Origin of the sequence: Pseudomonas sp. TH37 (assembly GCF_016650735.1) — a bacterium.
Classification (GTDB): domain Bacteria; phylum Pseudomonadota; class Gammaproteobacteria; order Pseudomonadales; family Pseudomonadaceae; genus Aquipseudomonas; species Aquipseudomonas farris.
The window spans coordinates 1-114,789 of record NZ_JAEKFD010000013.1 but is presented as its reverse complement, the minus strand read 5'-3'; the positions used below and the strand labels follow the sequence as shown (position 1 = coordinate 114,789).

Genomic DNA, 114,789 nt, shown 5'->3' with positions numbered 1-114,789 from the left:
ATGACGCCACAGACCGAAGCATGGGCCTTGAGTTTCTTCGCCAGCGGCTGGTAACAGAACACGATTCCGCCGCTGGGGTGCAGGCAGAACAGGGTCGGTGCGCTGGCCGGGGCTGCATTTAACTCGACCACGCACTGAGTCTGTTCCCGATGCTTGCGCGAAATAAACGCCGCCAGTTCGCCGATGCTCGGATGGGCCAGTAACTCTTGCAGGCGCAGCTCGATGTTCAGACGTGTCTTGAGCGTGGAAATGAACTGAATGGCCAGAATCGAATGCCCACCCAATTCAAAGAAGTTGTCGGTCACCCCCACGCGCTCGATGCCTAGCGATTGCTGCCAGAGCTGGGCGAGTGCCTCCTCCAGTGGGTTGCTCGGTGCAACGTAGGCTTGCTGCCACAGACTGACATCCGGCTCGGGCAGGGCCTTGCGATCGAGCTTGCCGTTGGCGTTGAGCGGGAAGTGATCGATAAATAGCAGGTGGCCGGGCACCATGTAGTCTGGCAACTGCGCCTTGAGGGCGTTCAGCAACTGTTCGCGCAGCTCGGTGCTGGCCGGTTCGCTGGCAATCACATAACCGACCAGTTGCAGACCGCTCGGGCCCTCGTGGGTCAGGACCACGCAGTCCTGCACGGCTGGCAGGCTCTGCAGGCGTGCCTGGATTTCCCCCAGTTCGATGCGAAAACCACGAATTTTTACCTGATGGTCGATGCGTCCGACGTACTCGATGCCGCCATCGACGCCGTAGCGCGCCAGATCGCCGGTGCGATACAGACGCCCGCCGGGTAGCGGGTCGAACGGATCGGGAACGAAGCGGATGGCGGTCAGATCGGTGCGTTTCAGATACCCACGCGCCAGGCCGGCGCGGCCGATATACAACTCACCGATGCAACCTTTGGGCACCGGGTTGAGATGCGGGTCGAGCAGGTACCACGACAGGTCGATAATCGGCTCGCCGAGGGGGCTGGTCGCGTCCGAGTGCAGATCCTTCAGTGACAATGGCCGGTAGGTCACGTGCACGGTGGTTTCGGTGATGCCATACATGTTGATCAACTGCGGCGCTCGATCGCCGAAGCGTTCGAACCAGGGACGCAGGCTTTGCACATCAATCGCTTCACCGCCAAAAATCACATAACGCAGGTGTTGGGTCAGTGACTGTTGAGGTTCGCAGGCGACCTGCATCAGCTGTTTGAATGCCGACGGCGTCTGGTTGAGCACGCTGACTTGTTCCTGGCATAGCAGTGCATAGACATCCTGTGGCGAACGGCTGACGGCGTGCGGCAAGATCACCAGCCGGCCGCCGTGCAACAGGGCGCCGAAGATTTCCCACACGGAGAAGTCGAATGCATACGAGTGAAACAGGCTCCAGACATCGTCCTGATTGAAGTTGAACCAGTTCGCGGTCGCGTGAAACAGCCGCATCACGTTGTGGTGCGGCAGCAGGGCGCCTTTGGGCTTGCCGGTAGAGCCCGAGGTGTAAATCACATACGCCAGGTTATCCGGGTGTACCACCACTTCGGGATTGTGCTCATCCTGCGGGTGGCTGGACGGCGGCTGGTCGAGTAACAGGCAGTGAACCTCGGCCGGCAGCGGCAACTGTTCGCGCAGATGCGTCTGCGTCAGCACCAGCGCGATGGCGCTGTCCTCGATCATGTAGGCCAGGCGTTCGGCCGGGTAGCCCGGGTCCAGCGGCACGTAGGCGCCCCCGGCCTTGAGGATCGCCAACACGCCGACGATCATGTCTGGCGTGCGCTCGACGGCGATGCCCACCAGTACATCCGGGCCGACGCCCTCGCTGATCAGCCGATGGGCCAGCCGATTGGCCTGGCGATTGAGCTCGGCGTAACTCATGTGCTGATCGCCAAAACTCAGGGCAATGGCTTCACCGGCTCTACTGGCGTGCGCTTCGATCACGTGATGCAGGCAGTGTTCGCGTGGCAGGCGGGTGGGCTGACGATTCCAGTCGGCCAGGGTTTGTTGACGTTCGTCCGGGGCTAGCAGCTGCAGTTCGCCGAGGACGCAATCGGGGGCTTCGATGAGGCTCTGCAACAGGTTCTGCCAATGCCCGGCCATGCGTTCGATGGTCGCCGGGCTGTAGAGGTCGCGGCTGTACTCGAAAGTGGCGACAAGGCCTTGATGCGAGTAGTCGATGTCCAGCGAGAGATCGAATTTGGCCTGTCTTTCTCCGCAATCGAGAAACTCCAGTGTCAGCTCGCCCCAGTCCATCGCGGCTGGTTCGGCCGTGTCGGTGCGCCAGTTGAACAACACCTGGAACAATGGATTGGACGTCTGGCCGCCCGGTCGTTGCAGTTGATCGAACATCAGCTCCAGTGGGTAATCGGCATGTTCGAGTGCCGCCAGGGATTGCCCGCGCAGGTCGTGTAAAAAATCCACAGTGGTGCGGGTCGAATCGATCCGCGCCCGGTACACCTGAGTGCCGACGAAAAAGCCCACCAGTTCCTGGGTTTCGCCACGGTTGCGGTTGGCGTTGGGCACGCCGACGGTGAAGTCGTGCTGGTTGCTATAGCGGCCGAGCAGCAATTGCCAGGCGCCCAAGGCCAGCACAAACGGCGTCAGCCCCTGGCGCTGGCAGAAGGCATTGAGCGCTTGGGACAGAGTGGTGGGAATACTCAATGAAAGGCGCCCGGCGAGGTGCTGTTGACCCGCTGCGCGGGCAGAATCCTGGGGCAGTTCGAGCACGGGTAATTCGCTGCCCAGGTACTGGTGCCAGTAATCGCCGCTGCGCGCGCAATCGGCACTGTCGAGGTATGCACCGCGTTGCCAGGTGGCATGGTCGGCGTATTGCATCGCCAGTGGCGGCAGTTGCGCGGTATCGCCGAGGCGGGCCTGGCCGTAGGCGCAGAACAGGTCTTGCATGAGAATCGCATTGGACCAGGCATCGGAGACGATGTGGTGCATGTTGAGCAGCAACACATGCTCCAGGGTATCGAGCTTGAGCAGCGTAGCGCGGATCAGCGGCGCTCGGCTCAGGTCGAACGGGCGCAGCGCCTGATTCTGGATACGCTGCGCCAGTTCATCGGCGCGGGCCTGGCTGTCGAGCGCCGAGAGGTCTTGCTTGTGCAGGGTCAGACGGGCGTGACGCTCAACGACCTGGATCGGTACGCCGTCGATTTCCTTGAACGCGCTGCGCAAAATGTCGTGTCGATCTATGACCCGATCAAGCGCCACTTCCAGCGCCCGGGTATCCAGTTCGCCGGTCAGCCGCAAGGCGCGTGGCAGGTTATAGGCCGAGCTGGTCGGAGCCAATTGTTGCTCCAGCCACAGTCGTTGCTGGGCAAACGACAGCGGGGCTCGATCCAGGCGGCTGCGGGGCGACAAGGCCTGTACATCGTCTGCGGCATCGGCCAGTAAAAGCGCCAGCAGATCATCATCAAGAAGTTCGTTCATGGGGTTCTCGCAAAAGGCGGCAATGCTTCGGGCAGGTCTCAGGCCGTGGCGGCCGGGGCTTTTTCACTGATGACCTGACCCGCTTCCATGCGCACCAGTTGATCGGCGACATCGAAGTAACGGTCGTCGTGGGAAATGACGATGATGGTCTTGCCCAGATACTTCAGTTCCGGCAGCAGTTCGGTGTAGAAAATTCGCCGGAAGACCGGATCCTGATCGGCTGCCCACTCGTCGAACACCAGCACCGGGCGCTCCTCTAGCCAGGCGTTCAACAGCGCCAGGCGCTTGCGCTGGCCGGTGGACAGATCGGTGGTGCTGAATGCGCCATCGCGGATGCTGACCTTGTGGGCGATTTCCAGGCGTTCCAGGTAACGGTTGGCGTCTTCGGGAACCTGCTGGTCGCCTTGCACCAGTTCATCAAACAGGAAGTAGTCGGCAAAAATCGTGGTGAACAACTGGCGATAATCGTCGCGGTTGCTGGCCAGTACCGGTGAGCCGTTGAGGATGATTTCACCGCCCTGTGGTGCGTAGAGGCCCAGCAGCAACTTGATCAGCGTGGTCTTGCCGCCGCCGTTCTCGCCGACGATGAAGACGATTTCGCCCTGGGCGATGGAGAGGTTGACCGGCCCGAGGGTGAAGGGTTTGCTGCCGTCCACCGGAGGGAACGCGTAATGCACGTCTCGCAATTCGAGGTGTTCGACGACCGTTTTGGGGGTGTTTTTGTCACTGAGCAGCAAGTGCGGCTCGGGCGAGGAAAACTGTTCGGCAAGGTCGGCAATACGCTTGAAGGCGATGTTGGCGCGGCTGACCACCGGCAGGGTGATGACCAGGTATTCCAGCGGACCTTTCATGTACAGCAACACCAGCACGAAACCGCTGAGGACCGCTTTATCGGTGCCCAGCCAGAACGATTGCAGGGCCAGCGCCAGGCCGATGACCACAAAAAACAGCATCGAACCGAAGGTCTTGGCCACCACGAACGTGTTGATCGAACGGATGTGGGTATTGCAGATGTAGTCGGCGGTGCCTTCGATGCGCTGGCTGAACATGCGTTGGCGGCGCGGGCGATGGATGCGCAGCTCCTTGGCGCCGGCCGCAATCGCGCTGTAGTGTTTTTGCAGTTCGTCTTCAGCTTCGCGAGCAGCTTCGAAGCCCTTGATGCCCTTGGCCCGGGCCACATATTGCACCACGGTGCCGATCACCAGCGCCACCAGCAACAGGGCAAACATCGGCAGCGACAGATAAGCCAGGTAGCTCAGGCAACCAAGGGTCACGGTGAAGGCAATGGCCAGCGGCGCAAAGGAGAAGGCGAAGCTGCTGACGGTGTCGACATCGTGGGTCAGGACCGGAATGAGCCGATGGCTGCGATACCGCTCGATCTGTTCGATCGGTGCCAACAGGACTTTCTCACCCAGGGATTTACGCAGCCCGGCAATGATGCGCTGCCCGACATGATTGGTGCCGATATCCGACAGAGTCGACGCCACCAGGGCCAGCACACACAGGCTGACAAACGTCACCAGCACACTGGCGGGTGGGCTGCCTTCGCCGTTCAGGGCGTTGTTGATGGTCGCAAGCAGGGCGGTAATGCTGAGTCCACCCAGCATGCCAAGCATGATCGACAGCACCACGACGACCCGAAAAGGCTTGAGCAGGCTGAGGACTTCACTGATGGCTCCGCGGGAATTCGAGGTCATGGGGGTTTCCGCTTCAAGTGCCGTTAAGGGCAGAAGTTCAAGGGTTGAGGTTCAAGAGTTGAGCTGTTCCTGGGCGCGCATCACAGGTCCCGCGCGACGCGAAAACCGATCCAGTCGCCACGGGTATCGGGGTAGGTGGCATTACGGTTGCCCGAACGCGAGAACACCGGTGCTTCACCCCAGTCATTGCCACGAATGCGCCGGGCCTTGCAGTCGCCGGTCAACCACGCGCTGCCATCGCTTGGTGCACCGGTGTAGTTCTCGTTGTAGCAATCGGCGGTCCACTCATAGACGTTGCCGTGCATGTCGTACACGCCGAAAGCGTTGGCCGGGAAACTGCCCGCCGGTGAGGTGAAGTTGTAACCATCGGCGGCGCCGTAGGTGTTGGCGTGTTTGGCGATGCTGTATTCCTTGCCTTCATCGAACGGGAAGGGGAACGGGCCACTGTTGCCCGCACGAGCGGCATACTCACGCAGCGATTCGCTGACCAGTCGATAGTGCTTGCCGGTCTTCTTCGAGAGCCAGGCCACGTAGGCATTGACCTCGGGGAAGTCCATGCACACCGCCGGATGCCTCGCGGTGCGTTCATAGCGGGGCACACCGGCCTTGCACTCGCGGCCCGGCCGGGTGTCGCCGTCGGGCATGACGTAACCGCTGTCGCGCAGGTACGCGTCCCACTCGCCGGCCAACACCTGAAAGCGGCTGATGGCCAAGGGTTTGGCGAAGGTTACCGGGTGCAACGGGCCTTCGTCGGGCTCGCGGCCCACCTCATTGTCCGGAGTGCCCATGGTGAAGGTTCCGGTGGGCAGCACGACCATCTCCGGGCAGTCCTTGCAGTCCTTGAAGATTTTCCCGGGCGGGGCAGGTGCTGCGGCCTGAACGGCGCCCGGCATCAGGCTTGCAACCACGGCGGCGAAGGCCAGTGCGGGGAGCGTCTTCAAGGAAAAACTACGCAGCTCACTGTTCATCATTGCTCTCGATAAAAAGTTGAAAGGAATCAGGGGCTGATGCCCGTCAGTTAAGTGAAGGCCAAGCCCTGTGGCGAGGGGGCTTGCCCCCGTTCGGCTGCGAAGCAGTCGCAAATCCGGTGCATGCGGTGTGCCTGGCAGAACGAGGGTTGCAGGTTTCAGGACTGCTTCGCAGTCCAACGGGGGCAAGCCCCCTCGCCACAGGTCTGCACTTGGCACATCCTTTTCTTAACTGACTGACATTCAACATGGGGTTGGGATCAGAGCTGTTTGTCGAGCAACGCCATGAAGCGGTCGACTTCAGCTTCGGTGTTGAGCAGCCCCGGCGCTGTGCGGATCACCGGGCCGACGTCGCGCTCCACGGCATCGGCGATCACGCGGTTTTGCATCAGCCAGGCGGCGATCTTGTCGCTGTCCTGACCCTTGACCCGAAAGAAGCTGAAACCGGACGACAGCTCGGGACTCAGGGGCGTGACCAGTTCGATCTGCGGGTGCGCTTGCAGGCGTTTTTTCATATAGCTGTTCAAGGCATGGATACGCGCCTGAACATCGGCCTTGCCCAATTGCAAATGCAGTTTGAAGGCTTCGTTCAGCGCCCAACGGTGCTCGAACGAGTGGTAGCCGCCCGGTGTCATGGTGGTGGAGAACGCCGTGGCTTCGGAGAAGGTCGGGATGATCGGCGTGACGTATTTGACCTCTTCACTGCGGCTGCAAACGATGCCCGTGCCACGGGGGCCGAACATCCATTTGTGGGTGCCGGCGATGAAGAAGTCGCAGTTCATGGCTGGAAAACTCAGGTCCTCGACACCAAAACCGTGCACGCCGTCGACCAGGTAGATGATGCGGTCCTGCTCGCTGCGGTGGCGGTTGTGCTTGTCCACCAGCGCGCCGATTTGCGCGATCGGCAGTTTCACGCCGCTGCCGGAGTGCACCCACGTCATACCCAGTACACGGGTTTCGGGTTTGATGTTCTGGTCGATCGAGGCAAGGATCTCGGCTTTGGAGGCCGTCTGCGGATCCTTGAACAGCCTGATCTTGCGCACCCGAGTGCCGTCCCGTTGGGTGCGCAGATTGAGGATCGTGTGGGTCGCGTAATGCTCGTGGGCGGTGGTAAGGATTTCCTGGTCGGGGCGCACATGCACACCGCCATAAATCATCGCCAGGCCTTCGGTGGTGCTGCCGGTCAGCGCGATCTGTTTGGCATTGGCTTGCAGGTAACGACCTGCCCAGACGCGCACCTCTTCTTCGCGCTGCTCGATAACACCCAGGTCCCAGTCCATGGCAAGCCCAGGGTTTTTATCGAGGGCGGCGCGGTGCATCTCGATCGCTTCACGCACCGGTTTGGGGTGCGAGGTGATCAGGAAGTTGGAAAAGTGCAGGTAGTCCGGATCCTGGTCGAACAGTTGTCGCAGTTGCGCCCATTTGTCCCCTGGCAGCGAGGGCTGTGGGGTGGCGCTGGCAACGTTGTGCAGGCCCGCAGTCAGGGGCAGGCCGGCGGCGAGAATCCCGGCCTGTTTCAGAAAGGTTCGACGATCGCTCATGGTTTGCTCGTGCCTTGATGTGAAATCAGCGCCGGCTTGGCGGCTTTCTGTACCTGATCCCAGACCCGCAGGAAGTTGCCGCCCCAGAGCTTGGCGATGTCTGCTTCGGAGTAGCCGCGCGAGATCAGTTCCGCCGTGACGTTGCGAATTTCACCGACGTTGTTCCAACCCTTGACCCCGCCACCTTCGTTGAAGTCGGAGCTGATGCCGACATGATCAATGCCGATTTTTCGCACCGTGTAATCGATGGCGTCACCGAGGTCCTTGAGGGTGGCTTTGGGTTCTTCTTCAAGAATCGCGTAGAGGCGGCTGGCGTACTGGCCGAATTTTTTCTCGGACCAGGCGGCGATGACCGGATCACCCGGCATCAGGGCCATGGAGAGGTTCGGCAGGGGGGGCAGGTCGAACTGTTTGCGCAGTTCGTTGAGTTTGTCCTGGGTGGTCTGGGTCAGCGGTCGCAGGTATTGGGAGAAACCGACCACCTGCACCACGCCGCCGCTGTTCTTGATCAGCTGCAATTCCTTGTCGCTGAGATTGCGCGGGATATCGACCATCGCCCGTGGCGCCGAGTGCGAAGCCACCATCGGCGTGCGGCTCAATTGCGCGACTTGCTCCAAGGCCTTGGTCGACATTTGCGACACGTCGATGATCACGCCCAGGTCATTCAAGCGATGCACGGCTTGCTTGCCCAGGTCCGAGAGGCCGTCGAGGGCATCTGGCGAATCGTTGAAAAACGGCAAGGGACGCGAAGAGTCGGCCCAGTCGTTATTGCCGATGTAGCTGAAACCGAACATGCGCATGCCGCGTGCCGTCCACAAGTCCAGCAGGTTCAGGTCATGGCCCAGCGGGTAGGCATTGAGCATGCTGATGAAAATCGCGAACTTGCCTTCTCCGTGCAAACGACGGAAATCGTCGGGGGTGTAGGCAATGGCAACCTGATTGGGAAAGTCGCGGACCATGCCGGAAATAATCTTGTAGCGGATTTCCTGCTGGTTACGTGCTTCTTCGACGAAACCGGCGGTGGGTCTGTGTGGCGCGTTGGCGCCATTCCACAGTTCGGGCCAGCCGAAAATCGTCAGGGCCGCACCGGACAGGTGTCCGCGGTTGGCCTTGACCAGGTCGAACTGACCTTTGCCATCCTTGTCAGCCTCGTTGCCTTGGGTGCCGAAATTTTGCATCAGGCTGATGTGGCTATCGAAGGAGAGCATGCGCTCGTGCAACTCGTCGGCCTGTTTCATCACCTTGATCGGATAACCGAGGTTGTCCTTGAACCCGTAATACCAGACCGCGAAGCCTGCACCGGCGCTGATCGCCAGGGCCAACGGCAGGCCGATGTAAAGAGCCTTTTTCGAACGTGGTTTTGTCATCGCCATCTCAGTCAGGTTCGCCGCCCCGGTACAGGTGCTGGGGCTTTTGCTATCTGGGAGGAACGAGTGGCTGGCCAGGGAATTTAGGTGGCTTGCAAAAGATCGCAGCCTTCGGCAGCCCCTACAAAGGCACGGCGAACACCTGTAGGAGCTGCCGAAGGCTGCGATCTTTTAAGGCCTTCCATAAATTTGTAGAGGTAACAAACGTTCTAGCTTGGATAAAGCCTGCTTCATGGCTGACACAGGTAGGGCGATGACGATTTCTCGACGATGGTTCATGGCAGGCCTGGCGCTGACCGGTGCTGCTGTGCCTGCGGCTTTTTATGGGCATCGCGAATGGACGAAGCCAGACCCGACGATCACCCCGGGTGAAGCGACCGTCGACCTGGCGGATACCGCGGGTCAGCAGTTGGCCAACTCGCTGCGAGGCATCTGGGATATCCGCTTCGAAGGTTCCCGCGCGGGCCTCGACGATTTACCGCAGAGTGGGCTGGAACTGTTTCTCGACATCGCCCAGCGCGGCCGCGGCCTGCGTGGCTGCCTCGATACCGCGCAACAGTTACGCAGCGAAACCGAGCCGCGTTACAGGGTGATCGGCGATCTGGTTTCGCCTGACGCCAGCCAGCTGTACTGGCGCCTGGTCGATACGCAATCGGCCACCGGCGCACCGGCTTATGAACTGGCGGTCGTGCTCGATGAAGTCTGGGCTGATTTCGGCAATGCCGGCAGTGGCACCCTCAGCGGGCGGGTCCTGCGTCTGGATCGCCCGCTCGGCTTGGCGGAACTGGACAATCGATTTGTCGCGCGCAAACGACTGTTCCCAGAAGCCCGAGAGCGTGTCGGTCTGAATCCGCCGTTGCTGGCGTGGCTGATTTCCCCTGAACACCGCTTGTTCCACCAGCTCTGGCACGCCACGCGGGACAAATGGCACAAACTCTCCGAAGACCAGCGCGGTGCCTTGCGCGGCATCGGCTGGCAGCCGGGCCCGCGGGGCGAGGAGCGCGATGCCCGTGGGCCGCGCAAAGACCGTAATGGCTCGGGGGTCGACTTTTTCTTCATGCACCGGCACATGCTCGGCACTGCGCGTTCGATGCAGGACCTGCCGTCCTGGCCGAGCTTCCCGATGCCGCAGCCGGAGCTTGAACGCGACCGTCAGGGCTTCGCCCGCTATTTCGACAATCACGATGGCACGGCGTTGCCACCCACCTGGCTGGCCGCCGATGATACCGAGTACACGCGGTGGGTCAGCGACATCAAGACCGCCGAAACCTATCACAGCAATTTTCAGGTTTGGGAATCGCGCTACCGTGATCCGCGTTATCTGTCGAAGCTGACCCTGGGGCAGTTCGGCTCAGAGATTGAGCTAGGCCTGCACGACTGGCTGCACATGCGCTGGGCCTCGGTGCCGCGCGATCCATCCAACGGTCAGCCGGTGCCTTTTGCTCGGGATCCAGCGGACTTTTCCGCGCGTTGGTATGCACCGGAAAATGACTTTCTCGGTGACCCGTTTTCATCCCACGTGAGCCCGGTGTTCTGGCACTTCCACGGCTGGATCGACGATCGTCTGGAAGACTGGTTCCGCGCTCACGAGCGCTTCCATCCGGGGGAGGTCAGCCGGCTCGAGGTCAATGGCGTGCCCTGGTTCGCCCCCGGTCGCTGGGTTGAAGTCGATGATCCGTGGCTCGGCCCGAGTACCCACGGTTGCAGCACCACGCCGGGATTACAGGCCGGCAAGTCGGTAGAAATGGACCCGGAAACCATGAAGCTGGCGCTGCGCATCACCTTCGGCACTGACGAAAAGAAACTCGCCGGGTTGTTTCGCCGCGTGCCGCAACGACCGTGGTATGCGCGGAATCTGAAGGTCAAGCCGATTACCAGCTAAGACCGAGTCATCGTTCAATCGCGGGCAAGCCCGCTCCCACAGGGATCCGTGTCGTACACAAATAGTGTGAACACCACCAAACACTGTGGGAGCGGGCTTGCCCGCGATAGCGGTTTAACTGTCACCACTATTACAACGCCTGCCACCCCCCACCCAACGCCTTATACAACGCAATGCTCGCCTGCAACCGCGACAACCGCAGCTGCACATTCGAATCTTGTGCCGCATACAACGTGCGCTGGGTTTCCAGCACCGTCAGCAAATCCTCGGCCCCAGCCTGATAGCGGCTTTGAGCGATGTTGAACGCGGTCTGCGCCTGGTTCAGCTCTTCGCGTTGCCACTCCCGCTGCTCATCCAGGCCACGAATGCTGTTGAGGGCTTTTTCGACGTCGGCGAAACCGTTGATGATCGCGCCTCGATAGGTTTCCAGCAGTTCTTGTTGACGGGCCGTGGCCTTGTCGCGCTCGGCGCCGAGGCGGCCGTTGTTGAAGATCGGCGCGACCAGTCCGGTGGTCAGGTTGTAGAACGGGCTGCGCAGAATATCGTTGGCCGTGTTGGCGCCCGAGCCGATGCTGGCGCTCAGGGTCACGGCGGGCAGCATGGCGGCGCGAGCGACAGTGACGTTGGCCTGGGCGGCGGCCAGTTGCGCTTCGGCGCGGGCGATGTCCGGGCGGCGGCTGAGCAGTTCGCTGGGCAGCCCGGCACCGATGGCTGGCCACTGAAGTTGAACGAAGGACTCCTGGCTCGGCGGCAGTTGCTGGACCGGCCGGCCAAGGAGGGCGGCGAGGCTGATCAGTACATCCTGGGCTTGCTGTCGAATCAGCGGCAGTTGCCGTTGTTGGGCCGCCACCAGGCTTTTCTGTTGCGCCAGTTCCAGTGCGGTGGCCGAACCCGAATCGAAACGGGTCTGCACCAGTTTCAGGACATTCTGTGCGTTGGCCAGGTTCAGCGCGGCAATGCGACTCTGTTCATCCAGCGACAAGGCTTGCGCGTAGCTGTTGGCAACCCCGCTGAGCAAGGTCAACTCAACCGTGGCTTGATCGAATTCGCTGGCTCGCAATCCTTGCTGCGCGCTGTCCCGGGACGCGCGTTTGCCGCCCCAGAAGTCAATTTCGTAACTGGCGCTGAGGTTGGCGTCGAAAAAATCCACGGCCTTGTCGTTGCTATCGACATCAAGTTGACTGTAGCCCTTGCCATGCAGCAGTTTCTGGCGGTTGGCGTTCATGCCGGCCTTGACCTCCGGCAGCTGCGAGCCGCCGGCAATCACCGTGTCGGCCTGAGCCTGGCGCACTCGAGCGATGGCGGCGGCCAGGTCATGACTGCCGACGCGGGCCTGTTCGATCAGACGATCAAGCTGCGGGCTGCCGAACTGCGTCCACCATTGCCGACTGTTCTGGGAAGCGCTTTCGCGGTGTGGCGATTGCCAGGCGGGCGGTGGTTGAATGCCGCTGTCCGGGCGCGGAGCGGGGTGGCTGCACGCGCCGAGTAACAGGCAAAGGGTCAACAGGCTCAGTTGCGGTTTCATAGATCGATCATTCACTGGTAAGGGCCGTGACCGGGTCGAGCCGGGCAGCTTTGCGGGCCGGCATGAAGCCGAAGACAACGCCGGTGATCAGTGCGCAGGCGAAGGCGCCGATGACGGCGGCCAGGGAAAAGGCGACCGCGACTTCGCTGAGCACCAATACGCCGCCGACGATCAGCGCCAGGGCGATCCCGGCGATCCCGCCGACCACCGAGAGCATCACCGCTTCAGTGAGGAACTGGCGCAGGATGTCGCGCTGACGGGCACCGGTGGCCATGCGGATACCGATCTCCCGGGTCCGTTCGCGCACGGTCATGAGCATGATGTTCATCACCCCGATCCCGCCCACCAGCAGCGAGATCGCCGCAATCGAACCGAGCATCAGCGACAGCGTATTCTGTGTGCTGGCCTCGGCCTGAATCATCGCGGCATTGTTGGTGAGTTCGAAATCGTGTTTGCCGTTATGCAGGCGCAGCATCAACTGCTCGATAGCTTTTTCGGTCTCCTTGACCTTGCGCGCGTCGGCTGCGGCAATGGCCACGTATTCGGGGTTGTGGGTGCCGAACAGCCGGACACTGGCCGCCGAGTAGGGCACCGCAATCCGGTTGTCGCTGTCGGAATCGCCGGAACTGGCGCCTTTTTCCGCGAGCACGCCGACGACCTGAAAGGGCACGTTTTCGATCAGGATGTATTGGCCGATGGGGTTGGCGACATCTTTGAGTAGCTTGGTGCGTACCTTATGGCCGATCACCGCGACCGCCGCCGCGTTGTGTTCATCAGCTTCGGTGAAGTAACTGCCCTGGACCACCGGCCAGTTGAAGATCGCCGGAAAATTGGTGTCATTGCCGCCGACATAACTCAGGTGGTCGAGGTTGCCGAAGCGTACCCCGGCTTCGGCACCGTTGACCGGCATGATCCGCATGACCTGCGGCAGGCTGGCCAGCGCCGCGACGTCATTAAGTGTCACGGTGCCCGGCGGCGTGCGCGGGTTGGGGGCGGAGCCGCTGAGGTAAATGATGTTCGAACCGAACGCGCCCATCTGTGCCATCACCTGACGCTTGCTGCCTTCGCCGACGGCCAGCATCACCACCACCGAAGCGACGCCGATGATTATTCCTAGCAGCGTCAGGGCGGTGCGGAAGCGATTGATCCACATCACCCGCCAGGCCGCGTGTACCGCATCCACCAGTTCACCTTTCCAGGCCCCGGTGGCCTCGGCACCTTCGGTCAGCCGCTTGCGCAAATCCACCGCTTGCACCGCACCGGGATTGGCCGATGTCTGGGCGGCGGGGTTGTCGCTGGCGCTGTCGCTGATGATCAGGCCGTCACGGATTTCGATGACGCGTTTGGCCCGCGCCGCCACGTCACGGTCGTGGGTGATGAGGATCACCACGTGACCCTGGCTCGCCAGTTCATCAAGCAGGGCCATGACCTCGGCTCCGCTGTGGCTGTCGAGCGCGCCGGTGGGTTCGTCGGCGAGGATGATGTGGCCGCCGTTCATCAAGGCGCGAGCGATGGACACCCGTTGCTGCTGCCCGCCGGAGAGCTGGTGCGGACGGTTGCCGGTGCGTGACGCCAGGCCGAGCCGATCGAGCAGGGCGGCGGCGCGAGCGTGACGTTCAGCTGCTGGGGTGCCGGCGTAGATCGCCGGCATCTCAACGTTTTCCTGGGCCGAGCCGGACGGGATCAGGTGATACCCCTGAAACACGAAACCGAACGCTTCGCGGCGCAACCAGGCCAGTTCATCGCTGTCGAGTCGGGCGACGTTTTCTCCCGCGAACAGATACTCGCCGGACGTCGGCCGGTCGAGGCAGCCGAGGATATTCATCAGCGTCGATTTGCCGGAGCCGGACGCACCGACGATCGCCACGAACTCCCCGGCGTGGATCGACAGGTCGATGCCGCGCAATACGTGAACTTCGGGCGAGTCGCCGCCACCATAGGATTTGCGAATGTCCTGCAGGTCGATCAGAGGCGTTTGCATTCAGCCTCCGCTGCCGTCGGCGGGACCGATCAACAAGTGATCGCCTTCGTCCAGACCGTCAAGGATCTGTACCTTCAGGCGATCGCTGATGCCGGTACGCACGGTGCGTTGCTCGATGTCACCGTTTTGGGCGACGACTCGAGCCGATTGACTGTCTGCTTGCGGGCCGCCCTGCAAGGCCGCGACCGGCGCGGTAAGGACGCTTTTTGCCTGATTGGAAACGAAGAACACTTGGGTGGTCATTTCCGCCATCAGCGCATTGTCGGCGTTGTCGACGTCCAGCAACACCGTGTACAGCACCACGCGGGCAGTGCCGCTTTTATTGGAACTGGCCGGGCTGCCGCCGCCCCGGCTGGTCTGGTCCAGCGGTTTGGGCGGTATCGGCAAGATCTGCCGTACCGTGCTGCTCCAGCGCCGATTGCCACCGCTGAGCGTGGTGAACCAGGCGGTCATGCCGGGTTTGACGTGTCCGATATCAGCCTCCGAGACTTCGGCCCAGACTGTCATGGGCGACAGTTTGGCGATGCGCAGGATGAGTGGCGTCTGTTGCTGGGCGTTGAGGGTCTGGCCTTCCCGGGCATCGAGGGCGACGACCGTTCCGCTCATCGGTGCGTAAATGCGCGTATAGCCGAGTTCGGCCTGATCGCTGCGCAGGCTGGCCTGGGCCTGGCGGATCTGCGCCTCAAACATGTCGATGCGCGCCTGGGTTGTGCGCAGTTCGGCCTGGGCCGTCTGCACATCTTCGTCGCGTGTGGCGCCGCCGGCGGCGAGGTTCTGTTGGCGTTGATATTTCTGCCGGGCCAGATCGTGCTGTGCCCGTTGCTCCTGAAGCTGCGCCTTGAGGTTGTCAATGGAAAAACGCCCGGCGTCGAGTTTGGCCTGTTGGGTGGAAGGGTCTATTTCCACCAGCAACTGGCCTTCCTTGACCACGTCACCGACCTCCACATGAATCTTGTGAATCTGCCCCGAGGCCTGGGCACCGACATCGACATAACGCCGCGGTTGCAGTGTCCCCAATGCCGTGACGCTGCTTTCAATGTCGCCGAGAGCGACCTGGACCGTGGCGAACCGATCTCGACCGGGAGGCAGAACCTGCCAGGCCGCGACGGCGATAACGGGGATCAGACAAAGGGCTACAAGCAGGGCGCGTCGGGTGTGACGGGGACGTTTCATGCAGGGTTCCGGCCAATAGGAATCGGCCCGTCGCTCAGCTGGCGTGCAAAATCTGCCGACAGCCGAACGCTGTCGGAGGGCCGACAGACACGGGGAGCTGTCCTGTAAACGATGAAGGCGGCGGGGAATTTAAGCGTGGACGTATCGAGTTACGAGCAAGGGTTACAGGTATAGGACAGCACTATTTATCAAGCAAATAGAAACAGCGCTTTAAATCTATATGAGAATTACTATAAATTACACGCTCGAAACTGCCACCATCGTGCCACTGCCTGCCTGCCTGGCGGTCGCGGATCTGGTTCAAGGATAGAAACCGCACCCTGTGCGGCCGGGAGTCATGTTGGAAAACTACTATCGCGAGCTGGTGTGTTTCCTGAACGCCAAGCTAGGCAACCGTCAGGTGGCCGAAGATGTGGTGCATGACGCTTATCTGCGGGTGCTGGAGCGTTCCAGTGAGACGCCGATCGAACAACCCCGGGCGTTTCTTTATCGCACCGCGCTCAATCTGGTGATTGACGACCATCGACGCAATGCCTTGCGGCAGGTCGAATCCCTGGACGTGCTCGACAGCGAAGAGCGCTATTTCACGCCATCCCCCCACAACAGTATCGATCACGGCCAGCGTCTGGACATGCTCCAGCGCGCACTGGCGGAGTTGCCACGGTTGTGTCGCGAGAGTTTTCTTTTGCGCAAGATCGATGGCTTGTCGCACCCGGAAATCGCCGAGCAGCTGGGTATTTCCCGGGCGCTGGTGGAAAAGCACATCGTCAATGCCATGAAGCATTGCCGGGTGCGAATGCGTCAGTGGGACGCTCACTGATCGCCACCGTTTAATCAGGCCTCGCTAAATTTTTTTTCATTGTCCTCGTTCCTATTCAACAGACGATCTGCTGCCACCAAAGGCCGGTCAGGTCACCCAGGCTTTATCCCCGCTGGCCCGGGGTTCATCCAGAGGACACTGGAAATGACACAGGCAATTGCATCGCCCATCGTTCACGACCTGATCGGCGTCGGTTTCGGCCCTTCGAACCTGGCTCTGGCCATCGCCCTGCAAGAGCGCGGGCCGAGCCAGGGCCAGCTGGATGTGTTGTTTCTCGACAAGCAGGCGGACTACCGCTGGCATGGCAACACCCTGGTCACCCAGAGCGAACTGCAGATTTCCTTTCTCAAGGATCTGGTGACACTGCGTAACCCGACTAGTCCGTATTCCTTCGTCAATTACCTCAAGCACCACGGTCGTCTGGTGGACTTCATCAACCTCGGCACCTTCTATCCGTGCCGCATGGAGTACAACGACTACCTGCGCTGGGTCGCCGGGCAATTTACCGAGCAGAGCCGTTATGGCGAGGAAGTGCTGGCCATCGAGCCGGTGCTGCACCAGCAGCAGGTCGAGGCACTGCGAGTGATCTCGCGTGATACGCAAGGTCAGCAGCATGTTCGCACCACCCGTTCGGTAGTGGTCAGCGCCGGCGGTACACCGCGCATTCCCGAAGCGTTCAAGGCACTCAAGGATGACGGCCGGGTGTTCCACCACTCCCAGTATCTGGAGCGCATGGCCAAGCAGCCGTGCGTGAACAACCAACCGATGAGCATCGCGATCATCGGCGGCGGGCAGAGTGCGGCGGAAGCCTTCATTGACCTGAACGACAGCTTCCCGTCGGTGCAGGTGGACATGATTCTGCGTGGCTCGGCCCTGAAGCCGGCCGATGACAGCCCTTTCGTCAACGAAGTGTTCTCGCCGGAGTTCACCGACCTGGTGTTCCAGCAGGCCAGTAGCGAACGCGAACGCCTGGTCAACGAGTACCACAACACCAACTATTCGGTGGTGGACATCGACCTGATCGAACGCATCTACGGCATCTTCTACCGTCAGAAAGTCTCGGGCATTGCGCGTCATGCATTCCGTACCCTGACCACTATTGAAAAAGCCACCGCCACCGAGCGCGGCATCGAGCTGGCGGTACGCAACAATGCCACCGGCGAAGTCACCGTTCGTTGCTATGACGCCGTGGTGCTGGCCACCGGTTACGAGCGCCAGATGCACCGCAAACTGCTGGCACCGCTGGAACAATACCTGGGCGATTTCGAGGTTGATCGCAACTACAAACTGATCACCGACGAACGTTGCAAGGCCGGCATCTACATGCAGGGCTTCTGCCAGGCCAGCCACGGCTTGAGCGACACCTTGCTGTCGATCCTGCCGATCCGTGCCGATGAAATCGCCGGTTCGCTGTATGACCATGGCAAGTCGTGGGGGCATGGCCGGTCGGTGATGGATTTGTTGTTGGCCACTGCCAGCTAAATTTTCGGCGCCTGCCAAGCCGCTATCGCGGGCAAGCCCGCTCCCACAGTTTGATCTTCAGTCACCAAATCTGTGTTCACTGAAGATCCCTGTGGGAGCGGGCTTGCCCGCGATGGGGCCCTCGAAAGCACCACAAATCCAGAATCCTCAACCCTCCTGAAGAATCCCGCACTGCAACGGCGCGGCGAATCCCGACCCGTTCCCTGAGAGCCATGTACTGAAGGGATAAGTGACACAGCTTTTAGGAAACGTCCTACAGAACGCTTCATGGCTCTTGCGTAGTCTTGCCGCCTCACTCATCAGGCATTGACCTGGAGGCACGCGATGACCAACAAAACCTTGCGTATCCTGATCGCCGACGAACAGCACTTTCACCGGATGAAAACCGAACGGCTGTTCAATCAGCTCGATTACTACAGGGTGGCGCCGGTACAAAGCCTTGCGGAGATGCTGACCCTGGTCGAATACGGCTGCGAGCCATTTGATCTGGTCGTCATCAATGCCTCGCTGGCGGGTGGGACACTGGACCTGCCTGGGTTCTTTCTCGATAACCGCCAGGTGCGTCATGCCTTGATTTACGCTTCGGCGCTGCCGGATTTTGCGTCCATTCAACGGCTGATGACGCTCATCGATCCACCTGCGTGTGAAGCTGCACCAGCCTTGAATCAAGAGCGATATCGGCAACGGATCGGTTGATTTTCGGGGCTACCGTTCGTCGGTACTATCACTTCTGTCAGGTACATTCTTTCTGCCTTCCATGCAAAAGTCTTAGCGCAGCCGTTGCGTCTGGTTCGTCGTTATCCGGCATGTATTCGTGCGCAATCGTCAGGTTTTTGCACAGGGAGTTTCCATGAAGTCAGTGCTGATTGTGGACGATCATCCGGTGGTACGCGCCGCAGTCAAAATCGTACTGGAGAAGGAGGGTTTCAAACGGATTCATGAGGCTGCCAGCGGTAGCGAGGCGTTGTCGATGCTGCGAGAGCATTCACCCTCGCTGGTGGTGCTGGATCTGGTCATGCCCGAAGGCGACGGGCTGGAACTGCTGGACCGGATCAGGACCGGTGATTGGTCATGTCAGGTACTGGTTTTCACGTCCCTGGATCCGCTGTTTTTTCAAGAGCGTTGCATGCGCGCCGGAGCCATGGCGTATGTCTCCAAGACCAACGTCCTGAGTCAATTGCAAAAGGCCGTGCATGCGGTCATGACCGGCTACACCTATTTCGCACGACTGCCTTCGGGTTCGCAGAACCCCCTGCAACGCAGCGAAAAACAGATGATCGACAAACTCTCCAACCGTGAACTGACGATCCTGCAATACCTGGCCCGGGGCATGACCAACAAGGCGATCGGCGAGCTTATGCACTTGAGCCACAAGACTGTCAGCACCTACAAGACTCGCTTGATCGAAAAGCTCGGGGTGAACGCAGCGGTGCACTTGCGCGATTTTGCCAAGCGCAATCATCTGATCTGAGTGAGCCCGATCATGCGCATGTTGCTGTTGGCCTTGGCACTGAGTCTTTTAACGCAGTTGCCTGCGGCGATGGCTGACGAGCCGCAGCGGTTGCACCTGTTGGGGCGCTCCACGGCGGAGGGTTTTCAGGTCAAGCTGGACGAACAGGACTGGCAATGGCTGCGCGATAAACGGGCCTTGCGCCTGGGGGTGACGGGGGCGGATTACCCGCCGTTCGAAGTGACGCGCCACCGCGATGAGCTGGAGGGCATCACGGCCGATTACGCCGAACTGCTGGGGCAACTGCTGCATGTCAAAATCGACGTGCTGCGTTATGCCACCCGTGAAGCCGCCATGGACGCCCTCAAACGCCATGAGCTGGATCTGCTCGGAACATCGAACAACTTCGAAGCGGCTGACCCCGCACTGACCCGGTCCCGAGCCTATGCCGAAGATCAGCCGATGCTGGTCACCCGACTGGACGAGCGAATGCCCGTCGACCTTGCCGGCAAACGTATCGCCATGGTCGATGACTATTTGCAGGCGCAGACCGTTGAAGCGTTTTATCCCGATGCAAGTTTGCAGCGTTATCCCTCGGCACTCGACGCGCTCGGAGCGGTAGCGTTCGGGCCAGACGATGTGTACCTCGGCGACTTCATCAGCGCCAATTACCTGATCAACAATAACTACCTCAACAATGTGCATCTGGCGGGGCCTTCCGGTCTGGATGCCAATCCGTTCGGCTTCGCTTTGGCGATGGACAACCCGCGTCTCAAAAGCATCATCGACAAGGCCCTGGCGGCGATTCCGATGGAACAGCGTGTGGTCATCGAGGTGCGCTGGAGTGCCGGCAGGGCCAACACGGCGGGGCAACAGCAGGTGCGTTTGAGTCCCAGTGAACAACGCTGGCTGGACCGGCATCCGGCGGTCACTGTCGGCGCGATCGACAACTTTGCCCCACTGACGTTCTACGATGCCCAAGGCCGGCTCAGCGGGTTGACGGCGCAGTTGCTGATGCTGATCAGCCAGCGCAGCGGTTTGACCTTTCAGATGCAACGCGGCCGCTCACTGGACCGGCAAATCGAGCAACTCCAGAACGGCGAGATCGACCTGTTGCCTGTGGTCACCCCCAGCACCGAGCGCGAAGACGCGTTGCTGTTTACCCGCGCCTACCTCAGCAATCCATTTGTGCTGGTCAGCGCAACGACGACGGGCAGCCCCAGGACGCTGGACGATCTGGCCGGTAAACGCCTGGCGATTTATCGCGGTCATCCGTTGTTCGGGTTCATCCAGGCCCGGGCGCCGCAGGTGCGTCTGGTCGAGGTGCAAAGTCCGGCCGAGGGCATGGAATGGGTGATCAAGGGGCAGGCAGATGCGACGCTCAGTTCATTGATCGTCGCCCGTTACCTGATCGCTCGGCATTACCCTGATCGTCTGCGCGTTAGCAGCACCGTGGGCGATCAACCCGCTCGTATCGCCTTGGCCACCCGCCGCGGCGCGCTGGAGTTGCACTCGATTCTGAACAAGGCGTTGCTGAGCATTTCACCTCAGGAAATGGACGATCTGGTGGCCCGCTGGAGTCATGATGTGGTGTTGGATGACAGCTATTGGCTGCGTCATCGTCAGGGCATTCTTCAGGCGTTTGCCGTGGCTGGCGCCTTGCTGTTGCTCGCCCTGGGCTGGATCGCCTGGCAGCGCCGGCAGATCCGCCAGCGTCAGCAGTGGGTGCAGCAGTTGCAGGATGCCAAGAACGAGGCGGACGATGCCAATCGCGCCAAAACCACTTTTCTGGCAACCATGAGTCATGAGATCCGCACGCCGATGAATGCCCTGATCGGCATGCTTGAATTGGCCCTGAAACGTGCCGACGAGGGCGTCACCGATCGTTTTGCCATTGAGGTGGCGTCCGGTGCCGCACAACAATTGCTGGCGCTGATCGGTGACATTCTGGACATCGCCCGCATCGAGTCGGGGCATTTATCCCTGACACCTGAGCGGGCCAATCTTCGGCGGCTGGTGGAATCGGTGAGTGGGGTTTTCGAAGGCCTTGCGCGCCAGAATGAACTGACGTGGCGAATCGATCTGGATGAACACAGCGACTGCGACGTGTTGATCGACCCCACCCGTTTCAAGCAGGTGCTGTCCAATCTGCTGAGCAATGCGATCAAGTTCACCCGTGAGGGCGAGGTGAGCCTGACGCTGCGGGTGACGCCCGTGACGCCGGAGCATCTGGCGGTCAGTGTGCGCATTGAAGACACCGGCATTGGCATCAGCAACGTCGATCGGCAACGGTTGTTCAGCCCGTTCGCCCAAGCCAGCAATAACCAGCAGTCAGCTCGCGGCGGCTCCGGGTTGGGCCTGGTGATCAGCCGCACCCTGTGCGAAATGATGGGTGGCCGGTTGCAACTCGACAGTGTCCTCGGGCAAGGCACACAGGTTGACATCAACCTTGAGCTGATCGCACTGCAACCGTTGCCTTCCATTGAGGCAGTGAATAGCGGGTTGCAGGTGCGCTCACTGACGATTCTGGTGGTCGACGATCACCCGGCTAATCGATTGTTGCTTTCACGACAACTGAGCCACCTGGGGCATCGTGTTCAGGAAGCCGAAGAGGGCGAGCGGGGGCTTGAGCTGTGGCGCGAACATGAGTTTGATCTGGTGGTTACCGACTGCAATATGCCGAGGCTCAGTGGTTATGAACTGGCGGGTGCAATCCGCGATGAAGAGCGCGCCCAGGGATTAACGTCGACGCTGATTCTGGGCTTTACCGCCAATGCGCAGCCCGAGGAAAAAATCCGCTGCCTGGAGGCCGGGATGGACGACTGCCTGTTCAAACCCATCCTGCTGGCGGATTTGAGCGCATGGTTGGCGTCCAGGTTTGCAAGCGAAGCGCAATCGATACCCGAGATAGACCTGAGTGGTCTGGAGCAATACATCGGTGCGGACCGTACGCTGCTCGATCATCTGGTGCGCGAACTGGTTGTGACCAATCGGACCGATCGTGAGGATCTGCTTCAGGCGCACGCCAGTGGTAATTGCGATGACCTGCGAGACCTGGCACACCGCATCAAGGGCGGTGCGCGCATGGTCCGGGCGGAACGTTTGGTCAAGGGCTGCGAGCAATTGGAGCGTGTGATTGACAAGGCTGACAAGGCGGCACTCGACAAAGCCGTCCGCCAGCTGGAGGACGCCATGTCATCGCTGGATAAGCGTTTAAGCCAGAGCTGAAGCTCAATCCCACTGCGGCGCAATACCTTTGGGGCTGGTCAGCCGCTGGCCGCGATCCAGGTCTGCGATCAGCGCCATGTCGGCATCGCTCAGGGGCAGGGCGCAGGCTTGCAGATTGCTTTGCAGGTTGGCGCGTTTGGTGGAGGAAGGAATCACCGCGTGCCCCAGTTGCATGGCCCAGGCCAGCGTGACTTGGGCTGGTGTCGCCTGAAGGCGATCGGCGATCTGCTGGATGAGCGGATCCTTCAGCACTTCGCCGTAGGCCAGGGTCATGTAAGAGGTGATCTGAATGCCTTGGCTTTGGGCGAATTCGACAACCTTGCGGTTTTGCAGGTACGGGTGCAGCTCGATCTGGTTGGTGGCGATGTTCTCGGCACCGATGGCGGCAATGGCCTGTTGCATCAGGTCGACCGTGAAGTTGGACACGCCGATCTGCCGGGTCAGGCCCAGTCGTTTGGCTTCGAGCAGCGCACCCATGAATTCTTCGACCGGCACCTGATTTTCCGGCGACGGCCAGTGGATCAGCGTCAGGTCCAGGTAATCGGTTTGCAGTTTATTCAGGCTCTCTCTGAGGCTGTCGATCAACCGGTCTTTGGCAAAGTTGGCGACCCAGATTTTGCTGGTGATGAACAGCTCTTCACGAGCAATGCCGCTGGCCGTGATGGCGTGACCGACCTCGGCTTCGTTTTCATAGATTTGCGCGGTATCGATGACCCGGTAACCCAGCTCAAGACCAGTGCTCACCGAATCGATGACCACCTGGCCTTGCAGGCGAAACGTACCAAGACCGAATGCGGGGATAGACATCAATGACTCCAGGGGTTGTAGTGGGAATGAGCGGGAGTATCCCCGGCTCTACCCTTGAGAAAAACCGCTGGATCGGCAAAGCACTGTTTACCGTAAGTCATGAATGGACCGTTGAAAGGTCAAAAGATCGCAGCCTTCGGCAGCTCCTACGGGAGTACGCCTATCCTCTGTAGGAGCTGCCGAAGGCTGCGATCTTTTGATCTGCTGCTCTTAAGCAATATCACTATGGCTGAATTCCTCACCCAGAAAGTCGATCAAGGTCCGCACCGACGGCAACAATCCGCGTCGTGACGGGAAGATCGCGTGCACGATCCCGCACTTGGGTGTCCAGCCCGGCACCAGTTCCACCAGTCGCCCGGCAGCAATGTCATCACGCACCACCACGCTAGGCAGATGGGCAATGCCGATGCCGGCGAGCACTGCATGACGCAAGGCCAGCAAGTCGTCGGTGACCATCCGCGGGGTATGACGAATCAGCGCGCTGGCGCCATCGGCACCGAACAATTCCCACTGATATTCACGCTGTGCGCCACCCCAATGCACGCTCGGCAGACCGCTGAGATCAGCCGGCGTGGCCGGCGACGACAAGCGCTGCAAAAACGCCGGAATGCCCACCAGGCATTGGGTGCTGTTGCCCAGCACCTTCATCACCATGTCGGTGTTTTCCAGCGGTGGAAAGCGCACGCGCAGAGCGATATCGAACCCTTCATGGATCAGATCGACCCGGCGGTTGGTGCTTTCGATAAACAACTCCACCAACGGGTATTTGAGCATGTAGCGGGTCAGCATCGGCCCGACCCAGGAATTCAGCAGCGCCGTCGGGCAACTGATGCGCACCAGGCCCTGGGGTTCGGAGCGATTGCGTTCGATCAACTCGGCGGCGCTTTCGGCTTCCACCCGCATGGCCAGGCAACGCTGGTAATAAGCCTGGCCGATTTCGGTCAACGAGCAATGCCGGCTACTGCGGTGCAGCAAGCGCACACCGAGGCGCTCTTCGAGCTCGGCGATGCGTCGGCTGAGCTTGGATTTGGGCATGTCCAGCGCGCGCCCGGCCGGGGCGAAACCGTGGTGTTCCACCACTTGGGTGAATAGGTACAGGGTGTTGAGGTCTTCCACCATCGTTCTCCAAATAGAACGCTAAGGCTGATTTTTGCAGTCTAGCGCAGCAAAGGCGTCGGTTTTAAGCTTTGTCCATCGCGTCACACAACAGATTTGGAGGAAAAGATGAAAAACATCATCGGTATCTACACCAGCCCACGACCTCATTGGGTCGGCGACGGTTTTCCGGTTCGCACGCTGTTTTCCTACGACAACCTGGGCAAACACATCAGCCCGTTTCTGCTGCTGGATCACGCCGGTCCCGCCGAATTCACCCCGACCACCGAGCGTCGTGGCGTTGGTCAGCATCCGCACCGTGGTTTCGAAACCGTGACTATTGTTTACAAGGGCGAAGTGGAACACCGCGACTCCACTGGCTGCGGCGGCAAGATCGGCCCCGGCGATGTGCAATGGATGACCGCGGCCTCGGGGATTCTTCATGAAGAGTTCCACTCCGAAGGTTTCGCCAAGAGCGGCGGCACTCTGGAAATGGTGCAGCTGTGGGTCAACCTGCCGGCCAGGGACAAGATGGCCGAGCCTGGTTACCAGACGATTCTCGACGGTGACATCCCGAGCATCCCACTGAAGAACAACACTGGCAGCTTGCGTTTGATCGCCGGTGAGTTCGAAGGCCACAGCGGCCCGGCGCGCACCTTTACGCCAATCGACGTATGGGACGTTCGTTTGAACGCCGGCAAGTTGCTGACCCTGGATCTGCATGAAGGGCGCAACACGGCGCTGGTGGTGCTGCGTGGCACGGTTCAGGTCAATCAAAAGGAACTGGTGCGTGAAGGGCAGTTGGCGTTGTTCGAGCGCGACGGTGATCAGCTCAGTCTGGAAGCCAATAACGACGCCGTGGTGCTGCTGCTCAGCGGCGATCCGATCGACGAGCCCATCGTCGGCCATGGTCCGTTCGTGATGAACACCGAGCAAGAAATTCACCAGGCCTTTGCCGACTTCCAGTCGGGCCAGTTCGGCCGGATGAGCGATTGAAATCATTGTTGTAGCGCTGTGGCGTCCCGGGCTTGTCTGACTACGCTTGCCTGGCCGCGTTGAAACGAAAAAACAGAGTTCACTTACGCCGGCCCGTTCGGCATCGATAAAAAGCGAGGATTACCCCATGACTACTTCCTACAAACGTCTCGACAAGGATAACGCCGCCGTTCTGCTGGTGGATCATCAGGCTGGTTTGCTTTCTCTGGTGCGCGACATCGATCCGGATCGTTTCAAGAACAACGTGCTGGCCCTGGCCGACCTGGCCAAGTACTTCAAGCTGCCAACGATTCTGACCACCAGTTTTGAAACCGGCCCCAATGGCCCACTGGTACCGGAACTCAAGGCATTGTTCCCGGACGCGCCGTACATCGCTCGCCCTGGTCAGATCAACGCCTGGGACAATGAAGATTTCGTCAAGGCGATCAAGGCCACCGGCAAGAAACAACTGATCATCGCGGGTGTGGTGACTGAGGTTTGCGTGGCATTCCCGGCACTGTCGGCCCTGGCCGAAGGCTTTGAGGTGTTCGTGGTGACCGATGCGTCCGGCACGTTCAACGAACTGACCCGTCAATCGGCATGGGATCGCATGTCGTCCTCCGGTGCCCAGTTGATGACCTGGTTCGGCCTGGCCTGTGAACTGCATCGCGACTGGCGCAACGACGTGGAAGGTCTGGCGACCCTGTTCTCCAACCATATCCCGGACTACCGCAACCTGATGACAAGCTACAACACCCTCACCAACAGCAAGTAAACCCTGGCAGCACATGCACACATATCCTGTGGGAGCGGGCTTGCCCGCGATAGCGGTCGATCAGTCAACATCACAGTGACTGATCAATTGCCATCGCGGGCAAGCCCGCTCCCACAGTGTTTTGTGTTGTTCTGAAGACATCAAATCCTCCTACACTGTGCCCATCCGTACTACTACTGGAGTTGCTTGATGCTGTCACTGCTTACCGATCACCCGTTGCTCAGCGCGCTGATTCTGATCCTGATCGATCTGGTGTTGTGGCGTTTGATCACCGCCAGCGGCAGCAATTGGAAACTGGCGGTGCGGCTGGTGATTTTCTCATTGTTCAGCGTGCTGCTGTTCAACGAAGGCTTGAACCCCATGGCGCCGGCGCCCTGGGTCGACAATGTACCGTTGCACCTGGCGGCGACCGGTTTGCAGATCGGCTGGTGGCTGTACGCAGCGCGCACCCTGACGGTGTTGCTCGGCGCGGTGATGATGCAGCGGGTCGGGCACACCGGGCGTTTGTTGCAGGACTTGCTCGGCGCGGTGATTTTCCTGATCGCGGTCATCGCTGCCCTGGCATACGTACTCGAGTTGCCGGTCAAGGGCGTGCTGGCAACGTCCGGCGCGTTGGCTATCATCGTCGGCCTGGCCTTGCAAAGTACCCTCAGCGACGTGTTCTCCGGGATCGTCCTCAACACCACCAAACCCTATCAACTGGATGACTGGATCTCCATCGATGGCACCGAAGGCCGGGTCATCGACATCGACTGGCGCGCCACGCGCCTGCAAACCGCGCAAGGCAGCATGGCGGTGATCCCCAACTCCCTGGCAGCCAAGGCCAAGATCATCAACTTCAGCCGGCCCAGTGACATTTTCGGGGTGTCGATCAGCTTGCAGGTAAGCCCCCACGCGCGTCCGCAAACGGTGATTGATGCACTGGAGCGGGCCATGCAGGGCTGCCGCTTTCTGTTGAACAAACCGGCACCGAGTGTCTCGTTGAAAAGCTCTGGCAGCACCGGCGTGGAATACGAAATCAGTGGCTTCGTGATCTCCATGGATCAGAAGCGCATGGTGCGTAATCAACTGTTCGACCTGGCGTTCCGGCACCTGCAGGCGTCCGGGGTCAGCCTGTTGTCGAGCGTCGAACCCAACGCGCCTGCTGCACTGTCACAGCCGCGGGCGCTGCTGGAAAGCTCGAACATCTTCTCGACCCTGCGTCAGGAAGAGAAAGAAACCTTCAGCCAGAACATGAAGCTGCAAACCTTCCGTGCCGGTGAAATGATTTTGCCGGCGGGGGAGGTCAGCGATCATCTGTTCATCATCGAGTCGGGCGTGGTGTCAGTCACCCTGAGTCGCGGCGGTACCAAGTTCGAAGCCGGGCGCATGGGGCCGGGTGAAGTGATCGGCGAGGCCGGGATTCTTTCCGATGAATCGGCGCTCGCCGACTTTTCGGCCAAGACCTTTTGCACGCTCTACCGCATCGAGAAGGAATACCTCAAGCCGTGCCTGGACGCGCGGCATGACATCAGCGAAGCAATGAAGGCGTTGTTCGATTACCGGATGCATGCGGCTCAGACGCTGATTCAGGAGGTGCCGAAGGTGGTGGCGAAAAAGGGGTTTTTGCAGTGGTTACGTAGCCGCGCTTGACACGCCAATTGCATTGGCGGGCGATGGGACCTGTCAGTCTTCGGTTGCTTGCGCTGGCTGGGCGTTGGCGTAGCGACGCAGGACATAGTAGAACGGCCGGCCATTCTGATAGACCAGGTTGACCGGCAGCTTTTCGATGTCGGCGCGGGACATCAATCGGTATTTCTGGCCGTCATCCAGCACAGCTCCATGCCACGGTGTGCGCCAGATGTTGTCGCACTCCATCAGCTTGATGCCGATCTTTTTACTGTGCGGTGGCTGAGGGTGGATCGACAGGCGAATGGCTTCGGTAAACACTTCTTCCACCAATGCACTCCAGGCGTTACTGCGAATGATCACCTGATAAGCGAGCGCCTTGGACTCTTCTTTGAGTTTGTTTTTACTGCAGTCCGGTTTGCGGAACTTGAGATCAGTAAACATGAATCGGTGAATGCCGTTAAATAGGTTAGCGGTTTCCGGGTCGGTTTTAACGGCGGCCTTCAAGGCTTCCAACGGGCGACCGTAGCGCTCGACAAGTTGTTGGCGAATGCGCTCGAAGTTATAACTGTTGAAGTAATCCTCAAGGTTGAACAGTTGAATGTTGTCCAGGCGATGCTCGTCCAGAATATGACGTATTGCCTGTCCATAGTGGGTCACCTCTTCATCACTAACCCCCACGCAGTCAGAAAAGGCCCGACCATCCGAGCAGATGATGATGTTCGCGCCGGGGGGATAGACTGCGGTGATTTTCAGGCATAACTCGTTGAGTTGCTGCAGGCTAAGGTGTTCACCAAGGTCGGGAGCAGAGCCCAGGACCTTCGACAGATTGGGCGACTTGGCCGGGAAGGCGGGCAGAATAAAGCGGATGGGGGCGCCTTGCTCCATCGAGGTCACGATCTTGTGAATGTGCAGTTGCAGGCAAACTTTGCAGGGGAACATCAGGCAGCGGTCATGCTCCTCGGTCAGCCGGCGTTGTCGGTAGATAATTCTAAGAATACTTCTGGCTATTTGCTCATGTTCAGGCAACGGCAGAGAACTTGCGACAGGCAAGTGGTGATCGGTATTCGAGTCCATTCGAATTTATCCTTATGGAAATATTGAAGTTTGATGAGGCGAATTGCCTCTGGAGTGTAACGTTATTGATTTAGTTGGCGAGATGGGTGTGCGCGAGGATTTGTTTTTGTTTATTACGCTTGATGTGCTGTGTCGCTAGCTGGCGGCTGTTCATTGCAGCCAAGACCGGCGTCCTGGCCTGAGTGCAATTAAGTGGCGCAGACCGAGTTCTGGAAACGCTCAAGCCGCAGGTTATTGTTCACGGTGCCCAATGGCCTCCTCGACTTCTGCAATATTGGCTATTTGGCAGGTGGGCTCGGGGCATTAACGTAGCGCCAACCCCACCTGTGATTGGAGCTCATCATGCAACCTCGTATCGATTTCTACACCGCCTCTCCAGACGGCCTGAAAGCCATGATCGCCCTGGAAACTTCCGTCTCGAAGCTGCCCCTGGAAAAGTCGCTGATCGAACTGGTCAAGCTGCGCGCTTCGCAGATCAACGGCTGCGCCTTTTGCATCGACATGCACACCGCCGATGCCATCAAAGGCGGGGAAACGCCACGCCGGCTGTTCGCCGTGACGGCCTGGCGCGAGGCACCGTTCTTCACCGATCGTGAACGCGCCGCACTGGCCTGGACCGAATCCCTGACGCAGCTGAGTCTGACCCACGCCCCGGACGAAGACTATGCATTGCTCAGCGCCGAGTTCAGCCCCAAGGAAATGGTCGATCTGACTGTGGCGATCTCCACCATTAACAGCTGGAATCGGCTGGCCGTGGGTTTTCGCAAAATGCCTCAAGAGTAAGAATCGGGCTCAATGCGCATCAGCACTCGGCGCGGCTGGTGGTTGTACCTTGCGCATCAAGGGCACCATCGCCGTGGCGAGGATGAAGCAGACCATGATCATCAGGAACGCGTCGCCATAGGTTTGCGTCTGCGCTTCGCGGTAGGTCAGCAGCCATAGCTGACGCAGGCTGGCGGTGACGCCGATGTCACCGCTCTGGCCGAGGGCGGCGAAGTTATTGCCGACCTGGGACAGCCACTGATTCAGCGCTTCGTTGGTGCTATTGAGGTTCTCCGCCAACCTGGTGAAGTGCAGGTTGGTGCGGTCATTGAGGATAGTCGCGCACGCGGCGATACCCATCGCGCCGCCGAGATTGCGCATCAGGTTGAACAATCCCGAAGCATGCTTGAGCCGCGCGGGCGCCAGTCCGCCGAGGGTCAGGGTCACTGCAGGCGGCACTGCCAATTGTTGAGCGATCCCGCGCAAGGCCTGCGGCAGCATCAATTCCTTAGCCCCCCAGTCGTGGGTGATCGGGCTGAAATCCCACATCGACAGGGCGAACAGCCCAAGGCCGGTCATCATGATCCAGCGCAGGTCGATGCGGTTGGCCAGAAAGGCGTATAGCGGAATCGCCAGGATCTGGAACACCCCGGTGGAAAAAACCGCCAGGCCAATGTCCAGCGCGCCGTAGCCACGTACGCGACCGAGAAACAGTGGCGTCAGGTAAATCGTCGCGAACAGGCCGATCCCCGTGACGAACGAAAAGAAACAACCGAGGGCGAAGTTGCGGTCTTTCAAGGCACGCAGATCGACGATCGGATTGGCCACGTGCAGGGTGCGACCAATGAAGGCCAATCCAGCCAGGCCGCTGATCCAGGCAGTGGTCAGAATCGTTCTGTCGCTGAACCAGTTGAAGCGCGGGCCTTCTTCGAGGGTGTATTGCAGGCAACCGAGAAACACCGCCATGAACAGCATGCTCAGGTAGTCGGCACCCTTGAGCAGCGACAGTTCCGGTTGATCGATTTTCACCAGCATCGGCACTGCCACCGCGACGAAAATCCCCGGTACCAGGTTGATATAGAACAGCCAGTGCCAGGACGAAATGTCGGTGATCCAGCCACCGATCACCGGCCCCAGCGTTGGTGCCAGCGAGGCCACGGCGCCGATGGTCGCGGCGGCGATCACCCGTTGTTTACCAGTGAAGAAAAAGAATGCGGTGGTGAACACCAGAGGGATCATCGAACCACCGAGAAACCCTTGCAGGGCGCGGAAGGCGATCATGCTCTGGATGTTCCAGGCCGCGCCGCAGAGCAGGCTGGCTAAAGTGAAACCCACCGCCGAGGCGCAGAACAGCCAACGGGTCGAGAACACCCGGGACAACCAGCCCGACAGCGGAATCACGATGATTTCGGCGATCAGGTAACTGGTCTGTACCCACGCGGTTTCGTCGGTGCCGGCCGAGAGCCCGCCGCCGATGTCACGCAGCGACGCCGAGACGATCTGGATATCCAGCAACGCAATGAACATGCCGATGCACATCGTGGCGAAGGCGAACACCTTGGTCGCCGTCGCCATGTTGGCGGCGTTGAACGGCTGCGCGGGGGCGGCGAGGGCGCGACTCATGGTGTGCTGGCCACGGTCGGGGATTCAGGCTCGGCGCGGGTGTCCACTTCGGCAGTCACCGACAAACCGGGGCGCAGATGACCGAGCACGCCATCGGCCGGGTCGAGCAGGATTCGCACCGGCACCCGCTGGACGATTTTGGTGAAGTTGCCGGTGGCGTTTTCCGGTGGCAGCACGCTGAACTGCGAACCACTGGCTGGCGCGAGGCTGTCCAGATGACCGTGGAATTCCCGCCCCTTGAGCACGTCTGCATGAACGATCACACGCTGGCCCGGCGTCATCCGCGACAGCTGATCTTCCTTGAAATTGGCATCGACCCACAGCCCGCTGGCCGGCACCACCGACAACAGTTGCGAACCGGCCTGGGCGTAAGCGCCGACCCGTGCCCGACGATTGCCGATGACGCCGTCGACGGGTGCCCGCAGCTCGGTGTAGCCGACGTTCAACTGCGCCAGATCACGCTCGGCCCGCGCCTGTATCAACGCGGCGCGCGCTTGCTGTTTCTGGGTTTCAATCACGTTCAATTGGCGTTGCGCGGCCAGCAGTTCGGCCTGGGCCCGGGCACTCTGGGCCTGTGCAGTCTTGAAAGTGGCGTCGGCTCGTTGTGCGCTTTCCACCGAGACTGCATTGCTGTTCACCAAGCGTTTGTAGCGGGCGTTATCGTCCCGCGAGCGCGCGGTTTCGGCGCCCGCGGCATCGATGCCGGCGCGGGCCTGGCCGATCACCGCGTGTTGCAGTTGTTCGGTGGCGTCGAGGTTGGCCAGCAACGCTTCTTCGGCAGCCACCGCACCTTCGGCTTTGGCCAGGTTGGCGCGATAGTCACGGGCGTCGAGACGAATCAGCACATCCCCGGCCTTGACCTTCTGGTTGTCGGTGACCAGCACCTCTTCGATATTCCCCGCAACTTTCGGCCCGATCACCGTGACGTCGCCACCGATGTAGGCATCGTCGGTTTCTTCGATGAAACGGCCGGCGGTCCACCAATGAGCTGCGTATAGCCCGATGAACACCAGGGCCGCGATGGCCGCCGTCAGCAAGATCAACCTTTTAAGCAGGGGAGGCTTGGGTGTGTTCACCGCGACAGCAAGATCGGGTTCAAGGCTGGGCATGCTGGTCATGGAGAAGTACCTGTAAGAAATGATGCTTTATTATGGATGTAATATGACCTAGGTAATATTTGCTGACAAGGGTTTCTGCTGCCGGTCGTCAGGTTGGTTTTGAGTTATAGGACGTATCGCGGACTTCTCTTATCGAACGCCTTGGCCGCCCGCCCTCGGTTTTTGATTCTGATTCAACATCCCATCCAGTCTTCCGACGGGCCACAGCACGGGGGATCGAGGGAATCCATTGCTTCCAGTTAATAGGAAGCATTACTATTCACGCCTCCTCTCCACAGCACACCGCAATGATCCCCAAGCTGCCCCGCAGACACGGCTTTTTCGAGCATTACGAAGAGTTGATCGGCACCTGGACCCGTCGCCTGAGAAATCGTCAGCAGGCCGAGGACCTGGCCCATGACACCTTCGTGCGGGTGCTTGAGTCCGATTCGGCGGCGGTGCAACAACCTCGGGCGTATTTGCACCAGACCGCGCGCAACATTGCGGTGGACGGTTATCGGCGTGAGGATCGGCGGGGCGCCATGGAGTCCGAGGCGATCGATCACAGTGTGTCGTCGTCCGGCGACCCGGAGCATTTCATGCACGCGATCCAGTTGGCGGATTCCATCGAACGGGCGCTCACCGAGCTGCCGGTCAACTGTCGCAAGGTGTTCGTCTGGCAGAAGATCGAAGGCCTGACCCAGGCCGAAATAGCTGAGCGCCTGGGGCTGTCCAAGAACATGGTGGAAAAGTATATGATCCGCACCCTGCGGCATTTGCGTGATCGCCTGGACGGGTTACAGCCATGATTCGCCGCGCCTTTTCATCCCCGGCCAAACAGGACTTTCCATGATGGATACTCGTGATTGTGCGTGCGGGCAAACAACGGTTCGCGACGACGCGGCGCGGTGGTTTGTGCGTTTGCAGGAACCTGCCGTCAACGCCGAAGACCGGCGAGGCTTCGAGATCTGGCTGGACGAACACCCTCAGCATCGCGACGAATATCAAATGCTCCAGAGCCTGTGGGCGGCGGCCGATCTGCTACCCGCCAAGCGTTTGCACGCCTTGTGCGAAACCCCGCCGGCGCGCAGTAAACGTCGCCCGCTGATGCGTTACGCGGTGGCCGCCAGTGTGTTGGCGATGGCGCTCGGCCTGGGGTTGTTCAGTGGCTTGAATCATCCGGCGACCTACACTGCGGAATATTCCACGGCCCTTGGCGAGCGTCGTCATGTGGCGTTGCCGGATGGTTCGGTGATCGATCTGAACAGCCGCAGCCGGGTGCAGGTGCGCTATGAAAAAGACCGTCGTGGCATCGAGTTGACGCAAGGCGAGGCGATGTTCAGCGTCGAGCACGACAGCAGCCGACCGTTCGTGGTCGAGGCGGGCAGCGGCAAAGTGATAGTCACTGGTACCCGTTTCGACGTGCGTCGCGACAACACTGGAACCCGGGTCGCGGTGGAGCAGGGCACGGTCAAGGTTCAAGGTGACGGTGCCGATTTCGTCAGCCTTACCGCCGGCCTTGGTACTCGCGTCGATGCCTTGGGGAAGGTGGCCGCGGCCTATACGGTCAACCCTGCCGAACTGACCGCATGGCGCAGCGGCAAACTGGTGTTCAACAACGCCAGCCTCAGCGAAGTGGCCGAAGAAGTGTCGCGTTATCGGGAAAAGCCGCTGACGGTCGGTAGCGCCAAAGTGGGCAATCTGCGCCTGACCAGCGTGTTCAAATCCGACAACACCGACGCATTGCTCAAGGCCTTGCCGAGCATCCTGCCGGTAGCCATTCGGACCCTCGATGACGGCAGTCAGGAAATAATTGCCCGATAGATTCAGGTTTTTTTCGAGTTCTTCGTCTACTTGTCCAACTGCAACTGGTTTGCATTAACAGCCGCACACTCTTGCGATCCACAGGACAATGTTCGACGTGAAGAAAACCACCGCTAAAAATAACAAATCATCCTGGCTGCCCCTCGCTCTCGCTCTCGCTCTCGCTCTCGCTCTCGCTCTCGCTCTCGCTTTGGCGGTCAGCGCGGCGCTGCCCCAAGCGTTCGCTGCCGATGCCATTCATATTCAGGCGCAGCCGCTGGGTCAGGCCTTGAGTCAGCTGGGCCAGCAAACCTCGCTGCAGGTTTTTTTCAGCCCTGAACTGGTGGCGGGCAAACAGGCCCCGGCAGTCGACGGCAATCTTTCACCGGAACAGGCATTGCGCCAATTACTGCAGGGCAGCGGTCTGGAATATCAGATCGATGAAGGCTCGGTGACCCTGATGCCAGCCCCGACTTCCGCCGCCAACGGCCCGCTGGAATTGGGCGTGACCGACATCAAAGTGGTCGGCGACTGGCTCGGCGATGCCGATGCTGCCGTGGTGCAAAATCATCCTGGCGCGCGCACGGTGATTCGTCGTGAAGCCATGGTCGAGCAGGGCGCCATGAACGTTGGTGACGTGCTGCGTCGCGTACCCGGTGTGCAAGTACAAGACGCCAACGGCACCGGCGGCAGCGATATTTCCCTGAACGTCGGCGTGCGCGGCCTGACCTCGCGCCTGTCGCCACGCTCCACTGTGCTGATCGACGGCGTGCCGGCCGCCTTCGCCCCTTATGGGCAACCGCAGCTGTCCATGGCACCGATTTCTTCCGGCAACCTCGACAGCATCGACGTGGTGCGTGGCGCCGGCTCGGTGCGTTATGGGCCGCAGAACGTCGGTGGCGTGATCAACTTCGTCACCCGCGCGATCCCGGAGAAAGCCACCGGTGAAATCGGCACCACCCTGGAAACCACTCAGCGCGGTGGCTGGAAGCACATCGACACCGCGTTTCTCGGTGGCACCGCCGATAACGGCATGGGCGTGGCGCTGTTGTATTCCGGCGTGAACGGCAACGGGTATCGCAAAAGCAACAACAGCAATGACATCGACGACGTGATCCTCAAGACCCATTGGGCGCCCACCGATCAGGACGATTTCAGCCTCAACTTCCATTACTACGACGCCAGCGCCGACATGCCCGGCGGCCTGACGCAGAAGCAGTATGACGCCGATCCATTCCAGTCCGACCGCGACCATGACAACTTCAGCGGCCGGCGCAAGGACGTGTCGTTCAAGTGGATTCGGCAGATCGACGACCGCACCCAGGCCGAAGTGCTGACCTACTATTCCGACAGCTTCCGTGGCAGCACCATCGCCGCTCGCGACCAGAAAACCCTCAGCTCTTATCCGCGTACTTACTACACCTTCGGCATCGAACCGCGGGTGTCCCATGTGTTCGATGTGGGTCCGACCACTCAGGAAGCCAGCGTCGGTTATCGCTACCTGAAAGAAGGCATGCATGAAGAGGCGAGCCGTCTGGCACTGGTGAACAATCAGCCGGTGGTCACCCCAACCTCCGATGGCCATGTGTTCCAGGATCGCACCGGCGGCACCGAAGCCCATGCCATTTACATCGATGACAAGATCGACGTTGGCAACTGGACCGTGACCCCCGGCATCCGTTTTGAAAGCATTAGCACTGAATGGCACGACCGGCCGGTTCTCGACACCGCCGGCAGACCTGTGCAGGAAAAACGCCGCAGCATCGACAGCAACGAACCGCTGCCCGCCCTGAGCGTGATGTATCACATGTCCGAGGCCTGGAAGCTATTCGCCAACTACGAAACCTCGTTTGGCAGCCTCCAATATTTCCAGCTCGGTCAGGGTGGTTCGGGTGACAACACCGCCAACGGCCTGAACCCGGAAAAGGCCAAGACCTACGAGATCGGCACGCGCTACAACAATGACGTGTGGGGCGGGGAAGTGACGCTGTTCTACATCGACTTCGATAAAGAACTGCAATACATCAGCAACGATGTGGGCTGGACCAACCTCGGCGCGACCACGCACCAGGGCCTTGAAGCCTCGGTACATTACGACATGGCGGCGCTGGACCCTCGGCTCGACGGCCTGACCGCCAATGCCGGTTTCACCTACACTCGCGCCGTTTATGAAGGCGAGATTCCAGGCTTCAAGGGCCGTGACCTACCGTTCTACTCGCGTCAGGTGGCGACCGCCGGCCTGCGTTACGACATCAACCGCTGGACCTACAACCTCGATGCCTTTGCCCAATCCAAACAGCGCTCGCCAGGCACCGCGGTGAACGCTGATGGCAGTTTCAGCGGCAACTACATCACCGAAGGCAGCGCGGACGGCCAATACGGCGACATCCCGGGTTACGTCACCTGGAACGTGCGTGGGGGGTATGACTTTGGCTCGCAATTGTCGAACCTGAAAGTCGGCGCGGGGGTGAAGAATATTTTCGACAAGCAATACTTCACCCGCTCCAGCGACAACAACTCGGGGATGTACGTCGGCGCACCGCGTACGTTCTTTGTGCAGGCCAGCGTCGGGTTCTGATCGACCGAGTTAACTTCATCGCGGGCAAGCCCGCTCCCACATGATCTTTGGCGTACACAAAATCTGTGTTCGCTGAAGATCTATTGTGGGATCTGCGTCGTACACAAACGCTGTGTTCGCTGAAGATCCTTGTGGGAGCGGGCTTGCCCGCGATTCTTTTAAACCTTCAACACCTTCCCACCAATCGCCACGGCCACCAGCAACACCGCCATCAACCCAAAGGCAAAGCTCAAGCTGCTGCCATGGGCGATAAAGCCGATCACCGCAGGCCCGGCGAGAATTCCTGCATAACCCAGAGTGGTAATGGCCGGCACGGCAATGCTTTCCGGCATGACGGTCTGTTTGCCCACGGCGGTATAGAGCACCGGCACAATGTTCGAACAGCCAGCGCCCAGCAGCGCATACCCCACCAGTGCCGCTTCCCAGCTCGGTGCAAACGTCGCCAGTGCCAGGCCCGCCGCGGCCGTCAGGCCACCAAACACAATCACTCGTGTAGCACCGAGGCGCCGGACAATCGCATCGCCGGTCAAACGCCCGACGGTCATGGTCAGCGCAAACGCCGCATAACCCAGCCCCGCATACGCCGTGTCGATCCCGCGCTCCTGCGCCAGGAACACTGCGCTCCAGTCGAGCGCCGCGCCTTCGGCCAGGAACACGATGAAACACATCCCGCCGATAAACAGCACGATGCCATGCGGTACGGCAAACGCCGGCCCGGAGCTTTCGCTGCCATAGGGCAACAGATGCGGCGCGGCCTTGAGCAATGCCACCACCAGCAGCACGATCACCACCAGCATCGCCCCCAGCGGCGACATCCCCAAACCGAGCAGGGCGCTGACACCCGCAGCACCGACGATTCCGCCAAGGCTGAACAGCCCATGAAACCCCGACATCATGGTCTTGCCGCTGGCCCGCTCGACGATCACCGCTTGCAGGTTCACCGTCGAATCCACCGTGCCCAGGCCCGCGCCGAACATGAACAACGCCGCGATCAACGCCGGAATCGAAGACACCGTCGCCAACAGCGGCAGTGCCGCACAGATCAACAAAGTCCCGCCGCTCAACACCCGACGACAGCCAAAACGCGAAGCCAGAATACCGGCCATGGGCATCGCCAGAATCGAGCCCACCCCCAGACACAGCAGCAACAGCCCGAGGGTTCCTTCATCCAGCCCGGCCCGCGCCTTGGCGTAAGGCACCAGCGGCGCCCAGGCCGCGATGCCGACCCCGGCGATGAAAAAGGCGATGCGTGTGGACATCTGTTCCAGACGTCCGGGGACGAAGGTGGCTTGGGTATTGAGGTTGGTCATATCAATCCTTGGCAAAAAACGTCGCGTCCCCAAGGGACAGTGAACAACCACAAAGGGTTCGATCATCATGTCCGGGTGGAATCGCAGTCAGGCAGGGTGACATCCTTGCACAGCCAGCCGTTGTTTCGCGATATCGTCGACGCATCAATTGTTCATAGAGAGGGGGTGCCATGACGCGAATGTACGATGCTCGGGGCAATATCTACGCGGTGGTGGCGCCCGATGCGCTGCGCAGTAGCGGTATCGACCTGTCTGAACAGGCCAGCCATGCTGCGCAAACCCGTGAGGCGTGGACGTTGTCGGCCATCGAGGCATTCTGCGGCTGGGCCCCCGGTACACAACCGCCCGGCAGCAAGGCGCATCGCTGCGATGGTCTGCTGGTGGGGCCGTTTCAATCGTCGCCGCCTTTTGATCTGCTGATCGTCAACACCGACGGCACCCTGGCCGAGCGCAGTGGCAATGGCTTGACGATTTTTTCCCAGGCCCTTAGGGAGCAAGGGCTGATGCCGAAGGAAGAGGCCTGTCTGCTCCGGGTTCATCACGACAAAAGCGATGCGGTTTCGCCGGTGGAGACTTCAGTGAAACCGGCTGAAATCGATGGTGTGCAAGGGTTCTGGCTGGATCTGGGACAGCCATCGTTCGGGCCTGAAGCGGTGGCTGCGCAAGGGGTTGAACCCGTGACGTTGAAGGGGCGCGAAGTCAGTCATGTGCGGCCATTGTCGGCGCTCGATCCTGCCTGGAACCGCAGCCAGTTCGTGCGTATCGGCAATCCGCATTGCGTGACGTTGGTGACAGGCGCCGATACGTTGCCGAGTAACACGCAGATGCGCGAGCCAGAATTGGCCGAAGGATTGACCCGCATCGCTTACGCCATGCCGACCGGGGCAGGGCAGCCGTGTGTGGCAGGGGTGAACCTGCAATGGGCGATGCTTGAATCCGAGGGGCGAATCGTTGCGCGGGTGTTTGAGCGTGGCGAAGGGCCGACCGCCTCGTCGGGCACCAGCGCCAGTGCGGTGGCGTGTGCGGCGTGGCGCGTGGGTTGGGTGGCGGCGGGTGAGGTGAAGGTGGTCATGCCTGGCGGCACGGCGCCGATTTTGCTGGAGGAATTGGATGGCGAGTTGAGTCGGGTGAGGTTGTTTGGTACGGCGCGGTTGATGGGGTGAATTCAACATCGCCATCGCGGGCAAGCCCGCTCCCACAGGTTCAGCGTGATCCCTGTGGGAGCGGGCTCGCCCGCGAAGAGGCCCGTCTGGTCAGCGACTTTCTAAAGCTGATCCGCCCATTCCACCACCGGCATCTGCCGCTTCATCAACACCTTGCCACCCCGCACCGAGTACAGCGGCAAACCCTGGCTACGAATCACCTCATAATCGCTGTCCGCCGACAGAATCAACAGATTCGCCGGTCGCCCTTGTTCCAGCCCATAACGATCACCCAGGTTCATTGCCTTGGCACTGTTGTCGGTCACCAGATCCAGCGCGCTCTGCAGATTGCGATAACCGAGCATATGGCAGATGTGCAATCCAGCCTCGAGCACCCGCAGGATGTTGCCGTTGCCCAGCGGATACCACGGATCGACAATCGAATCCTGACCGAAACACACGTTCATTCCCGCTTCGAGCAACTCATTCACCCGGGTCACGCCACGGCGTTTCGGGAAGTTATCGAAGCGTCCTTGCAGGTGAATGCTTTCGGTCGGGCAGGAGACAAAACTGATCCCCGAATGCCCGAGCAGGCGAAAGAGTTTGGCGCAGTAAGCGTTGTCGTAAGAGCCCATGGCCGTGGTGTGGCTGGCGGTGACGCGTGAACCCATGTCGCGGCTGCGGGCCTCTTCGGCCAGCACTTCAAGGAAGCGTGAGTGCGGGTCGTCGGTTTCGTCGCAATGCACGTCCACCAGACAACCGGTGCGCTCGGCCAGGTCCATGAGGAACTTCACCGAGCTCACGCCCTGATCCCGGGTGTATTCGAAATGCGGAATGCCCCCGACTACATCGGCGCCCAGACGGATCGCTTCTTCCATCAGCTCTCGGCCGTTGCGATACGACTCGATGCCTTCCTGAGGAAACGCGACGATTTGCAGGTCGATCAGATGATGGCTTTCCTCGCGGACTTCGAGCATTGCCTTGAGCGCGGTCAGTTCCGGGTCAGTGACGTCGACGTGGGTGCGCACATGCTGAATGCCATGGGCGGCGAGGGTCTGGATGGTCTTCTTGGCACGGGTCTTGGTGTCTTCCTGGGTGATGGTCGCCTTGCGCTCGCCCCAGCACTCGATGCCTTCGAACAGCGTGCCGCTCATGTTCCAGCGCGGCTCGCCGGCGGTCAGGGTGGCGTCGAGGTGAATATGCGGCTCGACGAAGGGCGGCACCACCAGATTGCCGCCGGCGTCCAGGTCATCAGGCCCCAGGGACGGGGCTTCGGTTTGCCGGGCAATGCTGTGAATCAGGCCGTTTTCCAGGTGCAACTCATGCAGGCCTTCTTGGTTGCGCAGGCGGGCGTTGATGATATGCATCAGGCGAATCCTTTTAGAGATCTTGTAGTGGTGCGTCGGCGGTACGGGCACCCAGTACCCCGGTCAATAGCACATACGTTAGCGCGGCTACGGCAATCCCTACCAGCGGCGCGACCCACGGCGAGCTGAAGGCGGCGACTGTGCCGACCGCATAAGCGCTCAGTCCCGGCCAGTTGAACGCGGGCAGCCGTGTGTCGGCCAGACGTGGGTAGCGGCCCCGATAGCGGAAGAAAAAGTCGGCCATGATCACTCCGCCAATCGGCGGAATCACTGTGCCCAGCAGAATCAGGTAAGGCACCAGCATGTCATACATGCCCAGCAGTGCCAGCAGTGTACCGATCACCGCGCCGGACAGGGTCACGGTTCTGCGTCGGCCGGTGCGCAGCAGGTTGCAGCCAGCGACGGCGAAGTTGTAGATGGTGTTGTCCTGGGTGCTCCAGATGTTGAGCAGCAACATCGCCATCGCGGCCATGGCGAAACCTTGCAACAGCAGCACTTCGACCACGTCCGGTTGCTGATAGACGATGGCCCCATAGGCACCGATCAACACCATCAGACCGTTGCCGACGAAGAAGCCGATCAGGCTCGCCAACACCGCAACCCGTGCTGAACGGGAGAAACGTGTCCAGTTGGTTGCTTGCGTCGCACCGCTGACGAACGTGCCGAACACCAGGGTAATCGCGGTCGACCAATCCAGCGTTCCCGTCGGAACCACCGCGAGCAAGCCCTCGAGCCCGCCGACCTTTACTGTTGCGACCCACATCGACAGCATCAGCAGCAACATCATGGCCGGCACGGCGATGTACGACAGAATCTCCAGCCCGCGATAGCCGATGTACGCCGTCGCGCAAAAGCCCAGGCCGAACAGCACCATCAGCCCCAGAACGGTGCCGTCGCTCAGTTCGAAATATTTACCGAGTACGACGGCTGCCGTCGCGGTGCCCCAGGCGTACCAGCCGATCTGGGTGAAACCGAGGATCAGGTCGCTGAGTTTGCTGCCCACTTCACCGAAGCAGAAACGTCCCATCAGCACCGAGTTGAGGCCGCTCTTGAAGGCGATGTAGCCCAGCCCCGCGGCGTAGATCCCCAGTAGCAGATTGCCGACGATAATCACCGCCATCATCTCGCCGAAACTGAACGCCACACCGAGCTTGCCGCCGGCAAACATGGTCGCGGTGAAGAAGGTAAAACCCAGTAGCACCATGGCGGTGGAGGCAAGTCCCTTGCGGGCATGCATCGGGACTTCGCTGAGGGGGTAATCGTTGCCCGAATCGTTCTGCGTCATGTGGCGTTCCTTGCTGGATGGAGGACGCGGGGGGTGTTGCAGTGCTCGTGCCAATGGCGCGAGGGTGTTGTTATTTATAGACGAGCAGGCGGATTTGACCCGGAGAGGGCTCGAAAGCGGTGCGGGGTTGAGTCAAATTGGAACATTTATGGTGTTGCTGGAATTGCCAAGATCGCAGCCTTCGGCAGCGCCTACACCGATCTCTGTAGGAGCTGCCGAAGGCTGCGATCTTTTGATTTTTGATCACCCTGCCAACGGCAAAAACCGCAATATCGCCGCCACAATCGCCTCCGGCGCATCCTCCTGAACCAGATGCCCGGCATTGGCAATGGCGTGAAACTGCGACCCCGCAATCATCTGATGCAGCGTCTGGCCGCGCTCAATGGGAATCCACTGATCGTCCTTCCCCCAAAGAATCTGCACCGGGCAGCGAATCGTCGGGTACAGCCCTTCGACCTCACGGGTATAACGTTCATCCATCTGCGCGATCTGCCGGTAGAACGCCGCTTGTCCCGGGTCTCCCAGCCAAGGCTGCACATAGGGCGCCAGCTCATGATCGGGAATCTCGCGCTTGATCGCGCCGCGAATATAGGCCGGCACAATTGCCTGCTGAATGTAATCGGGCAGTCCACTGAATGCGGCTTCATGCCGACGCACATGCTGCACGAACGGCGATCCCCAGGGCGACAGCGCCACTGGGTCGATCAGCGTCAGGCTGCGGTAATCCTTGCCGTTCAGCAGATGCGCGCGCAACGCGGTGGCGCCGCCGAAATCGTGGGCCACCACGTCTGGCCGTTCCAGGCCCCAGTGCTCCAGCAATTGCGCCAACAGTTGATTCTGTACGCCCAGCGACACGTCGCCGTCCGGCTGAGTGGATTGCCCGTAACCCAGCAGATCGAAGTAGTGCACCCGGTGCGTGGTGATGAAGTGCGGTGCAATCCTGTGCCACACATAAGAAGAGAAGGGTGTGCCATGCACGAACACCAGCGGCGGACCGTCGCCACGCACGGCGTAGCGCACGGAATGCCCGTTGAAGCGATAGGTCTGAGCCAGCGGCCAGTCAGCCATGGGAGCGTCCTCTTGGCATGTGCGAGCCAAGAAGCATAGGCATAAAAAAACAGCCATTGAAGGCTGTTTTTATATTCACTGACGAAACGCAGTTTCCCTTGTGGGAGCCCTGTGGCGAGGGGGCTTGCCCCCGTTTGAGTGCGTAGCACTCACAAGATCTTTGGTATATCAGCGATTTTGGGGCTGCTTCGCAACCCAACGGGGGCAAGCCCCCTCGCCACAGGTCGCTCCCACAAGGGATTTTCGTTGTCTTTAGATCGGTTTATTCACCGCGATAGATGCAACCGCTGGTGCACGTTTCGTGGATGCGAATCGCGCTGAGTTCCGGCAGCAGGGGCTTCAATTCATTCCAGATCCACTTGGCCAGCACTTCGCTGGTCGGGTTTTCCAGGCCAGGAATGTCGTTCAGGTAGTTATGGTCCAGGCGCTCGTAGAGCGGCTTGAAGATCGCCTTGATTTCCGAGAAGTCGCGGATCCAGCCCGTGTGCGGATCGAGGTCGCCGCTCAGGTGAATCGCCACTTTGAACGAGTGACCGTGCAGGCGACCGCACTTGTGGCCGTCCGGCACGTGGGGCAGGCGGTGGGCGGACTCGAAGGTAAATTCTTTGAAGATTTCCACAGTGATGTTCAGCTCTGTCAGGTGGCGATCGCCGCGGCGATATGGGCAGGTGGCGAGTTTACCAGAGCTCTGGGCAAAACACTGACTAAAGGGTCAGCAAGCGCTCGCCGAGGCGACCGTTGGCGGCCAGTTCAAGGAACTCATCGCCCAGACGACGGCTTTCATCCATCGTCGCGCGCCAGTATTTCTGCCGGCTCGGGGCGTCACCCATGAAGCGCTTGAAATCGTTACGGTCCGGTAGTTTGCCGTAGGGCAGGCGCGACAGGTATTCCTTCGACGGCGCCAGCAACAGAACATCCTGCAAACGCACCGGGCAGGCGCGGCGCCATGGCAGGGTCTTGTCGAACCAGCCGGGGATCACTCGATCAGTGAAGTGCGGATACAGCACGATGTCGTTGCCGCTGTAGGGCAAGTCGAGGTGATAGTCCAGCAGTCCGCCATCGCGAAACGTCCCGGCGCCGGCACCCGGCAGGTCGCGCACACCTTGCATGACCATCGGGATCGAGCCCGAGGCGAGCAGGGCCTGGCGCAGGTTGCCGGCATCCAGCGCAACGAAGCGCGACGGGAAGTCATTCAATGCGTTGACCGGTGGCGCCAGGCGCGGGTCGTGGATGATCAGCCGCTCGAAATGCCGCGACAGCCGCGCGCGCCCGCGCAGGTTGTCGGCGATCACCGACGACAGGCCCAGCCCCAGCCGACCACGATGATCGTCCGCCAGCAGGCCGTGGCTTTTGACCACCATGATGTTCAGTCGGTAGTGGGCGTTATCCAGAATTGACGCATCGCGGCCGTCGAGCAAGTCATCGAGCATGCGCCGGGAGCTCTGGCTGATCTGCGCCATGGTCACGCCCTTGGCGAAGTTCTGCTCGGTGTACAGCTGACCGAGGCGGCGGATGCCTTCAGCGGCATCCGGCAGGCAGGCGCTGGCGAAGCGCCAGGAACCCACCGACGCACCAATCAGCGAACGCTCCCGGGGCGCCGCCGGCAGCCATTCGCCGAACAGCGCCAGATCCAGCCCCTGAATTCCCAACGCTTTCGGGCCACCGGCGGCGCCCGGCAACGTTCCCACATCGGCGGCGCTCAAGCCATTTGCACGGATGCGCGCCAAGGCACGCGGCCCGGCCTTGAGGGTCAGGGAAGGGAACTTGATGTGGATCGCGGTCATACCGGTCTCGATGTCTGGCAGGCGGGAGATTATAAGCGCGTTCTGCAGGTGCATGGATCCATTGTGGGAGCCTGCGATATTGTGGTGCCAGCCCCAATGATGGCAATTCAGTTTCAGTTAAGTTCGAATCACTAAGGTGACGCTCGTAGCAACACATAAAAAAATACGGAGACACCCATGAAAATCCTGACTGCCCTGTTCACCGCCTCCATCATCACCATGACCGCCAGCATCGCTCATGCGCGAGACCTCGGCCCCGACGAAGCCCTGAGACTGCGCGACGCTGGTACCATTGTGTCCTTCGAGAAGCTCAACGCCACGGCATTGGCCAAACATCCCGGCGCCAAAATCACCGAAACCGAGCTTGAAGAAGAGTACGGCAAGTACATCTACCAGGTGGAACTGCGCGATCCGCAGGGCCTTGAGTGGGACCTGGAATTGGACGCTGTCAGCGGGCAGGTTCTCAAGGATCATCAGGATACGTAATGAAGGTGTTTTCTTTTAATCGGCGCACCAGCAGTCGGATGGCGCTGGCGCTCCTGGCTTTTTGCTCGGTGGTCATGGCCCGCGACCTGGATCAGGACGAGGCCCTGCGCCTGCGCCAACAAGGTGTGATCCTGCCGCTGGAGCAGCTCTTGCAGCAAGCGCTGGACCTCTATCCCGGGGCCAAGCTGCTGGAAGCCGAGCTTGAGGAAAAGCACGACGTCTACATTTACGAGGTCGAGCTGCTGACAACCGAAGGCGTGGTACGCGAGCTGGACCTCGACGCCACCACCGGCCATTTACTGAAAGACAAGGAAGATTGACCGATGCGTTTGCTCTTGGTGGAAGACCACGTGCCGCTGGCCGACGAATTGATGGCCGGCCTCAACCGGCAGGGTTACGCCGTGGACTGGCTGGCCGACGGCCGCGATGCGGTGTACCAGGGCAGCAGCGAGCCCTATGACCTGATCATCCTCGACCTCGGCCTGCCGGGTTTGCCGGGGCTCGACGTGCTGGCGCAATGGCGGGCCGGGGGCTTGGCCACGCCAGTGCTGATCCTCACGGCGCGCGGTTCCTGGGCCGAGCGGATCGAAGGCCTCAAGGCCGGCGCCGACGATTACCTGACCAAACCGTTTCACCCCGAAGAGCTGCACTTGCGAGTCCAGGCACTGTTACGCCGTTCCCACGGCCACGCCAATCAGCCGACGCTCAAGGCCGCCGGTTTGCATCTGGATGAAGGTCGTCAGTGCGTGACCCGCGACGGTGCCGACATCCAGCTCACCGCCGCCGAGTTTCGCTTGCTGCGCTACTTCATGCTGCACCCCGAACAGATCCTTTCCAAAAGCCACCTCGCCGAACATCTCTACGACGGTGAAACCGAGCGCGATTCCAACGTGCTGGAAGTTCACGTCAATCACCTGCGACGCAAGCTCGGCCGTAGCGTGATCGAAACCCGTCGCGGTCAGGGTTACCTGTTCGGCGGGCAAGCCCAGTGAGGTCGATTCAGCGCCGCTTGAGCCTGGGCCTGATCAGCGTGATGGTGATCGTCGGCCTGGTACTGGCGCAAACCAGCCTTTGGCTGTTCGAAATGGGGTTGCAGCGCTACCTCGAAGCCGGGCTGCGCAACGACAGCGAAAACCTGCTGGTGGCGCTGGTGCGTGGGCCGCAGGGATTGCAACTGGATGAGCGACACTTGGCGCCGGCCTATCAGCGACCGTTCTCCGGGCATTACTTTCGTATCGATTTCGCCGACAGCCATTGGCGTTCCCGCTCGTTATGGGATCAGGAGCTGCCGCAGCTTGGACACCCTGGCCTGCATAGCAATCTGCAATTGGGGCCGGAAGGGCAGCAGCTGCTGGTATTGCGTTCGGACTACCGTCGGTTGGGCCAGGCGATTTCCATCAGCGTCGCCCAGGACTACACCCCGGTGCGCGAGAGCTTCCGGCGCATGCAACAGGTCGGCCTCGGGTTGGGGTTGGCGGGGCTGTTGTTGATTTTGCTGTTGCAACGGATCACCGTGCGCCGCGCCTTGCGTCCTCTGGAAAAAGCCCGCGAGCAAATCGCCCAGTTGCAGCAGGGCCAGCGCTCGCAACTCGATGAAGAAGTGCCGCTGGAGCTGGAACCGCTGGTGGCGCAGATCAACCATTTGCTGGCCCACACCGAAGACAGCCTCAAGCGCTCGCGCAACGCGCTGGGCAATCTTGGGCATGCCTTGAAAACCCCGCTGGCGGTGTTGTTGAGCCTGGCTTCCAGCGAAAAACTCGATGCTCACCCGCAGCTGCGCAAAGTCATGCAGGCGCAGCTGGAACAGGTTCAGCAACGGCTCAATCGCGAACTCAACCGCGCCCGGCTGTCCGGCGATGCACTGCCGGGGGCGCTGTTTGATTGCGATGCGGAACTGCCGGGATTGCTGGCCACGTTGAACATGATCCACGGCGAACACCTCGAGCTGAGCTACCGCGCGCCGGCCGGTTTGCAACTGCCGTGGGATCGCGAAGATCTACTGGAGTTGCTCGGCAACCTGCTGGACAACGCCTGCAAATGGGCAGATGCCGAGGTGCGGTTGAGCGTGGTCGAAACGGCAGAAAGGTTTGAGTTGAGTGTGGAAGACGATGGGCCGGGAATTCCCGAAGACCAGCGCACTCAGGTGTTCAGCCGCGGTACCCGGCTTGATGAACAGACGGATGGGCATGGGTTGGGGTTGGGCATCGTGCGCGACATCGTCGACACGTGGGGCGGGGCGTTGAAGTTGCAGGAAAGCGAGTGGGGCGGGTTGAAGGTGATGATCGAGTTGCCCAAACGCTGACCTCGATCCAAAGAACGCTGCTTAACCTGTGGGAGCGGGCTTGCCCGCGATGGCGATGTAACAGTCAACATAGATGTTGGATGTTATGGCCTCATCGCGGGCAAGCCCGCTCCCACATGGATCTGTGTTGCCTGCAAATTTTTCGGACAATCACTAACCCCTGTGGGAGCGAGCCTGCTCGCGATAGCGGCAGTACAGTCAACATCGATGTCACCTGACACAACGACTTCGCGAGCAGGCTCGCTCCCACATTTGGATCCTCGGTGGACGCGGAATCTGCGTTACACGCGAAACTGATCCATCAAGCTCTGTTGCTGATTCGCCAAACTGTTAAGTGACTGACTCACCCGCGCCGATTCATTGGCCTGCCCCGATAGCGATTCGGTCACATCCCGAATGGTCGCCACGTTGTTATTGATCTCTTCAGCCACCGCGCTTTGCTCTTCAGCCGCACTGGCAATCTGCAGGTTCATATCGCTGATCACCGTCACCGCATCACCAATCTGCCGCAACGCCGTCACCGCCTGACCGACCTGTTCGACACTGCCCTGAGCCTGGCGATGGCTATTGTTCATCGAGCTCACTACCTCTTGAGTACCGCTCTGCAACTGCTCGATCACCAGACGGGTTTCCTCCACGGACTCCTGAGTCCGCCGCGCCAGGTTGCGCACTTCATCGGCCACCACAGCAAAACCGCGTCCGGCTTCACCGGCGCGGGCGGCTTCGATGGCGGCATTCAGTGCCAAGAGGTTGGTCTGTTCGGCGATGGCGCGAATCACTTCCAGCACCGAACCGATTTTCTCGCTGTTCGCTGCCAGGCCTTCGACCTGCACCATGGCCGCGCTCATGTCGGTGGCGAGGTGGTCGATGCTGGCGGTGGTGCGGCCGATCACGGTCAAACCCTGACGGGTCGCCTGATCGGCATCGCGCGCCGCTTGTGCCGCCTGCGCGGCGCTGCGGGCGACGTCCTGGGCGGTGGCGCTCATTTCGTGGGACGCGGTGGCGACCTGATCGACCTGACGGTATTGCTGCTCCATGCCGGCGCTGGTCTGGGTGGCGATGGCGGACGACTGATCCGCCGTGCTGCGGGCGTCCTGCACCGAGCGTTTCACTTGGGCGATGATCGGTTGCAGCTTGTCGAGGAAACGGTTGAACCAACCGGCCAACTGGCCCAGTTCATCCGGCTTGTCGTAGGCCAGGCGCCGGGTCAGGTCGCCTTCGCCGCTGGCAATGTCTTCCAGCATGCGGGCCACGCCGAGGATCGGTCGGGTCACGCTACGCGCCATCAGCCATACCAACAGCAAACCGACGAGCGCCGCCAGCACACCCAGGCACAGTTCAATCAGCGTACCGGCGGTGTTGCTGTCGTCGAGTTGTTTTTTCAGCGCTTCGGCGGGGCCGACCAGGACCTTCTCCGGCACGTCGAGCAGCACGCCCCAGGATTTGCCGCCGGGGATCGGCTGGAACGGCGACAGCACTTTCAATTGCTGATTACTGTGCAGGCTTTCGGTCTTGCTGCTGGTGGTCAGGCGGCGGAGCAGTTCGGCACCGTCGGTTGTGTCCACGGCGTCCAGGCGTTGGCTGAGTTTGCTGGCGTCCCGGCTGTAGCCGGCCAGCAAGCCGACCGGGCTGATGATGCTGACGCTGGTCTGGCCGTCATAGAGTTTTTTGCTGGCGCTCTGACTGATCGCTTGCAGGCTGTTGAGGTTGATGTCCACCGACAGCGAGGCGATGACTTTGCCGTTGACCATCAGCGGGAACACGATGCTGGTCATCAGCACGTTCTGGCCGTCGATCACATAGAAGTAGGGTTCGATCACGCAAGGCTTGAGCGTGGTGCGCGGGCAAGTGAACCAGGCGTTGGCCGGCTCGCCGCTGGGGCCGGTGCTGGTGTCGGCCATGTCGCTTTCCGGCAGGGCCATGGAGGCCACCTTGCCAGGCACAGGTTGCGACCAGTACAGGGCGAAACGGCCCTTGTCGTTACTGCCCAACTCCGCCTGGCCGGCGAACAGCTCGTCCTTGTTGTCCAGCGCATTGGCTTCGAACACCAGCGACAGGCCGAGCAGTTCCGGGTTGGCTTGCAGGGCCGACTTGACCTGTCGGGTCAGGTCTTCACGCAGGTCGAAGGCATCGAGAAAGCGCTTCTCCGCCTGATCGCGCAAAAACAGCACCTGCCGCGAGAAGCCATGGCCATATTGATAGGCGTCCATGAATTGCTGACGAATGCCCAGCGCCTGGACTTCCCCCTGGGACTCGATGCGCGCCTGGGCGGCTTCGGTCAGCATCTCCATGCTTGAGGCTTTTACTAGCGCGGAGCTGTGCTCCATGCGATACAGCGAAAGCCCTACCAGCAGGGTCACGATGCCCGCCAGGCACAGCCCGGCCAGCAGGGTGATTTTCCATTGAATGGAAAGTTGTCTGAGCGACATGGAAACGTCCTTTTATTCGATAAATATCTGAGACTTTGCACTGTAGCGGCTGTGATTCGGCTTTCTTTATGTCGTTGGGCCGAATATCGACTCACACCCTTATGGCACTGATTCATACCCTGTAGGAGCTGCCGAAGGCTGCGATCTTTTGATCTTCTGGCGTCATCGAGGTCGTTGAAAATCAAAAGATCGCAGCCTTCGGCAGCTCCTACGGGGTTGGCGTTGGCTTTGACAAGCCAGCATCGGTCCGGCACAGTGCGCGCCCTCTAATAAAACCCTTTTCTCCATCCGCTGGCGGCGCTCATACAGACTGCCGGCCGGACTCATTCCGTTTGGCGGTGATTGCCTCACCGCGCTGCTTTTGAGGTAACAACAATGAATGCAGTAATTGCCGCGGTCGGCATCATGCTGATACTCAGCCTGTCCCGCGTGCATGTGGTGATCGCGCTGATTGTGGGCGCACTGGTCGGTGGCTTGACCGGTGGCCTGGGCATCGACGCGACCCTGAAAGCCTTCAACAGCGGCCTCGGTGGCGGGGCGACGGTTGCGTTGTCCTATGCCTTGCTCGGCGCGTTCGCGGTGGCCATCGCCAAGTCCGGCCTGGCCCATGCGCTGGCCGACAGAGCCCTGGCCATGGTCGATCGCCAGCACGCCAACGGTGGCGGAAATGTCAAATGGCTGCTGATCGGCCTGCTGTGGGTGGTGGCCATCGCCTCCCAGAACATTTTGCCGATTCATATCGCCTTTATCCCGTTGCTGGTGCCGCCACTGTTATATGTGCTGACCAAACTGCAACTGGACCGTCGATTGATTGCCTGTGTCATCACCTTCGGCTTGATCACGCCGTACATGTTCCTGCCCGTGGGTTTCGGCAACATCTTCCTCAATGAAATCCTGCTGGCCAACGTCGCCCGTAGTGGCGTGGACATCAGCGGTATCAACGTCACCCATGCCATGGGTATTCCGGCGCTGGGCATGGTGTTTGGCCTCGCGGCAGCGTTCATCAGCTACCGCAAGAAGCGCGTTTACGACCTCGAGAAAATCGAGAAAGTCGAACAGGTCGCGGTGCAGTACAACCCAATGAGCCTGATGATCGCCGGTCTGGCCATTGCCGCCGCGTTCATTGTTCAGTTGCTGCTGGACTCGATGATTATCGGGGCGCTGGTGGGCTTCCTGATCTTTTCGGTGTCGGGGATCGTCAAATGGCGCGACACCGATGACCTGTTCACCGAAGGTATGAAGATGATGGCGATGATCGGCTTCATCATGATTGCCGCGTCCGGGTTTGCCGAAGTGATGAAAGCCACCGGTCATGTGCAGACGCTGGTGGAGTCCTCGGCGTCGTGGATCAACCACAGCAAAGGCATTGGTGCACTGTTGATGTTGCTGGTCGGATTGTTGGTGACCATGGGCATCGGCTCGTCGTTTTCCACCGTACCGATTCTGGCGGCGATTTTCGTGCCGCTGTGCGTGCAACTGGGCTTCAGCCCGATCGCCATCGTGTGCATCGTCGGCACTGCCGGCGCATTGGGCGATGCCGGGTCACCCGCGTCGGATTCGACCCTGGGCCCGACCTCCGGTCTGAACATCGACGGCCAGCATCACCACATCTGGGACACCGTGGTCCCGACTTTCCTGCACTACAACCTGCCATTGCTGGCGTTTGGCTGGGTGGCGGCGATGGTGTTGTAACCACATTTACCTTGTGGGAGCGTGGCTTGCCCGCGATGAACGATTACGCGGTGTGCCTGATAAACCGCGGCGCCTGAATCGCGGGCAAGCCACGCTCCCACAATGACCGCGTTCAACTTTTGAATTGGCCTGCCGTTATAGCCTTTAACCACGCCAACAAAATCAAAAGAGTGAACGTCATGCGCATGAGCCTGAAGGCTAAAGTCCTGTCCCTTGCCGTCCTCCCGGTGCTGCTCTTTGCGCTGGTCATCAGCCTGACCACGTTGTTCATTCTGCAGGAGCAGGCCCGCAAGGAAGTCGACGAAACCCGTCAGCGCCTGCTCAGCGATGCCAAGGCGACCCTGCAAAGTTACGTCGCCGTGGCCATGACCACGATCAAGCCGCTCTACGACGCAGCCGCCCCCGGTGATGATGCGGCGCGGGCGCAGGTGATCAAGTTGCTGTCGAGCATCACCTACGGCAAGGACGGCTACTTCTTCGGCTACGACTCCAACACCGTGCGCCTGTTCAAGGCCAACAGCCCGGAAGGCGTGGGCCAGAGCTTCAAGGACAATCGCGACCCGAACGGTGTCTACGTCAACCGCGACCTGGTGAAAGTCGCCAAGGACGGTACCCACTACCTGCAATACAGCTCACCGCTGCCCGGTAACACCCAAGTGCTGGTGCCCAAACTCGGCTACACCGAATACCTGCCGAAGTGGGACATGGCGGTCGGCACCTCGGTCAACCTCGACGGCATCGAAGCTCAGGTGGCGGTGGTTGAGGCCAAGGTCCAGGAACGCATGCAAGGCGTGGTGCTGAGCATTGTCGGGATTGCCGTGGTGGTGCTGCTGGTGATCGCTGCTGCCGGGATGCTGCTGGCCAACACCATTCTGCGTCCGCTGAACCTGATGAAAGCCAACCTCGACGACATCGCGGCGGGCGAGGGTGACCTGACTCGGCGCCTGTCCATCACCAGCCAGGATGAACTCGGCGAACTGGCCGGCTCGTTCAACCGTTTCGTCGACAAGATCCACGGTTTGGTGCGGCAGATCACTGAAATGACCTCGCAACTGACCGGGCTGGTGAATCAGGTCTCCGATCAGGCCCAGCGTTCGGATCAGGCCATGGAGCGCCAGCGTCACGAAACCGATCAGGTGGCCACGGCGATCAACGAAATGTCGGCGGCGGCTCAGGAAGTGGCAAAAAGCGCGCAAAACGCAGCGGTCGCTGCCCAGCAGACCGACGAAGAAGGCCAGGCCGCCAAGCGCGTGGTAGCCGGCAGCATCGTGAAGATTCATGCGCTGGTGAACGACATTCGCAGCAGCGGCGTGTCTCTCGACAGCCTGCAGAAAGATGTATCGTCGATTGTCAGCGTACTCGGGGTGATCCGTTCGATTGCCGAGCAGACCAACCTTCTGGCGCTCAACGCCGCCATCGAAGCGGCCCGCGCCGGTGAGGCCGGGCGTGGTTTTGCGGTGGTCGCCGACGAAGTGCGTGCATTGGCCAGTCGCACGCAAATCAGCACCCAGGAAATCCAGAGCATGATCGACCGCTTGCAGGCCGGCACCCAATCGGCAGTCGAGGCCATGCGCCGCTCCAGCGAGGCCGGCGACGGCACGTCGGCCCAGGCCAACGAGGCGGGGGCCTCTCTGGACGCCATGGCCCAATTGATCGGCACCATCAACTCGATGAACGCCCAGATCGCCAGCGCCGCCGAAGAGCAAACCGCCGTCGCCGAAGAAATCAACCGCAGCGTGCATCAAATTGCCGTGGCCGTAGACAGCGTCGCCGGCGAAACCCAGCTCGGCGCCCAGACCTCGCGCAGCCTGGCTGACCTCGGTCAACGCCTGGGTAAACTGGTCGGGCAATTCCGTATCTGATTGATAGTGCTCGTATGGCAAGGGGAGTTTCCCCGATGCCGGTAAATCAAGAAATTTGAGCGACGAAATCCTGTAGGAGCTTCGCGGGCAAGCCACGCTCCCACAGGTTTTGCGCCTTGCTGGCATCAGGGTTTCCCCCCTTACCACAGGGCAGTGTTCATCCATGAGTAGCTGCATCGCGACTACCCTCATTAGTAAGCAAGCACCGTCCAAGCGTTTGTTTGAACCCGTATCCGGAACGGGCGGTCATTTGCTTCAGGTGTCGCGCATTCGCGGCACCCGGACGACCCTAACCACGGAGTCAGACTTATGAATGACGGTACCTGCGACTGCCCGAAATGCAACTGTAAGCTGGGTGAACACCCTATCGTGCGCCACGGCAAGCACTATTGCTGTGAAGCCTGCGCCAAACACCACGAAAACGGCGAAACATGCGCCACCAAAGGCTGCAAGTGTGCTCAACACTGACCGTTCAGGCAAAAAAGTGGAGCCTTCCAGGCTCCACTTCGGTTTGAATCTTTCCCCTCCTTTTTGACGCTCAACTGGCTGGTCGCCAGGTCACATTCTCGATGCCGAATTTTTCCGCCAGCGGTTTGCTGGTCTTTTGCACCCGTTCACGGCCAAAGCGCGGGATCCGGCCGACTCCGGCGTCGCAACTTGCCCAGTGCCAAGCCTCTGCATTGTCCATTTTGTCCAGGCGGATAATGAAAGACTTGGGCTGGCCATGAAGGGTGTATTCAATAACGAAAAGTTTTGCATTGTTCATAAAGCCTGTATTCCTCCCTGTAGTTATAGAGGGATCGCGAGGCGCGGGGAAAATTCAGTCGAATTGTCGGACGGTGACAGTGACTGGCGACAGCCGGACGCCTCGTGATCATGGAGCCTTCCTGACCCCCAGATGATCCTAGCCTATGGTTCAAGGTGCGCCGGCGGAACCGTCACAGTCGGCATTGATGTTGAATGTTCTGGCCCTATCGCGAGCAGGCTCGCTCCCGCAGTTGATCTGCGCCGCTCACATGCTTTGTGACCAACACAGACCTCTGTGGGAGCGAGCCTGCTCGCGATGACGGCCTCAAGCCGAACTCAGACTTCAGGCACACCTTTCTCCCAAGCCGACCAGTTCTGCAAAATCTCCTGCACCAACGGATTCCCCGTGCGGTACAGGTTCTCAAGCGCCGGCACAAAACCGCCCTGATCGGCGTATTTGAGCAGGTTATCCACCTCGCTCTGGCCCGGCGCCGGCCGGTCGAAGTCGGAACCGGCGCGCACCACCGCCAGGCGGCGGACATCCACCAACCCCTCGCGGCTGGCGCGCAGCAGCGCCTCGTAGGTGGAGTTGTCTTCCTGCTGAGTCGTGCAATAGACCCCTTCGTTATTGGTCAGCAGCTTGGTCCAGACTTCCGCCCGCTCACTCAACCGCGTCCCGGAAAACCAGGTATTGCCCGCCAGCGTGTCGCACTGGGTCACCACTGGTGGCTGATTGGCCGGTGCAGACGGATACTTCAAGCGCCATATCGCTGATTCCTTGCTCTCGCTCAGCTGCACCTTGTGGCTCAGGGCGAATGCCTTGGCCTGCAACTTCGGATTGAGTTCGAACACTTCAGTCTTGTAGTCCAGCGGTGGCTTTTCGTTCGGGCCTTTGGTGTTGATGCCCAGGTAACCGGTCGGCCAGTCTTTCGGCGCATCCCGGGAATCCAGCTCCCATTGGGTGCCGAACTCCACCAGATAGTGTGCCCACGCGGTGGTGCCGATGGTGCCGTGGTGCGGGCTGATGCCGGCAATCCCGGCGATCAGGAAGTAACTTTTGCGCAGGTCGAATTTCGGTGACAGCGCCAGGGCCAGGGTCGAGGCCGCGGCATTGGTCTGGCCCATGCCGGTGACCATCAGGCACACCTGTTGGGTGTTGCAGCGAATATTCGGGTACTCGGCGGACAGGCCGGGTACGCGTACTTCTTGCTTGAGCTCCAGGCGATCGATCCAGTTCTGCGCCTCGGGGGCGAACATGGTGATCAGCATCACTTTCGGCTGGATCGGCGCGTCGCCAGCCCAGGCAGCAGAAGAGAGCAGAGTGCCGCAGGCCAGGGCCACGGAAAAGGAAAGACGCGTCATTGCATTCATAAAACCTCCTGATTCAAATGAGCCTTAAAACTGATAACCGACACCGGCGTAGTAGCCCCAGCCGTTGGAGCGGGCGCGGAAGTCACCGTCGCCGAAATTCAACTCGCTGCCGTCCTCCCAGTTGCCGCCGTTGTGGAAGTAACGGCCGACCAGGGTGAAACGCAAGTGGGTGAAGGCGTAGAGCAACACGTTGGTGGCCACGGTGGCATTGGCGGTGCGGGCCGGGTTGTCCTTGTGCAGGTCGGAGCCGAAGTCGAAGTTGGTGAAACCGATGTAGGTCAACGAAGCGCCGTTGCTGAAACTGCTGATGGGCACGATGTACTTGAGCTGGGCGCGGTAGCCGTCCCACGAATACTCGTTGCTGGCGCCGTAGTTTTCCCACTGGTAGCGACCGTAGAAGTTGGCCGACAGGTTGACCCGCGAATGGGTGTCGATGTCGGTGCCGAGGCCGCTGTACAGCGTGTTGGCGCGGTTGGCGCTGTTGCTGCCGTGGTCGTAGATCCAGTCGAACGCCACGTACCATTCCTTGAACGGCCCGACGGCCAGGCTGCGGCCGGCCAGGTAGTCGATGGAAATCCGCGGTTCGTGCTCCATGAACACCGGCGAGCCGTGGTCCCAGACGCCTTTGTCATGGCTGTTGCCGATGTCGAAGATCTTCGGAATGTCGATGTAGCCGTACAACTCGAACGGCCCCTTGCGGCCGAAATATTCATATTCCAGGTAGATATCGTCAGCCGGTTGCGGGCCGAAGCTGATGTCCTTGCTGCCAATGACGGTCAGGTCCTGGTTGAACCAGTCCGACAGGTAGGTACCTTTTTTCGGCGGGCTGGCTTCAGGGCTGAGGGCTTCGCCCTGGGCGGATTCTTCGGCGGTGGCCGGTTGGGCCAAAACGTGGCTGCTGAGTAGTCCTGTAACGCTGGCCAGCAGCAAGGAAACAGCAAAGGTGCGCGAGCAAGTCACGCGGCTGGAGGTGCAATGCATTAAAAGTCCCTTTTCGTGCGGATCGAAAGCCCGGTGATACGGGTTAGCGCGGTTAGGTGGCGAACAGGCCGGTATCGGCGACTCGCAAACGTTTGCACAAGGCATACCAGTTTTGTTCAATTGGCTGAAAAATAGGGGGAATTGGTAGTTTTACTGTCCCTTTGGTCAAGGATTTCGAGGGGATGAGCAGACGGAGTTGTATTCAGGGTGAAGGGGATCTGGCTGGGATATGCACCAAAGTGGTGTCGACTGTCAGATCAGTAACCCGATCTGTGGCAATAGAGCTTTTAGGTTGCTGTAGAATCCTCGGCATTGACTTCACAAGGTGCACCCCTGATGAGCGAGCCGATTCGTCTGACCCAATACAGCCATGGCGCAGGCTGTGGCTGCAAGATTTCGCCCCAGGTGCTGGAGGTGATTCTGGCCGGCAGCGGCGCGCAGAATCTGGACCCGAAACTCTGGGTCGGCAACGCCTCGCGCGATGATGCGGCGGTGTATGCCATCGACGAAGAGCGCGGTGTGGTTTCGACTACCGACTTCTTTATGCCGATCGTCGACGATCCGTTCGACTTCGGCCGCATTGCCGCCACCAACGCTATCAGCGATATCTACGCCATGGGCGGCGATCCGTTGATGGCGATTGCGATCCTCGGCTGGCCGGTCAATGTGCTGGCGCCGGAGATTGCCCGGGAAGTGATTCGCGGTGGGCGTTCGGTCTGCGATGAGGCGGGAATTCCTCTGGCCGGTGGCCATTCCATCGACGCGCCAGAGCCGATCTTCGGCCTGGCCGTGACCGGGCTGGTGGAAAAGCGCCACATGAAGCGCAATGACACCGCCACTGCCGGTTGTTTGCTGTACCTCACCAAACCCTTGGGCATCGGCATCCTCACCACGGCCGAGAAGAAGGGCAAGTTGCGCAATGTCGACATCGGCCTGGCCCGTGACTGGATGTGCACCTTGAACAAACCCGGCAGCCGTTTCGGCAAACTCGACGGCGTGACCGCGATGACTGACGTCACCGGGTTTGGCCTGATCGGGCATCTGGTGGAAATGGCCGACGGCAGCAACGTGACCGCCCGCATCGAATATGACCGTGTGCCGCGCCTGCCGGGTGTCGAGTATTACCTCGATCAGGGCTGCGTGCCGGGCGGCACGCTGCGCAATTTCGACAGCTACGCCAGCAAGGTCGGCCGGCTCCAGGAGTTGCACAAACGCGTGCTCTGCGATCCGCAAACCAGCGGCGGCCTGCTGATTGCGGTCACGCCTGAGGGCAATGAACAGTTTTTGGTGGTGGCAGCCGAACTCGGCTTGACCCTTGAGCCGATCGGCGAACTGGTTGAGCGACAGACTAACGCGGTAGAGGTGTTTTGATGTCCATCGACTTCACCGATTACCGCGACATCTTTCTCAACGACCGGCCGATGATGGATACCCGCGCGCCGGTCGAATTCCTCAAGGGCTCATTCCCCGGCGTGGTCAATCTGCCGCTGATGAATGACCTCGAGCGGCAACGGATCGGCACTTGCTACAAGCAGCAAGGTCAGCAAGCGGCCATCACGCTGGGACATCAATTGGTGTCTGGCGAGATCAAGGCTGAGCGCATCCAGGCCTGGGCCGATTTTGCCCGGGCTCATCCGGATGGGTATTTGTATTGTTTTCGTGGCGGGCTGCGTTCGCAGATCGTTCAGCAATGGCTCAAGGACGAAGCGGGTATCGACTATCCGCGGGTCGGTGGCGGCTACAAGGCCATGCGCACTTTTTTGCTCGATACGCTCGATCAGGCCATTACCCAGTGCGATTTCGTTTTGCTGGGCGGCATGACCGGCACCGGCAAGACCGAGGTACTCATGCAGTTGAGCAACGGGCTGGACCTTGAAGGCCACGCCCATCATCGCGGCTCCAGTTTCGGCAAGCGCGCCACCGGCCAACCCTCCAACATCGACTTTGAAAACCGCTTGGCCGTGGACGTGCTGAAGAAGCGTGCCCGCGGCATCGAACAGTTCGTGCTGGAAGACGAGAGCCGCGCGATCGGCAGTTGCGCCTTGCCGTTGCCGCTGTATCAGGGCATGCAGCAGTTTCCGATGGTTTGGCTGGAAGACAGCCTGGAAGGGCGAGTCGAGCGGATCCTGCGCGATTACGTGGTGGACTTGTGCGCCGAGTTCATCGAAGTGCATGGCGATGAAGGCTTCGCGCTGTTTTCCGAGCGTTTGCTGGCGAGCCTGAACAATGTCCAGAAACGGTTGGGCGGCGAACGTCATCAGCGGATGTTGACCTTGATGGAAGACGCGCTGGCAGAACAGGCGAACAGCGGTGCGGTGGATTTGCACCGGGGCTGGATCGAAGGGTTACTGCGTGAGTATTACGACCCGATGTATGCGTTTCAGCGGGAGAAGAAGGGGACGCGGATCGAGTTTGTGGGGGAGTGGGGTGCGGTGCTTGAATACCTGCGGGAGCGTGGCAAACAGCTGCTTTGATGTTTTTTTTGCTGGCCTCATCGCGGGCAAGCCCGCTCCCACAAGGGGCAGCGTCGATCACAAATCTGTGTTCCACCACAGACCAATGTGGGAGCGGGCTTGCCCGCGATGAGGCCGTGACAGGCACTATAAAACTCGAAGCACCACCACGATCACAGCTTACGTCGGACAGGTCTCCTGACCGTTATTCAGCCCCTGCTTGTAGCTGTGGCTCTGCAGGGTGGCCTTGCCGTTGTGCCAGGTCAGCGTGAGCACGTACAGCGAGTCGTAGTCGCTCGATTCCCAGTCATCGGTGATGTTCTGTTTTTTGCCGACGGCTTCCCCGGCGACTTTGTTGATCAGCTCGGGCAGATAGCCGTGGGACCAGGCCGTATAAATGACCGAGTTGTGATACTTGTCGTGCAGCAGTTCATCCGCCAGGTCGCTGGTGTCGTTGGCCGAGAACTCGATGTTCACCGGCAAACCGAGCTTGATTGCGCTGGGGCTGATGGTCATCAGGGGGCGGATGTAACTGTAGGAATTATCCAGTTCGCCTTCCTCGACATTGCGTGTCGGGTTGGCGGCAAACACGTAGTTGGCCTTGCCGAATTTTTCCGGCAACAAGGTGGCCAGGTCGATGGCGCGGTTCAACCCCTGACAATTGAGCTGGCCCAGGCCGCCGGCGGGTTTTTCCGCGTGGCGCAGGAATACCAGCGTCTGGGTGCCATCCGCCGGTTGGGCGCGGCTTTCACTGACCTCAAGCGACAAGAACAACGCGCTGACCGCCAGCAGGGGGGGCAGGAAGATATAGGCGCGATGCTTGAAGCGTTTGGCGAATTTCAATGGATTCATCATCGAATTGGTCATCTTCAGCGCATTCGGTTAAGGCTGACAAACCTTGACACCCCGAGCTTCCATCGGGTGTTTTCCATGTCATTGACCCGGTTCGTTTCCTACAGGGCAATGCTCAGAGTCCTTTGAAGCCCTTTGGTTCGATCCGAGTGAGGTGCTTGGCACTTTAACGGCAACCTTGAACGGATTGGGGAAAAGGTTATCGACTGGATGTTGCGGATTTATGGACACGGGACACACCTGATCCCTCTGTAGATTATGATCTTCAGTCCGATTTTCTCGTGGATGCCCCTTATGACCGATTTGTCTGCATTCCCCATCACTCAAAAATGGCCGGCCCAGTACCCGGAGTGGATCCAGCTCTATTCCTTGCCAACGCCCAATGGCGTCAAGGTTTCGATCATGCTCGAAGAGATCGGGCTGCCCTACGAGCCGCATCGTGTGGGCTTCGACACCAACGATCAGTTGTCTCCCGAGTTTCTCTCGCTGAACCCCAACAACAAGATCCCGGCGATCCTCGACCCCCACGGTCCGGGGGATCAACCGCTGGCGTTGTTCGAGTCCGGGGCGATTCTGATTTACCTCGCCGACAAGAGCGGGCAGCTGCTGGCGCAGGAATCGGCGGCGCGTTACGAAACCATTCAGTGGCTGATGTTTCAGATGAGCGGTATAGGGCCGATGTTCGGCCAACTCGGTTTTTTCAACAAATTCGCCGGCAAGGACTACGAAGACAAGCGTCCCCGTGATCGCTACGTCGAGGAAAGCAAGCGCTTGCTTCAAGTCCTCGACGGCCGTCTGCAAGGGCGCGACTGGATCATGGGCGAACGCTATACCATCGCCGACATCGCGACCTTTCCGTGGGTGCGCAACCTGATCGGCTTCTATGAGGCCGGTGATCTGGTCGGTATCCAGAATTTCCCCAATGTTACCCGCGTACTGGAGCGTTTCCTGGCAAGGCCGGCGGTGATTCGCGGGCTGGAAATCCCCAGGCAACCCCTTTGAGTTATCGCACTGAACCTGTGGCAGCGGGCAAGCCCGCTCCCACAGGGTTCTGTGCTGGATGCGGCCAATTGTTGCCGCCGCGGTAACGCAGTCTTGAGCGATCGAGGTTTGTGCCTCGCGCCGTGCAGGGCATAAGCTTCGCCCCCTACGACTTTTGTCTCATCCACCGTTTTTCAGGAAGGCCCATGCCCAGTCAGTTCCCCGAAGCACGTCCACGCCGCCTGCGCCGCAATGCGAGCCTGCGCAGCCTGTTCCAGGAAACCGAGTTCAGCTTGAACGACCTGGTGCTGCCGATTTTCGTCGAGGAAGAAATCGACGATTTCGTGCCGATCAAGAGCATGCCCGGGGTGATGCGCATTCCCGAGTCGAAGCTGGCCGGCGAGATCGAGCGTTACGCTCGGGCCGGGATCAAATCGGTGATGACGTTTGGCGTGTCCCATCATCTGGACAGCAGCGGCAGCGACACCTGGAGCGAAAGCGGCCTGGTGTCGCGCATGTCGCGCATCGCCAAGGACGCCGTGCCGGAAATGATCGTGATGTCCGACACCTGTTTCTGCGAGTACACCGACCACGGCCATTGCGGCGTGCTGCACCACCACGAAGTCGACAACGACCAGACCCTGATCAACCTCGGCAAACAAGCCGTAGCCGCCGCCCGCGCTGGCGCTGATGTGATCGCACCATCGGCGGCCATGGACGGGCAGGTCCAGGCCATTCGCCGGGCGCTCGATGAAGCAGGTTTCAGCCAGACCGCGATCATGGCCTATTCGACCAAATTCGCTTCGGCGCTTTATGGTCCGTTTCGCGAGGCCGGCGGCAGTGCGCTGAAGGGCGACCGCAAAAGCTATCAAATGAACCCGATGAACCGCCGCGAAGCCGTGCGTGAATCGCTGATGGACGAGCAGGAAGGCGCCGACGCGCTGATGGTCAAACCGGCCGGTGCGTACCTGGACATCATCCGCGACATCCGCGAAGCCTCGCGTTTGCCGCTGTCGGCGTATCAGGTGAGCGGCGAGTACGCGATGATCAAATTCGCCGCCCAGGCCGGAGCGATTGATGAAGACCGAGTGGTGCGTGAAAGCCTGGGAGCGATCAAACGGGCCGGGGCGGATTTGATCTTCACCTACTTTGCGATGGACCTGGCCTTGGCCGGGATCTAAAGACCACCAGAAATCTAATGTGGGAGCGAGCCTGCTCGCGATAGCGGACGTTCAGCTACATCTATTTTGAATGTGCCGCCGTCATCGCGAGCAGGCTCGCTCCCACATTTGATCTTCGCCGTTCTCGGGTTTAGCCAAAGAAAAGCCGAATCTCACGGTCCCGGAAATACCGCTCGATCACCTTCGGATCGGCGCTGTAGTCGGCAATCGCCACATACGTATCCGGCCGCAGCAGGTAAAACCCGTTGCGCGCCAGCCCCACCGTTTCAAACACTGGTCGCCAGTCGAATACCTGCAACGGCAAATGATGCTCGGTGCACCAGGCAATCATCTCATCGCTGGTCTCGCCATACACATGCACCTGCCAGGTCGGATTTTTTAATGACTCGAAATTATCCCCTTCACCGTCGTGGGCCCAAGGCAGGCGATCACCGCCATGAACATGGCCTGCAACGCCCTCGCTCAACGGCATGCCGCGATAGTTGAGAGTGGTCTGCGACACCGTGCGAAACATGAACTCCCGGGCCGCCTCAAACGAGATCATTTTCGGGATCAAAAAGGGTGCCACGCGCATACGCACCAAGTCGGCAATTGGCCCGTCGGCCGTGACGAAACTGAAAACCCGGTCGGTGGTGGCCACCAGGCGCCGGGCAAAGGCGATGCGTTCGGTTTCATAACTGTCGAGCAGTTTGGGCGTGGCGCCACCGCTCAACACCGTGGCGAGTTTCCAGGCCAGATTGATCGCATCGCCAATCCCGGTGTTCATACCCTGGCCTCCCGCCGGGCTATGGACATGGGCGGCGTCACCCAACAGAAACGCGCGCCCGGTGCGAAAGTGATCCGCAACCCGGTGATGCACGCGGTAGGTCGAGAACCAGTTCACTTGATCGATCTGCAGCTTTAAATTCTCGATGGCCCGGCTGCTGACGTCTTCAAACTGGAGGGTTTCGGCGCGCTCGGCACGCTCATCACGAACCGTCCCGATCAGTCGGGCGCGACCTTCGTTGGACAAGGGGAAAACGGCGAGGAAGTCGGCTTCATCAAGATCCACATGCAGTTCACCGTTGAACGTGGGTCCGCGAGCCTGCACATCCGCCACGTAGAAAATCTGCTGGTAAGTGCCGCCCGGAAAACCGGTGTCCAGCGTCTTGCGCACAATCGACCGGGCGCCGTCGCAGCCTGCGAGGTAACAGGCCTGGCAGGTTTCCTGCTGGCCATCGGGCAAGCGCAGCCGGGCGGTGATGCCGTCGCTGGTTTCCTCGAAGCTTTGCAGTTCGGTATTGCGTTCCACCGTAATACCGAAGGCTTCCAGGCGTTCGATCAGCAGGCGTTCGTGCTCGTCTTGCGGATAGATTTCCAGAAACGCGTAGGGCGTCAGACCCTCGCCGATGGTGCTCAGCGGCAGGCGTGCGACCGCTTCGCCCTTGACCCAGAAATTCGCCGCGGCCACTTTATGGCCGTTTTGCACAACGGCGTCGCTGAGGTCGAGCTGGCTATACAGTTCAAGCGTTCGCGCCTGTACCGCCAGCGCACGTGAAGTGGTGCCGGGTGTCGACGTCTTGTCGATAATCCGCACCGCAATCCCCAGTTTGCTCAACCACAGCGCCAGTACCAGCCCGGTCGGGCCGGCGCCGATGATCAGCACGTCGCTACGGTTCATGAACCTGTCCTCCGCGGTATGTGGATCAAGTATGGTTCAGCCCGGATGCACCGGCCTCCCGGCTGCCCAACGGAAAACTACGCGTGTAGCAGCTGTCGAGCCCGCGAGGCTGCGTTCGGCTGCGCAGCAGTCGTGAATTCGGCGAACGCCGTTTACCTGAAAGAACTCAGTTGCAGGTTTTACGACTGCTTCGCAGCCGAACGCAGCCTCGCAAGCTCGACAGCTGCTACAGCGCTACAGCTATGGGGCAGAGGGCAGGGGAACAGTCCGCGACGGTCACAGTCATAGCCTGCGCCATGCCATTGATCGTATGGTTAACCCGGCTCAACGGATTTTGATGGAGCAACATGCAAGCCAATCGATTGATCATGAGCGTCGCGACACTGTTGGTTCTGGCCGGTTGCGGTAGTCAACGCACGCAGGAACCGCCGGTCCGCAAGCCTGCCGAGGTCAAGGCAGAGATCATGCGTCTGCTCCCGGCCAAGACAGCCGACCGCCAAGGCTGGGCCACGGACATCTACGCGGCATTTGCCGCACAAAAGATTCCACCGACCACGCAAAACCTGTGTTCGGTACTCGCGGTCACTGAGCAGGAATCGACGTTTCAGGCTGATCCGCGGGTGCCGGGCCTGGGCAAGATCGCCCGGGACGAGATCGACCGCCGCGCCGCCAAGGCCCACATTCCCGGCCTGCTGGTGAGCGGTGCCTTGCAGGTAAGCTCACCCAATGGCAAAAGTTACAGTGACCGGCTGAATGCCGCGCGCAGCGAAAAAGAACTCAGCGCGATTTTCGATGACTTCATCGGCATGGTGCCCATGGGGCGGACGCTGTTCGATGGTTTCAACCCGGTGCACACCGGCGGGCCAATGCAAGTCAGCATCGATTTTGCAGAGCAGCAGGCGCGGGATTATCCCTACCCGGTGGACGGCTCGATTCGCCGCGAAGTGTTCACGCGTCGCGGCGGTATGTATTTCGGTATTGCCCATTTGCTCGGTTACCCGGTGAGCTACGAGCAGCCGCTGTATCGCTTCGCCGATTTCAACGCCGGCTGGTACGCCAGCCGCAATGCGGCGTTTCAGAACGCGGTAAGTCGTGCGACGGGTATTCCGCTGGCGCTGGATGGCGATTTGGTGCGCTACGGTTCGATCATGCCGGGCACCACGGAATTGGCGGTGCGCACCCTCGGCAAGCAACTGGACATGCGAAACCTGACCATTCGGGATCAATTGGAGGAGGGTAAAGGTCTCGAATTCGAGGACACCAAGCTTTATCGACGGGTCTTCGCCTTGGCCGAACAGGCCGAAGGCCGACCATTGCCCCGAGCAGTGTTGCCGGGGATCCTCCTGCAAAGCCCGAAAATCACCCGCAAACTCACCACGGCGTGGTTCGCCAAGCGGGTCGATGAGCGTTATCAGCGCTGTATGAAGCGCGCGGGGATGTAACCGAACCTGATTACAACGACGGCCCTGTGGGCCTGCTCGCGAAAGCGGTACTACATTTGACGGATGAATTGACTGGCCCACCGCTTTGGCCGAGCGCAATCTTCGGTAGCTGCTACAAAGAGAGAGTCGCAGAGGAGATTTAGTCATGTACCAGCTCTACGGGCATCAGAACTCAGGTGCGGCCGCCATCGAAGCCGCGTTGGAACTGTGCGAGGTTCCTTATCGCTTCATCGATGTTTCATCGTCCCCGGAGGCGGTTCAGGCATTGGAGAAGCTCAACCCGCTCAAGCAGATACCCACCCTGCAACTGCCCGATGGCGGTGTTCTGACCGAGAGTGCGGCCATCCTGATTCATCTGGGCCTCACGTTCCCGGAGTCGAACCTGTTGCCGGAAAACCCGCTCAAGCGTGATCAGGTTATTCGGGGCCTGGTGTACATCGTCAGCAATTGCTATGCCGCGATCGGCATCATCGATTATCCCGAACGCTGGCTGGCCGAGGCGGACGAATCATCCAGGGAAAACCTCATGGTCGGTGCCCGCCAGCGCCTGCACTGGAGTTGGGAGGTGTTTGCCGATCAGTTCGCCGGCAAGTTGTACCTGGGCGAGGGATCACCGGGCGCGCTGGATATTCTTGCGGCGGTGGTGACGCGGTGGGCGGGTGCCCGAGAGCACTTGCGCGCTGCGCGGCCGGGGTTTTCCGCCTGGCTTGAACGCTTCGACCGGCACCCTGCATTGGCACCGGTTTTCGCGCGGCATTGGCCATAGGAATACCGCCAAACAAATGTGGGGGGCTTTTGTGGCGAGAGGGCTTGTCGGAACGCCGCATCGCCCCATTCGGCTGCGAAGCAGTCGCAAAGCTTTTGGGGCCGCTTCGCGACCCAACGGGGGCAAGCCCCCTCGCCACAGGATCACTCGCCGCGAATGTACTGCTCCAGCTGCCGAATCAGTTCAGCCTGTTCGGCAATGGCTTCCTTGACCAGGTCGCCGATGGACAGCAAGCCTATCAACTCACCGTTTTCCACCACTGGTAAGTGCCGCAGGCGTTTTTCGGACATGATGCCCATGCAGGTTTCGACGGTTTGATGGGTGTCCACGGTGATGACCGGCGCCACCATGATGTCGCTGACCGGTGTGCCGACAGAGGAGCGCCCCTTGAGCACCAGTTTGCGCGCATAGTCACGCTCGCTGATGATGCCGACGACCTTTCCCTCTTTCAGCACCGGTAACGCGCCGACGTTTTTTGCGGCCATCACCATCAGCGCTTCCAGCACCATTTGATGAGGCGCAATGGTGTGGACTTCCTGATTCTGTTGGGCCTTTAACTTGAGCAGTTGGGCGACGGTTTTCATGGCGGATTCTCGGGTGTTGTCGTTGTTCTTGAAGAATCGTAGAGACGCGCTCACAGAGCAAGGAAGAAAGCGGCAGATACCGCGCAAAAAGCGTCATTCAGCGATTTTTCTTTGTAAATGTCCGCCCCTGATGCCGGTAAGTTAAGAAATTTGAGCGACGAAAATCCTGTGTGAGCGTGGCTTGCCCGCGAAGAATGCACCGCGGTTTTTCAGGTACTACGCGTCATCGTTCTTCGCGGGCAAGCCACGCTCCCACAGGTTCTGCGTCTTAACTGACCGGCATTAGGGCAAGGCCCCTCACCACACCGTCGATCACGCGTAGAATTACCCCTTGAATCAGTTCGTTGAGGTTGCAGTGGTGGATTTACAGCAGGGCTTCGTCCTGACCCGGCATTGGCGCGATACCCCGGCCGGTACGGAAGTCGAGTTCTGGCTGGCGACCGATGCCGGTCCCCGACGCATCCGCCTGCCACATCAACCGTCGGTAGCGTTCATTCCGGCAGCCCAGCGCGAGCAAGCCGAAGCGCTGCTGCGCGGCGAGAAAAGCGTCGAGCTGAAGCCTTTGGCACTGCTGGACTTCGAACATCGCCCGGTGCTTGGCCTGTATTGCCAGCAGCACGGTCAATTGATGCGTCTGGAAACCGCGCTGCGCAAATCAGGCGTCGAGGTATTCGAAGCCGACATTCGCCCGCCGGAACGCTACATGATGGAGCGTTTCATCACCGCGCCCGTTCTGTTCGGCGGCACACCCAGCGCCGAAGGTCTGTTGCTCGACGCGCAAATGAAACCCGACCCCGGCTACCGACCGAAGCTCAGGCTGGTCTCGCTGGACATCGAAACCACCGCTCAGGGCGAGTTGTATTCCATCGCCCTGGAAGGCTGCGGCGAGCGGCAGGTGTACATGCTTGGGCCACCCAATGGCGATGACAGTGCGGTGGATTTCCAGCTCGAATACTGCGACTCGCGAACCCTGCTGCTGAAAAAACTCAATGAATGGTTCGCCCGGCACGACCCCGACGCCATCATCGGCTGGAACGTCGTGCAGTTCGATCTGCGCGTACTGCACGAACATGCTCGCCGCTTGGCGGTGCCACTGAAGCTGGGGCGTGGCGGTGAAGAAATGCAGTGGCGCGAGCACGGTAGCCGCAATCATTACTTCGCTTCGGCCGCCGGCCGGTTGATCATCGACGGCATCGAGTCGCTGCGTTCGGCGACCTGGAGCTTCCCGTCCTTCAGCCTGGAAAACGTCGCGCAAACCCTGTTGGGCGAGGGCAAGTCGATCGACAACCCGTACCAACGGATGGACGAAATCAATCGCATGTTTGCCGAGGACAAACCGGCCCTGGCGAAGTACAACCTCAAGGACTGCGAACTGGTAACACGGATCTTCGCCAAGACCGAGTTGCTGACCTTCCTGCTCGAGCGCGCCAGCGTCACCGGTTTGCCGGCGGACCGCAGCGGTGGCTCGGTGGCGGCTTTCACTCACCTGTATATGCCGTTGATGCACCGGCAGGGCTTCGTCGCGCCGAACCTTGGCGGCAAACCACCGGAGGCCAGCCCCGGCGGTTTTGTCATGGACTCGCAACCAGGGCTGTACGAATCGGTGCTGGTGCTCGACTACAAAAGCCTCTATCCGTCGATCATCCGCACCTTCCTGATCGATCCGGTGGGCTTGATCGAAGGGCTCAAGCATCCCGACGACAGCGAGTCGGTGCCGGGCTTTCGCGGTGCTCGTTTTTCAAGAACCCGGCATTGCCTGCCGGCCATTGTCGCCCGGGTCGCTGAAGGTCGCGAAACCGCCAAGCGCGAACACAATGCGCCGTTGTCCCAGGCCCTGAAGATCATCATGAATGCCTTCTACGGCGTCCTCGGTTCCAGCGGTTGCCGCTTCTTCGATACACGGCTGGCCTCGTCCATCACCCTGCGCGGTCACGAGATTATGTTGCGCACCCGCCAGTTGATCGAAGCCCAAGGCCACGCGGTGATCTATGGCGACACCGACTCGACCTTCGTCTGGCTGCGCCGCGCCCACGGTCAGGCAGAAGCCGCGCAGATCGGCCACGCGCTGGTGGATCACGTCAACCAGTGGTGGCGCGAGCATGTGAAACAGGAATACGGGCTGGAAAGTGCCCTGGAGTTGCAGTTCGAAACCCACTACAAGCGCTTTCTGATGCCGACCATTCGCGGCGCCGAGGAGGGCAGCAAAAAGCGCTATGCCGGATTAGTCACCCGCGCCGATGGCACTGATGAAATGGTCTACAAAGGCCTGGAAACCGTGCGCACCGACTGGTCGCCGTTGGCCCGGCAATTCCAGCAGGAGCTGTACCTGCGCATCTTCAATCGCAAACCCTATCAGGATTACGTACGTGACTATGTGCGCAAGACGTTGGCCGGTGAGTTTGACGAGCGCCTGATCTATCGCAAACGCCTGCGCCGTACCCTCGACGACTATCAACGTAACGTGCCGCCCCATGTGCGGGCCGCGCGGATCGCCGACGACTACAACGACCAGCAGGGACGTCCGCGGCAATATCAGAATGGCGGCTGGATCAGTTATGTAATCACTATCGCCGGCCCCGAGCCGCTGGAAATCCGCAGCGCGCCCATCGACTACGACCATTACGTCACTCGGCAGCTGCAACCGGTGGCGGATGCGATCCTGCCGTTCGTGGATGACGATTTCTCAACGCTGATTGGGGGGCAACTGGGCCTGTTTTGAGTCCAGCAGCGACAACGTCCAGCCATCCGGTATGCCATGAAAATATTGATCCAGCGCCTGATGGAACAGGCTGCCTTTTGGCGAAACCTGGGCGAACAGCGTCATCGATGAGTGAAACTTGAGGTTGTCGGGATGACCGAAAATCTTGGCGATCGACTGATGAGGAACGTCCAGGACCAATTGCGTGCAGGCACGCAAGCGTGGACCCAGTAACGGATGCTCCAGGTACGCCGTGGCTTCTTCACTGGAGCGAATGGCAAAGTAGCGGGACATCTCGCTGTCACCCAACCCGGAAAACTGCGGAAAGATAAACCACATCCAGTGCCGACGCTTCTGGCCGGCGCGCAGCTCCTCCTGCACCCACTCGAACACAGGGTCCTGCGCCTGAACGAAGCGTGGCAAATTGAAAGAGTCGAGCTGATCGGTACTTCTCATGCCGATGCCCTCTGACAGAACAGCGATGGCTCAGACCATGGCCAACCGCTGCTTGCGTTGTGGCGCGCGAAAAGCTTGGTCCAGCGCCTCCAGATCCCCGACCTCAAGCCGCAATTGCGCCGCTTGCGCATTGAGCTGCACATGCTCGGGACGGACCGCCTTGGGGATGGCGATCACGCCGTTCTGACGCAGAATCCATGCCAGCGCTACCTGCGCAGGTGTCGCCTCGTGACGGACGGCAATCTGCTTGAGTGTCGAATTGGCCAGCATGTGCCCGCCCTGGCCGATCGGACAATAGGCCATCACCGGTATCCTTTGGTGTTGGCTCCAGGGGAGCAAATCAAATTCGATGCCGCGCTCTTCCAGGTTATACAGCACCTGATTGGTGGCGCAGGCTGGCGAGGCCAATTCTTGCAGGTCGTCCAGGTCGAAATTGGACACGCCCCAACGGCCGATCTTGCCCTCTTCGCGCAGGCGTTCGAAGGCTTCGACGGTTTCCTCAAGGGGATAGTCGCCGCGCCAGTGCAAAAGGTAGAGATCGATGTAATCGGTATTCAACCGCCGCAGGCTGCGCTCGCAGGCCTGGGGGATGCCTTTGCGGCTGGCGTTGTAGGGATAGACCTTGCTGACCAGAAAAACCTGGTCGCGAAGGCCGGCGATGGCTTCACCCACCACCTCTTCAGCGCCTCCTTCGGCGTACATTTCAGCGGTGTCGATCAGGGTCATGCCCAACTCGATGCCCAAACGCAACGCTGCAACTTCCTTTGTGTGTCGGGAGCGTTCCTCTCCCATGCGCCAGGTTCCTTGGCCGATGACCGGCACATTGATGCCGGCCAACTCAAGAGTACGCATGAATCCTCCTTCCTGAAGTCCGATCGATACTTCAGTTGGCAGCAAAATAGTCCGGTGGTTCCGTGGATATCTCGAAAGATCGCAGCCTGCGAGAGCTCCTACAGGGGCGGGGGCATACCCGATATTGGGGGCCGGTGCAGGAACTGCCGAAGGCTGCGATCTTTTGATCTACAGGGTAGAAAACTTATACACCGTAGTCTGGCTATAACTCTTGCCCGGATCCAGCCGTGTGGACGGGAAATTCGGCTGGTTCGGCGAATCTGGATAATGTTGCGTTTCCAGAGTGAACGCCCCCCAATGCGGATAAATCTTGCCAGCCTTGCCCTTGACCGTGCCATCGAGGAAGTTGCTGGTATAGAACTGCACACCCGGTTCAGTAGTGTAGAGCTGCAACCGGCGCCCGGATTGCGGATCGCTGACGTCGGCGGCGAGTTTGCCCAGATCACCCTTGGCGTCCAGCACCCAGTTGAAATCGAAACCGCCTTGTTTCGGTTCGGCGAATTTCAGTTGCGGGTGATCAGCCTTGATGTGTTGACCGATGGCGGTCGGTTGAGTGAAGTCCATCGGCGTGCCAGCAACCGGGGCCAGCTCACCGGTGGGGATCAGTTTGCCAGTGACCGGCGTGTAACGGGCTGCATGCAAGGTCGCAAGCTGTTTTAGCACGTCGCCATTGCCCGCGCCGGCCAGGTTGAAATAACTGTGGTTGGTCAGGTTCAGCACCGTGGGTTTGTCGGTGCTGGCTTTGTACTCGATGCGCAGCTCATTGTTCTCGGTGAGGCTGTAGGTGACTTCGGTTTTAAGGTTGCCCGGGAAACCCATTTCACCGCCCACCGACAGATACGTCAGGGTCACGCCCACCGAATCCTTGCCTTTGCTCGGTTCGGCTTTCCACACCCGTTTATCGAAACCCTGGGCTCCGCCGTGCAGTGAATTGCTGCCGTCGTTGAGTGGCACCTGATAGCGCTTGCCGTCCAGCTCGAAGGCACCGTTGGCCAGGCGGTTGCCGAAGCGGCCAATGGTCGCCCCGAAGTACGCGGTGCCGCTTTGATAACCCTGCACGTCGTCGAAGCCCAGCACCACATCGTCGAGCTTGCCGTTTTTGTCCGGCACTTTCAGCGACTGCAGAATCCCGCCGTAGGTAATGACCGTGGCTTGCAGGCCATGGCTGTTGCGCAAGATGTATTGCTCGACGGGCGTGCCGTCATTGGTTTTGCCGAAGGCTTTGTGTTCGCTGGACAAGCCGGCGGCATGAGCGGGGAGGGTGGCGATCATCAGGGACAGTCCGAGGCCGGAGAGCAGGTATCGAGATTGAAGCATGGTTGACCTTCCTTTTTGTTGTTTTGTGAGAAGTAGTCATACTAATAATCGAGTTTTAACGCGATCAAGGAAGGATTTATAGCTTATCTATGCAGTGTTGCAATCATAAAGTATGACTAATGCGGAGCTGCTTTCACGGTGATCCACGTTTACGGACCACCGGCACTGCACTTTTTCGGCTTTCGCGGTTCTATCCTTGGCCAGCCCGCGGCGATCCCCACCGCCGGCCCATGCCCAAGTTCAAGAACCCATGGCTCGAGTTTTACCCCGCTTTACCCCGCACATTCGCCGTTATTGCTTGCTGCTGATTGGCCTGTCGATGCTCTTCGCCAGTGGCTGCAGCCATCAGCCGGGCAACGACCTCGTTAGCCAGTTTCGCAACGGCAAACCCCAGGAATTTCTCCAGACCAGCGTCGACCGCATGGCGACCCTGGCGATGCGTGACAACCTCGAAAGCCTCTACCTGCTGATGAACAAGCTCTACCTGCGCAACCCGGAGGAGCTGAAAAAATCCGGCTTCCTCGATGTCGGCACCGCAGAAAAACAAGTGCGCATGGCCATCGAACAGCAACAACCACTGCCCACCCTCGGCGGCAAAAAAGACCTCGCCGCGCTGAGCTACGCCATGAGCCCGGAATTCCTCGGCGACCGGGTCGGTGCCTTCATCTATGCCATCGGCAGCATGCTGGTCACCGCCCATGGCAATCGGCTGGAGTTCTACATGACGGATGCGATCAACCCGACTTTCGTCAGCAATGCCGCGCGCAACATCGAGAAAGCCACCTGGATCTTGAGTCAGCGGCAAAACAAGCAAGGCGAGCCCTTGCTGTTTTCCAACGAAATCTCGGAGGAGGGCAGCAACCTGAGTTTTGCCGTGGAGTTCGGCAAAATCGTCGCGCGGCTGGACCTGCTGACCCAGATGCTCGATGAACGCTACCGACGGATCGGCCTCAACTACGCCCAGAGTTTGCTGTTCCTGAATTTCTTGCCGGTGCAATGAGCGAGTGCCAAACCCAATCCCTGTGGGAGAGCTTTTGTGGGAGCTGGCTTGCCTGCGATTGCATCAACTCGGTTGGACGTTAAACCGGGTCGTCTGCATCGCAGGCAAGCCAGCTCCCACAGGGGATTTGAAAGAAAGAAGATCGTGTTCCGGCCCAATGAGTTGGCATAACGATAGACCGTATCGATATAACTGGTTATAAGAAAAATCGCTATGCTGCGAGCCGGTTATTCTCCTGCGATTCTCTGGGCGTATTAATGGAATTCGGCAATTTCGGGTTGGTCGTTGCAGGTCTGGTGGTCGGCTTTATTGTCGGCATGACCGGCGTCGGGGGCGGTTCGTTGATGACCCCCATTCTGTTGTGGTTCGGCGTCAACCCGGCTACGGCGGTGGGCACGGACTTGCTGTACGCGGCCATTACCAAATCCAGTGGTGTGCTGGTTCATCGCAAGAACAAGAACATCGACTGGGCGATCACCGGTTGGCTGACCCTCGGCAGTGTGCCGGCAGTGGCGCTGACGCTGTGGTTCCTGAGCAGTTTGCAGACCTCGCCCGACGCGATGAATGCCGTCATCAAACAAGCCTTGGGCTTCGTATTGTTCGCCACGGCGCTGGCGATTTTCTTCAAGAAACGCTTGCTCGATTTCGCCCACAAACGAGCGGGCGGCCACTACAACCCCAGCGGCTCGCGGTTGAATGTGCTGACCGTCATTACCGGTCTGGTCCTGGGCACCATGGTGGCCCTGACCTCCATCGGCGCTGGCGCCTTGGGCACCGTCGCGCTGTTCATCCTGTATCCGTTGTTGCCGACCCGCCGCCTGGTTGGCACCGAAATCGCTCACGCGGTGCCCCTGACCCTGGTCGCCGGCCTGGGCCACGCGAGCATGGGCAACATGGATTGGCACGTCTTGGGCTACTTGCTGGTCGGTTCGCTGCCGGGGATTTACCTGGGCAGCCATTTGACCGGGCGGATCTCCGACGAACTGCTGCGTCCGTGTCTGGCCACGATGCTGGTGCTGATCGGCTACAAGCTGGCGTTCTGATCCGGCACCGTATAGATCACTGAATTTAGCGGAATCATGCTCTCGCTGACGTAGTCAAAACTATGACCCCGTTCAGATGAGGTCATGACGTCCATGAACAGCCCCGTAAACGATCTTCTGCGACGGTTCCGCCGCCCCCGTGGCGAGCCACCCGGCAACGCGGCCGAAGTGTTGCGCCGTCATGCCGAGCCGTTGCCTGCACGCGACTCACCTGAATTCGGCGAACTGTTCGACCGCTTTGGCGATGCCAGCGTAGTGCTGATCGGTGAAGCCAGCCACGGCACCCAGGATTTCTACCAGACCCGAGCGGCGATCACCCGCCGCCTGATCGAGCAGCACGGCTTCGGCATCGTCGCGGTCGAAGCCGACTGGCCCGATGCTGGGCAGATCGACCGATGTGTCCGCGACCTGGGCCGCTCCGCCTGGAAAAAACAGGCCTTCGCCCGATTCCCCACCTGGATGTGGCGCAATACGTCCGTGCAGACTTTTACCCGCTGGCTGCACCACCATAATCGTGGGCTGACGCCCGAGCAGCGTGTGGAGTTTCGGGGGCTGGATGTTTACAGCATGCGTCACTCCATCGACGAAGTACTGGGCTATCTCGATAAGACCGACCCGCAGCTGGCGAAAGAGGCCCGCCATCGCTACAGCTGCCTGACGCCGTGGAACGACGACCCTGCGCTGTACGGTCATTTCGCCGAGCGGGGCAATATGGCCACGTGCGAGGACGCAGTGGTCGAGCAATTGAATGTGCTGCTGGGCGAACGGCTTGATCCGATGGTCGCCGACGACGAGGCGTTTTTCAGCGCCACCCAGAACGCCCGCGTCGTGCGGGCCGCCGAGCAGTATTACCGAGCCATGTATCGCGGCTCGACCGCCTCGTGGAACCTGCGTGACCTGCACATGTTCGATACCTTGCAAACCCTGATGGCGCATCGCGGGGCAGGCGCCAAAGCGGTGGTGTGGGCGCATAACTCACACATCGGCAACGCCGCCGCCACGCAAATGGGTTGGGAGGGGCAGTTCAACATCGGTCAGTTGTGCCGCACGGCCTACGGCTCACAAGCGGTGCTGATCGGCATGGGCACCGACCACGGCACCGTCGCTGCCGCCGATGATTGGGATGAGCCGATGCAGGTCAAACAGGTGACCCCGGCATTGGCCGGCAGCTGGGAACAACTGTTTCTCCAGGCCGGAGTTCCCGCAGCGCTGCTCGACTGGCGGACGTCACCGAGCGAGGAATTGCTGGACGTACTGGCCGAGCCATTGCTCGAGCGCGCCATCGGCGTCATCTATCGCCCCAGGACCGAGCGCCAGAGCCATTACTTTCAGGCCGTGCTGGCGGAGCAGTTCGATGCGTTTATCTGGATCGAAAAAACCCATGCGGTCTCGCCATTGCCGGAGCCCGAGTTCATGGAACACGAGGAAGACACCTTTCCGTTCGGTATATGACCCGCAAATGACGGGTATCTATGCCAGTCAGTTAAGAGAAATCCCTGTGGGAGTTGGCTTCTGTGGCGAGGGGGCTTGCCCCCGTTCGGCTGCGAAGCAGTCGCAAAGCTTTTAGGGCCGCTTCGCGCCCCAACGGGGGCAAGCCCCCTCGCCACAGAAGCCCGCAGGTTCTGCCTATTCCCGGGTAAAAATCTCCAGCAGATGCCCGTCCGGGTCATCGAAATACACCCGCCGGCCACCGCCGTAATCATTGATCTCGTTCGGCCGTTGCTTGCCAGGATCTGCCCACCAGGGCTGCTTGCGCGCTTGCAGGCGAGCGAAGGCCGCATCGAAGTCTTCGTCGCCAATCAGGAACGCATAATGTTGGGACGCGATGGGCGGATCGTTATTGTAGAAATCCAGCGACACTCCGTTATCGAATTTGACCACCAGCATTGGCCCGAACGGCTCGGCATCGGGCAGGCCGAGGAGGTCGGTCAGGTAGCGGGCCGACACCTGTTTGTCACGGCACCAGACGATGGTGTGGTTCAGCTGAGCGCTCATGGAAAAATCCTCACGGCGAATCAGGTCGTGCAAGTGGTGCTATGAGATTAGCTCAGGCTGTTGCGCAATGACCGCCCTGACCTAAGCTTGGGGCAAGGCGAAACACAATTGCAGTGCGTCACCCGGAACGTTCGCCGCGATGCGCAATCATTAGAGCGTGGATATCAAAAGGAGATGCGCATGCTCATCAGGTCTTTGACCCTGGCTACTCTGCTGGTTTTCGTCGGCCCCCTGTTCGCCGCCGATGACGATTCCCCTCTGGTTAAAGATGTGGGCAGGGACCGTCCCCTGATTGTCATCGCGCCCAGTTCGGTCGATCCCACCTGGGTCAGCCTGAAAAAATCCCTGGATGAACCCGCCAGCCGCAAGGGCTTCACCGAGCGAAACATGGTGCTGTACACCGTGATCAACACGATGGGGCAACGCGACGGCAAAGACCTCGACCCGCAAACGACGATGGCGTTGATCCGCTCGCTCAAGCTGGGCGCCGGGGCGAAGAGCAAAATCATCCTGGTCGGCAAGGACGGCGAAAAGAAGCTTGAAAAGGATGTGGTCGAGCTGAAAGAGATTTTCAGCACCATCGACGAGCTGCCAGCCGCTGAAAAGGAAGCGACAGTACCGTTGCCAGCGCCGGTGGCTGACATTGCACCGGCCAAAGGCGCAAAAGGCAAACCGACGAAGCCCAGCAAACCGCCTGAGCAGCCGGATGATTGAATTTCCTCCATTGTGGTGAAAATCCCTGTGGCGAGGGGGCTTGCCCCCGTTGGCCTGCGAAGCAGGCTCCAATCCTTGCTAAACAAAAATGGGCGACCTCAAGAGGCCGCCCATTTTTTTGCCACCAGAAATCTGGAATCTAACCACCCACTGTGGCGAGGGAGCTTGCTCCCGCTCGGCTGCGAAGCAGTCGTAAACCCGGCATCTGAGATCTATCTGATGCAACGCGGTGGTTGGTTTGGGGCCGCTGCGCAGCCCAACGGGGGCAAGCCCCCTCGCCACAGGATCGCGGTTACCCAGCCTTAACGGGTTGTCGGGATCATTCAGTCAGCGCACTCAGTATTTTGTGAGCGATTTTGACTCGCTCGGCGTTCGGGTAGTTTTTGTTGGCCAGGATCACGATGCCGATGTCCTTCGCCGGGATAAACGCGACATAGGCGCCAAAGCCGCCGGTTGAACCGGTTTTGTTGATCAGTACAGTGTCGCGTTGCGGCTGCGGCGGGTTCAGCAGTTGGACTTCATGAGCCTCCATCGCCATCTGCGACGAGTTGCCGACGAGTAATGCGTCGAGCGTCACCGGATAGTTGTAGAACTCCCATCCCAACCCTTGAGTCATCTCGCCGACGGTGTAATAACCGGTGTGAGTGATGGCGATGGCTTGCTGCAGGGGCTTTTCCAGCGACGTCGGATTCATGTTCGCTTCAATATAGCGAAGCAGGTCCGAGGCGCTGGTTTTCACGCCATACGCTTCGGAATCCAATGCGCCCGGTCCGACCCGCACAGGCTTGTCGTCCTTGTTGTAGCCCTGGGCGTAAAGCGCCATCTGATCCTGCGGTACCTTGAGGTAGCTGTGCTTGAGGCCGAGTTTCGGCAGCAAGGTTTTTTCCATCAGCTTATCGAACGGCGCCCCCATGCTTTGCGCCGCCAGATAGCCGAACAACCCAAGGCTGGGGTTTGAATATTGGCGATGAGTGCCTGCGGCGTAGGTCGGTTTCCATTGTTTGAAGTAGCCAAGCATTTTGTCCTGATGGTCTGCCTCACTGGGGAATTGCAGCGGCAGGCCACCGGCGGTGTAGGTACCGAGTTGCAACACGCTGATGCTGTCGAACGCGCTGCCACGCAATGTCGGCAGAACCTGACTGGCATTGTCCGACAGGGACAGTTTGCCTGTCGCCTGCGCATAGGCGGCGAGGGTGGCGGTGAAGGTTTTGCTCACCGAACCGATCTCGAACAGGGTGTCTTCGGTGACGGCTTTACCGTTTTCTTTTGAAGCCACGCCGTAGTTAAAGTAATGAGGTTGGCCATTAACGGTAATCGCGACCGCGACACCGGGGATCTGCTGTTGCTGCATCACCGGTTCAATGGCGGCCTTGACGATGGCTTCGACGCGGTCGTCAGCAAAGCTGTGGCTAACGCCGAGTAGAAGTGCGAAAGCGCTGTAAGACGCGAGTTTTCTCTGATTCTTTTTAGGCATGATTGAATTACTTTCCATGAGTTTCTGTGGTGTTAACCGCTACACTTCGAGCGGTTTTTCAAGCTGGTCCGTCGCTGGGCGAGCCAAATCTATGCAGTTTGGCAAAGACCGACAAACGACGATATTTCGGATGAGCCATTAGAAAATTTTGGGAGTGGGCATGATTCGACCTCATCTGCCGCTGAATGCGCTGCGCGCTTTCGAGGCTTCGGCACGCCATTTGAGTTTCACACGGGCGGCGGTGGAGTTGTGTGTCACGCAGGCGGCGGTGAGTCATCAGGTCAAAAGCCTTGAAGCCCAGCTTAACGTGACTTTGTTCAAACGCTTGCCCCGAGGCCTGATGCTGACCAGCGAAGGTGAAACCCTGCTGCCGGTGTTGCGCGAATCCTTCGACCGGATCGCCGAGACCCTGGAGCGATTCGAGGGCGGGCATTTTCGCGAGGTGTTGACGGTGGGGGCGGTGGGGACGTTTGCGGTCGGTTGGCTGTTGCCGCGGCTGGCGGATTTTCAGACGAAATATCCGTTCATCGATTTGCGCCTGTCGACCAACAACAACCGGGTGGACGTGGCCGCTGAAGGCCTGGATTACGCCATTCGCTTTGGCGCGGGAGCGTGGCATGGGATTGAAGCGGTACGGTTGATCGAGGCGCCGCTGTCGGTGCTCTGCGTTCCCGAGATTGCGCGGCAATTGCACACACCGGTTGATCTGTTGCAGCAAACACTGTTGCGCTCCTATCGCACGGATGAGTGGCCGGAGTGGTTTCAGGCAGCCGGGCTCTCAATCCATGCGGCACCGCCGAGAAGCATCGTCTTCGATTCCTCGCTGGCGATGATGGAAGCGGCGTTGCAAGGGGCGGGCGTAGCATTGGCGCCGCCCTTGATGTTCTCCCGGCAACTGGCTGCGGGCGTAATCGAGCAACCGTTCGCCATCGGGATCACCACGGGCAGCTACTGGCTGACCCGCTTGCAGTCGCGCCCTGAAACGTCGGCGATGACCGCGTTCAAGGACTGGCTACTACAAGTGGCACATGATGAATCGTAGGAGCTGCCGAAGGCTGCGATCTTTTGATCTTGATCTATAGCGATTTCAGCTTCGCCAGCCGTCAAGATCAAAAGATCGCAGCCTTCGGCAGCTCCTACATGGGGATGCGTAGTGTCCTCGGAGGGTTACCGCACCAGACACGGCCGCTTGTTATCGAACCTCCACCCCGGAATCAGAAACTGCATCGCCACGCTGTCGTCCCGCGCACCCAGACCCATGCCTTTGTACAGCTCATGGGCCTTGGCCAGTTGATCGATGTCCAGCTCAACCCCCAGGCCAGGTTTTTTCGGCACCTGCACACAGCCATCGACGATTTGCAGCGGCGCTTTGGTCAGGCGTTGGCCGTCCTGCCAGATCCAGTGGGTGTCGATGGCGGTGATTTCACCCGGCGCAGCCGCTGCGACATGGGTGAACATGGCCAGGGAAATATCGAAGTGGTTGTTGGAATGCGAGCCCCAGGTCAGGCCCCATTCGTGGCACATCTGCGCGACTCGAACCGAGCCCTGCATGGTCCAGAAGTGAGGGTCCGCCAAAGGAATGTCCACCGATTGCAACTGGATCGCATGGCCCATTTCCCGCCAGTCGGTGGCGATCATGTTGGTCGCGGTTTTCAGGCCCGTGGCCCGACGGAACTCGGCCATGACTTCGCGGCCGGAGTAACCGTTTTCCGCACCGCACGGGTCTTCGGCGTAAGCGAGAACGTGATGCTGATCCCGACACAGGCGGATCGCTTCTTTGAGCGACCAGGCGCCATTCGGATCAAGGGTGATGCGCGCGTCGGGAAAACGTTCGGCGAGGGCAGTGACCGCTTCGATTTCCTCGTCGCCACTCAACACGCCGCCCTTGAGTTTGAAGTCTTTGAAGCCATAACGGGCGTGGGCGGCGACCGCCAGGCGCACCACGGCGTCGGCGCTCATGGCTTTTTCGTGACGCACACGGAACCAGTCGTTGTCGGCGTCCGGTTCGCTGCGGTAGGCCAGATCGGTTTCGTTGCGATCACCGACATAAAACAGGTAACCGAGCATCTTCACTTCATCGCGCTGCTGGCCTTCGCCGAGCAGGGCCGCGACTGGTACATCCAGGTGCTGACCGAGCAAGTCGAGCAGGGCGGCTTCCAGGCCGGTGACCGCGTGAATGGTGATGCGCAGGTCGAAGGTCTGCAGGCCGCGACCACCGGCATCGCGATCGGCAAAGGTCTTGCGCACCTGATTGAGAATCTTCTGGTAAGTGCCGATCGGGCTGCCGACCACCAGTGCGCGCGCGTCTTCCAGCGTCTGGCGAATACGCTCGCCACCCGGCACTTCGCCGACGCCAGTGTGGCCGGCGTTGTCCTTGAGGATCACGATGTTGCGGGTGAAAAACGGGCCATGGGCGCCACTCAGGTTGAGCAGCATGCCATCGTGGCCGGCCACCGGCACAACCTGCATGCTGGTAATGATCGGGGCTTTTGCGGCTTCTTGTGGGGTCATTTTCTTGTCCTTAAAAACCAATGTTCAGGCGTGATTAGGTGCTGGTTTGCCCAAGGCAGCCACAGGTGCGGGTTTCGGTTTATTGCGCGCGGCGAAGACAATGATCGCGGCGATGATCGAGGTGGCGGCCAGGCCGTACAGCCCGCCCTGAATCGACCCGGTGTGTTCTTCCAACAGACCGAAGGTGGTCGGCGCAACGAAGCCACCGAGGTTGCCCACCGAGTTGATCAGTGCGATCACGCCAGCAGCAATCCGCGCATCCAGATACGCCTGGGGAATCGGCCAGAACAGCGACGATGCCGATTTGAAACCCAGCGCGGCGAAGCAGATGGCGACGAAGGCGAAGATCGGCCCGCCGGTGGTGGACATGAACATCCCGGCGGCAGCGATCAGCAGCGCAGCGGCGACCCAGGCTTGCTGGTGTTTCCATTTGGCCGACAACGTGGCGAAGGCATACATGCCGACGATCGACAGCAACCACGGAATCGAGTTGAACAACCCGACCTGAATGTCGCTCAGGTCGCCCATCTTCTTGATGATGCTCGGCAGCCAGAAGGTCGCGGCGTAGATGGTCAACTGGATGAAGAAGTAGATCAGGCAAAACAGGATGATCTGACGATCCTTGAGCAGCGTGCCCAGCGACGGTTTGATCGGCGTCGCGGCTTCGCGGGCCAGTTGTTCGTCATCGATAGCTTTGACCAGCGCGTCCTGCTCGGGACGGGTCAGCCATTTGGCATCGTGGGGTTTGGAGTCCAGCCAGAACCAGACGAACACGCACAGGCCGACCGAGAACATCCCTTCAATGAAGTACATCCACTGCCAGCCGTGCATGCCAAAACCGCTGATTTGCAGCAGCAACCCGGACAGCGGACCGGAGATCAGTGACGCAATGGCCGAGCCGCTGAGGAAGATCGCAATCGCCTTGCCGCGTTCGACACCGGGCAACCAGCGAGTGAAGTAATAAATCACCCCGGGGAAGAAACCGGCTTCGGCCACGCCCAGTAGAAATCGCAGGATGTAGAAGTGGGTTTCGTTCTGGATGAACGCCATGCAGGCGGCCACCAGACCCCAGGTCAGCATGATGCGGGTCAGCCAGATTCGCGCGCCGACTTTTTGCAGGAGGATGTTGGAGGGTACTTCGAACAGCGCGTAACCAATAAAAAACAGACCGGCACCGAGGCCGTAGGCGGCAGCGCCAATCCCTAAGTCATGTTCCATATGGGCGCGGACGAAGCCGATGTTCACACGGTCGATGTAATTGACGATGAACATGATCACGAACAGCGGCAGGACGTGGCGTTTCACTTTCGAGATGGCGGACTTCAGGACCGAATCGGCGCCATCGTTCATCCCGGGTATGGATGTATTCACTTCTTTTTCTCCCACTCGTTATTTTTATGCGGGGTGTGGCTGGGTGTTGCGTTGTTGATAGACATCATACAACTAGATTTTTCGGGCCGACAAGGGCTGTCTCTCAACAAAATGGCGTTAGGTGGGCGGGTTTTTATTCTTTTTTTGGTTTTGTGTGGCGTATTTACTTGGTTTTGTTGGAATCTGTTCAGTCGGTGATTTTCTCTTTATCGCAACGAGGAGCCTGGATTCGATAAGTTTAAATCGTCTGTTTCAGCATGATGATTGAGTGTTGTCATACAAGTTTGGCGGCATTTTGTTGAGATTCCTGTCACCGAGAAGCGAGCGCAGTGCTACGATCCGGATACCCGCTTTACGGATAACCACCATGCAAGAAGACATCGACGCACCCGCCCGCAAGCGTGCCCACAACCTGGCCCATGATCTGGTGAGCAAACTGACCCAGAGCATCCTGCTCGGCCAGATGGTGCCGGGGGACAAGCTGCCGTCGGAGAACTCGATTGTTCAGGAGCATGGCGTCAGTCGTACGGTGGTGCGCGAGGCAATCTCGAAGTTGCAGGCTTCGGGGCTGGTGGAAACCCGTCACGGCATCGGCACCTTTGTTCTCGAGCGAGCACCGGATCAGGGGCTGCGGCTGAATGTCGATACCGCGCTGGGCGTGCGCAGTATTCTGGAGTTGCGCATGGGCCTGGAAACCCAGGCGGCGGCGCTGGCAGCGGTTCGTCGCACAGACCAGCAGTTGGCGCAGATGCGTGAAGCGCTGGATGACTATCAAAGCCTGTTGGCCAACAACGACAGTTGCGTCGAGGCGGACAAACGCTTCCATCTGCTGATCGCTGAAGCCACCGGCAACGTGTGCTTCACCGAGATCATGCAACACCTGGGCAGCGCCATGATCCCCCGGACCCGCGTCAATGCCGCCGAGCGCGGGTCGGCGGATTTGAGCAAGCTCGGGCAACTCGCCAACCTCGAACACGAGGCGATTCTCAACGCCATCAAACGCCAGGATCCGGATGCGGCGCGGGCGGCGATGTGGTTGCACCTGACCAACAGCCGCGACCGCTTTTCGGCTGATCGGTAGCCGCCGTTTGTCTCCTCGATAGCACCCCGTTTGCAGGCTCGTTTCCAACCTGTACGGCCCAGATTCGCTGGACCTCATCAGTGAGGTGCGTCATGGCTTACGATCCGATCCTTCAAGGTGGAATTTCCGATAACGACCCTGTCAGACCCATTCCCGATAGGGACGATCCGTCGATGGATCACGACGCACCACCCGGCATGGACCCTTCGCGAGACCCGGCCGATACGGACGTTGATCGTCCTGAAGACTGGAGGGACCCGGATCTGGATGACGACATTCCGGCGCCGGATGAAAAAACGCCATTGTCCGACGACAGGCGATAAACGAAACCCGGCCGATGTGCCGGGTTTTTTGTGGTTGCAGGTTTACCGCGTCATCGTTCTTCGCGGGCAAGCCTCGCTCCTACAAAAGCACCGCCACCCCCTGTGGGAGCGAGGCTGATCTGGTCAAGTAATCCCAAACAACCGCCGCTCCAGATTCAACGCCAGCACACTGACCAGCACCACCACCGCACCCATCACCATCAACGTCGGCAACCTGTTTTACTGGCATGAAAACGCTGGGGTTCATCCGGTGCGAGAGGTGTTTGTGGGGATGTTGCGGGAGGAGTTTGTGTGATTACTCAAGGCATTGCGCCAATGCCAGTCAGTCGAGCGCAATCCATGTGGGAGCGAGCCTGCTCGCGATGACGCCGGTACATTCAACGTCAATGTGACTGACACGCCGCTATCGCGAGCAGGCTCGCTCCCACAGGTTCGGTGTCGTGCCCTTGATGATTTTTAGCTCACGCCCACATCCCGCATCAACAACCCAAACTGCAAATCCACCGCATCCGGTATCGGCAAATACACCGTATGCCCATCCCCCGGCGCCACTTCAATTGCCTCGCCTTTGACGTTCTGCAGCTGATGCAAATCGAAGTGGAAGTTGCCCTGGGGCGTCATCAGTTCCAGGTGATCGCCCAGACCAAAGCGATTCTTCACCCGCACCTCGGCCAGCTGATCCCGGCGTTCGCCGGTCAACTCGCCAACAAACTGCTGACGCTCTGAAACCGAGCTGCCGTTCTTATAATTCTGGTATTCGTCATGCACATGCCGACGCAGAAAACCTTCGGTGTAGCCGCGCTGGGCCAGGGATTCCAGATCGGTCATCAAGCTGCGATCAAATGCCCGGCCAGCCACCGCATCATCGATCGCGCGGCGATACACCTGGGTGGTGCGCGCGCAATAGAAGTGCGATTTGGTCCGGCCTTCGATCTTCAATGAATGCACGCCCATATGCGTCAGACGCTCGACGTGCTGGACGGCGCGCAGGTCCTTGGCGTTCATGATGTACGTGCCATGTTCATCCTCGAACGCCGGCATCAGTTCGTCAGGGCGATTGGCTTCTTGCAGCAGGAATACTTGATCGGTCGGCGCACCGATGCCCAGCGTCGGTTCGGGTCGGAACTGTTGAACGATTTCGCCGAGCTGATTTTCGCTGGCCGGCGTCGCCGAGTATTTCCAGCGACAGGCGTTGGTGCAGCTGCCCTGATTGGCGTCGCGCTTGTTCATGTAGCCCGACAACAGGCAGCGCCCGGAATAGGCCATGCATAACGCGCCGTGGACGAACACTTCCAGCTCCATCGCCGGGACGTGCTGGCGGATTTCTGCGATCTCTTCCAGCGACAGTTCGCGGGACAGAATGATCCGGCTCAAGCCCTGTTGCTGCCAGAACTCGACGCTGGCCCAGTTCACCGTGTTGGCCTGCACTGAGAGGTGGATCGGCATCTGCGGGAAGTGCCGGCGCACCAGCATGATCAGGCCCGGGTCGGACATGATCAGCGCGTCCGGCGCCATGGCGATCACCGGTTCCAGGTCCTTCAAGAACGTTTTGAGCTTGGCGTTGTGCGGGGCGATGTTCACCACCACATAGAAGCGCTTGCCCTGAGCCTGGGCCTCGGCGATGCCGAGCGCGAGGTTGGCGTGATCGAATTCGTTGTTGCGCACCCGCAGGCTGTAGCGCGGCTGGCCGGCGTATACCGCGTCGGCGCCATAGGCGAAGGCATAACGCATGTTTTTCAGGGTGCCGGCAGGGGCGAGCAGTTCCGGGGGGATAAGCGTCATGGCGCAGGTCATGGCAGTGTCGATCGCAAAAGCTGGCGAAGGTAATCCACTTACCCGCGGGGTTTATTGATCTGGATCTATGCTTGATGAATAAACGGATGGCACTCGCGCGAGCCGTGGCGGACTAAATATCAGGACGCGCAAACGGCGCCCCTGCGCACTGACATGGATCGGACATGAACGAAACGAAGCTGCAAAACACATCGTTGATGGTCTTGCTGACCGTGGTGAGCATTGCCTTCGTCTGGATTCTGCTGCCGCTCTATGGCGCGGTGTTTTGGGCGGTCATCCTAGGCATTCTGTTTTCGCCCTTACAGCATAAGTTGCAACAGAGGTTCGGCTGGCCACGCAACCTGACGGCCCTGTTCACCTTGTGTCTCTGTGTGCTGATCGCGATTCTGCCGGTGATCACCATCAGTACCTTGCTGGTTCAGGAAGGCGCGGCGCTGTACAACCGAATCGAAAGTGGCGAACTGGATATTGCCGGGTATGTGTCGCAGTTCAAGCAAAGCCTGCCGCCGTACGTTCAGAACTTGCTCGATCGTTTCGGCATGGGCGAGCTGAGCGGGCTACGGGAAAAAATCATCAAGAGCACGATGCAAGGTAGCCAGTTTGTCGCGACCCAGGCATTCAGTTTTGGTCAGGGGACGTTCGAATTCGTGGTGAGCTTTTTCGTCATGCTGTACCTGCTGTTTTTCTTCCTGCGGGACGGGTCCGAACTGGCGCGCAAAGTACGTGCGGCGATACCGCTGGAAGATAACCAGAAACGTCGCTTGCAACTGAAGTTCAATCGCGTGGTGCGGGCCACGGTGAAAGGCAACCTGCTGGTGGCAATCACTCAAGGGGTATTGGGTGGTTTTATTTTCTGGTTTCTGGACATCCCGAGCGTGCTGCTCTGGGCGGTGTTGATGGCGTTTCTGTCGCTGTTGCCAGCGGTGGGGGCGGGTATCGTCTGGATACCGGTGGCGGCGTATTTCCTGTTCAGCGGTGCGATCTGGCAGGCCACGGTGCTGACCTTGTTCGGTGTGTTCGTGATCGGCTTGGTGGACAACGTCCTGCGACCGATCCTGGTGGGCAAGGACACCAAAATGCCGGACTACTTGATCCTCATCTCGACCCTGGGCGGCCTGGCGCTTTTTGGCCTGAACGGTTTTGTCATCGGGCCGTTGATCGCCGCGTTGTTCGTGTCGAGCTGGGCGATTTTCATCGATTCCAAGCCCAAGGTTCAGCTGCCTTAAGCGCTGAGCTGGCCTGAGTCGATACGTTGTGACAAGGCTTGGGCGGCGGGAAGCGAGGTGAGCGGGCCGCTGATCGGTTCGCCGTCCTGCACCAGATACCAACAGGCTAGCAACCCCCGCGCTCTGAGTTGTGCGGGAACGGCGCTGCCAATAACGGACATGATCTGAACCTGGGCCATAAGTACCTCCATTAATCTATGGAGCTACCTTACGGATCGGACGCTTGAACGGACAATCAACGCTTTCGATAGTCGTCATTGATGCCAATGAGTTCTGCGGTCAATCCACCACTAGATCGAGCATATGCACCACTTCCTGCTCATTGAGCAGGCCTTTGCGCACCAGGTTTTCTGCCAGCAGCGAGAGGAATTTTGCGCTGCGATGGCCTTCCAGGTGTTTGAGTTCGGTCAGTGCGTTATACACCTTGTCGGAAGTGCACAAGCCGACAATGCGATGCGGGTTTTGTGTGGGCATGAAGGTCGTCCTTGTTTTTATCAACCTGTTGTTTACGGACAGATCCAAGCTTGCGGATCGAACATGACATAAATATGACCAATTTTACCTGCCGGTACTGTCCCGACAGCGACCTTGACGAGATTTATTCAGACTTCGTCCTGCCAGTGGTCACAAAAAAGGCCCCGCTTCTAAAGCGGGGCCTGATGAGCGTGTTACCAGCGGTCGCCACGATAATAACCATGGGGAGGGCCGTAATAGCCGCGTGGTGGACCATACCCGCGTGGCGGACCGTAATAGATCGGTGCCGGGCGGTAGTACATCGGTTGTTGAACGTAGACCGGTGCCGGTTGGTAATAAACAGGTGGTGGTTGCACGTACACCGGTTGTGGCTGAACGTAGACCGGTTGCTCCACATACACTGGACGGTCGCGGCCGATTATTGCTGAGCCGATGATTGCCGAGCCGACGATCGCACCAAACACAGCCGGACCTTCCCAGCCGCCATGACCACGACCACCTGCTTCTGCCTGCCCTGCGATAGCAAGAGCACCGATCAGCAAGGCTACTGTGGGGATTTTACGGATCATGATAAGTCCTCGGTTCTTCGACCCGGCGCTCGCGTCTGCAATAGACACAAGTTGTCGCGGGGATACTTCTAAGACAGCGTTTTTTTGAAAATCAGCACAGCCGTTGGGTAAATTTTGTGTAAGGTCTGTACCGGCTTCTTTACGGCTGTGTGCCAAGTGCAGACTGGCTTTTATGATCAATCAGAACCGGTGGAGTGGCTAATCCGTCCATCCGAAAGTGCTATTGAAGGAGATTCCAATGCAGATGAACCCCAACAGAGACACTCAGCTGTGCATGTCACTCTCGGGGCGCCCCGGCAATTTCGGCCTGCGGTTTCACAACCATCTGTACGAACAACTGGGCCTGAATTTCTACTACAAAGCCTTCAGCAGCCAGGACTTGCCGGGCGCCGTTGGCGGCATCCGCGCCTTGGGCATTCGGGGTTGCGGGGTGTCGATGCCGTTCAAGGAGGCGTGTATTGCGTTGGTCGATGAGCTGGATGCATCGGCTGAGGCTATTCAATCGATCAACACTATCGTCAACACCAACGGTCACCTCAAGGCCTACAACACCGATTACATCGCCATCGCTCAGTTGCTTGAAACCCATCAGGTTCCCAAGGATTCGACCTTTGCGCTGCGTGGCAGTGGCGGCATGGCCAAGGCTGTGGCCAGTGCCTTGCGCGATGGCGGTTACAAAAACGGCCTGATCGTCGCCCGAAACGAGCGCGCCGGGCGTGCTTTGGCTGAATCGTTGGGTTACTCATGGCAGGCGGAACTGGGGGGCCAGCGCCCGCAGATGCTAATCAACGTCACGCCCATCGGCATGACCGGTGGGCCGGAGGCCGATCAACTGGCGTTCGAGCCTGACGCTATCACTGCGGCCGAAACTGTTTTCGATGTGGTGGCGATCCCCTCGGAAACACCGCTGATCGTGCGCGGTCGTGCCGAAGGCAAGCGGGTGATCACCGGGCTGGAAGTGATTGCGATCCAGGCGCTGGAACAGTTCGTGTTGTACACCGGCGTGCGGCCGACCGATGAACAGTTCCAGAAAGCCGTGGCGTTTGCCCGGGGCTAATCATTCCGATTTTCTATTGAATGTACTGGCCCCTTCGCGGGCAAGCCCGCTCCCACAGGTTCACCGCTGACCTTGTGGGAGCGAGCCTGCTCGCGATTGCCGCGACCCGGTTTCCTGGCCCTCCTCATTCACTTGCCCGCGAATATCCCCCGCCTATACTGGCCACCAGCAAGCGCAGACTTGCTCTCCAGCCACCGTGACCGAGGTTTTCATGCGTCCCGCCATTCTCAACCTGGATCAGGTCGAACTCTTGCCGCTGCCCGAAGATTTTGCCCCTACTGGTGACGCTGCCGGCCGCTATCAGCAACGCTTGGCCCGCATCGGCCAGCAATTGGGCGCGCAAAAGCTGGGTTATCGGTTGTATGCCCTGGAGCCGGGCATGCGTGGCAGTCCTTTTCATAACCATCGGGTCAATGAAGAGATGTTCTACATCGTCGCCGGAGAAGGGGAGGTTCGCCTTGGCGCCGAACGCTTTCCGATCCGCGCCGGTGACGTGATCGCCTGCCCGGCGGGCGGTCCTGAAGCCGCGCACCAGATAATCAACACCAGCAACGGCGAATTGCGCTATCTGGCAGTCAGCAGCCAGCAATCGCCGGACATTTGCGAATACCCGGATTCCGGCAAATACGTGGTGATGGACGACTTCAAGGTCGATGCCCAAGGCAATGCTTCGGGCTTCGTCGCCGTCGCCAGACAGGCCGATGGCGTGGATTATTGGGACGGTGAGTAGCAACTTGGAGTTGAACGCGAACCCTGTGGCGAGGGAGCTTGCTCCCGTTCGGCTGCGAAGCAGGCGCAAGGCAGGCAAACCCGGTGAGCCAGACGTAATGCGTTGACAGGTTTGGGGCCGCTTCGCGACCCAGCGGGGGCAAGCCCCCTCGCCACAGAGGTCAGCCCTTTGGCTATTCGAGGCGTGCCAAGCGCTCTTCCAGCGCCGCAATCCGCGCTTCAAGCTCTTCGATTCGCTCAATCGACACACCGCCACTGGTGCCACGCTCCGCCGGGTTCTGCCGGGCAGCCAGGATTGCTTCGATATCCGCCGGATCGCCCAGTGCATGCATGTAACGGTCTTCGCGCTGGCCGGCCTGACGCGGGATCAACAGCGCCAGACCTCTGGCGATCAGGCGTTCCAGCTGGTGCACCACCTGTTCGGCATCTTCGAAGTCATGCATGCGGCCGCTGCGGGTCAGCAGCTCATTGACCGTCTGCGGGCCGCGCAGGAACAGCAGCCCCGTCAGAATCACCTGGGCCGGCACCAGTTCCAGCGCCTTGTCGACCCGATGCTCCCAACGGTCGGCACGGCTGCCCATCACCAGTCTGGTAAAACCGCGACCTTCCAGTGCGCGCAAGCTCTGGCCGACTTGTCCCTGGCTGAGGTTCATCACCGGTTCGCGGCTGGTTTTCTGGTTGCAGGCAATCACCAGCGCATTAAGCGTCAGCGGATAGGTTTCCGGGCTGGTGGCCTGTTTCTCGATCAACGAGCCCAGAATGCGGATTTCCGTGCTGTTGAGCCGCGGTTCGTCGGAGGTCGTTTCTTGCTCAGTGCTCATCGCGCTTTTCCCTATGCAGTCGAAGCATGCAGTCGAAGCCGCCTAGCCTAATCCTTGCAGGATAAAAGACAAGCCGCAGGGCGGTCGGGCATGGCTATAATCGCTCCACGTTTTTACTCCTGTCACCACACGAGACCATCATGACTATTTCCCTGTACGCCGCTTCCGTTCCAGTTTTCCAGCAAATGCTCAATGCCCTGAGCAACAACCTGAGCAAGGCCGAAGCCCACGCTACCGCGAAAAACATTGATCCGAACGCGTTCCTGCAAGCCCGTCTGTACCCGGACATGTTCCCTCTGGTGCGTCAGGTGCAGATCGCCGTTGATTTCGCCAAAGGCGTTTCGGCGCGTCTGGCTGAAGTCGAACTGCCGAAATATGACGACACCGAAACCACCTTCGCCGAACTGCAAGCGTTGATTGCCAAGGTCCTGGCCTTCATTGGCGAGATCAAGCCTGAGCAGATCGACGGCAAGGAAGGCATCGAGATCGTTACCCGTCCAGGCACGCCTAAAGAGAAGCGCTTCACTGGCCAGGCTTACCTGCTGAGCTACGGTCTGCCACAGTTCTTCTTCCATATCACCACCGCTTACGCACTGCTGCGTCACAACGGTGTGGAAGTGGGCAAGCGCGATTACATGGGCGCGTTCTAAACCGCCCAGGTACAAAAAAGCCCGCCAAGGTGTAAGCCTTGGCGGGCTTTTTTACATGCGTTGCTGCGGCGATCTTTTGATCTTTTTATGCCAGACGCTGGGCTTCCCGGGCTTTCTGGGTCTTCTGTTCCTCACCCTGGCACGCAGCCGCGGTGAACAGCACGTCGGTGGAGGAGTTCAGCGCGGTTTCCGCCGAGTCCTGCAACACACCGATGATGAAACCGACCGCTACCACTTGCATGGCGATTTCGCTCGGGATGCCGAACAGGCTGCACGCCAGTGGAATCAGCAACAGCGAACCGCCGGCCACGCCCGAGGCGCCACAGGCACAGATTGCCGCGACGATGCTGAGCAGGATGGCCGTTGGAATATCCACGGCGATGCCCAGGGTGTGCACTGCAGCCAGGGTCAGCACGGTGATGGTGATCGCTGCGCCGGCCATGTTGATGGTGGCGCCGAGCGGGATCGACACCGAATAGGTATCTTCGTGCAGGCCCAGGCGCTTGCTCAACTCCAGGTTGACCGGAATGTTCGCCGCCGAACTGCGAGTGAAGAAAGCAGTGATGCCGCTCTCACGCAGGCAAGTGAATACCAGCGGATACGGGTTGCGACGCAGCTTCCAGAACACAATGGCCGGGTTCATCACCAGCGCCACGAACAGCATGCAGCCCAGCAACACGGCCAGCAGATGCATGTAACCGATCAAGGCACCGAAACCGGAGGTGGCGAGGGTCGAGGCCACCAGACCGAAGATCCCCAGCGGCGCAAAGCGAATCACCACCCGTACGATAACCGTCACGCCATTGGACAAATCGCCCAGTACCTCACGGGTGGTTGCACCCGCATGGCGAATCGCAATACCCATGCCGATCGCCCAAGCGAGAATGCCGATGAAGTTAGCGTTCATCAGCGCGCTGACCGGGTTATCGACCACGCTCAGCGCCAGGCTTTGCAGCACTTCACTGATGCCGCCCGGTGCGGTCACCGCAACATCTTGGGTAGCCAACACCAGACTCGACGGAAACAGCGTACTGGCGACCACCGCCACGACAGCTGCCGCGAAGGTGCCCAGCAGATACAGAAACAGAATCGGCCGGATATGGGTTTCCTGGCCGTGCTTATGGTTGGCAATCGAGGCCATGACCAGCACGAACACCAGAATCGGCGCGACAGCCTTGAGCGCCGAGACGAACACTTTGCCAATAAAGGCAGTGGACTTGGCCAGCTCAGGCGCGAACAGCGCCAAGGCAATCCCGGCGATCAGGCCGATGATGATTTGCGTGACCAGGCTGCTGCGTTTCAGGCGTTGCAAGAGAGAAGGGGATGAAGCGGTCATAACGGCATCTCTGATTTTATTAGGGTGCAGGGTTCTGCTCATGCAGCAAAAAGCCGGGCAGGCCACATGGAGGGAACCGAAGGGTCGCTGCATCAATGCCAACAATGGCCGATGAGCAAAGTGTAAGTACCGCAGGCCGCGGACTTTATCACAGCGTAGCCGTGATCCTTCAGACCTGTGACGATCTGCCACCCGATTGCTCAACGCGATTTGCAGGTTCGTGCAACCTTGTCCGGAAACACTCTGTTAAGCTTCGCCATCCTCATTTTCAAGTTCTGCCAGTGAGCCTTCGGGCTGTCGCTGGTGTCGTCGTTTTCCTGGAGTTCTGCATGCTGTTGCCCATTCTTCTGTTGTCCGCCGCCGGTTTTACGGTGCTGACCACGGAGTTCATCATCGTCGGCCTGTTGCCGGCAATCGCCCGTGATCTGGACGTCAGCATCCCTCAAGCGGGTTTGCTGGTGACCCTGTTCGCCTTTACCGTGGCCACGTTCGGACCGTTCCTGACCGCATACTTTGCAAGGTTTGAACGGCGCAAACTGTTTATCAGCGTGCTGATCATGTTCGGCCTGGCCAACACGCTGGCGGCGCTGGCGCCGAACATCGGGGTGATGGCCATTGCGCGATTGATTCCGGCGCTGGGGTTGCCGGTGTTCTGGGCGTTGGCCAGTGAAACCGCAGTGGACATCGTCGGGCCGGACTATGCCGGGCGGGCCATCTCCAAGATCGGTTTCGGCATTGTCTGCGCCACGGTGTTCGGTATTCCGGTGGGTACGCTGATTTCCGATGCGTTCGGCTGGCGCAGTGCCTTTGGCATTCTGGCGGTGATCGCGTTTGCCAAGGCGTTGCTGCTGTTTATCTACCTGCCGAAAACCAACCTGCACCAACATCAAGTGAGCTTCCGTTCGCAGTTCAGAATCCTGCGTAGCCCATTGATGCTGGGGCATGTGCTGTTATCGATCCTGGTGTTCAGCGGCATGTTCACCGCTTACACCTACCTGGCAGACATTCTTGAGCGGCTGGCCGGTTTCAACGGCACGGTGGTCGGCTGGTGCCTGATGGGTTTCGGTGCGGTCGGCTTGATCGGCAATTCGTTGGGCGGTCGCGCGGTGGATCGGCATCCGCTAATTGCTTCAGTAACGTTCTGTGCCTTCATGATCGCCGGCATGGTGGCCTTGGTGCCGAACATTCATTCGCCCCTCGGTCTGGCGGCAGCGATGGGGATTTGGGGCGTGACTCAGGCCGCGCTGTTCCTGGTCAGCCACGTGCGTCTGATGAAGGCTGCGCCAGAGGCACCGGCCTTTGCTGCATCGCTGAACATCGCCGGGGCCAATCTCGGCATCGGTCTGGGCGCGATGGTCGGTGGGCGGGTGATCGACAGTGTTGGCCTGGGCGGCCTGGGTTTTGCGGCAGCCGGTTTTATCCTTGTCTCGATCCTGTTGGCGATGGCGCTGATGACCTTTAAACCTCGCGAAATCTGCGCCTGACACCTCACATCGCGGTAAACAGCTCGCGGCGAGCACCTTCGGTAATGGCGACAATGCCGGGGTGCTTGACCTTGCGCTCCACCGAGATGGCGTAGAACGACTCGCGCACCGCGTCGGTCTGGCCAATCAACTCCACGCCGCATTGGCGTCTCACTTCGTCGGCAATCACGCTCGGGCCGATGAATATCCCGCTGCCGGATTGGCCGAAAGCCTGCATCAAGGCGCTGTCGTCGAACTCGCCGACGATCTGTGGCTGGATCTGCTGTTCGGCAAACCAGCGTTGCAAGCGACTGCGCACCACGGTTTCCGGCCCGGGAATCAGCAGCGGGGCGCCGTGCAGGCTGCGGGGGAAGTCCTTGCCATATCGCGCCGCCAGTTCGGCTGTGGCGAAGAAGCTGATGCCGCATTCACCGAGTTTCTGGCTGTAGCCCTTGATGTCCAGATGCGAGGGCATCGGGCTGTCGGAAATCACTAGATCCAGGCGCTGAATCGCCAGGTCGGCAAGCAAACGTTCCAGTTTGTCTTCGCGACAGGTGATACGCAGGGGCTCGCTCAACTCCATGGTCGGCGCGATCAGGCGATAGACGATGGATTTGGGCACTACGTCGGCGACGCCCACCCGAAACAGAATCTGTTGCTCATTGGGCTGCGCCCGCAGCATCAATTCCAGCTCGCCACCGAGTTGGAACATCTGCTCGGCGTAGGGCAGGGTCTGACGCCCGGCTTCGGTGAGTTCCAGCTGCCGGCCGATCCGACGAAACAACTCGATGCCATAGGTTTGCTCGAGCAGGGAAATCTGCCCGCTGATGGTCTGTGGCGTCAGGTTCAGTTGCTCGCAGGCGCGCACGATGCTGCCGGTCTTGGCCACCACCCAGAAGTAATGCAGCTGTCGATAATTAAGCATCTATTTATATTCCGGGGCAGGAGCTGCAGATGAAGATATGGATTCGTTAAAACCGAAGTATAGCCGCTAAAAATACGAATTTTCCTGAAGTGTTTGCTTCCTTAGAATGCCTCGCTATCGACGGATCGCCTTTCCGGTTCTGTCTGTTCTATTTGAGGGAAGCATCATGAAGCTTAAAACCACGGCACTGCTGATCACGTCTTTACTGGTGTTGGCCGGTTGCGACCAGGCCGAGAAAAGCGCTCAGCAATTGATGGGCAAGGCTGCCGAAACCGCTAAGCAGGCAATTGACGATACCCACAAAGCGGCCGAGCAAGCGCTGAGCGATGCCACGGGCGGTTTGATCACCAAGAAAGAACAACCGGCCAAAGAGACGGACAAATCCGAATCTTCGTCCCAGGAAATCTAAACCGTCTACAACGAGTCAGGACTGACCCATGGAATACCTTTTAGAACTTGCTGCAAGCCCCACTGCCTGGGTCGCCTTGGCCACGCTGGTGGTGATGGAGATCGTGCTCGGCATCGATAACCTGATCTTCATCTCGATCCTCACCAACAAACTGCCCGAACAGCATCGCCAGAAGGCGCGGCGCATCGGTATCGGCATGGCGTTGATCCTGCGCCTGGCACTGTTGAGCACCATCGCTTTCATCGTCCAGCTGACGGAGCCTGTGATCGAGATTCTCGGCCACGCGTTCTCCTGGAAGGACATGATCCTGATCGCGGGTGGCCTGTTCCTGTTGTGGAAGGCGACCACCGAGATCCATCACAGCATGGATCCGGCGCCGGATGATCCGACGTCGGCTACCTCGACTGTGACCCTGGGTTTTGCCGCTGCGATCGGTCAGATCCTGCTGCTGGACATGGTGTTCTCCATCGACAGCATCATTACCGCTGTCGGCATGACCGAGCATTTGCCGATCATGATCATTGCGGTGGTAGTGTCGGTACTGGTGATGTTGTTGGCAGCTGACCCTCTGGCCAAGTTCATCAACGACAACCCGACGGTGGTGATGTTGGCGCTGGGCTTCCTGATCATGATCGGCATGACGCTGATCGCCGAAGGTTTTGGCGCCCACGTACCGAAAGGCTACGTCTACGCGGCCATGGCGTTCTCGGCCACGATCGAAGGCTTGAACATGCTGTCGCGTCGGGCCAGGCAGAAGCGCATCGCCGCAGAAGCTTAACCTTCGTTAAACGAAACGGCCGCCTGAACTCGAAAGAGTCCAGGCGGCCGTTTTTGTTTGGACGACTGAAAAGCGCCGGTCAGTGCGCGGTGGCGGGGTGGGCAGCCGGCTGATCGGTTTTCGCCACAGGCGCCGATTGAACCGGGTGATGATGGTGCCGGCGGGTAATACGTAAAACGCCCCACAGCATGGCGGCGGCCACGGCCAGCCAGCCGGAAATCAACATTACAATGGTCATTGTCAGGCTCATCAGTGCCTCCTCTTTGCCCTGCCTCGGGCACACACTCTTCCTTGGTAAATGACAGTTTAGCCGCTGCTGTATTTCAGACTATTGACCAAAGGTCGCCTGTCACCAACCAGTTCGCTCTATCGAATGTAATCAACTGCCGGTTAAGGCTATACCGCTGCCGCGCGGCATCCTATGATCGACGGCCAAGCCGGGAGTGTGAATACCTGGCGTCTGAACAAGAGAGTGATGATGGTGCGGGTATTTTCTCGAATTCGATCTTTGGTATTGATCGTTGGCTGCGTTGCCGGTCTGGCTGGTTGTGCGGGGAGCGTGGCGCCTGAGATCAAGCGTCTTCCTGAGCGGGTCGAACTCAGCGGTACGTTCTACCGTGGGCAAAGTTATCAAAGCGGGCCTCAGGTTCTGGCCAGCCTGCTGTCCCAGCAAGGCATCGTGATAACCCCGGGCTTACTCGACAAACCTCTGCATTTGCCGGGTGCCGAAGACCGCTTGCAGCAGAACATGCAGGACCTCGCGCGCGAGTACGGGATGGTGGTCTATCCCCTCGACAGCCATTTGCCAGCGCTGCTGGCCCAGGTTGCGGCCGGTTATCCGGTAATGGTGCGCTTCACCGAAGGCTCGGCGTTTTGGGCAGAGCCCCGATACGCCATTCTCGCCGGTTACAACCGTCAGAAGCAGACCGTGCTGCTGCGCGCCGGGATGGATCGTCGGTTGCTGATGGGGTTCAGCGCCTTTGACTCGGCGTTCGAGAATGCCGGTGGCTGGGCCGTATTGATCCAGAAGCCGGACCAGATTCCGGCCAATGTTGATCAGCAGCGCTGGCTGAAAGCGGCGAGCGATCTTGCCCAGTCAGGTCAGGAGCAGGCGGCAGCCAGGGCGAAGAAGGCGTTGAGCGCGAAGTAAGTTCCGCTCGTCATCGGCATGGCACTGCCACGCTATGCTGGAGTCTCAGGTAGAGGGTCCGGACTTTTCCGGGTCCATGATCAGGAGGCGCCATGGCACATTCCAATACCCCCACTGGTCCGCACTCGTCTGAGCATTCGTCCGATAATGAGTTGGGGTTCGACCCCGATTCCCCGGACGTTGCCGATCCTCAGGTCGATCCCATCGGGCCCGCCAAGGCGCCCAGGGATGTAAAGCCGGGTGAGGAGGGCAAGAAGGCCCCGGCAAAGCCTTACGATCCACTTGGCGATCTGAAACCCAAGCCCTAGTCAGAGGTGCATATGTCTACCGATTCGAGCTTCGACGACAAACGTCCAGATCCTCCAGACAGTGTTCCAACAACCCCCGAAGACGACCTGGATCCGGTGATGGATCCGGACAGCCCGTTAAGGGATCCGTTGGCCAGACCGACAGTGGTGCCGACGAAGCATCCGCAGGGTTGGAAAGACCCGAGTGCCGGGGATGGCATTCCGGATGACGATCAGATGCCGTTGCCTAATGATTAATCCCGGCCAAAAGAAAGCCCCGAATATTCGGGGCTTTCTTTTGGAGGCGTTTCTAGCTTATTTCGATGCTTCAACCACGCCGCTCTGGCGATGCTTGAGATTCTTGTCGGACTTGTACTGCAGGGCGACGGACGGCACGTTGGCGCTCTTGCCGGTTTCGACCCAGCTACGAATCCGGCTGGCATCGGCAAAGTGCGTGTACTTGCCGAAGGCGTCGAGAATCACCAGCGCCATCGGACGATCACCCATGTGGGTGACCAGCACCAGGCAGTGACCGGCCGCGTTGGTAAAGCCGGTTTTGGTCAGTTTGATGTCCCAGTTAGGCTTGTTGACCAAATGGTCGGTGTTGCGGAAACCCAGGCTGTAGTTGGGTTTACGGAACGAAACGGTTTTTTCCTTGGTGGTGCTCAGCTGAGTCAATAGCGGGTGCTTGTGTGCGGCGATCAGCAGTTTGCTCAGATCGCGGGCGGTGGACACATTGCGAGGGGAGAGGCCCGTCGGTTCGACAAAGTGGGTGCTGGTCATTCCCAGCGCTTTGGCTTTGGCGTTCATGGCGGCAATGAACGCGACATAGCCGCCCGGATAGTGATGGGCCAGACTCGCAGCGGCACGGTTTTCCGACGACATCAGGGCAATCAGCAGCATCTCTCGGCGCGGCAATTCGCTTTTGAGTTTGACCCGGGAAAACACGCCTTTCATTTCCGGGGTGTCGCTGATGTTGATGGAAAGGTATTCGTCCATGTTCTGCCGGGCTTCTACCACCACCAGGCCGGTCATCAGTTTGCTGACGGACGCGATTGGCACTACCACGTCAGGATTGCTGGCATAGATCACTTTGTTGGTTTGCATATCCATCAACAAGACGCTACCGGAAGCGATCTTCAGCTGTGAAATGTCTCGGGGTGCGGCGGTGGTTTCTGCGGCGTTGATCGTTGGCGCGGTGAAAGTCCCTGTAAATGCAAAAAATAGGCTCAGGATTGAAAGACGGATTTTCACGCTGGCGGACTCATAAAGGGTGGATATGCCGTTTTGTAACGGGCTGTTTCTTTAAAAAGCGACGCATTTTAGGAGTATGGCTGAAGAACTGTCGATGGTTGTTCTATGTTCAGGGGAAAGTGCTTGGAGGCACGCTTTTCCGGCAGATGGTCGAGCTTTTTCTGCAGGCAAAAAGAACCCCGCGATGGCGGGGTTCTTTTATGCGACGCTGCAAGCAAGCGTGAACTCAGCCGTGCAGGGTTTCCGCGGCGTACAGCGTGTTTTCCAGCAGGCAGGCGCGGGTCATCGGGCCAACGCCACCCGGAACCGGCGTGATCCAGCCGGCGCGGGGCAGGGCGGTTTCGTAGATCACGTCACCGACCAGCTTGCCGTCTGCCTGGCGATTGATGCCAACGTCGATCACGATCGCGCCTTCCTTGATCCATTCGCCTTTGACCAGGCCCGGCTTGCCGGCGGCAACCACTACCAGGTCGGCGCGACCGACATGGCCCGCCAGATCCTTGGTGAAACGGTGGGTAACGGTGACGGTGCAACCGGCCAGCAGCAGTTCCATCGCCATTGGACGGCCAACAATGTTGGAAGCCCCGACAATGACAGCGTCCATCCCGTAGAGGTCGGCACCGGTGCTTTCCAGCAACGCCATGATGCCTTTAGGTGTGCACGGACGCAGCAGCGGAATGCGCTGGGCCAGACGGCCGACGTTATAAGGGTGGAAACCGTCGACGTCCTTGTCAGGACGAATGCGCTCCAGCAATTTGGAGGCGTCCAGATGTTCAGGTAGAGGCAGCTGAAGCAGAACGCCGTCAATCGCCGGGTCGTCGTTCAGGCGATCGATCAGATCGGTCAGTGCTTCTTGAGTTGTTTCGGCAGGCAGGTCATAGGCTTGGGAAAGGAAGCCGACCTCTTCACAGTCTTTACGCTTGTGCGAGACATAAACCTGAGAGGCAGGATCGCTGCCGACCAGGATCACCGCGAGGCCGGGTGTGCGCAAGCCTTGCTGGCGACGCTCGGCGACTCGTTTGGCGATCTGCTGGCGCAGGCTGGCGGCGATCGATTTGCCGTCGATTAGTTGTGCAGTCATTGCGCGTGATTAACCATCGAGAGGGGAAAAAAAGAGAGCGCATTCTCGCATGTCATGAGGTGAGGGCAAAGGCGCTTGGTCTGCAAATTCCCCTAACCCCTTTAATTAAATGAATTTTTTTTAAAAAAGAGTTGACGACCTTCAGGCTCACCTATAACATTCGTCGCACTTGTCGGGCACAGCCTAGCACTGGTTAAGAAGGTCGAGCAGAGTTGATGTTTAATTCGGTGAGACTGAAAGCACTTAGTTTGTAATCGTCCAAGAATACAGATTAACAAGGCGCCCGTAGCTCAGCTGGATAGAGCATCCGCCTTCTAAGCGGATGGTCGCAGGTTCGAGTCCTGCCGGGTGCGCCAATTAGGCAGCTTTGGCACAAGTAACGCAACATGGCAATATGGTGGGCGTAGCTCAGTTGGTAGAGCACGGGATTGTGACTCCCGTTGTCGAGGGTTCGATCCCCTTCGTCCACCCCATATTTAGAAAGGCGCCAGATTAACAGTCTGGCGCCTTTGCTTTAAAAGTTTGATGCGGATGTGGTGGAATTGGTAGACACACTGGATTTAGGTTCCAGCGCCGCAAGGTGTGAGAGTTCGAGTCTCTCCGTCCGCACCATTACAAACAGCTATTTAATAGCAGAAAACGGCGCAGCACCTGAAAAGGGCTGCGCCGTTTTTGTTTTAGAAGTCTGAATTTTCAAAACAACCGCATGTTCCGGGTTGAAAGGGCGGGTAGGGTCGTCGAATTTATGTATCTCGATGATGCTGATTCGCCCGTCGGTCCCCTCGTGGGGTCGGCTGTCAGGGATGGATTGCCGATTTCTTCTATATATAGAAGGATTGGTGCAGAGCCCTGGCATGACTGGCTGTATTTGCTAATGGGGCGAGGCACAACCGTTTGTCCCCGCCTATAAATTGCCTGCTGCTTTTTTACCCGTTTTCAGTAGGGTGACTTCTTGAGTTTGACCCACTAGAATGCATGCCCTTGATTCTGGGGTCGGAAACGGCCGGCTAACGTCTGTGCAACGAGGAATATCCATGCAAGTTTCTGTTGAAAATACTTCTGCTCTTGAGCGCCGCATGAGCATCACCGTGCCGGCTGAGCGCATCGAGACTCAGGTCAACAAGCGTCTGCAGCAGACTGCCCAAAAGGCCAAGATCGCTGGCTTCCGTCCAGGCAAAGTGCCTATGAGTGAAATCAAGCGCCGTTTCGGTGCTGATGCACGTCAAGAAGCCGTGGGCGATGTGATCCAGTCTTCCTTCTACGAAGCTGTTGTCGAGCAGAAGCTGAACCCGGCTGGCGCTCCTTCGATCGAGCCTAAATCGATGGAAGCTGGCAAAGATCTGGAATACGTCGCAATTTTCGAAGTGTTCCCGGAGTTCACCGTTGCCGGTTTCGAAGGTATCACTGTCGAGCGCCTGAGCGCTGACGTGGCTGATGCCGATCTGGACAAGATGCTGGAAATCCTGCGCAAGCAGAACACCCGTTTCGAAGTTGCCGATCGCGCTGCTCAGAACGAAGATCAACTGAACATCGATTTCGTCGGCAAAGTCGACGGTGAAGTGTTCGCTGGCGGTTCCGCCAAAGGCACCCAGCTGGTACTGGGTTCCGGCCGCATGATCCCTGGTTTCGAAGACGGTCTGGTCGGCGCTAAAGCCGGCGAAGAGCGCGTTCTGGACCTGACGTTCCCTGAGGACTATCAGAACCTCGACCTGGCCGGCAAAGCCGCTGAGTTCACCGTCACCGTGAACACCGTTTCCGAGCCTAAACTGCCTGAGCTGACCGAAGAGTTCTTCGCTCAATTCGGCATCAAGGAAACCGGTCTGGAAGGCTTCCGCACCGAAGTTCGCAAGAACATGGAGCGCGAACTGCGTCAGGCGATCAAATCCAAGGTCAAGAATCAGGTTATGGACGGTCTGCTGGCCACCAACCCGATCGAAGTGCCAAAGGCTCTGCTGTCCAACGAAGTCGACCGTCTGCGCGTACAGGCTGTCCAGCAGTTCGGCGGCAACATCAAGCCTGATCAACTGCCGGCCGAGCTGTTCGAAGAGCAAGCCAAACGCCGCGTTGTGCTGGGTCTGATCGTGGCTGAAGTGGTCAAGCAATTCGACCTCAAGCCTGACGAAGCCCGCGTTCGCGAGATGATTCAGGAAATGGCTTCGGCTTACCAGGAGCCTGAGCAGGTTGTGTCTTGGTACTACAAGAACGACCAGCAACTGAACGAAGTCCGTTCGGTTGTGCTGGAAGAACAAGTTGTGGATACTGTTCTGCAGAAAGCTAGCGTGACCGACAAATCGGTCTCTTACGAAGAAGCGGTCAAGCCGGTAGAAGCTCCACAAGCCGACTGATTGTTTTTGCGGTAAGAAGTACACACCATAAGCCAGCCTTCGTGCTGGCTTATGCGTATTCAAGACATAACTATTTGGGAGTGACTGCAGAGCATGTTCCGTAATTCGTATATTCAGCAGAACTCTGATATCCAGGCCGCCGGCGGCCTGGTCCCGATGGTTGTCGAGCAGTCTGCTCGTGGCGAACGCGCCTATGACATCTACTCGCGCCTTCTCAAGGAGCGAGTGATTTTTCTGGTTGGTCCGGTAGAGGACTACATGGCCAACCTGATCTGTGCGCAACTGCTGTTCCTTGAAGCGGAAAACCCGGACAAGGACATCCATCTCTATATCAACTCGCCGGGCGGTTCGGTGACGGCGGGCATGTCGATCTATGACACCATGCAGTTCATCAAGCCAAACGTGTCGACCACCTGTATCGGTCAAGCGTGCAGCATGGGCGCGTTTCTACTGACGGCCGGTGCCCAAGGCAAGCGTTACTGCCTGCCGAACTCGCGTGTGATGATTCACCAGCCACTGGGCGGTTTCCAGGGCCAGGCCTCGGATATCGAAATCCATGCCAAGGAAATCCTCTTCATTCGTGAGCGTCTCAACACGCTGATGGCCAAGCATAGCGGGCGCACTCTTGAAGAAATCGAGCGCGATACCAACCGCGATAATTTCATGAGTGCAGAAGCAGCGCGTGAATACGGGTTGATCGATGAAGTGATCAACCAGCGCCCCGCTTAAAATAAGCAGCTCAAAATAGGGTTGGTCAGCTGGTCTGATCACCGGCGGGCTTGAAAAAGCCCGCAATAGCCTTCATCTTGTGTTGCAAGCCTATCGGATTTGGATCGAACGAATGACTGACACCCGCAACGGCGAGGACAACGGCAAGCTGCTCTATTGCTCCTTCTGTGGCAAAAGCCAGCATGAAGTACGCAAATTGATTGCCGGCCCCTCGGTCTTTATCTGCGACGAGTGCGTCGACCTGTGCAATGACATCATCCGTGAGGAGGTGCAGGAAGCCCAGGCCGAAAGCAGCGCGCATAAATTGCCTTCGCCTAAAGAAATCAGCGGCATCCTTGATCAGTACGTGATTGGTCAGGAACGTGCGAAAAAGGTTCTGGCCGTAGCGGTGTACAACCACTACAAGCGTTTGAACCAGCGTGACAAAAAGAATGACGACGTCGAACTCGGCAAAAGCAACATCTTGCTGATCGGCCCGACAGGCTCGGGTAAAACCCTGCTTGCCGAAACACTGGCCCGCTTGCTGAACGTTCCGTTCACCATCGCCGACGCAACCACCCTCACCGAGGCGGGTTATGTAGGTGAAGATGTCGAGAACATCATTCAGAAGCTGCTGCAGAAGTGCGATTACGATGTAGAAAAAGCCCAGATGGGCATTGTTTACATCGATGAGATCGACAAGATCTCGCGCAAGTCTGACAATCCGTCGATCACCCGGGACGTTTCCGGTGAAGGCGTGCAGCAGGCCCTGCTCAAGTTGATCGAAGGCACGGTCGCCTCCGTTCCACCTCAAGGTGGTCGCAAGCACCCGCAGCAGGAATTCCTTCAGGTCGACACCCGTAACATCCTGTTCATCTGCGGTGGTGCGTTCTCCGGTCTGGAAAAGGTTATTCAAAACCGTTCCACCAAGGGCGGCATCGGTTTCAACGCGGAAGTTCGCAGCAAGGAAGAAGGCAAGAAAGTCGGTGAGTCCCTGCGTGAAGTCGAACCTGACGATTTGGTCAAGTTCGGTCTGATCCCGGAATTCGTCGGTCGTCTGCCGGTACTTGCCACGCTGGACGAGCTTGATGAGGCTGCGTTGATGCAGATTCTCACCGAGCCGAAAAATGCTCTGACCAAGCAGTATGCCAAGCTGTTCGAGATGGAAGGCGTGGACCTGGAATTCCGGGCCGACGCGCTGAAATCGGTCGCCAAACGTGCTCTGGAACGCAAAACCGGTGCTCGTGGACTGCGCTCGATCCTCGAAGGTGTATTGCTCGACACTATGTATGAAATCCCCTCGCAGTCCGAGGTGAGTAAAGTAGTGATCGATGAAAGCGTTATAGAAGGTAAGTCCAAGCCACTGTATATCTACGAAAACAGTGAGCCGGCTGCCAAGGCAGCGCCAGACGCCTAAGCGTCACACTGCTGAAATAAAGAAGGGGCCTTCGGGCCCCTTTGCTTTTAACGCGTTTTAACATTTTATTTGCGCTTGTTTTTTTTGAAAACAGCCCCCATCTTGGTTTCAAGCTTACATCCATCTGTTTACGGCCTTATGGCCGCCGTAGAGGCGAAATCATGAAGACAACCATCGAATTGCCTCTCCTGCCATTGCGTGATGTCGTGGTTTATCCGCACATGGTTATCCCGCTGTTCGTGGGGCGCGAGAAATCCATCGAAGCCCTCGAGGCAGCGATGACGGGCGACAAGCAGATCCTTCTGCTGGCTCAGCGAAATCCCGCTGATGACGATCCCGGTGAAGAAGCACTTTATCGCGTAGGCACCATCGCTACCGTTCTGCAGCTGCTCAAGTTGCCTGACGGCACGGTCAAGGTTCTTGTCGAAGGCGAGCAGCGGGGCGCCGTGGAGCGCTTCAGCGAAGTCGACGGCCACTGCCGTGCCGAAGTTTCGCTGATCGACGAAGTCGACGCGCCTGAGCGCGAGTCGGAAGTGTTTGTCCGCAGCCTGCTGGCTCAGTTCGAACAATATGTGCAGCTGGGCAAGAAAGTCCCCGCTGAAGTCCTGTCGTCGCTTAACAGCATCGACGAGCCAGGTCGCCTGGTTGACACCATGGCCGCGCACATGGCCCTGAAGATCGAGCAGAAGCAGGAAATTCTCGAAATCATCGATTTGTCGGCCCGGGTCGAGCACGTTCTGGCGTTGCTGGATGCCGAAATCGATCTGCTGCAAGTCGAAAAACGCATTCGTGGCCGCGTTAAAAAGCAAATGGAGCGCAGCCAGCGCGAGTACTACCTGAATGAGCAGATGAAGGCCATTCAGAAAGAGCTGGGCGACAGCGACGAAGGCCACAACGAAATCGAAGAGCTGAAAAAGCGTATCGATGCCGCCGGTCTGCCGAAAGACGCGTTGGCCAAGGCTCAGGCCGAACTGAACAAGCTCAAGCAAATGTCGCCAATGTCCGCGGAAGCGACGGTGGTGCGTTCGTATATCGACTGGCTGGTTCAAGTGCCGTGGAAGGCTCAGAGCAAGGTGCGTCTGGACCTTGCCCGTGCCGAAGACATTCTCGACGCCGACCACTATGGTCTGGAAGAAGTCAAAGAGCGGATCCTCGAGTACCTCGCCGTGCAGAAGCGCGTGAAGAAGATTCGTGGTCCCGTGCTGTGCCTGGTTGGGCCTCCAGGGGTGGGTAAAACCTCTCTGGCGGAGTCGATCGCTCACGCCACCAACCGCAAATTCGTCCGCATGGCCCTCGGTGGTGTGCGCGATGAGGCGGAAATTCGTGGTCATCGCCGGACTTATATCGGTTCGATGCCAGGAAGATTGATTCAAAAGATGACAAAGGTGGGGGTCCGCAACCCGCTGTTCCTGCTCGATGAAATCGACAAAATGGGCAGCGACATGCGTGGCGATCCGGCGTCGGCGTTGCTGGAAGTGCTCGATCCCGAGCAGAACCACAACTTCAACGATCACTATCTGGAAGTCGACTACGACCTGTCCGATGTGATGTTCCTGTGCACCTCCAACTCGATGAACATTCCGCCAGCACTGCTGGACCGGATGGAAGTGATTCGTCTGCCGGGTTACACCGAAGACGAGAAGATCAACATCGCTGTCAAATACCTTTCGCCGAAGCAGATTACGGCCAACGGCCTGAAGAAAGGCGAGCTGGAATTCGACGCCGAAGCGATCCGCGACATCATCCGCTACTACACCCGCGAAGCCGGTGTACGTGGGCTGGAGCGCCAGATTGCCAAGGTTTGCCGCAAGGCGGTCAAAGAGCATGCAATGGAAAAACGCTTCTCGGTGAAGGTCACTGCCGACATGCTCGAGCACTTCCTGGGCGTGCGTAAATTCCGTTACGGTCTGGCTGAGTCGCAGGATCAGATCGGTCAGGTCACAGGCCTGGCGTGGACTCAGGTGGGCGGCGAATTGCTGACCATCGAAGCCGCGGTCGTACCGGGTAAAGGCCAGTTGATCAAGACGGGTTCCTTGGGTGACGTGATGGTCGAATCGATCACCGCAGCCCTGACCGTTGTCCGCAGCCGTGCGAAGAGCCTGGGGATTCCTCTGGACTTCCACGAGAAGCGCGACACGCATATCCATATGCCTGAAGGGGCAACGCCGAAAGATGGCCCTAGCGCCGGTGTAGGCATGTGCACGGCCCTGGTGTCAGCATTGACCGGCATTCCTGTACGCGCAGATGTTGCCATGACCGGCGAAATCACCTTGCGTGGTCAAGTGCTGGCGATCGGTGGTTTGAAGGAAAAACTGCTGGCGGCTCACCGTGGCGGAATCAAGACGGTGATCATTCCGGAAGAGAACGTACGCGATCTGAAGGAAATTCCTGACAATATCAAGCAAGATCTACAGATTAAACCAGTTAAATGGATTGACGAGGTCCTGCAAATTGCGCTGCAATACGCGCCGGAGCCCTTGCCGGATGTGGTTCCGGAGATCGTTGCAAAGGATGAAAAACGCGAGTCTGACTCTAAGGAAAGAATTAGCACGCATTAGTACGCATTTGCCTGGGGGGCTTGTTGACAGTTTTTTAGAGCCCTTGTTATAAAGCGGCTCTTAAGTGTCTGTAGGCCATTCAGCACTCGTTTTTTTGCTTTCACCAAAAAACTTAGAATCAAACTCAAAATAGATATAAGGGGACTTAGAGTGAACAAGTCGGAACTGATTGATGCTATCGCTGCATCCGCTGATATCCCGAAAGCTGCTGCTGGCCGTGCGCTGGACGCTGTAATCGAATCCGTCACTGGCGCTCTCAAGGCTGGCGACTCCGTTGTTCTGGTTGGTTTCGGTACCTTCTCCGTGACCGATCGTCCAGCTCGCATCGGTCGTAACCCACAGACCGGTAAGACGCTGGAAATCGCCGCCGCCAAAAAGCCAGGTTTCAAAGCCGGTAAAGCACTGAAAGAAGCTGTCAACTAAGTTCGATTCAGGTTTTTGCCTATCCGGGTCGGGGTCATTCCTGACTTGGCAGCGGAGCGGTAGTTCAGTCGGTTAGAATACCGGCCTGTCACGCCGGGGGTCGCGGGTTCGAGTCCCGTCCGCTCCGCCAGTTACGAGAAGGCGCATCCTCGGATGCGCCTTTCTTCTATCCGGATTCTACCCACGCTCCACGGTTGCCTAATTTTGAAGTTCAACCGTTTCTGGGGGACGCATGCTGCAGAATATCAGGGACAATTCACAAGGCTGGATTGCCAAGACAATTATCGGGATCATCGTTGTACTGATGGCTTTCACCGGTATCGAGGCCATTTTCCAGGCGACGACCAACAGCCAGGATGCGGCCAAGGTCAACGGTGAAGAAATCAGTCAAAACGAGCTGAACCAGGCGGTCGATATGCAACGCCGTCAGCTCATGCAACAGCTTGGCAAGGATTTCGATGCTTCCTTGCTCGACGAAAAAATGCTGCGCGAATCGGCCCTCAAAGGCCTGATCGATCGCAAACTGCTGCTGCAAGGCGCAGAAAAGTCGAAATTCGCTTTCTCCGAAGCGGCTTTGGATCAGGTGATCCTGCAAACGCCTGAATTCCAGGTGGATGGCAAGTTCAGCGCCGAGCGCTTCGATCAGGTGATCCGTCAACTCGGTTATAGCCGTCTGCAATTCCGCCAGATGCTGGCTCAGGAAATGTTGATCGGTCAGCTGCGTGCGGGCTTGGCCGGTAGCGGCTTTGTCACTGATGCGCAGGTTCTGGCCTTCGCCCGTCTGGAAAAACAGACCCGCGATTTCGCCACCCTGAACGTCAAGGCAGATCCTGCGGCGGTGAAATTGACTGACGACGAAGTCAAAGCCTACTACGACGAACACGCCAAGGAATTCATGACGCCGGATCAGGTGGTCATCGATTACCTCGAATTGAAGAAAGCGTCCTTCTTTGATCAGGTCAGCGTCAAGGACGAAGACTTGCAAGCGGCGTATCAGAAAGAAACCGCGAACCTGTCCGAGCAACGCCGGGCTGCGCATATTCTGATCGAAGTGAACGATAAGGTGACCGAGGCGCAAGCCAAGGCCAAAATCGAAGAAGTGCAGGCGCGTCTGGCCAAAGGCGAAACATTCGAGGCCCTGGCCAAGGAATTCTCCCAGGATCCAGGCTCGGCGAACAATGGCGGTGACCTCGGTTATGCAGGTCCAGGCGTCTACGATCCAGCGTTTGAAAAAGCCCTGTATTCGTTGGCCAAGGATCAGGTTTCGGAGCCTGTTCGCACTGACTTCGGTTTCCACCTGATCAAGCTGCTGGGCGTTGAGGCCCCTGAAGTGCCGACATTCGCCAGCCTGAAAGACAAGCTGACCCGCGAGCTGAAAACCCAGCAGGTCGAGCAACGTTTCGTCGAGGCGACCAAGCAGTTGGAAGACTCGTCGTTCGAGGCCTCCGATCTGGCCCAGCCAGCACAAGACTTGAAGCTGACTGTCCACACGTCCGCGCCATTCGGCCGGGAAGGTGGCGAAGGTATTGCGGCCAACCGTGCCGTGGTAACCGCTGCGTTCAGTCCTGAAGTGCTGGATGAGGGTGCCAACAGCACCGCCATCGAGCTGGACCCGGAAACCGTGATCGTGCTGCGCGCCAAGGAACACCGCAAGCCTGAGCAACTGCCGCTGGAAAGTGTGGCTGCCAGCATCCGTGCGCAACTGACCAAGGAGCATGCCAGTGCTGCCGCCAAGACCAAGGCTGATCAACTGATCGTCAGCCTGCGCGATGGCAAGACTGCACTGGACAAGGCGATCGACGGCCAGAACTGGAAAGTGACTCAAGCTGCGACTCGCGCTCAGGAAGGGGTCGACCCAACCGTGCTGCAAGCGCTGTTCCGCATGCCGAAACCGGCTGCCCAAGACAAGCCGACCTTCAGCAGCGTGACCCTGGCCGATGGTAGCCTGGTGATCGTGCGTCTGAACGGCGTGAACGAAGCTGCGGCACCGACCGAAGAAGAGAAGGTTCAATACCGTCGCTTCCTCGCTTCGCGCATTGGCCAGCAAGACTTTGCGGCCTACCGCAAACTGTTGGAAAGCGAGGCTGAGATCAAGCGTTTCTGATGCTTGACTGAGCTTTGCGCGACACAAAGACCCCGGCCGAAAGGCTGGGGTTTTTTATGGGTGAAACAAAAACGGCATAAGCTACCCGTCGCCTGCTTATTTACCGCGCGACTTTTTCCTGTCAGTAACAGTCAGTAGACTTGTAACTGTTTCAAGACACTAAACGGTGCGACGCTAAGCATCGATCTGTTGCACAATACGCCCCGAACCGTTTTCCTCAGGATGTTCAATGTTTAAATCAATTCCCATGCGGGTTGTGGGGCTGGCCTTGGTGCTGGCTGCCGCTGCCGGTTGTTCCTCGAAGAAAGCCGCCATCTACGAGCATGAGAACTTCGACGATTCCGGAACCTTCTCACGCAATTACCCGGTGACCGATGCGCAAACCTGCGAGGCCGCCCGTCGGGCTTTGCTCAGCCAGGGTTACATCATCACCAGCGCCGATCCGAAGCTGGTCAGTGGACACAAGAGCTTCCAGCAGACTGGCGATACCCACATGGAGATCAGCTTCAGTGTGGTCTGTGCCGATGACGGCAGCGAAGGGCATCACGCGACGATGTTCGCCAACGCCTTGCAGGACCGTTATGCGCTGAAAAAGACCAACAACTCCGCCAGTCTCGGTGTTGGTGTGTTGGGCTCGGTGTCGATGCCGATCGGTTCGTCCGACGACTCGATGGTCAAGGTCGCCAGTGAAACCGTGTCCTCGGCCAAGTTCTACGAGCGTTTCTTTGCTCTGGTCGAGTTGTTCCTGCCGCCGGAAGCGAAGAAGGCCGCGCACATCACCGAGAAGCCGAAGACTGATCTGGGTGTGCCTGAAGCCAAGGCTGCGCCGGCTCAGTTGGCGCCGACCCCGACCCCGGCGGCAGAACCTGCGCCTGCTCCAGCGCCGGCAGGTGAAACCGCTCCAGCCAGTTCGGAGCCTGTTGTGCCGCCTGCTGAAACGGCGCCGATTACCCCGGCACAGAGCAGCGAGCCGAGTTCGTCCACGGAAACGGTGACTCCATCGTCGGACTCAAGCACCATGCCCCCTCCGAGCGAGCCAATCTCGGCCATGCCTGTCTCCGGCCAGTAATAGGCTGATGTTACGGATCGGGTCAGACGACTCCGATCCCGTAACACCTTCCAAGATTGATCCACATCAAATCGAGCCGTATTCCTACAGCTCGTATCGAAAAAATCCTGTGATAAATTCCTGACCACCTGCTACGTTTTATTCAGTAGCGACGTGATGTCGTGCCAGCGTCATTTTTCTTTCATGCGGGCACTTTATGCTCAGGGCGCTGGTCATTTATTCAGATGATTTTTTCAACAGGCGATGGGGGTTTAATAATGGACGATTATCAAGAAGAACTGCTCGAGTATCAGGCGTTTGAACTGGACCCGCTGGAACCAGCCGAAGACGCTACAGAGTTGTAAGTCTTACGCGGATTGGCGATGACTGCGGCGAAACTCGCCGGGGGTCTGGCCGTTCCAGCGTTTGAAGGCCCGTTGGAAGGCTTCGGCTGAGGCAAAACCCAGCAGGTAGGCGATTTCCCCGAACGCCAGTTCGGTGTCGCGGATGTAGGTCATGGCGAGATCGCGGCGTGTATCGTTGAGAATTGCACGAAATTGCGTGCCTTCCTCGGCGAGTTTGCGACGTAAGGTCCAGGTTGGCAGCTTCAGGCGTGCCGCCACTTCTTCCAGGTCGGGTTCCCGACCACCATTGAGCAACGGCCCCAGTAACTGAGTGATACGTTCACGCAGGCTGCGGGTGCGTGTCAGTTGCTCCAGTTCCCGTTCACACAGTTGCAGCAGGTGCCGCCAGGTGCTCGGGCAGTGCTCCGGGTTGCGCTGGGCGAGGCTGTCCAGGCTCAGGCGCAGTTGGTTCTGTTCGGCGCCAAACTGAATCGGACAATCCCCCAGCACGGCGTATGCCTCGCGGTAATCCGGCGCCTGGAATTCGATCTCGATCCGTTCAGCGCGTAGCGGGGCAGGGCTTAGGCTGGATAATTGCTGCAACCAGCCGGCGATGATCGAATCCACCACGAAGCGGTTGTAGGCGTTGTAGGGGCTGATGGAATAGAACCGCAGCCAGGCGCCTTGGGCGTCTTCGTGAAAGCTCGACTGGCCGCGATAGTTGGAGCCGTACAGTGCTTCGAAGCGAATCAGGCAGCGCGCCGCTTCCCGCACGGTGGGGGCTTGGGCGGCGGTGACTCCGGCCAGGCCGGCCTGGCTCAGGCGACTGAGCTGGCCCATGCGCAAACCCAATGCCGGATCGTCAGTCAGTTGAATGGCGCCGTGACCCAGGCGCATGTAGCGCGGGATCGAGAGACGGGCGCCGGCTTCGGCCAGCCGTGCGGCATCGAGGCCGTATTGTTCAAGCAGTGGTTGTGGGTCCAGGCCATGGCTGCGCACGGCGTCGGCCAGGCTATGGACAAAGCCCACCGACAAATCCCCGAGACGCATCGGCTGCGGTTTCATCGGCTTACAGCCAGAGGTTCAACAAACGCGCGCCCCGGGCATCGCCGTCGGCGAATTGTTGCCCGTTGCTGCTGAGGAAGCTTTGACCGGCGCTGCCCTTGTCCCAGAACTGGCCGCGCAGGAACACGCTCATGCCGGCGATGGCCTGGCTGCCGGACGGTTGGGCGATCAGCGTCAGCCGATGCCAGGCCTGACCTTCACTGAGTTCGCCAGCCTTGAGGCTCACAGAGTTCGGCGTGGACTGGCCTTTGTAGCCGGGCCACGGTTGATCCCAAGACCCGCGTCCGACGACGAACGCCGGGACCGCCAGCAGTTGCGCGCCTTGATCGTCGAGTTTGCGATAGTTGTCCGGATACCAACTGTCGCTGCCAATCAGCACGCCCAGGCGTCCGGCCGGTGTGTCGACGACATTGATCGTGTGTTCGGAATTGGCTTCGACAGAGTCATGCCCAGCGAAAGTCGGGTGCATTTGCCGCTGAGGCTGGCCAATCGGCAAACCGTCGCGACCGAACACTACGCTGCTGTTGTACAGGGCACCGCGGCCAATCTTCAGGGTGCCCTCGCTGACACTCGGCTCGGGCAGAACGATGGAACCGGCCACCAGGGTCACGTGGAAGTCTTTCGCCAGGCCGCCGAACAGTGCCTGGTAATCCCTGGCCATTTTCTTGGCTTTCATCCGCAAATGCGCATCGTCGAGACGGCTACCGCCCTCGGCACTGATCAGGGCGCGGATGAACTGCAACGGGTTGCTCACCGCCAGCCAGTTCATGGCTTCCTTGAGCGTAGTGGCCTGGTACAACTCGTCTTTTTCGCCGCTGATCATCAGCCAGGTGCCGACATGTTCGGGCAGTACGACGATGGTCTTTTCATTCAGCAGGCCCTGATCCTGAGCCTTCTGCAAGTAGGCCGCGAGCTTGCGGTGCAAGCGTTCGGGGCTTTGATAATCGGTGGGGAACAGCTCGGGCTGGATACCCAGCAGATTGCCGCGATCGGCGGGAGTGCCCTGATCGACCGCGAGACTGATGCGCAGGTCCGACAGGTAATGACCCACCGGACGGTCCGCGGCCCACATCGCGTAGGTCGTGAGGGCGGCGATCAACGCCATGGAGAAGGTCAGGTACAAAAGTTTGCGCATGGGGAAACAGTCAACGGCCGTGTGCAGGGTTCGCGACTAGGGTAGGGCCCATGCCCGCGCTTGCCAAGGGGCGCTGCACATTTGGATCAATAAGTTGTCAGTTACGGTCATTGAGTGACAGCAGTGCGACTCTTAGTCTGTCGAACATGACTGACGGGGGCCGAAGAGCTCCTGCATTTTTTCCGTGATCGCTCGTTGTGGAGTTACCGATGGCCGCCGCTCATTACCCGCACCTGTTGGCCCCGCTGGACCTGGGTTTTACCACGTTGCGCAACCGCACCCTGATGGGCTCGATGCACACGGGCCTCGAGGAAAAGCCCGGCGGTTTCGAGCGCATGGCGGCGTATTTCGCCGAGCGTGCCCGTGGCGGTGTCGGCCTGATGGTTACCGGCGGTATCGGCCCGAACGATGAGGGCGGGGTTTACTCCGGCGCGGCCAAGCTGACCACCGTGGAAGAGGCGCTCAAGCACCTGATCGTCACCCGGGCAGTGCACGAGGCGGGTGGCAAGATCTGCATGCAGATTCTTCATGCCGGGCGTTATGCCTACAGCCCGAAACAGGTGGCCCCGAGCGCGATCCAGGCGCCGATCAACCCGTTCAAGCCTAAAGAGCTGGACGAGGAAGGCATCGAGAAACAAATCAGCGATTTCGTCACTTGCTCGACCCTGGCGCAAAAAGCCGAGTACGACGGCGTCGAGATCATGGGCTCCGAAGGTTATTTCATTAACCAGTTCCTCGCGGCCCACACCAACCATCGCACTGACCGCTGGGGCGGCGCTTACGAAAATCGCATGCGCCTGCCGGTGGAAATCGTCCGCCGGGTGCGCGAAGCGGTCGGCCCGAACTTCATCATCATCTTCCGTCTGTCGATGCTCGATCTGGTGGAAGGCGGCAGCAGCTGGGAAGAGATCGTGCAATTGGCCAAGGCCATCGAGCAGGCCGGTGCGACGATCATTAACACCGGCATCGGCTGGCACGAAGCGCGGATTCCGACCATCGCCACCAAGGTGCCGCGTGCGGCGTTCAGTAAGGTCACGGCCAAGCTGCGTGGCTCGGTGAATATCCCGCTGATCACCACTAACCGCATCAATACCCCGGAAGTCGCCGAGCAGATTCTGGCCGAAGGCGATGCCGACATGGTGTCCATGGCGCGGCCATTCCTCGCCGATCCGGATTTCGTCAACAAGGCTGCGGCCGGTCGTGGCGATGAAATCAACACCTGCATCGGTTGCAACCAGGCGTGCCTGGATCACACCTTTGGCGGCAAGTTGACCAGTTGCCTGGTGAACCCGCGGGCCTGCCATGAAACCGAACTCAATTACCTGCCGGTGCAGCAGATCAAGAAAATCGCCGTGGTCGGTGCCGGCCCTGCGGGGCTGTCCGCCGCGACCGTGGCTGCTGAACGTGGTCATCAGGTGACGTTGTTCGATTCGGCCAGCGAAATCGGCGGCCAGTTCAACATCGCCAAGCGCGTGCCGGGCAAGGAAGAGTTCTTCGAAACCCTGCGCTACTTCAACCGCAAATTGCAGACCACCAATGTCGAGCTGTGCCTGAACACCCGTGTGGATGTGGCGCAGCTGGTCGAGGGCGGTTACGACGAAATCATCCTGGCGACCGGTATTGCGCCACGGGTGCCGGCGATTCCGGGCGTCGAACACGCCAAGGTGCTGAGCTACCTGGACGTGATCCTCGAGCGTAAACCGGTGGGCAAGCGCGTCGCGGTGATCGGCGCCGGTGGTATCGGTTTCGACGTGTCGGAATTCCTCGTTCACGAGGGCGTGGCCACCAGTCAGGACCGCGAAGCGTTCTGGAAGGAGTGGGGCATCGATACGCTCCTTGAAGCGCGCGGTGGGGTTGCGGGGATCAAGGCTGAGCCGCATGCGCCAGCCCGTGAGGTGTTCTTGCTGCAACGCAAGAAGTCCAAGGTCGGCGACGGCCTGGGCAAGACCACTGGCTGGATTCACCGCACCGGTCTGAAGAACAAGCAGGTGCAGATGCTCAACAGCGTCGAGTACCTGAAGATCGACGACGAAGGCCTGCACATCCGCATCGGCGAAAGCGGCGAACCTCAGGTGCTGCCGGTGGACAACATCGTGATCTGCGCCGGACAGGATCCGTTGCGTGAGTTGCAGGACGGTCTGGTCGCGGCCGGGCAGAACGTGCATTTGATCGGCGGCGCGGACGTGGCGGCGGAGCTGGATGCCAAGCGCGCGATCAACCAAGGGTCGCGGTTGGCGGCTGAGTTGTAGCAGCAAGCCCAGCGTGCCAATGGCCATCGCGGGCAAGCCCGCTCCCACAGATTCTATGTTGTTCATGCATTGTGTGAGCGACGCAAAATCCC

Annotated in this window: 98 protein-coding genes, 4 tRNA genes and 1 pseudogene (1 of these 103 only partly in view); 58 read left to right on the top strand and 45 right to left on the bottom strand. The window is 59.4% G+C overall.

The features are described 5' to 3' along the window. The 5 genes from JFU11_RS25860 to pvdM form a co-directional block, all read right to left on the bottom strand. On the bottom strand, positions 1-3,404 hold the 5' portion of the coding sequence (locus tag JFU11_RS25860) for a non-ribosomal peptide synthetase (RefSeq protein WP_201062516.1). Its footprint begins 742 nt before the window's first position; 3,404 of the gene's 4,146 nt are visible here — the first part of the coding sequence; its start codon is at positions 3,402-3,404; its stop codon lies beyond the left edge, outside the window. A 38-nt stretch (positions 3,405-3,442) separates the two neighbouring features. Further along, a complete protein-coding gene (locus tag JFU11_RS25855) occupies positions 3,443-5,101 on the bottom strand; it encodes a cyclic peptide export ABC transporter (RefSeq protein ID WP_201062515.1) in 1,659 nt (552 codons plus the stop codon). Positions 5,102-5,181: 80 nt separating this feature from the next. Further along, positions 5,182-6,069, bottom strand: a complete 888-nt coding sequence (locus JFU11_RS25850) for a formylglycine-generating enzyme family protein (RefSeq protein WP_123720422.1) — start codon at positions 6,067-6,069, stop codon at positions 5,182-5,184. 260 nt (positions 6,070-6,329) lie between these two features. Further along, entirely contained in the window at positions 6,330-7,610 is a 1,281-nt protein-coding gene (locus JFU11_RS25845) for an aminotransferase class V-fold PLP-dependent enzyme (protein WP_201062514.1), read from the bottom strand. Beyond that, positions 7,607-8,977: a pyoverdine-tailoring dipeptidase-like protein PvdM gene (pvdM, locus tag JFU11_RS25840; RefSeq protein ID WP_201062513.1), complete on the bottom strand. Its 1,371-nt coding sequence runs from the start codon at positions 8,975-8,977 to the stop codon at positions 7,607-7,609. The genes JFU11_RS25845 and pvdM overlap by 4 nt, the downstream gene beginning before the upstream one ends. 253 nt (positions 8,978-9,230) lie before the next feature. On the opposite strand from pvdM, the gene JFU11_RS25835 reads away from it, so the two are divergent. After that, positions 9,231-10,859, top strand: coding sequence for a hypothetical protein (locus JFU11_RS25835; RefSeq protein ID WP_201062512.1), 1,629 nt, complete (start codon positions 9,231-9,233; stop codon positions 10,857-10,859). Positions 10,860-10,989: 130 nt separating this feature from the next. On the opposite strand, the gene JFU11_RS25830 is transcribed toward JFU11_RS25835, so the two are convergent. The 3 genes from JFU11_RS25830 to JFU11_RS25820 are packed head-to-tail and all read right to left on the bottom strand — an operon-like array spanning position 10,990 to position 15,538. Further along, the gene (locus JFU11_RS25830; protein WP_201062511.1) at positions 10,990-12,384 is read right to left on the bottom strand and encodes an efflux transporter outer membrane subunit; all 1,395 of its coding nucleotides are present in this window, start codon (positions 12,382-12,384) and stop codon (positions 10,990-10,992) included. A gap of 7 nt (positions 12,385-12,391) precedes the next feature. After that, positions 12,392-14,365 carry a MacB family efflux pump subunit gene (locus JFU11_RS25825; RefSeq protein WP_201062510.1) on the bottom strand — a complete coding sequence of 658 codons (1,974 nt, stop codon included), beginning with the start codon at positions 14,363-14,365 and terminating at the stop codon, positions 12,392-12,394. Next, positions 14,366-15,538, bottom strand: a complete 1,173-nt coding sequence (locus JFU11_RS25820; RefSeq protein ID WP_201062509.1) for an efflux RND transporter periplasmic adaptor subunit — start codon at positions 15,536-15,538, stop codon at positions 14,366-14,368. 337 nt (positions 15,539-15,875) lie between these two features. Between JFU11_RS25820 and JFU11_RS25815 the strand changes: the two genes are divergently transcribed. The 5 genes from JFU11_RS25815 (at position 15,876) to JFU11_RS25795 (ending at position 22,518) form a co-directional block, all read left to right on the top strand. After that, positions 15,876-16,358, top strand: coding sequence for a sigma-70 family RNA polymerase sigma factor (locus JFU11_RS25815; protein ID WP_123720415.1), 483 nt, complete (start codon positions 15,876-15,878; stop codon positions 16,356-16,358). 144 nt (positions 16,359-16,502) lie between these two features. Then, positions 16,503-17,840, top strand: a complete 1,338-nt coding sequence (locus tag JFU11_RS25810) for a SidA/IucD/PvdA family monooxygenase (protein WP_201062507.1) — start codon at positions 16,503-16,505, stop codon at positions 17,838-17,840. Between the two features lie 324 nt (positions 17,841-18,164). Then, the gene (locus tag JFU11_RS25805) at positions 18,165-18,536 is read left to right on the top strand and encodes a hypothetical protein (protein WP_201062506.1); all 372 of its coding nucleotides are present in this window, start codon (positions 18,165-18,167) and stop codon (positions 18,534-18,536) included. Positions 18,537-18,690: 154 nt separating this feature from the next. After that, positions 18,691-19,311 carry a response regulator transcription factor gene (locus JFU11_RS25800; protein WP_123720412.1) on the top strand — a complete coding sequence of 207 codons (621 nt, stop codon included), beginning with the start codon at positions 18,691-18,693 and terminating at the stop codon, positions 19,309-19,311. Positions 19,312-19,323: 12 nt separating this feature from the next. Continuing rightward, positions 19,324-22,518, top strand: a complete 3,195-nt coding sequence (locus JFU11_RS25795; protein ID WP_201062505.1) for a transporter substrate-binding domain-containing protein — start codon at positions 19,324-19,326, stop codon at positions 22,516-22,518. Between the two features lie 3 nt (positions 22,519-22,521). On the opposite strand, the gene dkgB is transcribed toward JFU11_RS25795, so the two are convergent. Beyond that, complete coding sequence (dkgB, locus tag JFU11_RS25790; protein WP_123720410.1) at positions 22,522-23,325, bottom strand: 2,5-didehydrogluconate reductase DkgB; 804 nt, start codon at positions 23,323-23,325, stop codon at positions 22,522-22,524. A gap of 210 nt (positions 23,326-23,535) precedes the next feature. After that, on the bottom strand, positions 23,536-24,444 hold the full coding sequence (locus JFU11_RS25785) for a LysR substrate-binding domain-containing protein (protein ID WP_201121405.1): 909 nt from the start codon (positions 24,442-24,444) through the stop codon (positions 23,536-23,538). Between the two features lie 105 nt (positions 24,445-24,549). Between JFU11_RS25785 and JFU11_RS25780 the strand changes: the two genes are divergently transcribed. From JFU11_RS25780 to JFU11_RS25770, 3 genes are all read left to right on the top strand, one after another. After that, positions 24,550-25,416, top strand: a complete 867-nt coding sequence (locus JFU11_RS25780) for a pirin family protein (protein WP_201062503.1) — start codon at positions 24,550-24,552, stop codon at positions 25,414-25,416. Between the two features lie 127 nt (positions 25,417-25,543). Further along, positions 25,544-26,170 carry an isochorismate family cysteine hydrolase YcaC gene (gene ycaC, locus JFU11_RS25775; protein WP_008011497.1) on the top strand — a complete coding sequence of 209 codons (627 nt, stop codon included), beginning with the start codon at positions 25,544-25,546 and terminating at the stop codon, positions 26,168-26,170. Positions 26,171-26,359: 189 nt separating this feature from the next. Then, positions 26,360-27,802: a mechanosensitive ion channel family protein gene (locus JFU11_RS25770; RefSeq protein WP_201062502.1), complete on the top strand. Its 1,443-nt coding sequence runs from the start codon at positions 26,360-26,362 to the stop codon at positions 27,800-27,802. A 33-nt stretch (positions 27,803-27,835) separates the two neighbouring features. Here the strand turns inward: JFU11_RS25770 and JFU11_RS25765 are convergent, their stop codons facing one another. Continuing rightward, on the bottom strand, positions 27,836-28,855 hold the full coding sequence (locus JFU11_RS25765) for an isocyanide synthase family protein (protein ID WP_201062501.1): 1,020 nt from the start codon (positions 28,853-28,855) through the stop codon (positions 27,836-27,838). A gap of 342 nt (positions 28,856-29,197) precedes the next feature. Between JFU11_RS25765 and JFU11_RS25760 the strand changes: the two genes are divergently transcribed. Then, complete coding sequence (locus JFU11_RS25760; protein ID WP_201062500.1) at positions 29,198-29,638, top strand: carboxymuconolactone decarboxylase family protein; 441 nt, start codon at positions 29,198-29,200, stop codon at positions 29,636-29,638. A 9-nt stretch (positions 29,639-29,647) separates the two neighbouring features. On the opposite strand, the gene JFU11_RS25755 is transcribed toward JFU11_RS25760, so the two are convergent. Together JFU11_RS25755 and JFU11_RS25750 are read right to left on the bottom strand one after the other, a co-directional pair. Next, positions 29,648-31,240 carry a DHA2 family efflux MFS transporter permease subunit gene (locus JFU11_RS25755; RefSeq protein ID WP_123720404.1) on the bottom strand — a complete coding sequence of 531 codons (1,593 nt, stop codon included), beginning with the start codon at positions 31,238-31,240 and terminating at the stop codon, positions 29,648-29,650. Beyond that, complete coding sequence (locus JFU11_RS25750; RefSeq protein ID WP_201062499.1) at positions 31,237-32,358, bottom strand: HlyD family secretion protein; 1,122 nt, start codon at positions 32,356-32,358, stop codon at positions 31,237-31,239. Before JFU11_RS25750 ends, JFU11_RS25755 begins: the two co-directional genes overlap by 4 nt. Positions 32,359-32,645: 287 nt before the next feature. Between JFU11_RS25750 and JFU11_RS25745 the strand changes: the two genes are divergently transcribed. From JFU11_RS25745 to JFU11_RS25735, 3 genes are all read left to right on the top strand, one after another. Beyond that, positions 32,646-33,146, top strand: coding sequence for a sigma-70 family RNA polymerase sigma factor (locus tag JFU11_RS25745; RefSeq protein ID WP_201062498.1), 501 nt, complete (start codon positions 32,646-32,648; stop codon positions 33,144-33,146). 40 nt (positions 33,147-33,186) lie between these two features. Then, on the top strand, positions 33,187-34,161 hold the full coding sequence (locus tag JFU11_RS25740) for a FecR family protein (RefSeq protein WP_201121404.1): 975 nt from the start codon (positions 33,187-33,189) through the stop codon (positions 34,159-34,161). Positions 34,162-34,258: 97 nt separating this feature from the next. Then, on the top strand, positions 34,259-36,718 hold the full coding sequence (locus JFU11_RS25735) for a TonB-dependent receptor (protein ID WP_201121403.1): 2,460 nt from the start codon (positions 34,259-34,261) through the stop codon (positions 36,716-36,718). 158 nt (positions 36,719-36,876) lie between these two features. Here the strand turns inward: JFU11_RS25735 and JFU11_RS25730 are convergent, their stop codons facing one another. Continuing rightward, entirely contained in the window at positions 36,877-38,028 is a 1,152-nt protein-coding gene (locus JFU11_RS25730; protein ID WP_123720400.1) for an MFS transporter, read from the bottom strand. Between the two features lie 170 nt (positions 38,029-38,198). Here JFU11_RS25730 and JFU11_RS25725 point away from each other — a divergent pair, with 170 nt between their 5' ends. Next, on the top strand, positions 38,199-39,191 hold the full coding sequence (locus JFU11_RS25725; RefSeq protein WP_201062495.1) for a hypothetical protein: 993 nt from the start codon (positions 38,199-38,201) through the stop codon (positions 39,189-39,191). A 101-nt stretch (positions 39,192-39,292) separates the two neighbouring features. Here the strand turns inward: JFU11_RS25725 and codA are convergent, their stop codons facing one another. The 5 genes from codA to JFU11_RS25700 form a co-directional block, all read right to left on the bottom strand. Beyond that, positions 39,293-40,537 carry a cytosine deaminase gene (codA, locus tag JFU11_RS25720; protein WP_123720398.1) on the bottom strand — a complete coding sequence of 415 codons (1,245 nt, stop codon included), beginning with the start codon at positions 40,535-40,537 and terminating at the stop codon, positions 39,293-39,295. A 13-nt stretch (positions 40,538-40,550) separates the two neighbouring features. Continuing rightward, positions 40,551-41,822, bottom strand: a complete 1,272-nt coding sequence (gene codB / locus JFU11_RS25715) for a cytosine permease (RefSeq protein WP_201062494.1) — start codon at positions 41,820-41,822, stop codon at positions 40,551-40,553. A gap of 243 nt (positions 41,823-42,065) precedes the next feature. Next, on the bottom strand, positions 42,066-42,890 hold the full coding sequence (locus tag JFU11_RS25710) for an alpha/beta hydrolase (protein WP_201062493.1): 825 nt from the start codon (positions 42,888-42,890) through the stop codon (positions 42,066-42,068). A gap of 262 nt (positions 42,891-43,152) precedes the next feature. Then, positions 43,153-43,509, bottom strand: coding sequence for a 6-carboxytetrahydropterin synthase QueD (queD, locus tag JFU11_RS25705; protein ID WP_003173033.1), 357 nt, complete (start codon positions 43,507-43,509; stop codon positions 43,153-43,155). A gap of 85 nt (positions 43,510-43,594) precedes the next feature. Beyond that, positions 43,595-44,674 (bottom strand): patatin-like phospholipase family protein, encoded by a 1,080-nt coding sequence (locus tag JFU11_RS25700; protein ID WP_123720395.1) that lies wholly within the window; start codon positions 44,672-44,674, stop codon positions 43,595-43,597. A 177-nt stretch (positions 44,675-44,851) separates the two neighbouring features. On the opposite strand from JFU11_RS25700, the gene JFU11_RS25695 reads away from it, so the two are divergent. Genes JFU11_RS25695 through JFU11_RS25680 form a run of 4 tightly spaced genes read left to right on the top strand, consistent with a single transcriptional unit; the run spans position 44,852 to position 47,462 of the window. After that, complete coding sequence (locus JFU11_RS25695) at positions 44,852-45,160, top strand: PepSY domain-containing protein (protein WP_123720394.1); 309 nt, start codon at positions 44,852-44,854, stop codon at positions 45,158-45,160. After that, positions 45,160-45,480, top strand: coding sequence for a PepSY domain-containing protein (locus JFU11_RS25690; protein ID WP_123720393.1), 321 nt, complete (start codon positions 45,160-45,162; stop codon positions 45,478-45,480). The genes JFU11_RS25695 and JFU11_RS25690 overlap by 1 nt, the downstream gene beginning before the upstream one ends. A gap of 3 nt (positions 45,481-45,483) precedes the next feature. Further along, complete coding sequence (locus JFU11_RS25685) at positions 45,484-46,152, top strand: response regulator transcription factor (RefSeq protein ID WP_007907723.1); 669 nt, start codon at positions 45,484-45,486, stop codon at positions 46,150-46,152. Continuing rightward, positions 46,149-47,462: a sensor histidine kinase gene (locus tag JFU11_RS25680; protein WP_123720392.1), complete on the top strand. Its 1,314-nt coding sequence runs from the start codon at positions 46,149-46,151 to the stop codon at positions 47,460-47,462. The genes JFU11_RS25685 and JFU11_RS25680 overlap by 4 nt, the downstream gene beginning before the upstream one ends. A 281-nt stretch (positions 47,463-47,743) precedes the next feature. Here the strand turns inward: JFU11_RS25680 and JFU11_RS25675 are convergent, their stop codons facing one another. Beyond that, complete coding sequence (locus JFU11_RS25675; protein ID WP_201062492.1) at positions 47,744-49,891, bottom strand: methyl-accepting chemotaxis protein; 2,148 nt, start codon at positions 49,889-49,891, stop codon at positions 47,744-47,746. 375 nt (positions 49,892-50,266) lie between these two features. On the opposite strand from JFU11_RS25675, the gene JFU11_RS25670 reads away from it, so the two are divergent. The 3 genes from JFU11_RS25670 to JFU11_RS25660 all read left to right on the top strand — a co-directional run bounded on the left by JFU11_RS25670 (position 50,267) and on the right by JFU11_RS25660 (position 53,913). Then, complete coding sequence (locus tag JFU11_RS25670) at positions 50,267-51,583, top strand: Na+/H+ antiporter NhaC family protein (protein WP_123720390.1); 1,317 nt, start codon at positions 50,267-50,269, stop codon at positions 51,581-51,583. 179 nt (positions 51,584-51,762) lie between these two features. Continuing rightward, a complete protein-coding gene (locus JFU11_RS25665; RefSeq protein WP_201062491.1) occupies positions 51,763-53,445 on the top strand; it encodes a methyl-accepting chemotaxis protein in 1,683 nt (560 codons plus the stop codon). Positions 53,446-53,754: 309 nt separating this feature from the next. Then, a complete protein-coding gene (locus JFU11_RS25660; protein WP_052963136.1) occupies positions 53,755-53,913 on the top strand; it encodes a metallothionein in 159 nt (52 codons plus the stop codon). Between the two features lie 70 nt (positions 53,914-53,983). Here the strand turns inward: JFU11_RS25660 and JFU11_RS25655 are convergent, their stop codons facing one another. The 3 genes from JFU11_RS25655 to JFU11_RS25645 all read right to left on the bottom strand — a co-directional run bounded on the left by JFU11_RS25655 (position 53,984) and on the right by JFU11_RS25645 (position 56,544). Further along, a complete protein-coding gene (locus tag JFU11_RS25655; protein WP_008071169.1) occupies positions 53,984-54,211 on the bottom strand; it encodes a DUF6555 family protein in 228 nt (75 codons plus the stop codon). 317 nt (positions 54,212-54,528) lie between these two features. Continuing rightward, on the bottom strand, positions 54,529-55,563 hold the full coding sequence (locus JFU11_RS25650) for a purine nucleoside permease (protein WP_123720388.1): 1,035 nt from the start codon (positions 55,561-55,563) through the stop codon (positions 54,529-54,531). A 24-nt stretch (positions 55,564-55,587) separates the two neighbouring features. Beyond that, complete coding sequence (locus JFU11_RS25645) at positions 55,588-56,544, bottom strand: nucleoside-specific channel-forming protein Tsx (RefSeq protein WP_123720387.1); 957 nt, start codon at positions 56,542-56,544, stop codon at positions 55,588-55,590. 336 nt (positions 56,545-56,880) lie between these two features. Between JFU11_RS25645 and selD the strand changes: the two genes are divergently transcribed. Both selD and mnmH read left to right on the top strand, forming a co-directional pair. After that, entirely contained in the window at positions 56,881-57,915 is a 1,035-nt protein-coding gene (gene selD / locus JFU11_RS25640; RefSeq protein WP_123720386.1) for a selenide, water dikinase SelD, read from the top strand. Next, positions 57,915-59,018 carry a tRNA 2-selenouridine(34) synthase MnmH gene (mnmH, locus tag JFU11_RS25635; RefSeq protein WP_123720385.1) on the top strand — a complete coding sequence of 368 codons (1,104 nt, stop codon included), beginning with the start codon at positions 57,915-57,917 and terminating at the stop codon, positions 59,016-59,018. Before selD ends, mnmH begins: the two co-directional genes overlap by 1 nt. A 159-nt stretch (positions 59,019-59,177) precedes the next feature. Here mnmH and JFU11_RS25630 read toward each other — a convergent pair whose 3' ends face one another. Next, the gene (locus JFU11_RS25630) at positions 59,178-59,852 is read right to left on the bottom strand and encodes a histidine phosphatase family protein (protein WP_123720447.1); all 675 of its coding nucleotides are present in this window, start codon (positions 59,850-59,852) and stop codon (positions 59,178-59,180) included. 291 nt (positions 59,853-60,143) lie between these two features. Between JFU11_RS25630 and JFU11_RS25625 the strand changes: the two genes are divergently transcribed. Then, complete coding sequence (locus JFU11_RS25625) at positions 60,144-60,851, top strand: glutathione binding-like protein (RefSeq protein WP_201062489.1); 708 nt, start codon at positions 60,144-60,146, stop codon at positions 60,849-60,851. 185 nt (positions 60,852-61,036) lie between these two features. Next, entirely contained in the window at positions 61,037-62,011 is a 975-nt protein-coding gene (hemB, locus tag JFU11_RS25620; protein ID WP_123720383.1) for a porphobilinogen synthase, read from the top strand. 130 nt (positions 62,012-62,141) lie between these two features. Here the strand turns inward: hemB and JFU11_RS25615 are convergent, their stop codons facing one another. After that, positions 62,142-63,671: an FAD-dependent monooxygenase gene (locus JFU11_RS25615; RefSeq protein WP_201062488.1), complete on the bottom strand. Its 1,530-nt coding sequence runs from the start codon at positions 63,669-63,671 to the stop codon at positions 62,142-62,144. A gap of 347 nt (positions 63,672-64,018) precedes the next feature. Between JFU11_RS25615 and JFU11_RS25610 the strand changes: the two genes are divergently transcribed. Both JFU11_RS25610 and JFU11_RS25605 read left to right on the top strand, forming a co-directional pair. Beyond that, positions 64,019-65,113, top strand: coding sequence for a DUF1615 domain-containing protein (locus JFU11_RS25610; RefSeq protein ID WP_201062487.1), 1,095 nt, complete (start codon positions 64,019-64,021; stop codon positions 65,111-65,113). Between the two features lie 145 nt (positions 65,114-65,258). Continuing rightward, complete coding sequence (locus tag JFU11_RS25605; RefSeq protein WP_201062486.1) at positions 65,259-65,879, top strand: glutathione S-transferase N-terminal domain-containing protein; 621 nt, start codon at positions 65,259-65,261, stop codon at positions 65,877-65,879. A gap of 143 nt (positions 65,880-66,022) precedes the next feature. Here the strand turns inward: JFU11_RS25605 and JFU11_RS25600 are convergent, their stop codons facing one another. After that, the gene (locus JFU11_RS25600) at positions 66,023-66,463 is read right to left on the bottom strand and encodes a CBS domain-containing protein (protein WP_007901706.1); all 441 of its coding nucleotides are present in this window, start codon (positions 66,461-66,463) and stop codon (positions 66,023-66,025) included. A gap of 358 nt (positions 66,464-66,821) precedes the next feature. On the opposite strand from JFU11_RS25600, the gene JFU11_RS25595 reads away from it, so the two are divergent. Continuing rightward, the gene (locus JFU11_RS25595) at positions 66,822-69,182 is read left to right on the top strand and encodes a DNA polymerase II (protein WP_187326412.1); all 2,361 of its coding nucleotides are present in this window, start codon (positions 66,822-66,824) and stop codon (positions 69,180-69,182) included. On the opposite strand, the gene JFU11_RS25590 is transcribed toward JFU11_RS25595, so the two are convergent. The 3 genes from JFU11_RS25590 to JFU11_RS25580 form a co-directional block, all read right to left on the bottom strand. Then, the gene (locus tag JFU11_RS25590) at positions 69,147-69,617 is read right to left on the bottom strand and encodes a DUF1810 domain-containing protein (protein ID WP_038982373.1); all 471 of its coding nucleotides are present in this window, start codon (positions 69,615-69,617) and stop codon (positions 69,147-69,149) included. The genes JFU11_RS25595 and JFU11_RS25590 overlap by 36 nt on opposite strands. Positions 69,618-69,647: 30 nt before the next feature. Then, positions 69,648-70,469 (bottom strand): aldo/keto reductase, encoded by an 822-nt coding sequence (locus JFU11_RS25585; protein WP_201062484.1) that lies wholly within the window; start codon positions 70,467-70,469, stop codon positions 69,648-69,650. Positions 70,470-70,637: 168 nt separating this feature from the next. After that, positions 70,638-71,786 carry an aldose epimerase family protein gene (locus JFU11_RS25580; protein WP_123720378.1) on the bottom strand — a complete coding sequence of 383 codons (1,149 nt, stop codon included), beginning with the start codon at positions 71,784-71,786 and terminating at the stop codon, positions 70,638-70,640. Positions 71,787-72,036: 250 nt separating this feature from the next. Between JFU11_RS25580 and JFU11_RS25575 the strand changes: the two genes are divergently transcribed. The 3 genes from JFU11_RS25575 (at position 72,037) to JFU11_RS25565 (ending at position 75,281) form a co-directional block, all read left to right on the top strand. Continuing rightward, on the top strand, positions 72,037-72,786 hold the full coding sequence (locus JFU11_RS25575; RefSeq protein WP_123720377.1) for a hypothetical protein: 750 nt from the start codon (positions 72,037-72,039) through the stop codon (positions 72,784-72,786). Between the two features lie 257 nt (positions 72,787-73,043). Continuing rightward, positions 73,044-73,829, top strand: coding sequence for a sulfite exporter TauE/SafE family protein (locus JFU11_RS25570; protein ID WP_123720376.1), 786 nt, complete (start codon positions 73,044-73,046; stop codon positions 73,827-73,829). A 93-nt stretch (positions 73,830-73,922) separates the two neighbouring features. Next, entirely contained in the window at positions 73,923-75,281 is a 1,359-nt protein-coding gene (locus JFU11_RS25565) for an erythromycin esterase family protein (RefSeq protein ID WP_201062483.1), read from the top strand. A gap of 174 nt (positions 75,282-75,455) precedes the next feature. On the opposite strand, the gene JFU11_RS25560 is transcribed toward JFU11_RS25565, so the two are convergent. Beyond that, entirely contained in the window at positions 75,456-75,824 is a 369-nt protein-coding gene (locus tag JFU11_RS25560; RefSeq protein WP_052967258.1) for a VOC family protein, read from the bottom strand. Between the two features lie 180 nt (positions 75,825-76,004). Between JFU11_RS25560 and JFU11_RS25555 the strand changes: the two genes are divergently transcribed. Beyond that, complete coding sequence (locus JFU11_RS25555; RefSeq protein ID WP_201121406.1) at positions 76,005-76,538, top strand: DUF4174 domain-containing protein; 534 nt, start codon at positions 76,005-76,007, stop codon at positions 76,536-76,538. A gap of 319 nt (positions 76,539-76,857) precedes the next feature. On the opposite strand, the gene ampC is transcribed toward JFU11_RS25555, so the two are convergent. Continuing rightward, on the bottom strand, positions 76,858-78,012 hold the full coding sequence (ampC, locus tag JFU11_RS25550; protein WP_201062481.1) for a class C beta-lactamase: 1,155 nt from the start codon (positions 78,010-78,012) through the stop codon (positions 76,858-76,860). 160 nt (positions 78,013-78,172) lie between these two features. On the opposite strand from ampC, the gene JFU11_RS25545 reads away from it, so the two are divergent. Then, positions 78,173-79,054, top strand: a complete 882-nt coding sequence (locus JFU11_RS25545; protein ID WP_123720372.1) for a LysR family transcriptional regulator — start codon at positions 78,173-78,175, stop codon at positions 79,052-79,054. Positions 79,055-79,179: 125 nt separating this feature from the next. Here JFU11_RS25545 and gudD read toward each other — a convergent pair whose 3' ends face one another. Beyond that, the gene (gene gudD / locus JFU11_RS25540) at positions 79,180-80,523 is read right to left on the bottom strand and encodes a glucarate dehydratase (protein WP_201062480.1); all 1,344 of its coding nucleotides are present in this window, start codon (positions 80,521-80,523) and stop codon (positions 79,180-79,182) included. Between the two features lie 24 nt (positions 80,524-80,547). Then, a complete protein-coding gene (locus JFU11_RS25535; protein WP_201062479.1) occupies positions 80,548-81,894 on the bottom strand; it encodes an MFS transporter in 1,347 nt (448 codons plus the stop codon). Positions 81,895-82,261: 367 nt separating this feature from the next. Between JFU11_RS25535 and JFU11_RS25530 the strand changes: the two genes are divergently transcribed. From JFU11_RS25530 to JFU11_RS28240, 3 genes and pseudogenes are all read left to right on the top strand, one after another. Further along, positions 82,262-82,975, top strand: coding sequence for a FadR/GntR family transcriptional regulator (locus JFU11_RS25530; RefSeq protein WP_038982385.1), 714 nt, complete (start codon positions 82,262-82,264; stop codon positions 82,973-82,975). A gap of 173 nt (positions 82,976-83,148) precedes the next feature. Further along, positions 83,149-83,298: a hypothetical protein gene (locus tag JFU11_RS28245; protein ID WP_201062478.1), complete on the top strand. Its 150-nt coding sequence runs from the start codon at positions 83,149-83,151 to the stop codon at positions 83,296-83,298. Positions 83,299-83,503: 205 nt separating this feature from the next. Beyond that, positions 83,504-83,593 (top strand): annotated as a pseudogene (locus JFU11_RS28240) (LysR family transcriptional regulator); the annotation flags it as partial. 161 nt (positions 83,594-83,754) lie between these two features. Here the strand turns inward: JFU11_RS28240 and yegQ are convergent. After that, on the bottom strand, positions 83,755-85,080 hold the full coding sequence (gene yegQ / locus JFU11_RS25520) for a tRNA 5-hydroxyuridine modification protein YegQ (RefSeq protein ID WP_123720368.1): 1,326 nt from the start codon (positions 85,078-85,080) through the stop codon (positions 83,755-83,757). Positions 85,081-85,256: 176 nt separating this feature from the next. On the opposite strand from yegQ, the gene JFU11_RS25515 reads away from it, so the two are divergent. Continuing rightward, positions 85,257-86,318, top strand: coding sequence for an AI-2E family transporter (locus tag JFU11_RS25515; RefSeq protein ID WP_123720367.1), 1,062 nt, complete (start codon positions 85,257-85,259; stop codon positions 86,316-86,318). Here JFU11_RS25515 and JFU11_RS25510 read toward each other — a convergent pair. The 3 genes from JFU11_RS25510 to JFU11_RS25500 form a co-directional block, all read right to left on the bottom strand. After that, positions 86,315-86,497: a hypothetical protein gene (locus tag JFU11_RS25510; RefSeq protein ID WP_007901757.1), complete on the bottom strand. Its 183-nt coding sequence runs from the start codon at positions 86,495-86,497 to the stop codon at positions 86,315-86,317. The genes JFU11_RS25515 and JFU11_RS25510 overlap by 4 nt on opposite strands. A gap of 100 nt (positions 86,498-86,597) precedes the next feature. Next, positions 86,598-86,792, bottom strand: coding sequence for a hypothetical protein (locus JFU11_RS25505; protein ID WP_008011397.1), 195 nt, complete (start codon positions 86,790-86,792; stop codon positions 86,598-86,600). A gap of 194 nt (positions 86,793-86,986) precedes the next feature. Continuing rightward, positions 86,987-87,361, bottom strand: a complete 375-nt coding sequence (locus JFU11_RS25500) for a hypothetical protein (RefSeq protein WP_052967274.1) — start codon at positions 87,359-87,361, stop codon at positions 86,987-86,989. A gap of 238 nt (positions 87,362-87,599) precedes the next feature. Between JFU11_RS25500 and JFU11_RS25495 the strand changes: the two genes are divergently transcribed. Both JFU11_RS25495 and JFU11_RS25490 read left to right on the top strand, forming a co-directional pair. After that, complete coding sequence (locus JFU11_RS25495; RefSeq protein ID WP_201062477.1) at positions 87,600-88,418, top strand: shikimate 5-dehydrogenase; 819 nt, start codon at positions 87,600-87,602, stop codon at positions 88,416-88,418. A gap of 211 nt (positions 88,419-88,629) precedes the next feature. Next, positions 88,630-89,148, top strand: a complete 519-nt coding sequence (locus JFU11_RS25490; RefSeq protein WP_201062476.1) for a cupin domain-containing protein — start codon at positions 88,630-88,632, stop codon at positions 89,146-89,148. A 172-nt stretch (positions 89,149-89,320) separates the two neighbouring features. On the opposite strand, the gene JFU11_RS25485 is transcribed toward JFU11_RS25490, so the two are convergent. Next, on the bottom strand, positions 89,321-89,968 hold the full coding sequence (locus tag JFU11_RS25485) for a DUF480 domain-containing protein (protein WP_123720363.1): 648 nt from the start codon (positions 89,966-89,968) through the stop codon (positions 89,321-89,323). Positions 89,969-90,108: 140 nt separating this feature from the next. Between JFU11_RS25485 and JFU11_RS25480 the strand changes: the two genes are divergently transcribed. After that, complete coding sequence (locus tag JFU11_RS25480) at positions 90,109-90,618, top strand: DUF1993 domain-containing protein (protein WP_030130806.1); 510 nt, start codon at positions 90,109-90,111, stop codon at positions 90,616-90,618. Between the two features lie 85 nt (positions 90,619-90,703). On the opposite strand, the gene sstT is transcribed toward JFU11_RS25480, so the two are convergent. After that, positions 90,704-91,954 carry a serine/threonine transporter SstT gene (gene sstT / locus JFU11_RS25475; protein WP_052967279.1) on the bottom strand — a complete coding sequence of 417 codons (1,251 nt, stop codon included), beginning with the start codon at positions 91,952-91,954 and terminating at the stop codon, positions 90,704-90,706. A gap of 329 nt (positions 91,955-92,283) precedes the next feature. Here sstT and JFU11_RS25470 point away from each other — a divergent pair, with 329 nt between their 5' ends. Further along, the gene (locus JFU11_RS25470; protein ID WP_123720362.1) at positions 92,284-93,438 is read left to right on the top strand and encodes an MFS transporter; all 1,155 of its coding nucleotides are present in this window, start codon (positions 92,284-92,286) and stop codon (positions 93,436-93,438) included. A 4-nt stretch (positions 93,439-93,442) separates the two neighbouring features. Here JFU11_RS25470 and nhaR read toward each other — a convergent pair whose 3' ends face one another. Continuing rightward, entirely contained in the window at positions 93,443-94,342 is a 900-nt protein-coding gene (gene nhaR, locus JFU11_RS25465) for a transcriptional activator NhaR (protein WP_201062475.1), read from the bottom strand. A gap of 166 nt (positions 94,343-94,508) precedes the next feature. Here nhaR and JFU11_RS25460 point away from each other — a divergent pair, with 166 nt between their 5' ends. Together JFU11_RS25460 and JFU11_RS25455 are read left to right on the top strand one after the other, a co-directional pair. Next, a complete protein-coding gene (locus JFU11_RS25460; RefSeq protein WP_038982399.1) occupies positions 94,509-94,751 on the top strand; it encodes a hypothetical protein in 243 nt (80 codons plus the stop codon). Positions 94,752-94,779: 28 nt separating this feature from the next. Continuing rightward, the gene (locus JFU11_RS25455) at positions 94,780-95,529 is read left to right on the top strand and encodes a TerC family protein (protein WP_008011416.1); all 750 of its coding nucleotides are present in this window, start codon (positions 94,780-94,782) and stop codon (positions 95,527-95,529) included. Positions 95,530-95,608: 79 nt separating this feature from the next. Here JFU11_RS25455 and JFU11_RS25450 read toward each other — a convergent pair whose 3' ends face one another. Continuing rightward, a complete protein-coding gene (locus JFU11_RS25450) occupies positions 95,609-95,779 on the bottom strand; it encodes a hypothetical protein (RefSeq protein WP_187326411.1) in 171 nt (56 codons plus the stop codon). Positions 95,780-95,950: 171 nt separating this feature from the next. Here JFU11_RS25450 and JFU11_RS25445 point away from each other — a divergent pair, with 171 nt between their 5' ends. The 3 genes from JFU11_RS25445 (at position 95,951) to JFU11_RS25435 (ending at position 97,224) form a co-directional block, all read left to right on the top strand. Beyond that, positions 95,951-96,679: a peptidase C39 family protein gene (locus JFU11_RS25445; RefSeq protein ID WP_123720360.1), complete on the top strand. Its 729-nt coding sequence runs from the start codon at positions 95,951-95,953 to the stop codon at positions 96,677-96,679. 92 nt (positions 96,680-96,771) lie between these two features. After that, the gene (locus tag JFU11_RS25440) at positions 96,772-96,987 is read left to right on the top strand and encodes a DUF6021 family protein (protein WP_052967284.1); all 216 of its coding nucleotides are present in this window, start codon (positions 96,772-96,774) and stop codon (positions 96,985-96,987) included. Positions 96,988-96,999: 12 nt separating this feature from the next. Next, positions 97,000-97,224 (top strand): hypothetical protein, encoded by a 225-nt coding sequence (locus JFU11_RS25435; protein ID WP_080370563.1) that lies wholly within the window; start codon positions 97,000-97,002, stop codon positions 97,222-97,224. Between the two features lie 57 nt (positions 97,225-97,281). On the opposite strand, the gene pbpG is transcribed toward JFU11_RS25435, so the two are convergent. Next, complete coding sequence (gene pbpG / locus JFU11_RS25430) at positions 97,282-98,220, bottom strand: D-alanyl-D-alanine endopeptidase (RefSeq protein ID WP_123720359.1); 939 nt, start codon at positions 98,218-98,220, stop codon at positions 97,282-97,284. Between the two features lie 226 nt (positions 98,221-98,446). Beyond that, positions 98,447-99,301 carry a bifunctional methylenetetrahydrofolate dehydrogenase/methenyltetrahydrofolate cyclohydrolase FolD gene (gene folD, locus JFU11_RS25425; protein ID WP_052967286.1) on the bottom strand — a complete coding sequence of 285 codons (855 nt, stop codon included), beginning with the start codon at positions 99,299-99,301 and terminating at the stop codon, positions 98,447-98,449. A gap of 279 nt (positions 99,302-99,580) precedes the next feature. Here folD and JFU11_RS25420 point away from each other — a divergent pair. The 11 genes from JFU11_RS25420 (at position 99,581) to JFU11_RS25370 (ending at position 109,925) form a co-directional block, all read left to right on the top strand. Continuing rightward, positions 99,581-99,657 (top strand) — tRNA-Arg (locus JFU11_RS25420). Between the two features lie 41 nt (positions 99,658-99,698). Continuing rightward, positions 99,699-99,774: transfer RNA gene (locus tag JFU11_RS25415), tRNA-His, on the top strand. Positions 99,775-99,828: 54 nt separating this feature from the next. Then, positions 99,829-99,913 (top strand) — tRNA-Leu (locus JFU11_RS25410). A gap of 422 nt (positions 99,914-100,335) precedes the next feature. After that, positions 100,336-101,646 carry a trigger factor gene (tig, locus tag JFU11_RS25405; protein ID WP_123720358.1) on the top strand — a complete coding sequence of 437 codons (1,311 nt, stop codon included), beginning with the start codon at positions 100,336-100,338 and terminating at the stop codon, positions 101,644-101,646. Positions 101,647-101,739: 93 nt separating this feature from the next. Next, a complete protein-coding gene (gene clpP / locus JFU11_RS25400; RefSeq protein ID WP_007901795.1) occupies positions 101,740-102,375 on the top strand; it encodes an ATP-dependent Clp endopeptidase proteolytic subunit ClpP in 636 nt (211 codons plus the stop codon). Positions 102,376-102,487: 112 nt separating this feature from the next. Then, the gene (clpX, locus tag JFU11_RS25395; RefSeq protein WP_007946893.1) at positions 102,488-103,771 is read left to right on the top strand and encodes an ATP-dependent Clp protease ATP-binding subunit ClpX; all 1,284 of its coding nucleotides are present in this window, start codon (positions 102,488-102,490) and stop codon (positions 103,769-103,771) included. A 161-nt stretch (positions 103,772-103,932) separates the two neighbouring features. Continuing rightward, positions 103,933-106,329 carry an endopeptidase La gene (gene lon / locus JFU11_RS25390; RefSeq protein WP_007901802.1) on the top strand — a complete coding sequence of 799 codons (2,397 nt, stop codon included), beginning with the start codon at positions 103,933-103,935 and terminating at the stop codon, positions 106,327-106,329. 150 nt (positions 106,330-106,479) lie between these two features. Next, complete coding sequence (locus JFU11_RS25385) at positions 106,480-106,752, top strand: HU family DNA-binding protein (RefSeq protein WP_002552737.1); 273 nt, start codon at positions 106,480-106,482, stop codon at positions 106,750-106,752. Between the two features lie 53 nt (positions 106,753-106,805). Then, a tRNA-Asp gene (locus tag JFU11_RS25380) sits at positions 106,806-106,882 on the top strand. A gap of 102 nt (positions 106,883-106,984) precedes the next feature. Further along, positions 106,985-108,856 (top strand): SurA N-terminal domain-containing protein, encoded by a 1,872-nt coding sequence (locus JFU11_RS25375; protein ID WP_052967288.1) that lies wholly within the window; start codon positions 106,985-106,987, stop codon positions 108,854-108,856. Between the two features lie 229 nt (positions 108,857-109,085). Then, positions 109,086-109,925 (top strand): DUF2242 domain-containing protein, encoded by an 840-nt coding sequence (locus JFU11_RS25370; RefSeq protein WP_123720357.1) that lies wholly within the window; start codon positions 109,086-109,088, stop codon positions 109,923-109,925. Positions 109,926-110,272: 347 nt separating this feature from the next. On the opposite strand, the gene JFU11_RS25365 is transcribed toward JFU11_RS25370, so the two are convergent. Both JFU11_RS25365 and JFU11_RS25360 read right to left on the bottom strand, forming a co-directional pair. Then, positions 110,273-111,313 (bottom strand): AraC family transcriptional regulator, encoded by a 1,041-nt coding sequence (locus JFU11_RS25365; RefSeq protein ID WP_123720356.1) that lies wholly within the window; start codon positions 111,311-111,313, stop codon positions 110,273-110,275. A gap of 4 nt (positions 111,314-111,317) precedes the next feature. After that, on the bottom strand, positions 111,318-112,448 hold the full coding sequence (locus tag JFU11_RS25360) for a carbon-nitrogen hydrolase family protein (protein ID WP_201062474.1): 1,131 nt from the start codon (positions 112,446-112,448) through the stop codon (positions 111,318-111,320). Positions 112,449-112,657: 209 nt separating this feature from the next. Between JFU11_RS25360 and JFU11_RS25355 the strand changes: the two genes are divergently transcribed. Beyond that, positions 112,658-114,697: an NADPH-dependent 2,4-dienoyl-CoA reductase gene (locus JFU11_RS25355; protein ID WP_201062473.1), complete on the top strand. Its 2,040-nt coding sequence runs from the start codon at positions 112,658-112,660 to the stop codon at positions 114,695-114,697. Positions 114,698-114,789 lie beyond the last annotated feature (92 nt).

What these genes read in the sequence shown, in the direction of transcription:
- JFU11_RS25855 (WP_201062515.1), bottom strand. Translation starts at nt 5,101, where the DNA reads ATGACCTCGAATTCCCGCGGAGCCATCAGTGAAGTCCTCAGCCTGCTC.
- JFU11_RS25850 (WP_123720422.1), bottom strand. Translation starts at nt 6,069, where the DNA reads ATGAACAGTGAGCTGCGTAGTTTTTCCTTGAAGACGCTCCCCGCACTG.
- JFU11_RS25845 (WP_201062514.1), bottom strand. Translation starts at nt 7,610, where the DNA reads ATGAGCGATCGTCGAACCTTTCTGAAACAGGCCGGGATTCTCGCCGCC.
- pvdM (WP_201062513.1), bottom strand. Translation starts at nt 8,977, where the DNA reads ATGACAAAACCACGTTCGAAAAAGGCTCTTTACATCGGCCTGCCGTTG.
- JFU11_RS25835 (WP_201062512.1), top strand. Translation starts at nt 9,231, where the DNA reads ATGACGATTTCTCGACGATGGTTCATGGCAGGCCTGGCGCTGACCGGT.
- JFU11_RS25830 (WP_201062511.1), bottom strand. Translation starts at nt 12,384, where the DNA reads ATGAAACCGCAACTGAGCCTGTTGACCCTTTGCCTGTTACTCGGCGCG.
- JFU11_RS25825 (WP_201062510.1), bottom strand. Translation starts at nt 14,365, where the DNA reads ATGCAAACGCCTCTGATCGACCTGCAGGACATTCGCAAATCCTATGGT.
- JFU11_RS25820 (WP_201062509.1), bottom strand. Translation starts at nt 15,538, where the DNA reads ATGAAACGTCCCCGTCACACCCGACGCGCCCTGCTTGTAGCCCTTTGT.
- JFU11_RS25815 (WP_123720415.1), top strand. Translation starts at nt 15,876, where the DNA reads ATGTTGGAAAACTACTATCGCGAGCTGGTGTGTTTCCTGAACGCCAAG.
- JFU11_RS25810 (WP_201062507.1), top strand. Translation starts at nt 16,503, where the DNA reads ATGACACAGGCAATTGCATCGCCCATCGTTCACGACCTGATCGGCGTC.
- JFU11_RS25805 (WP_201062506.1), top strand. Translation starts at nt 18,165, where the DNA reads ATGACCAACAAAACCTTGCGTATCCTGATCGCCGACGAACAGCACTTT.
- JFU11_RS25800 (WP_123720412.1), top strand. Translation starts at nt 18,691, where the DNA reads ATGAAGTCAGTGCTGATTGTGGACGATCATCCGGTGGTACGCGCCGCA.
- JFU11_RS25795 (WP_201062505.1), top strand. Translation starts at nt 19,324, where the DNA reads ATGCGCATGTTGCTGTTGGCCTTGGCACTGAGTCTTTTAACGCAGTTG.
- dkgB (WP_123720410.1), bottom strand. Translation starts at nt 23,325, where the DNA reads ATGTCTATCCCCGCATTCGGTCTTGGTACGTTTCGCCTGCAAGGCCAG.
- JFU11_RS25785 (WP_201121405.1), bottom strand. Translation starts at nt 24,444, where the DNA reads ATGGTGGAAGACCTCAACACCCTGTACCTATTCACCCAAGTGGTGGAA.
- JFU11_RS25780 (WP_201062503.1), top strand. Translation starts at nt 24,550, where the DNA reads ATGAAAAACATCATCGGTATCTACACCAGCCCACGACCTCATTGGGTC.
- ycaC (WP_008011497.1), top strand. Translation starts at nt 25,544, where the DNA reads ATGACTACTTCCTACAAACGTCTCGACAAGGATAACGCCGCCGTTCTG.
- JFU11_RS25770 (WP_201062502.1), top strand. Translation starts at nt 26,360, where the DNA reads ATGCTGTCACTGCTTACCGATCACCCGTTGCTCAGCGCGCTGATTCTG.
- JFU11_RS25765 (WP_201062501.1), bottom strand. Translation starts at nt 28,855, where the DNA reads ATGGACTCGAATACCGATCACCACTTGCCTGTCGCAAGTTCTCTGCCG.
- JFU11_RS25760 (WP_201062500.1), top strand. Translation starts at nt 29,198, where the DNA reads ATGCAACCTCGTATCGATTTCTACACCGCCTCTCCAGACGGCCTGAAA.
- JFU11_RS25755 (WP_123720404.1), bottom strand. Translation starts at nt 31,240, where the DNA reads ATGAGTCGCGCCCTCGCCGCCCCCGCGCAGCCGTTCAACGCCGCCAAC.
- JFU11_RS25750 (WP_201062499.1), bottom strand. Translation starts at nt 32,358, where the DNA reads ATGACCAGCATGCCCAGCCTTGAACCCGATCTTGCTGTCGCGGTGAAC.
- JFU11_RS25745 (WP_201062498.1), top strand. Translation starts at nt 32,646, where the DNA reads ATGATCCCCAAGCTGCCCCGCAGACACGGCTTTTTCGAGCATTACGAA.
- JFU11_RS25740 (WP_201121404.1), top strand. Translation starts at nt 33,187, where the DNA reads ATGATGGATACTCGTGATTGTGCGTGCGGGCAAACAACGGTTCGCGAC.
- JFU11_RS25730 (WP_123720400.1), bottom strand. Translation starts at nt 38,028, where the DNA reads ATGACCAACCTCAATACCCAAGCCACCTTCGTCCCCGGACGTCTGGAA.
- JFU11_RS25725 (WP_201062495.1), top strand. Translation starts at nt 38,199, where the DNA reads ATGACGCGAATGTACGATGCTCGGGGCAATATCTACGCGGTGGTGGCG.
- codA (WP_123720398.1), bottom strand. Translation starts at nt 40,537, where the DNA reads ATGCATATCATCAACGCCCGCCTGCGCAACCAAGAAGGCCTGCATGAG.
- codB (WP_201062494.1), bottom strand. Translation starts at nt 41,822, where the DNA reads ATGACGCAGAACGATTCGGGCAACGATTACCCCCTCAGCGAAGTCCCG.
- JFU11_RS25710 (WP_201062493.1), bottom strand. Translation starts at nt 42,890, where the DNA reads ATGGCTGACTGGCCGCTGGCTCAGACCTATCGCTTCAACGGGCATTCC.
- JFU11_RS25700 (WP_123720395.1), bottom strand. Translation starts at nt 44,674, where the DNA reads ATGACCGCGATCCACATCAAGTTCCCTTCCCTGACCCTCAAGGCCGGG.
- JFU11_RS25695 (WP_123720394.1), top strand. Translation starts at nt 44,852, where the DNA reads ATGAAAATCCTGACTGCCCTGTTCACCGCCTCCATCATCACCATGACC.
- JFU11_RS25690 (WP_123720393.1), top strand. Translation starts at nt 45,160, where the DNA reads ATGAAGGTGTTTTCTTTTAATCGGCGCACCAGCAGTCGGATGGCGCTG.
- JFU11_RS25685 (WP_007907723.1), top strand. Translation starts at nt 45,484, where the DNA reads ATGCGTTTGCTCTTGGTGGAAGACCACGTGCCGCTGGCCGACGAATTG.
- JFU11_RS25675 (WP_201062492.1), bottom strand. Translation starts at nt 49,891, where the DNA reads ATGTCGCTCAGACAACTTTCCATTCAATGGAAAATCACCCTGCTGGCC.
- JFU11_RS25670 (WP_123720390.1), top strand. Translation starts at nt 50,267, where the DNA reads ATGAATGCAGTAATTGCCGCGGTCGGCATCATGCTGATACTCAGCCTG.
- JFU11_RS25665 (WP_201062491.1), top strand. Translation starts at nt 51,763, where the DNA reads ATGCGCATGAGCCTGAAGGCTAAAGTCCTGTCCCTTGCCGTCCTCCCG.
- JFU11_RS25660 (WP_052963136.1), top strand. Translation starts at nt 53,755, where the DNA reads ATGAATGACGGTACCTGCGACTGCCCGAAATGCAACTGTAAGCTGGGT.
- JFU11_RS25655 (WP_008071169.1), bottom strand. Translation starts at nt 54,211, where the DNA reads ATGAACAATGCAAAACTTTTCGTTATTGAATACACCCTTCATGGCCAG.
- JFU11_RS25650 (WP_123720388.1), bottom strand. Translation starts at nt 55,563, where the DNA reads ATGAATGCAATGACGCGTCTTTCCTTTTCCGTGGCCCTGGCCTGCGGC.
- JFU11_RS25645 (WP_123720387.1), bottom strand. Translation starts at nt 56,544, where the DNA reads ATGCATTGCACCTCCAGCCGCGTGACTTGCTCGCGCACCTTTGCTGTT.
- selD (WP_123720386.1), top strand. Translation starts at nt 56,881, where the DNA reads ATGAGCGAGCCGATTCGTCTGACCCAATACAGCCATGGCGCAGGCTGT.
- mnmH (WP_123720385.1), top strand. Translation starts at nt 57,915, where the DNA reads ATGTCCATCGACTTCACCGATTACCGCGACATCTTTCTCAACGACCGG.
- JFU11_RS25630 (WP_123720447.1), bottom strand. Translation starts at nt 59,852, where the DNA reads ATGATGAATCCATTGAAATTCGCCAAACGCTTCAAGCATCGCGCCTAT.
- JFU11_RS25625 (WP_201062489.1), top strand. Translation starts at nt 60,144, where the DNA reads ATGACCGATTTGTCTGCATTCCCCATCACTCAAAAATGGCCGGCCCAG.
- hemB (WP_123720383.1), top strand. Translation starts at nt 61,037, where the DNA reads ATGCCCAGTCAGTTCCCCGAAGCACGTCCACGCCGCCTGCGCCGCAAT.
- JFU11_RS25615 (WP_201062488.1), bottom strand. Translation starts at nt 63,671, where the DNA reads ATGAACCGTAGCGACGTGCTGATCATCGGCGCCGGCCCGACCGGGCTG.
- JFU11_RS25610 (WP_201062487.1), top strand. Translation starts at nt 64,019, where the DNA reads ATGCAAGCCAATCGATTGATCATGAGCGTCGCGACACTGTTGGTTCTG.
- JFU11_RS25605 (WP_201062486.1), top strand. Translation starts at nt 65,259, where the DNA reads ATGTACCAGCTCTACGGGCATCAGAACTCAGGTGCGGCCGCCATCGAA.
- JFU11_RS25600 (WP_007901706.1), bottom strand. Translation starts at nt 66,463, where the DNA reads ATGAAAACCGTCGCCCAACTGCTCAAGTTAAAGGCCCAACAGAATCAG.
- JFU11_RS25590 (WP_038982373.1), bottom strand. Translation starts at nt 69,617, where the DNA reads ATGAGAAGTACCGATCAGCTCGACTCTTTCAATTTGCCACGCTTCGTT.
- JFU11_RS25585 (WP_201062484.1), bottom strand. Translation starts at nt 70,469, where the DNA reads ATGCGTACTCTTGAGTTGGCCGGCATCAATGTGCCGGTCATCGGCCAA.
- JFU11_RS25580 (WP_123720378.1), bottom strand. Translation starts at nt 71,786, where the DNA reads ATGCTTCAATCTCGATACCTGCTCTCCGGCCTCGGACTGTCCCTGATG.
- JFU11_RS25575 (WP_123720377.1), top strand. Translation starts at nt 72,037, where the DNA reads ATGGCTCGAGTTTTACCCCGCTTTACCCCGCACATTCGCCGTTATTGC.
- JFU11_RS25570 (WP_123720376.1), top strand. Translation starts at nt 73,044, where the DNA reads ATGGAATTCGGCAATTTCGGGTTGGTCGTTGCAGGTCTGGTGGTCGGC.
- JFU11_RS25565 (WP_201062483.1), top strand. Translation starts at nt 73,923, where the DNA reads ATGAACAGCCCCGTAAACGATCTTCTGCGACGGTTCCGCCGCCCCCGT.
- JFU11_RS25560 (WP_052967258.1), bottom strand. Translation starts at nt 75,824, where the DNA reads ATGAGCGCTCAGCTGAACCACACCATCGTCTGGTGCCGTGACAAACAG.
- JFU11_RS25555 (WP_201121406.1), top strand. Translation starts at nt 76,005, where the DNA reads ATGCTCATCAGGTCTTTGACCCTGGCTACTCTGCTGGTTTTCGTCGGC.
- ampC (WP_201062481.1), bottom strand. Translation starts at nt 78,012, where the DNA reads ATGCCTAAAAAGAATCAGAGAAAACTCGCGTCTTACAGCGCTTTCGCA.
- JFU11_RS25545 (WP_123720372.1), top strand. Translation starts at nt 78,173, where the DNA reads ATGATTCGACCTCATCTGCCGCTGAATGCGCTGCGCGCTTTCGAGGCT.
- gudD (WP_201062480.1), bottom strand. Translation starts at nt 80,523, where the DNA reads ATGACCCCACAAGAAGCCGCAAAAGCCCCGATCATTACCAGCATGCAG.
- JFU11_RS25530 (WP_038982385.1), top strand. Translation starts at nt 82,262, where the DNA reads ATGCAAGAAGACATCGACGCACCCGCCCGCAAGCGTGCCCACAACCTG.
- JFU11_RS28245 (WP_201062478.1), top strand. Translation starts at nt 83,149, where the DNA reads ATGGATCACGACGCACCACCCGGCATGGACCCTTCGCGAGACCCGGCC.
- yegQ (WP_123720368.1), bottom strand. Translation starts at nt 85,080, where the DNA reads ATGACGCTTATCCCCCCGGAACTGCTCGCCCCTGCCGGCACCCTGAAA.
- JFU11_RS25515 (WP_123720367.1), top strand. Translation starts at nt 85,257, where the DNA reads ATGAACGAAACGAAGCTGCAAAACACATCGTTGATGGTCTTGCTGACC.
- JFU11_RS25510 (WP_007901757.1), bottom strand. Translation starts at nt 86,497, where the DNA reads ATGGCCCAGGTTCAGATCATGTCCGTTATTGGCAGCGCCGTTCCCGCA.
- JFU11_RS25505 (WP_008011397.1), bottom strand. Translation starts at nt 86,792, where the DNA reads ATGCCCACACAAAACCCGCATCGCATTGTCGGCTTGTGCACTTCCGAC.
- JFU11_RS25500 (WP_052967274.1), bottom strand. Translation starts at nt 87,361, where the DNA reads ATGATCCGTAAAATCCCCACAGTAGCCTTGCTGATCGGTGCTCTTGCT.
- JFU11_RS25495 (WP_201062477.1), top strand. Translation starts at nt 87,600, where the DNA reads ATGCAGATGAACCCCAACAGAGACACTCAGCTGTGCATGTCACTCTCG.
- JFU11_RS25490 (WP_201062476.1), top strand. Translation starts at nt 88,630, where the DNA reads ATGCGTCCCGCCATTCTCAACCTGGATCAGGTCGAACTCTTGCCGCTG.
- JFU11_RS25485 (WP_123720363.1), bottom strand. Translation starts at nt 89,968, where the DNA reads ATGAGCACTGAGCAAGAAACGACCTCCGACGAACCGCGGCTCAACAGC.
- JFU11_RS25480 (WP_030130806.1), top strand. Translation starts at nt 90,109, where the DNA reads ATGACTATTTCCCTGTACGCCGCTTCCGTTCCAGTTTTCCAGCAAATG.
- sstT (WP_052967279.1), bottom strand. Translation starts at nt 91,954, where the DNA reads ATGACCGCTTCATCCCCTTCTCTCTTGCAACGCCTGAAACGCAGCAGC.
- JFU11_RS25470 (WP_123720362.1), top strand. Translation starts at nt 92,284, where the DNA reads ATGCTGTTGCCCATTCTTCTGTTGTCCGCCGCCGGTTTTACGGTGCTG.
- nhaR (WP_201062475.1), bottom strand. Translation starts at nt 94,342, where the DNA reads ATGCTTAATTATCGACAGCTGCATTACTTCTGGGTGGTGGCCAAGACC.
- JFU11_RS25460 (WP_038982399.1), top strand. Translation starts at nt 94,509, where the DNA reads ATGAAGCTTAAAACCACGGCACTGCTGATCACGTCTTTACTGGTGTTG.
- JFU11_RS25455 (WP_008011416.1), top strand. Translation starts at nt 94,780, where the DNA reads ATGGAATACCTTTTAGAACTTGCTGCAAGCCCCACTGCCTGGGTCGCC.
- JFU11_RS25450 (WP_187326411.1), bottom strand. Translation starts at nt 95,779, where the DNA reads ATGAGCCTGACAATGACCATTGTAATGTTGATTTCCGGCTGGCTGGCC.
- JFU11_RS25445 (WP_123720360.1), top strand. Translation starts at nt 95,951, where the DNA reads ATGATCGACGGCCAAGCCGGGAGTGTGAATACCTGGCGTCTGAACAAG.
- JFU11_RS25440 (WP_052967284.1), top strand. Translation starts at nt 96,772, where the DNA reads ATGGCACATTCCAATACCCCCACTGGTCCGCACTCGTCTGAGCATTCG.
- JFU11_RS25435 (WP_080370563.1), top strand. Translation starts at nt 97,000, where the DNA reads ATGTCTACCGATTCGAGCTTCGACGACAAACGTCCAGATCCTCCAGAC.
- folD (WP_052967286.1), bottom strand. Translation starts at nt 99,301, where the DNA reads ATGACTGCACAACTAATCGACGGCAAATCGATCGCCGCCAGCCTGCGC.
- tig (WP_123720358.1), top strand. Translation starts at nt 100,336, where the DNA reads ATGCAAGTTTCTGTTGAAAATACTTCTGCTCTTGAGCGCCGCATGAGC.
- clpP (WP_007901795.1), top strand. Translation starts at nt 101,740, where the DNA reads ATGTTCCGTAATTCGTATATTCAGCAGAACTCTGATATCCAGGCCGCC.
- clpX (WP_007946893.1), top strand. Translation starts at nt 102,488, where the DNA reads ATGACTGACACCCGCAACGGCGAGGACAACGGCAAGCTGCTCTATTGC.
- lon (WP_007901802.1), top strand. Translation starts at nt 103,933, where the DNA reads ATGAAGACAACCATCGAATTGCCTCTCCTGCCATTGCGTGATGTCGTG.
- JFU11_RS25375 (WP_052967288.1), top strand. Translation starts at nt 106,985, where the DNA reads ATGCTGCAGAATATCAGGGACAATTCACAAGGCTGGATTGCCAAGACA.
- JFU11_RS25370 (WP_123720357.1), top strand. Translation starts at nt 109,086, where the DNA reads ATGTTTAAATCAATTCCCATGCGGGTTGTGGGGCTGGCCTTGGTGCTG.
- JFU11_RS25365 (WP_123720356.1), bottom strand. Translation starts at nt 111,313, where the DNA reads ATGAAACCGCAGCCGATGCGTCTCGGGGATTTGTCGGTGGGCTTTGTC.
- JFU11_RS25360 (WP_201062474.1), bottom strand. Translation starts at nt 112,448, where the DNA reads ATGCGCAAACTTTTGTACCTGACCTTCTCCATGGCGTTGATCGCCGCC.
- JFU11_RS25355 (WP_201062473.1), top strand. Translation starts at nt 112,658, where the DNA reads ATGGCCGCCGCTCATTACCCGCACCTGTTGGCCCCGCTGGACCTGGGT.